A 115,055-nucleotide genomic window follows, 5' to 3' on the forward strand; every position below is an offset into this window, starting at 1 on the left:
TGGTGCCGCCGCTGACGAGCTTTCCGCCGCCCCCGCCCTTGCGGTACTGCTCCACCATCGCCTCGTCCGGCGTCACGGTGATGTAACCGTCGCCGACCCGGGAGGCGAGCTGGGTCGCGGCGGGGCCGAAGCCGGAGATGTCGATCGGGACGGGCTCGTCCGGGACGGTGTACAGCCGGGCGTTCTCGACCGTGTAGTGCGGCCCGTGGTGGTTCACCTCCTCGCCGGTGAACAGCCGGCGCATCACCTGCACGGCCTCCTCCAGCATGTCCAGCCGGATGTGGGCCGGCGGCCAGTGGTCGCCCAGGATGTGCTCGTTGAGCGCCTCGCCGGAGCCGACGCCGAGCCGGAAGCGGTTGCCGGTCATCACCGCGCTGGTCGCCGCGGCCTGTGCCACCACCGCCGGGTGCATGCGCACGGTGGGGCAGGTGACCGCCGTCTCGATCGGCAGGGACACCGCCTCGGACAGCGCGCCGATCACCGACCACACGAACGGGCTCTGGCCCTGCTCGTCGTTCCACGGGTGGTAGTGGTCCGAGATCCACAGCGCCTGGAAACCGGCCTGCTCGGCCATCCGCGCCTGCTCGACCAGCTCGGCGGGTCCGTACTGCTCACACGAGAGGAAGTATCCGTACTCGGGCATGAGGGAGTGCCTCCGCGACGTCGGCGATCCGTGTCCCGCACCGGGTACCCGGGCGCGAGGCCGGAAACCGGCGGCGGGCGGGCGAGCGGGCCCGGCCGACGTTTGGGTGCCCCGGCCAGGGGGACGCGGAAGGCTCCCGAGCCATGCGACAGCGCCGGAGGCGAGCGACCGTGAGTCGACCCCGCATCCTGATCGTCGGTGCCGGCTTCGCCGGGTACCGCACCGCCCGCACCCTGTCCCGGCTCACCCGGGGCCGGGCCCACATCACCCTGCTGAACCCGACCGACTACTTCCTGTACCTGCCCCTGCTGCCGCAGGTCGCCGCCGGCATCCTGGAGCCGCGCCGGGTCACCGTTTCCCTCTCGGACTCGCTGCCGGACGTCCGGCTGGTGCTGGGCGAGGCCGACCGGATCGACCTCGACGACCGCACCCTGCACTACACCGGCCCCGAGGGTGAGGGCGGCACCCTCGCCTACGACCGGCTGGTGCTCGCCGCGGGCAGCGTCAACAAACTGCTGCCGATCCCGGGCGTCGCCGAGCACGCGCACGGCTTCCGCGGTCTTCCCGAGGCGCTGTACCTGCGCGACCACGTGACCCGGCAGGTGGAACTCGCGGCGTCCTCGGACGATCCCGGCACGTGCGCGGCGCGGTGCACCTTCGTCGTGGTCGGGGCGGGATACACCGGCACGGAGGTCGCGGCGCACGGGCAGATGTTCACCGACGCGCAGGTGCGCAAGCACCCGCTGCGGCGGGGGATGCGGCCGCGCTGGATGCTGCTGGACGTGGCGCCGAGGGTGCTGCCCGAGATGGACGAGAAGCTGTCCGCCGCCGCCGACCGGGTGCTGCGGCAGCGGGGCGTGGACGTGCGCATGGGGACCTCCGTGAAGGAGGCCACGCACGACGGGGTCCTGCTGACCGACGGCGAGTTCGTCGAGACCCGGACGCTGGTGTGGTGCGTGGGCGTGCGCCCCGACCCGCTGGTCGAGTCCCTCGGGCTGCCCATGGAGAAGGGGCGGCTGCTGGTCGACCCGCATCTGCGGGTGCCGGGCCGGCCGGAGCTGTTCGCCTGCGGGGACGTGGCCGCCGTACCCGACCTGGAGAACCCCGGGAGCTATACGCCGATGACCGCGCAGCACGCCTGGCGGCACGGCAAGGTCGCGGCGGAGAACGTCGCCGCGTCACTCGGTCTCGGCGGTGCGCGCACGCCCTACCGCCACCGCGATCTGGGCTTCGTCGTCGACCTGGGCGGGGCGAAGGCCGCCGCCAACCCGCTCGGCGTGACCCTGTCCGGCGTACCGGCCGGCGCGGTGACCCGGGGGTACCACCTCGCCGCGATGCCCGGCAACCGCGTCCGGGTCGCGGCCGACTGGCTGCTGGACGCCGTACTGCCGCGCCAGGCCGTGCAGTTGGGGCTCGTACGGTCCTGGTCGGTGCCGCTGGACACGTCGTCGCCCGAGGTGGCCCGGGTGCCGGGCGGGCCCGGGCGGCAGGACGCGAGCGCCCGGTCCGGGCCGGGTGCGGCGCTCGCGGCCGACACCGGCGACGGGGGCACCAGCGGCGGAGGGCCGGGCCGTGCCCGGCCCCACGATGAGCCCGCGAAGGGGCAGCCCGGATCCGGACCGACGCAGGTACGGCCCGGATCCGGGGCCGCGGAACCCCGCTCCGAGTGGGAAACGGCCAAGGGCCGCCCGACCACGGGCCGACCCGGCTCCGGGCCCGCGGAGCCGCGGTCGGAGGCGGAGACGGCGAAGGGCCGCCCGGCCACGGGACCCGGCGGCGAACCGGGCAGGAATCAGCCGGTGGGCGTTGAGCCTGTGCGGAACCAGTCCGGTAGTGAGCCCGCCAAGAACCAGTCCGGTAGTGAGCCCGCCGGAAATAGACCCGGTGGCGAACCGGCCAGGAAGCAGCCGGATGGAGAGCCAGAGCCGGCGCGGAACCAGCGGGGTGGCGAGCCTGCCAAGAACCAACCCGGTGGTGAGCCCGCGAAGAACCAACCCGGTGGTGAGCCCGCGAAGAATCAACCCGGTGGTGAGCCCGCGAAGAAGCAGCCCGCCTCCGCACCCCCGCCCGGCCGACCACCTCCTGGCCACCCCGCCCCCGGCCCTGTCAAACGAACCGACGTCACGGACGACGACTCCGCGAAAGGAGACTCATGAACACCGGTGAACTCACCGACCTCGGACAGCAGCTGCGGGTGGACAGTGTCCGCGCCGCCGCCGCGGCGGGCTCCGGACATCCGACGTCCTCGATGTCCGCGGCCGACCTGATGGCCGTCCTGCTCGCGCACCACCTCCGCTACGACTTCGACCGCCCCGCCCACCCCGGCAACGACCGCTTCGTCCTCTCCAAGGGCCACGCTTCCCCGCTGCTGTACTCCGCGTACAAGGCGGCCGGCGCCATCGACGACGAAGAGCTGCTCACCTTCCGCAAGCTGGGCAGCCGTCTCGAAGGGCACCCCACCCCGCAGCGCCTGCCGTGGGTCGAGACGGCCACCGGCTCGCTCGGGCAGGGCCTGCCCGTCGGGGTCGGCATCGCGCTGGCCGGCAAGCGGCTCGACCGCACCGGCTACCGCACCTGGGTGCTGTGCGGCGACAGCGAGCTGGCCGAGGGTTCCGTGTGGGAGGCCGCCGAGCACGCCGGGTACGAGCACCTGGACAACCTCACCGTGATCGTCGACGTCAACCGGCTCGGTCAGCGCGGCCCCACCCGGCACGGCCACGACCTGGACGCCTACGCCCGTCGTTTCCAGGCCTTCGACTGGCACACCATCGAGGTCGACGGCCACGACGTGGACGCCATCGACCGTGCCTACGGAGAGGCCGCCTCCACCAAGGGCCAGCCCACCGCGATCCTCGCCCGCACCCTCAAGGGCAAGGGCGTCGAGGGTGTCCAGGACCGCGAGGGCCTGCACGGCAAGCCGCTGCCGGAGGCCGAGGAGGCCATCACCGAACTCGGCGGCCCGCGCGACATCCGCGTCCGGGTGCAGGAGCCGCCCGCCGCGCGCATGCTGCACTCCGTCCACACCGGGACCTTCGAACTCCCCAAGTGGGACAAGGGCGAGGAGGTCGCCACCCGCAACGCCTTCGGGGAGGCGCTCGCCGCCCTCGGCACCGGCCGCGGCGACATCGTCGCCCTGGACGGCGAGGTCGGCGACTCCACCCGCGCCGAGTTCTTCGCCAAGGAGCACCCCGAGCGCTACTTCGAGTGCTACATCGCCGAGCAGCAGCTGGTCGCCTCGGCCGTCGGGCTCGCGTCGCGCGGCTGGGTGCCGTACGCCGCCACCTTCGCGGCCTTCCTCACCCGCGCCTACGACTTCATCAGGATGGCGTCCGTCAGCGGCTCCGGCATCAACCTCGTCGGCTCGCACGCGGGCGTCGCCATCGGCCAGGACGGGCCCAGCCAGATGGGCCTGGAGGACCTGGCGATGATGCGGGCGGTGCACGGCTCGACCGTGCTGTACCCGTGCGACGCCAACCAGACCGCCCGGCTCGTCGGCGCGATGGCCGGTCTGGAGGGCGTCCGCTACCTGCGCACCTCGCGCGGCGAGAGCCCGGTGATCTACGCCCCCGACGAGGAGTTCCCGGTCGGCGGCAGCAAGGTGCTGCGCTCCTCCGGCCGGGACCGGCTGACCCTCGTCGCGGCGGGCGTCACCGTGCACGAGGCGCTGGCCGCCGCCGAGGCCCTGGAGCAGGAGGGCATCGCGGTGCGGGTGATCGACCTGTACTCGGTGAAGCCCGTCGACCGGACCACCCTGCGCCGGGCCGCCGAGGAGACCGGCTGCCTGGTGACCGTGGAGGACCACCACCCCGAGGGCGGCATCGGGGACGCGGTCCTCGACGCCTTCACCGACGGACGCCCCGTACCGCGCCTGGTGCGACTCGGCGTGCGGAACATGCCGGGCTCGGCGTCCCCGGAGGAGCAGCTGCGCGCCTCGGGCATCGACGCGGAGTCCATCGCGGCGGCCGGGCGGCTGCTGGTGGAGGAGGCGGTCGTGCGGTGAGCGGCGGCGACGGCACGCGCAGGGTGCGGGCGGGCCGCCGCACGGTGGAGGTGCACCGGCCGGACAAGGTGCTCTTCCCCGGCGGCGGCGACGCCAAGGAGTACACCAAGGCCGACCTGGTGGACTACTACCGGGCCGTCGCGCCCTTCATGCTGCCGCACCTGCGCGGCCGGCCGCTGATGCTGGAGAGGCACCCCGACGGCATCGACGGCCCGACGTTCATGCAGAAGAACACCCCGGACCACTACCCCGACTGGATCGAGCGCGTCGACCTGGCCAAGGAGGGCGGCACCGTCCGCCATACCGTCTGTGACGACACCGCCACCCTCCTCTACCTGGCCGACCAGGCGAGCATCACCCTGCACCGCTGGCTGTCCCGCTCCGACCGGATCGACCACCCCGACCGGCTGGTCTTCGACCTCGACCCGGCGGGGGACGACTTCGAGGCCGTACGCGAGGCCGCCCGGCTGCTCCGGGAGCTGCTCGACGAGCTGGAGCTGCCCTCGGCGCTGATGACCACGGGCTCGCGCGGGCTCCATGTCATCGTGCCGCTGAACGGGCGGCACGACTTCGACGAGGTGCGCGCCTTCGCCCGGGACGTCGCCGACACCCTCGCCGACGCCCACCCCGACCGGCTCACCACCGCCGCCCGCAAGAAGGAACGCGGCGATCGGCTCTACCTCGACATCCAGCGCAACGCCTACGCCCAGACCGCCGTCGCGCCCTACACGGTCCGGCCCCGCCCGGGCGCGCCCGTGGCCACCCCCATCACCTGGGACCGGCTGGACGACCCGGAGCTGCACGCCCGCCGCTGGACCGTCGCCGACGCCGTCGAGCAGGCCCGCACCAACCCCTGGTCAGGCCTGCTGAGCCGCGGCCGGGCGCTGGGACCGGCCCGGCGGCGGCTGAACGCCCTGCGGGGCTGAGACCCCGCTGGCGATCTCCCAACGGGTGGCAGATGGATGGGTCCGAAGAGGTTTGGCGAACACTCTTGCGGCCACACGGAGGGGGAGGTGGCCATGTCGAACACAAAAAACACGCAAGAGTCACAGGATTCACAGGAGTCCCAGAACTCCCGGAACTCGAGCGGAACGAACGACAAGCGGACGGCCAAGAGCCGGCCGAGTCCGATGGAGGTGCTGCGTCAGGCGCGCGGCCAGCTCGCGGAGCTCACCGGCATGGAAGCCGAGTCCGTGTCGTCCTTCGAGCAGACGGAGGAGGGCTGGGCGCTGGAGGTCGAGGTCCTCGAACTCGAGCGCGTGCCCGACACGATGAGCCTGATGGCGAGCTACCAGGTGGAGCTCGACCCAGAGGGGCAGCTCACGGGTTACCGGCGCGTCCGCCGCTACGAACGCGGGCGGTCCGACGCGCGCAGGTCCGGCGGCCGCTAGGCCGCCCGACCGGACCCGCACCCACACACGAGGAGGAACACCCGGCATGACAGTCGTACCGGCACAGCAGTCCGGCGGTGGAGGCGGCAGCAGCGGTCTCTACGACGTGCTTGAGCTCGTCCTGGACAGGGGGCTCGTCATCGACGCATTCGTGCGCGTCTCCCTGGTCGGCATCGAGATCCTCAAGATCGACGTACGCGTCGTCGTCGCCAGCGTCGACACCTATCTGCGCTTCGCCGAGGCGTGCAACCGGCTCGACCTGGAGGCCGGGCCGCGCAAGGACCCGGGCCTGCCCGACCTCGTCGGGGAGATGACCGAGTCCGGCGCCCGCGGCAAGTCCAAGGGGGCCCTGTCCGGCGCCGCCGAGACCATTTCCGACGCCTTCAAGCAGTCGCGTGACGAGGGCTCCGAGCGCCAGGGCGAGTCCCGTCCGCGCACCCGCAAGAGCACGTCGTCCCGCCGTAAGGAGGAGCAGGAGTGAGCACTTACGTCTATGGCATCGCTGCGAGTTCGCACGCCGCCCTCCCCGAGGGCATGAGCGGTGTCGGCGACCCGCCCCGCCCGGTGCGCATCCTGCGCGAGGGTGACCTGGCGGCCGTCGTCAGCGAGGCGCCCGACGGTCTGCGGCCCAAGCGCAAGGAGCTGCTCGCCCACCAGAACGTGCTCAGCGAGGCCGGCGCGGCCGGCTGTGTGCTGCCCATGCGGTTCGGCAGCGTGGCCCCGGACGACAACTCCATCACCGCGGTGCTCGCCGAGCGCGCCGAGCACTACAAGGAGCGGCTGCAGGCCCTGGACAACCGGGTCGAGTACAACGTCAAGGCCAACCACGTCGAAGAGGCCGTCCTGCACCAGGTGATGGCCGAGAGCCCCGACATCCGTGGGCTCGCGGAGGCCAACCGGCAGGCGGGCGGCGGCAGTTACGACGACAAGATCCGGCTCGGCGAGCTGGTCGCGGCCGCGGTCAAGGCCAAGGAGGCCGACGACGGCGCCGCCGTGCAGCGCGCCCTTGCGCCGGCCGCCGACGACGTGAGCGCGGGTCCCGAGTCCACGGGCTGGCTGGCCAACGTCTCGTTCCTGGTGGAGAGGGACTCGGCCGAGTCCTTCCTGGCCGCGGTCGAGCAGCTCCGCCAGGACATGCCGCACCTGGAAGTACGGGTCAACGGACCGCTGCCGCCGTACAGCTTCGTCGAGCCCGGCCCGGCCGAGCCCGCGGGCACCGTGGCGAGCGGAACGGACACCGGAGCGGGGTGATGAGGTGGGCCTGATCTCTGAGGTGCTGCTGCTGCCGTTCGCACCGGTACGCGGCAGCGCCTGGGCCATCAAACAGGTGGTGCAGGAGGCCGAGCGGATCTACTACGACCCCGCCACGATCCGGGCCGAACTGGCCCGGCTCGAGGGGCAGATGGAGGCCGGAGAGATCACGGAGGAGGAGTTCGACCGTCTTGAGGACGAACTTCTCGACCGGTTGGAGATCGCTTCGCGCGGTAGCGCGGGAACGGGCAACGGGACAACACCATGAACCGAACGGGACTGGGTCTCGCCATAGGGGCCGGATACCTCCTGGGCCGTACCAAAAAGCTGAAGATGGCGGTGGCCGTCGGTGGCCTGGTCGCCGGGAAGAAGCTGAACCTGAGCCCGCGCATGATCGCGGATCTGGTCCAGGAACAGCTGCGGAACAACCCGCAGTTCAAGGAGATCGGCGACCAGCTTCGGCAGGATCTGCGCGGTGTCGGCAAGGCCGCTTCCGGTGCCATGGTCGAGCGGCAGATCGACGCCCTCGCCGACCGGCTGCACGGTCGTACCGCCAAGGTGCGCGACCAGCTCTCGGGAGTGGTGCCCGGCCAGGACGACGAGGCCGAGGACGCCGAGTACGAGGACGCCGAGGAGGAGCCCGACGAGGACGAGGAGCCCGAGGCCTCCGACGAGGGAGAGGAAGAGGAAGAGGAGGAAGAGGAAGAGGAGCCCGAGGCCTCCGCCGAGGAAGAGGAAGAGGAAGAGGAGGAAGAGGAAGAGGAGCCCGAGGCCTCCGCCGAGGAAGAGGAAGAAGAGGACGAGGACGAGGAGCCCGAGGCCTCCGACGAGGAAGAGGAAGAAGAGGAAGAGGAAGAGGAAGAGGAGCCCGAGGCGAAGAAAGCTCCCGCGAAGAAGGCTCCTGCCAAGAGGGCCCCCGCCAAGAAGGCGCCGGCGAAGAAGGCGGCGGCGAAGAAGGCCCCTGCCAAGAGGGCCCCCGCCAAGAAGGCGCCGGCGAAGAAGGCGGCGGCGAAGAAGGCCCCTGCCAAGAAGGCCCCTGCCAAGAAGGCGGCGGGCCGCAAGGCGCCGGCTAAGAAGACCACGCCCGCCAAGAAGGCGACCTCCGGAAGCCGGGGCGGCGGAGCCCGGTCCCGGCTGCAGAAGGGAGGCGGTGAGGGATGAGTGACACTCTCGGCTCGGCGAAGTCCGCCGCCAACGGAGGGACGAAGAACCCGCTCACAGACCTGGCTCACAGCGAGGCCGCCGACCGGTTGAAGGCCGAACTGCAGGAGTACCTCGCCGCTCAGGCCACGCGCATGCTGACCGGCGTGGGCAACAAGCTCGGCGAGACCACAGGAAAGCTGAACGACATCGCCGAGGGCAACAGCCCCGGCTTCGCCAAGCTCGCCCTCGAAGGCGGCCGCAAGATCGCCGAGGGCAAGGGGCCGCTGCGCTCCGCGCTGGAGATGGGCGGCTCGCGCATCAAGGACAAGGTCACGGGCGCCTTCAAGGGTCTGGGCGGCAAGGGCAAGGGCAAGGGCCGTTCCGGCAACAAGCCCACGGTCATCATCGAGCACATCGATGTCGGCGTACCGCTGCGCACGGCGTACGACCAGTGGACCCAGTACCAGGACTTCAGCACCTTCGCGAAGGGTGTCAAGGCTGCCAGCAAGGACGACGACACCAAATCCGACTGGCAGTTGAAGGTCTGGTGGTCCAACCGCAGCTGGAAGGCGACCACGACCGAGCAGGTCCCCGACGACCGCATCTCCTGGACCTCCGAAGGGGCCAAGGGCACCACGAAGGGCGTCGTCTCGTTCCACCGGCTCACCGACAACCTGACCCGCGTCCTGCTGGTCATCGAGTACTACCCCTCCGGCTTCTTCGAGAAGACGGGCAACATCTGGCGCGCCCAGGGCCGCCGGACCCGGCTCGACCTCAAGAACTTCGTCCGATTCATCACGATCAAGGGCGAGGCGGAGGACGGCTGGCGCGGCGAGATCCGCGACGGTGAGGTCGTCCGCAGTCACGAGGACGCTCTCGCCGAGGAGGAGTCCGAGGAGGAGTCCGAGGAGGAACGCCCCGACGGCGAGGAGGCCGAGGACGAGTACGACGAGGAGCCGGAGGAGGACGAAGAGCCCGAGGGCGAGTACGAGGACGAGGAGGAGCCCGAGGAGGAGGAAGAGCCCGAGGGTGAGTACGAGGACGACGAGTATGAGGACGAGGATGAGGAAGTCGAGGCAGGGAGCCGGCGATGACGACGCCCAGCAGGATGCCCGAACCCTACGGACAGGGAAGCGGTGCCAACCTCGCCGACATCCTTGAACGGGTCCTGGACAAGGGCATCGTCATCGCGGGCGACATCCGGATCAACCTGCTCGACATCGAACTCCTCACGATCAAACTGCGGTTGATCGTGGCGTCGGTCGACAAGGCCAAGGAGATGGGCATCGACTGGTGGGAGACCGACCCGGCCCTGAGCTCGCGGGCCCGCCGGGACGAACTGACCCGTGAGAACGCCGAGTTGCGCGAGAGGCTGGCCCGGCTGGAGGAACTGGAGCCCGGCCGCGCGGAGAAGAAGGAGGCCCCGTGACCGGACTGCGGTACGTCTACGCCGTCTGCCGCCCCTTCGGAACCCCGCTCCAGGCCCAGTTGACGGGTGTGGCGGGCGACCCGCCCAGGGCGCTGACTCACCACGGCCTGGTGGCCGTGGTGAGTCACGTGCCGGAGCGGGACTTCGCGGAGGAGCCGCTGCGGGCCCATCTGGAGGACCTGGACTGGCTCACCGAGACCGCCCGCGCCCACCAGGGCGTGATCGACGCGCTCACCACCGTCACCACGCCCCTGCCGCTGCGGCTCGGCACCGTCTTCCACGACGACAGCGGCGTACGGATGATGATGGAGGCCCGCGAAGAGGACTTCCAGAGCACCCTCGACCGGCTGGAGGGCCGCGTCGAGTGGGGTGTGAAGGTGTACGCCGAGTCCGAACCGCAGGAGAGCGCCCGGCCCGCACAGAAGCCCGCGTCGGGCCGCGACTACCTGCGGCAGCGGCGTATGCAGACCAGGTCCCACGAGGACATGTGGCAGAAGGCCGAGGCTTTCTCGACCCGACTGCACGAGGAGCTCTCCGCCTTCGCGGAGGATTCCCGGACGCATCCCCCGCAGAACCCCGCGCTTTCCAAGGCGACCGGGCGGAACGTACTGAATGCCGCCTATCTCGTTCCGCGTGCGAATTCCGAGGAATTCGTGGAACTGGTCGACCGCACGAAGGGCGAGGTGCCGGGAATGCGCATCGAACTCACCGGCCCCTGGGCGGCCTATTCGTTCGCCGGGGAGGCCACATGACCGTAGTGGAACGCCGCGAGGTCGCCCTCGTGGACCTGCTCGACCGGCTGCTCGCCGGCGGCGTCGTGATCACCGGGGACATCACCCTGCGCATCGCCGACGTCGACCTCGTCCGTATCGATCTCAACGCGCTGATCAGCTCGGTGAACGCCCAGGTGCCCTCACCGTTCGAGGAGCTGCTGTGACCACCCCCGACGATCATCCCCGGCCCCGCCGCAACCACATGGATCTGGAGCCCGACACCGTCGAGCGCGACCTGGTCAAACTCGTGCTGACGGTGGTGGAGCTGCTGCGCCAGCTCATGGAGCGCCAGGCGCTGCGCCGGTTCGACGTGGGGGACCTGAGCGAGGAGCAGGAGGAGCGGATCGGGCTCACGCTCATGCTGCTCGACGAGCGGATGACGGAACTGCGCGACCGCTACGGACTGCGGCCCGAGGACCTCAACCTGGACCTCGGGCCGCTCGGACCGCTGCTTCCGCGGGACTGACGCCCACGCGCGTCGCCCCGGGTCCTGGATCAGGACCCGGGGCGACGCGTGCATGGCGACGCGTTCATTTTCACCACCTGTACCAACGGCCCCTGCCGCCGCTTGCCGACGTGCCGCGGACGAAGAAGCCCACCAGCCACAGGACGAGAACCGCGAGTGCGATCCACCAGAGAATCTTCACTGCAAATCCGGCGCCGAACAGAATCAAAACCAGAAGCAGCACCAGCAGGATGGGAACCATAATCGAACCTCCTGCTTTCAGGGTGTCCCGGAAAACGCAATTCAGGCTTCCTTGCGGCAGAGGATTTCTCCGTGCAGCACGCTGAACCACCCGTCCTCCCGCGTGCCCCACTCCCGCCAGGCCTCGGCCACGCCCCGCAGCCCCGCCTCGTCGGCGTGCCCGCCCTCGACGGCCCGGTCCGCGTAGGCCGACGCCAGGGTGCGGTCGGCCCACAGCCCGCTCCACCAGGCCCGCTCCTGGGGCGTGGCGAAGGTCCAGGTGCCGGAGGTCGCCGTGATGTCGGTGAGGCCGGCCCGCAGTGCCCAGGCCTTCAGCCGGCGCCCGGCGTCCGGCTCGCCGCCGTTGGCCCGGGCCACCCGGCGGTAGAGGTCCAGCCAGACGTCGAGGCCCTCGGACGCGGGGTACCAGGTCATGGCCTCGTAGTCGGCGTCCCGTACGGCGATGAAGCCGCCCGGCCTGACGACGCGCTTCATCTCGCGCAGCGCCCGCACCGGGTCGCCCACGTGCTGGAGCACCTGGTGGGCGTGGACCACGCAGAACGTGTCGTCCGGGTAGTCCAGGGCGTGCACGTCGGCGACCGCGAAGTCGACGTTGGCCAGGCCCCGTCCGGCCGCCGTGGCACGCGCCTGCTCCAGGATCCCCGGCGCCCGGTCGACGCCGGTGACCCGCCCGTCGGGCACGAGTTCGGCCAGGTCGGCGGTGATCGTGCCGGGCCCGCAGCCGATGTCCAGGATCCGCATGTGGGGTTTGAGCGAAGGCAGCAGGTACGCGGCGGAGTTGGCGGCGGTGCGCCAGGTGTGCGAGCGCAGGACGGACTCGTGGTGCCCGTGGGTGTAGACGGCGGTCTCCCGGGGTTCCGGCATGGCGGATCCCACCCCTTCCGGTCGGGTCGGCGTGGGATCACCGTACGCAGAATCTCCGCATTGTGAGACCCAGATCCTGCCATGTGGACTGATGATGTGTCAGTGTTCCGCGGCCGTCGGCGGGCGTCATGCCCTGCGGGTACCCGGTGGGGATGGACACCCCGTCGCCGTTGGGGCAGGCTCGGGGCCGATCATCATCCGCACCAGGGGGAACCGAGGGATGAACGCGCACGTGACGGCGGTCAGCAGCAACGGGGAGTACTCGTTCACCAAGCCGAACCGGGACAGCATCACGCTGCTCGCCGGGCTCGGGGTGGAGGGGGACGTGCACGCCGGGGTGACGGTCAAGCACCGCTCACGCATGGCACAGGACCCCACCCGGCCGAACCTGCGACAGGTCCACCTCATGCACGAGGAGCTCTTCACCGAGGTCGGCGAGGACGGGTTCGAGGTGGCGCCCGGCGAACTCGGCGAGAACATCACCACCCGGGGCATCGACCTGCTCGCCCTGCCGACCGGCACACTGCTGCGCATCGGCGACAGCGCGGTCGTCGAGGTCACCGGGCTGCGCAACCCCTGCCGCCAGATCGACCTCTTCCAAAACGGGCTGCTGAAGCAGGTCGTCGGACGGGACGAGGCGGGGAACATCGTGCGCAAGGCCGGGATCATGAGCGTGGTGCGCGAGGGGGGCGTGGTCCGCCCCGGCGACACCATCCGGGCGGAGCTTCCCAGCGAGCCGCACCGGCCGCTGGAACAGGTCTGACCGGCACCCCCGTACCCGAAACCGGTTTGCTCCGGACCCCCGCGCCCCCACAGAATCGCGCCCATGGGACACCTCGAAGCCGCGCACCTGGAGTACTACCTGCCCGACGGAAGGGCGCTGCTGGGTGATGTCTCGTTCCGGGTGGGGGAGGGGGCCGTGGTGGCCCTCGTGGGACCCAACGGCGCCGGGAAGACCACCCTGCTGCGGATGCTCGCCGGTGAGCTCAAGCCGCACGGCGGGTCCGTGGTCGTCGGCGGCGGGCTCGGGGTCATGCGGCAGTTCGTGGGATCCGTACGCGACGAGACGACCGTGCGGGACCTGCTCGTGTCCGTCGCGACGCCCCGCATCCGCGAGGCCGCCAAGGCCGTCGACGAGGCCGAGCACGCCATCATGACCGTCGACGACGAGGCGGCCCAGCTGAAGTACGCGCAGGCCCTCGCCGACTGGGCCGAGGCCCGCGGGTACGAGGCCGAGACGCTGTGGGACATGTGCACCACGGCCGCGCTCGGGGTGCCGTACGACAAGGCGCAGTTCCGGGAGGTCCGCACCCTCTCCGGTGGCGAACAGAAGCGACTCGTCCTGGAGGCGCTGCTGCGCGGCACCGACGAGGTGCTGCTCCTCGACGAGCCCGACAACTACCTCGACGTCCCCGGCAAGCGGTGGCTCGAGGAACGGCTGAAGGAGACCCGCAAGACGGTTCTGTTCGTCTCCCACGACCGCGAACTCCTCGCCCGCGCCGCCGAGAAGATCATCTCTCTGGAGCCCGGGCCCGCGGGTGCCGACGCCTGGGTGCACGGCGGCGGCTTCGCCACCTTCCACGAGGCCCGGCGGGAGCGCTTCGCCCGCTTCGAGGAGCTGCGCAGGCGCTGGGACGAGAAGCACGCCCAGCTGAAGAAGTTGGTGCTGACGCTTCGTCAGGCCGCTGCGGTCAGCCATGAGATGGCCTCCCGCTACGCCGCCGCGCAGACGCGGCTGCGCAAGTTCGAGGAGGCCGGCCCGCCGCCTGAGCCGCCGCGCGAGCAGGACATCAGGATGCGGATCAAGGGCGGCCGCACCGGCGTCCGGGCCGTCACCTGCGCGAGCCTGGAACTCACCGGCCTGATGAAGCCTTTCGACCTGGAGGTCTTCTACGGCGAGCGCGTCGCCGTCCTCGGCTCCAACGGCTCAGGCAAGTCCCACTTCCTGCGCCTGCTCGCCGGGGACGACGTGGCGCACACGGGGGACTGGAAGCTGGGCGCGCGGGTCGTGCCCGGCCACTTCGCGCAGACGCACGCGCACCCGGAGCTGGAGGGCCGCACGCTCCTCGACATCCTGTGGAAGGAGCACGCGCAGGACCGCGGCGCCGCGATGTCCCGCCTGCGCCGCTACGAGCTGACCCAGCAGGCGGAGCAGACGTTCGAGCGTCTCTCCGGCGGCCAGCAGGCCCGTTTCCAGATCCTCCTGCTGGAGCTCCAGGGCGTGACGGCGCTGCTGCTGGACGAGCCCACCGACAACCTCGACCTGGAGTCCGCCGAGGCGCTCCAGGAGGGCCTGGAGGCCTTCGACGGCACGGTCCTCGCGGTCACCCACGACCGCTGGTTCGCCCGCTCCTTCGACCGCTTCCTGGTCTTCGGCAGCGACGGCCGGGTCCGGGAGACCCCGGACCCGGTCTGGGACGAACGACGGGTGGAACGGGCCCGCTAGGGGGACACCCCTGGGACGGGCCCGCCAGGGGACACCCCTGGGGCCGTTTCCGGTCACTTCCAGCGCAGCAGCGCCCCGAGGCCTCCCACCGGGACCTCCCGCTCGGCGACCGACAGCGCGGGCGCGTCCGTGGCCACCGCGGAGCGGATCAGCGCGTCGTCCGCCCGGGCCGGCCACGCGTGCTGCTCGCCCAGGACCTTCAGGTCCGAGCGGCGCACCGCGAGCTGGTCGGGATCCTCCCCGATCCACACCTCGCGGTGCGCGTCGGGCCCGTCCGTCCTGATCAGCAGCTCGTCGATGCGGTGCTCACGCGCCGCCTCGACCAGCGCGGGCACGCCCTCGGCGGCCCCGGCCCGGCCCTCGCCGTCCGGGGTGCGGGCGGCACGGAACCGCTCCAGCTCCGCCTCGGCCCGCCGCCCCACGTGCTCGTCCCGGGCCCGCTCCACGTCCTCGTCCAGCAGCCGGCTGCCGCTGCCGTGCGGCGCCTCGACCACCAGGTCGTGCAGCCGCTTGGGCAGCCGCTCGTGCACGGACCGCCGCTCCCGGTCGTCACCGACGAGAACCAGCAGGTCGGCCTTGGTCTCCTCCTGGCACACGGCGAGCGCGTCGGCGATCTCCGCGGCGTTGTGCTCCCAGGTGTTCTCCACCCGCAGCTGGAAATGCCGCTCGGACCAGTCCGCGGAGCTCGTCCGGTGCACCGGCCACCGCCGGCCGGTGACGCTCCCGGCACCCTCCCGGCCCAGCGCGCCGCGCAGCTCGAAGTCGGCGCCCTTGCGGTCGACGTACGCCACCACGCACACCGGGTCCTCCCCGGCCAGCTCCAGCAGCGGCGCGACCCGCGGCAGCGGCGCCCATTCGGCCCAGTCACCGCCCTGCGGGGGACGGACCAGCGGCGGGTCGAGAACGACCTCGCCGGCGCGTGCGAACAGGGCCCGGCCGTGCGGCTCGGAGGAGTGCCGCAGCTCCTCGATCGCGCTCTGCACGGCCCGGCACGTCGCCTCGTCCGCTCCCTGCGCGGCCAGCTCCCTGGCCATCGCCTGGGCCGTCAGCTCCCGCTCGTGGGGAGTGCCCTCCGTGTGCCGTGAGGTGTCGACGTACACGGAGGCCCAAGGCCCGGGGTGTTCGTACAGTGGGTGCAGAAAGGCGAGATCCATGGTTCCTCCCGGATGCCGCTCGGGGTAGTGCTCAGGTGCTCCGGGGGCGGGTACCCGGACCGTATGGACGAACACGAGGAGCGGGGCGACACGATGACCGGAGTGGACCCTGACCGGCTGGACGACCAGCAGCTCATGAAAGAGCTGGAGACCATCCACCGCACGCGCCACGACACGCTGCTCTACGGCTCGAACGACGCGCTGCGCGCCCACAACGAGCGCATGGCGCAGCTCGAGGGCGAGTACCTGCGCCGCAATCCGCGCCGCCCCGTGGCCGCGGGCCGCACACGCGAAGGGGCCCGGGAGCGGGGGAGCGGGGAGTAGGCGACTCCCACGGCCCCCGGCACCTGAGCCCCTGGAGGGACACGACCGGAACGGAACCGACGCGCCCCGTGGTCGGCGGGGGATGCCTTCAGGCGTCCTTCCGCACGAGGCCCCTCGCGCTCACGCGGCCTCTTGGGCGAAGACCTCCAGGAAGGTCTCGCAGAACGCCTTCAGATCGTCCGGCTTGCGGCTGGTGACCAGCTTGTTCGCCCCGTGGTCACAGACCTTGACCTGCTTGTCGACCCAGGTGCCGCCCGCGTTGCGGATGTCCGTCTGCAGGCTCGGCCAGGACGTGAGCTCCCGGCCGCGTACGACGTCCGCCTCGACCAGCGTCCACGGCGCGTGGCAGATCGCCGCCACGGGCCGACCGTGCTCGAAGAAGTCCCGGACGAACGCGACGGCCTTGTCGTCCATCCGCAGGAAGTCCGGGTTGGCGACGCCGCCCGGCAGCACGAGAGCACCGAACGAGTCCGGCGAGGTGTCGCCCACGACCTCGTCCACGGGGAACGTGTCCGCCTTGTCGAGGTGGTTGAAGGCCTGGATCTCGCCCGCTTGCGTCGACACCAGGACCGGCTCGTGACCCGCGTCCTTCGCGGCCTGCCACGGATCGGTCAGCTCGACCTGTTCGACGCCCTCGGGGGCGACCAGAAACGCGATACGCATGATGTTCAACGTCCTTTCCTGTTGCGCTTGTCCTTCTCGCGGCCCGCGCGCACCGCACGCACCGCGGCAGTTCCTCGCCGTACGGCAGCGGCACGCACGCCGGTGGGGCTGATCTGCCTGGCCTGGTCCGTGCTCACGCATCGCCCCGGTCGTCGGGCTCGGCCCGGCTGATGTCGGCGAGCGCGGACGCGGGGTCCTCGGCCTCGGCCACGTCGCCGAGGCTCACGATCCCCACCGGCAGGCCGTTCTCCACCACCGGCAGCCGGCGCACCGCGTGCTCGCGCATCAGCGTCACCGCAGTCGCCACCCGGTCGTCCGGCGTCACCGTCACGGGATTGCGGGTACACGCCGTCTGCGCGCTGACCGTCATCGGGTCGACGCCGTCGGCGACGGCCCGTACGGTGATGTCACGGTCGGTGAGCACGCCGATCACGTCCTGCCCCTCCGCCACCACCACGTCGCCGATGTTCTGCGTGCGCATCAGCAGCGCCGCTTCGACGAGCGAGGCGTCCGGGCGCACGGCGACCACACCCGCTGTCATCACGTCCTTGACGTACTCGGCCCTCACTGGCGCCTTCCCTCCGTTTCCCAGGCCGGTGGGGGCGTCGCGGCATCCCGCGACGCCCCCGACACGGCCTTACGCGTACTCCTCCGGCCCGGTCTCACGGGCCCGGATCAGGGCCTGGGCCAGTTCCTGGACATTGCCGAAGCGCTCCTGGCGCGGCAGGCCCTCCAGGGCCTCGACGAGGGCGTCGGGCGCCTGGTGGCCGCGCAGCTCGCGGGCCAGCTCGCGTGCGTTCGCGGGGAACACCCTGCGGCCCAGGATCCGGGCCAGCTCCAGGCGCACCGACTCCAGGGACGTCGGCGCACGGCTCGGCGTCACCGGCCCGTGGGCGACCTCGGGGTCGTCCTCGGCGGCCGGCTCCGGGTCGTGCCACTCCTCACTGCGCGTCGGGTGCCCTGACCTGAGCAGGCCCTGCAGTTCGTGCTTCATCTCGTCGTCCCGGTGGACGCTCAGCCGGTCGCTGCCTCGCTGCATGTCTCCCTCCAGACCTTCGGGGGCCCGCACCGCGTACCCGTACACCGGAGGGCGACACAGGTTCCACCGGCCCGATCGCCGCCGTCCGCACTGGTTTGCGCCATGCCCTGCGGGAGACCCGGATCGCACCCCCCACACCTCTCTGGGGAAGGACACGTCATGGCGATGCTCGCTGTGCTCATCCCGCTGCTCATGCTCGGAGTGGTGCTGGTGCTGGGCCGTTACGAGGACTTGCTGCTGCCGCAGGAGGACGCCGACCGGCGCGAACCGGCCGGCGTGCCCCCCGCGGCCGCGGCGGCTACTTCTTCTCCCGCCCCGGCAGGAACTCCTGCACCTTCGCCTTGAAGCCCCGCTTGACCATCGCTCCCCGGTCCGCGTCGCCCTTCAGGATCGACGCTGCGGTCGCCTCCATCTGGTCCCAGGTGGCGTGCGGTGGGATCGGCGGGACGGCCGGATCGGTCAGGAACTCCAGCACCGTGGGACCGTCCGCCTCCAGCGCGGCCCGCCAGGCCGCCTCCACGTCCTCCGGCTTCTCCACCCGGATGCCGGTCAGCCCCAGGGAACGGGCGAACGCGGCGTACTGCACGTCCGGAAGCTCCTGCGAGGGCAGGAACGACGGCGCGCCCCCCATGGCCCGCAGCTCCCACGTGACCTGATTCAGGTCGTGGTTGTTGAACACCGCGATCACCAGCCGCGGATCCGCCCACACGTGCCGGTACTTGGCCGCCGTGATCAGCTCCGCCATCCCGTTCATCTGCATCGCACCGTCCCCGACCAGCGCGATCGCCGGCCGGTCCGGGTGTGCGAACTTGGCGCCGATCGCATACGGCACCCCGCAGCCCATCGTCGCCAGCGTGCCGGAGAGTGAGCCGCGCATGCCCGGCTTCATCGTCAGGTGCCGGGCGTACCAGTTGGCCGTGGAGCCCGAGTCGCACGTGACGATCGCGTCGTCCGGCAGTACCGCGTCCAGCGCGCGGGTCACGTACTCCGGGTTGATCGGGTCGGCGTCCAGCCCGGCCCGGCGCTCCATGACGTCACGCCAGCGCGTCACGTTGTCGCACACCGTGTCGTACCACTCGCGCCCGCGCCCCTCCTCGATCAGCGGGAGCAGCCGCTCCAGCGTGGTCTTCGCGTCACCGACCAGGTTCACCTCGTACGGGTAGCGCATCCCGACCATGTGCGGATCGATGTCGATCTGTACGCCCCGCGCCGTGCCGAACTCCGGCAGGAACTGGCTGTACGGGAACGACGACCCGATGGTCAGCAGCGTGTCGCAGTCCCGCATCAGCTCGTACGACGGACGGGTGCCCAGCAGGCCGATCGAGCCGGTGACGTACGGCAGTTCGTCGCTGAGGACGTCCTTGCCGAGCAGCGCCTTGGCGACGCCCGCGCCGAGCAGTTCGGCGATCCGCTCCACCTCGGTGCGCGCCCCGGCCGCGCCCTGACCGACCAGGATCGCCACCTTGTCACCGGAGTTGAGGACCTCGGCGGCCCGCCGCACCGACTCGTCGGACGGCACGGCCGTCCACGCGCTGCGGTCCAGACTGGAGGGCACCATCTTGAACTCGTGTGTCGGCGGCGCGTAGTCGAGCTCCTGGACGTCGCCGGGGATGATGATCGCGGTCGGGCAGCGACGCGCGTACGCCGTGCGGATCGCCCGGTCCAGCACGTTCGGAAGCTGCTCCGGCACCGTCACCGTCTCCACGAACTCGGAGGCGACGTCCTTGTACAGCGTGTGCAGATCGACTTCCTGCTGGTAGGAGCCGCCCATCGCGGTGCGGTGCGTCTGGCCGACGATCGCCAGCACCGGCACATGGTCCAGCTTGGCGTCGTACAGGCCGTTCAGCAGATGGATCGCGCCCGGCCCCGACGTGGCGGCGCACACCCCGAGCCGGCCGCTGAACTTGGCGTAGCCGACCGCCTGGAACGCGGACATCTCCTCGTGCCGCGACTGCACGAAACGCGGCTCGTTCTCCGCCCTGCCCCACGCGGCGAGCAGGCCGTTGATGCCGTCGCCGGGATAGCCGAAGACCTGCTCCACTCCCCATTCACGCAGCCTCTGCAGGACATGGTCGGCGACCTTGGTGCTCATGTACGACCTCCCGGACGTAGGGGGACAGAGCCGGCAGTACGAGTCACCCTGCGCGACAGCGGAAAACCTCTCCGGGTTTGCGGGTGGGGGCCGGGGGCAGGCGCCCATGAGTGCTTCGGACAGGAGGCACGTCCGTGGGAGCGGCGAGCGAGCCGCACCGGCGCCCCTGTCCACAGTGATCGCGCTCCCACGGTGCCCGTCCAACCCGAAGCACTTTCAAGGGAATTGCGACGCATCATGCCGACTCGATCCAGCACGAAGAAGCACCCCCACGACGACGCCCCCGACACCGCCGAGGCCTTCCGCAGGATCGCCTCCATGCCCGCCGGCCCGGAGCGCGACGCACTCCGCGACGGGATCGTCGAGGCCTGGCTGCCCATGGCGGACCGCCTCGCCGGACGCTTCCGCAACCGGGGCGAGAACGCCGAGGATCTGCGCCAGGTCGCGGCCCTCGGCCTGGTCAAGGCCGTCGACCGGTACGACCCCGAGCTGGGCAACGCCTTCGAGAGCTACGCCGTACCGACCATCACCGGCGAGATCAAGCGGCACTTCCGCGACCACATGTGGACCCTGCACGTACCCCGCCGTGTCCAGGACCTGCGCAACCGCGTGCGCTCCGCCGGCCAGGACCTGTCCCAGACCGTCTCCGGCCGCCGGCCCACCGTGGCCGAGATCGCCGAGCACGCGAACCTGAGCGAGGAGGACGTGCGGGCCGGCCAGGAGGCACTGGAGAGCTTCACGGCGCTGTCCCTGGACGCGGAACTGTCCGGCAGCGAGGACGGCTACTCCCTGAGTGACGCGCTGGGGTCCTGCGACCCGGCGCTGGACACCGTCGTCGACCGCGAGGCCGTGAAGGCCCGGCTGGCGGCGCTGCCCGAGCGGGAGCGGGCGATCCTGTACATGCGGTTCTTCGGGGACATGACGCAGGGCCGGATCGCCGAGGAACTGGGGATCTCGCAGATGCACGTGTCCCGGCTGATCAGCCGGTGCTGCGGGCGGGTGCGGGAGCAGGTCATGCGGGACGTGGCCTGACGCACGTCCCTGGGCCTGCGCGACGTGGCCTGACGCACGTCCCCGGAGCGGCCTGCGCGACACGGCCCGACACACGGCCCCGGGTCTGCGGGGCGGCCCGACACGCGGCCCGGGTCTGGGGGCGCGGCCCGGAAACGGGGCCCCGGGACGTTCACCCGGTTGGAGGGCGCCGTCCCGCTAATGGGGTCCGGTCCCGCGCGGGCCCGTCGGCGGCGGGCTGTCATGGCAGAGGGGTATGACTACCGAAGGAGTCCCCTCGATGCGCCGCAGCCTGCACGCCCTGTCCGTCGCCGTCCTCGCCGGCTCAGCCCTGGTGGGCTTCGCACCGGTCGTGTCCGCCGAACCGGCCGCCGAGGTCGGTCCCGCCACCGTCCAGCCCGGCGGCACGCTCACCGTCTCGGTCAGCTGCGATCCGACCGGGGGACCGCCGCCCGATTCCATCGACGCCACCTCGGAGGCCTTCGACGAGGGCACGGTGGCGCTGCAACGGGTCACCGGCAACGACGACGAGGTGTCCGGCCCCGCCTACCGCGGCACGGCCGGCATCGCCTCCGCGGAGAACTTCGAGGGCGACCCGGACGCCCCGGGGGAGGACTCGGCATGGAGCGTCGAGGGCGACCCGGACGCCCCGGGGGAGGACTCGGCATGGAGCGTCGAGGGCGACGCGGACGCCCCGGGGGAGGACTCGGCATGGAGCGTCGAGGGCACCTGCCCGGCCGCTCCCGGCGGTGAGGGCGCGACCTGGAGCGCGACGTTCACCGTGGCCCACGGCTCCGGTTCCCACAAACCGTCGCACCAGCCCACCCACGAGCCCCCGTACGACCCCACGCACCCACCCACCCACAAGCCCTGCCCCGAGCCCTCGCTCCACCCCGAACCGCACCACACCGAGTGCGGCGGACCGCCGGTCGAGCGCGGAGTGCGGGCCGGTGACGGCGGTGCCTTCACCGACTCCGTGCCCGCCCTCGTCGCGGGCGGGGTGCTGATCGCGGGCGCGTTCGGTGCCGCCGCGCACCGGCTGCGCCACCGGGAGAGCGACCCCCACCGCTGACCCGCCGGGCCCGTTCCACCGCCCCGGAAGGGCCCGGCTTCCCCGGCCCGGCCCGCTCATGCTGTGACCGTCACAACCCGGCCGGGCGCCCATGGGGCGGCGGCTCCCTGGGTACTCAGTGCCCGAGGGCACGAGCCGTACCGTACGGCGCACGCGCCGAAGGGAACATCACACGGCGGCACCAGGCACTGGCACTGCGGAGGTACGGATGCGGCGGACGGCCCCGGAAGGTCACGGCCCCGTCCGGTTCGGGCCGCCGCTCCCCGAGGACGGGCTGCCCGTCCTGCCGGAGCTGTCCGCGGTGCTCGCCGCCGCGGCGTCCCGCGGCGCCCACGAGCCCGTCGGCGGCGGCCGGGCCCTGCGCGAAGCCGCCTGCGGCCACTGGGACCGGCGCGGGCTGCACTGCGACCCGGACCGGGTGGCCACCGCCCCCGGCTCGCCCGCCCTGCTGCTCGCCCTGACCGCCGCCCTCGGCGGCGACGTCCTCGTACCGAGACCCTGCGCCGCCTGGTGGGCGCCGTACGCACGCCTGCTGGGGCGCCCCGTCTTCCATGTGCCGACCCCGCCGGAGAGCGGCGGCGTTCCGGACCCGTACGCCCTGCTGGAGACCGTGCGCCGGGTCCGCGCCGAGGGCGGTGACCCGCGCCTGCTCGTGCTGTCCGTCGCCGACGACCCCACCGCCACCGTCGCCCCTCCCGAACTGCTCCACGAGACCGTCGAGGCCGCCCAGGGGGAGGGCCTGCACCTCGTCAGCGACGAGACCTGGCGCGACACCCTGCACGACCCCCACGACACCGTGCTGCTCAGCCCCGCCGAGATGGTGCCCGACCGGGTCACCGTCGTCACCGACCTGGCCGGTGCCCTCCTCCCGCCCGGCTGGCCCGCCGCCGTGGCCCGCTTCCCGGCCGGTGCGGACGGCGAGGACCTCCACGCGCGCGTGCTCGACGTCCTCACCGCCCTCGACGCCCGTGTCGCCGCGCCCATCGCCGCGGCGGCCGGATACGCCCTGGGGGAGCCGGAAACGGTCACCACGCGCGTGGCGGCCACCGTGCGCCTGCACGCGCTTCTGGCCGCCGAGGCGCACGCCGCCGTCGTCGCCGCGGGAGCCCTCGCCCGGCCCCCGCGCTCCGGCCGCCACCTGTACGTCGACCTGGCCCCGCTGCGCCCCGCGCTGACCGCGCACGGCGTCGGCGACGCACAGGAACTGGAGGACTTCCTCAGCGCCCGCCTCGGCATGCCCGCCCCGGGCGGGCACCGCTTCGGCGACGACCTCGAAGCCCCGCGCGTGCGGCTCTCCACCGGCGCACTGGTGGCCGGTTCCGACACGGAACGCGCGGAATGCCTCACCTCACCCGCACCGTTGGAACTGCCGCAGGTGCACCGCGCGTTGAGCCGACTGAAGTCGGTCTTCGACGATCTCCGCGACGAAGCTCGGCGATGGGAGCCTCCTCGATGACGCAGCAGTCCGAGTCGACCACCAGCTCGACCGTCCGGGAAGCCGACGAGCCCGGAATCCCGTCACCCGTCGCACCCCCGTACCCGCCCCTGGCCGAACCCCGGCCGCTGGCCGAGCGGCGGGTGTGGCCGCGCACCTTCCATGACCGGCTGACCGCGCCGCTCCCCGGCCTGAAGGCCATGGCCCGCTTCGCCCGGGAGGGCGCGGTGAGACCGGGCCCGGAGGGCCTCGCCGACATCCCCCGGCTGCCCTACGCCCCCGCCCCGCTGCCCCGCGTCGACGCCCGCACCGTCGCCGTCACATGGGCGGGGCACGCCAGTTGGGTGCTGCGCATCGGCGGACTGACCGTCCTCACCGACCCGGTGTGGTCCCGCCGCATCCTCGGCACCCCGGCCCGGATCACGCCGGTGGGCGTCCCCTGGGAGGACCTGCCGCGCGTCGACGCCGTCGTCATCAGCCACAACCACTACGACCACCTGGACGCCCCCACGCTGCGCCGCCTCCCGCGCGACACCCCGGTGTTCGTCCCGGCCGGGCTCGCACGCTGGTTCCACCGCCGCCGCTTCACACGCGTGACGGAGCTCGACTGGTGGGAGGCGGCCGAACTGGACGGCGTCCGCTTCGACTTCGTCCCCTCCCACCACTGGTCCAAGCGCAGCCTCACCGACACCTGCCACAGCCTGTGGGGCGGCTGGGTCCTCACCGACCAAGGCGGCCAACGCGTCTACTTCGCGGGCGACACCGGCTACGGCCACTGGTTCTCCCGCATCGGCCGCCGCTATCCCGGCATCGACCTGGCCCTGCTGCCCATCGGCGCCTACGACCCGCGCTGGTGGCTCCGTGACGTCCACTGCGACCCGGAGGAAGCGGTCCGCGCGGCCCAGGACCTGGGCGCGCGCCGGATGGCCCCCATGCACTGGGCGACGTTCGTCCTGTCGGCGGAACCGGTCATGGAGCCCCTGACGCGGGTGCGTGCGGCATGGGAGAAGGCGGGGCTGCCCCGCGAGGACCTCTGGGACATGCCGGTCGGCGCCTCCCGGGTGCTGTCCGGGGACTGACCTCAGGAGTGGGAGGAACTGCGCACCCGCCGCCACACCGCCGGCACCACGCTGAGCAACAGGGTCAGCGCGATCGCCGCCACCACGCCCTGCCACGGCTCGGCGAACAGCGACCCCCCGAGGATCCCGATCAACTGGTACGTGGCGGCCCAGGCCAGACAGGCCGGCAGGTTCCCCCGTGAGAACCTCCGCAGCGGCCACTCAGCCAGCAGACAGGCCAGCATCACCGGGATGCGCCCCGCCGGCACCAGCCGGGACAGCACCAGCACCGCCACCCCGTGGGCGGAGAGCTTCTCCTGCGCCTGCTCCAGCCGGTCCTCCGGCGCCCGCGACCGGATCGCCTCCAGCCACCGCGACCCGTTCTTCGACGTCAGCCCGCGCCGCCCCAGCCAGTACAGCGCCGCATCGCCCAGGAACGCCGCCAGCGACGCCGTCACGAACACCATCGCCAGTGAGAGGGGCGCCGTCCGGTGCACGGCGACCACCGCCGCCGAACTCACCAGCGCCCCCGTCGGAATCACCGGCACCAGCGCCCCGGCCAGCACCAGCACGAAGAGCGTCGGATACCCGATCGCCTGCTGCGTGGACTCCGGCACCACCGACGCCGGTGTGACGGCCGACGCCGCGAGCAGGAACGCCGGCGCCAGGGGCGCGGACCAGCTCACCGGGCGGCCTTCACGCGCACGCTCTCCCCGTGCCCGAGCCGGTGCACCGCCACGCCGGGCGCCTCCCGGGCCGCCAGCCGGACGAACTCCTCCCCCGGCGCGTGGAACTCGTGAGGGCGCACGGCGTCCATGCCGATCGGCCAGTACGTGCCGTAGTGCACCGGCACCGCGCTGTGCGGCGCCAGCCGTGCCAGTGCCTGCGCCGCCCGGCCCGCGTCCAGGTGTCCCTCGCCCAGGTGGGGCCCCCAGCCGCCCACCGGCAGCAGCGCCACCTCGACCGGCCCGACCTCCTTCGCCATGTCGTCGAACAGCCCGGTGTCCCCGGCGAAGTACGTCCGGGCCTCGCCGGCTATGACATAGCCGAGGGCGGGGGAGCGGTGCGGTCCGAACGGCAGCCGCCGCCCGTCGTGCCGCGCGGGTACCGCCCGTACGACGATGTCGCCGACCGGGGTCTCGTCCCCGGGGGCCACCTCGCTCACCCGCAGGTGCGAGAGCCGGCGCAGACCCGGCACCGCCCGGCGCGCGCCCCGGGGCACGAGCAGGCGCGTGCCCGGAGCGAGCCGCATCAGCGACGGCACGTGCAGGTGGTCGGCGTGCAGATGCGACACCAGCGCCACGTCGGCGTGCAGGGCGCCCGGGGGCGGCAGCGCTCCGCGCCGGCGCCGCAGGTGCGCGAGCCGGCGTGCGAACAGGGGGTCCGTGAGCACGCGCACGTTCGAATCCTCGACGGTGCAAGTGGCGTGACCCCACCAGGTGATCTCCACCGGCACTTCTTTGCCTCCTTCGCGCGACTCCCCCGAAGCCTACGTGCAGGAGTAGGGTCGGCGGCGAAACCGGAGGTGAGGGGGACGCCATGGTGCCGGTGCGGGTCACGGCGATCGCGAGTCTGACGCCGCTCGAGGAGCTGGACGACGATCCGTTCCTGGTGGACTCCCGCAGCCAGCACGCGATGTGCGCCCGCTGGGCCGCCGAGCGGGGCTACGTGGTCAGCCGGGAGTTACTGGTCCGGGGACTGCGGCCCGACCACGGCGCCCTGTGGGACGGCGTCCGGCCCGGCCACGACCTGTTCGTCGCGCCCAGCCGGCGGGTACTGGAGAGCGCGCTCGCCTCCGTCGAGGAGTTCACCGCCGAGTGCGCGCGGCGTGGTGTACGCGTCGAGACGGTGGGGCATGCGGAACCTGCGTACGACGCGGCGATGAAGGCCTGCGTGCACCGACGGCTGTCGATGCCGACGGCCGGCTACGACGGCCGCTGACGTCCTCCTTCACCGGGGTGTGACCTGGGGACGAAACCGCCCGGCCGGGCGTTGAGACACTGTGGGGGAGGACCCGCGACGCTGCGGGCCAGGGACGTGAGGTGGCGGGGCGTGCGGGGCGTGCGGTGGCGGCGGGTCGCGAGTCAGGTGGGGCGGAGTGTCGCCGTGTGGGCGGTCTCCACCGTCACCATGCTCGTGCTCGCCGGGATCCTCCCGGACTTCCGGCTCCGCTCGGAGAACGGCGACAGCGCCACGGACATAGCCGTCACGGCGGCCTTCGGCGCCGGCGCCTTCGGTCTGCTGTCGGCCGTGGTGTGGCCGCTGCTCGTCCGGCTGCTGCTGCTCGTACCGGCGCTCGTGCTGGGGCTGCTGGTGTTCTTCCTCAACGGCGCCCTCCTGCTGCTCGCCCTGCACCTCAACCCCGCCGAGCGCGGCGCCGCCGCGCCGGAGACCGCCGTCGTGGTCGCCGCCGTGATGTCCGCCGTGGCGTCCGCGACCGGTGCCGCCCTGGCCGTGCGGGACGACGACGCCTACCGCCGCAGGCTGTACCGCCTCTCCGACCGCCGCCGCCGCTCCGGGCCGCCGGCCCCCGCCGGCCCCGGCACGGTCTTCGTGCAGCTCGACGGCGTCGGCCACGACACCCTGCTCGACGCGGTCGGCAAGGGCCTGATGCCCACCGTCGCGCGCTGGCTCGACATCGGCGACGGCGGCCGCCCCACCCACCGGCTCACGCCCTGGCGCACCGACTGGTCCAGCCAGACCGGCGCCAGCCAGCTCGGCATCCTGCACGGCAGCAACCACGACGTCCCCGCCTTCCGCTGGTACGAGAAGGACACCCGCGAGGTGGTCGTCTGCAACCGCCCCACCAGCGCGGCCGAACTCCAGCGCCGCGCGATCGGGTACGCGGGGCACGGCGGGCTGCTCACCGTCGACGGCGCCAGCCGCGGCAACCTCTTCAGCGGCGGCGCCGAACAGCAGGCCCTCGTGCTGTCCATAGCGGCCCGCCGCCGCACCCGCGAGAACCGCTCCCGCGCGGGCTACTTCGCCTACTTCTCCGACCCGGCCAACGCGGTGCGCACCGCACTGTCCTTCTTCGCCGAGGTGGGCCGGGAGATCGGCCAGTCCACCCGGGCGCGCCTGCGCGAGCAACGCCCGCGCGTCTCCCGGGGCGGCCTGTATCCCCTGGTCCGGGCCTTCGCGACAGTCGTCGAACGGGACGTCGTCGTCGCCGCGGTGACGGGCGACATGCTCGTCGGCCGTACGGCCGTCTTCGCCGACCTGGTGGCCTACGACGAGGTCGCCCACCACTCCGGCCCGGCGAGCCGCGACGCGCAGAAGGTCCTCGAACGCCTCGACCGCTCGCTCGCCCTGATCGAGAACGTCGCCGAGCACGCTCCGCGCCCGTACCGGATCGTCGTGCTGTCCGACCACGGCCAGAGCCCCGGCGAGACCTTCCGCTCCCGCTACGGCCTCACGCTCGGCGACCTGGTGCGGGCCGGCTGCGGCATGCCCGTGTCGCGCAAGGCGGAGCGCACCCGCAGCGGGGCGGAGGCCCGCGCCGCCGTGCGCGCCGCGCTGCGCTTCCCGGTCGCGGAGGGCGGCGACCAGCACCGCCCCGAGCCCGGCTCGGAGCCGATCGTGCTGGCCTCCGGCAACCTCGGCCTGGTCTCCTTCCCGGACGTCACGCACCGGATGAGCAAGGAGGAGATCGACGCCCGCCACCCCGCGCTGCTGCCGACCCTCGCCAACCACCCCGGCATCGGCTTCCTGCTGGTCCGCAGCGACCGGCACGGCGGTGTCGTCCTCGGCGCGTACGGCGCCGAGATCCCGCTGGCCGACCTCGACGACGAACCGGGCCCGCTCGCTCCGTTCGGCCCGGGCGCCGCCGACGTGATACGGCGCACGCACGCGTTCCCGCACACCGCCGACATCATGGTCAACTCCATCCACGACCCGGCCGACGGCGAAGTCCTCGCCTTCGAGGAGCAGATCGGTTCCCACGGCGGCCTCGGCGGCGCCCAGGGCAGACCCTTCCTGCTGTCCCCGCTCGGCATTTCCGCTCCGGTCGCCGAGGGCGAGGAACTCGTCGGCGCCGAGCACGTGCACCGGATCCTGCGGCGCTGGCTGCGCGAGTCGAACGGACCGCAGGTGCCGCTGGAGACCACCGAGGAGGAGCACGCCGCCTGACATCCGGTTGCGCCCACCCGACCCCAGGCCGGCAGAGGGCAGGTCCTTCGCGTGAGTTGAGCCGTAGTGTGATCGGATGGGGGACACGGGGCCCGGAGACGGGCCCGCACGCGAGTCCGCATGCGAAAGGAAGAACTCGTGGCTACCACGCGCTCCGCACACACGGTCTGGGAAGGCAACCTGCTCGAGGGCAACGGTGTCGTCACCTTCGACTCCTCCGGCGCCATCGGCGAGCAGCCGGTCACGTGGGCCTCGCGCGCCCAGGAGGCGAACGGCAAGACCAGCCCCGAGGAGCTGATCGCGGCCGCCCACTCCAGCTGCTTCTCCATGGCCTTCTCCAACATCCTCAACAAGGCCGGGACGCCGCCCACCAAGCTCATCACCTCGGCCGACGTCTCCTTCCAGCCCGGTGAGGGCATCACCGGCATCCACCTCACCGTCGAGGGCACCGTCCCCGGCATCGACGAGGCTGCCTTCCAGGCCGCCGCCGACGAGGCCAAGACCGGCTGCCCGGTCAGCCAGGCCCTCAAGGCCACGCCCATCACGCTGACCGCCAAGCTCGCCTGACCTGCCGCACGCCCGTCGCGCGGGCCCGCCCCCCAGGGGCGGCCCGCGCGTCGTCGTCGGTTCACCACCCCCGGCCGGGGTATGAACCAGACGCCTCGAACCGCCGGGCCGGAAGGAACGCGATGCTGCCGGGAACGTCCCCGAACGCGACGGTGCTCGACTCCGCCACCCGTGACCGGACCCGCGTCCTGCTGCTGTTCAGCCTCTCCGGACGGCTGCGCCCCCAGGACGCCACCCTCGGCGCCTTGGTCGACCGCTACGACTACGGCCGCTTCGCCTCCCACCTGATGACCAGCCAGGACGTGCTGCCCGTCCCGGTCCTCGACGAGCAGGTCGCGCCCCGGCGGCTGCGGCTGCCGCACGGCGACCACGGCCTCGGCCTCGCGTCGTTACGGATCCTCGTCGTCACCACCCCGCGCGGCGACGCCACCCTCGTCGTGGACTGCGCCTTCGCGGGCGAGACCACCGCCGGCGACCTCGCCGTCTGGCTGGCCACCACCTGCTTCGACCGGGAGCGGATCGAGCTCGACGACCGCCCGCTCCCGCAGACCGTGGCCGCGCAGCTCGGCGGCCGGCCCCTCGCCCTGGGCCAGAACGTGCACCAACTCGTCTTCCCCGGCGGCCGGTTGCAGCGGGAACTGCTCGGCGCCGACGAGGCCCGCAAGGCGATCCTGCTGAACGAGATCGTCTACCGAGGCCGGATGCCGTGGAACCCCGCCACCCCCTACGACACGCGCCTCGCGCCGCACCTCAGGAACCACGGCCTCACCCTGTCCGCCCTCGGCCGGGGCGTCTCCGTCCAGGCCGGCTGGGCCCCGCACGTGGAGAACGGCCTGGCCCTCGTCGCCGTCGGCATGATCTCCGCCCTGTCCGTGCTCCAGCGCACCCGGCTGGCGGCCTTCGCCATGATGAAGGCCAACGAACAGGCCCTGACCGACTCGCCCACCGAGATCCGCTCCCTGATCTCCCGCCTCTCCGCCGGTGTCAACGAACTCCAGCTGGACCTGGCCTTCGGCGTCGAGGCCTACGTCGACAGCCTGCTGATCCCCGAGATGGTCACCGAGGCCTTCCAGTCCTCGCTGGGCGGCGCCCTGGGCATCCGCGACAGCCTGGAGAACTCGGCCCGCATGGTCGAGCGCCTGACCTCGGTGATCAGCGCCCGCTCCGCCGCCCTGGACGCCGAACTCGCCGAGCGCGACGACCGCCGCGACCGCACCGTCTCCGGCCTGGTCGCCGCGGCCACGCTGATCGCCCTGCCCCCGACGCTGCTGCTGGCCTTCTTCGGCGTGAACGGCACGAACGTCGACGACCACCGCTCCATCCTCGACCTGCGCGCCTACGGCACGGCCTACGCGCTGGCCTGGCTGCCCTTCGTCGTCCTCGTGCTGATCGGCTGGGTCCTCCTCGGACGGGTCCGCACCCGCTCCGGCTCGCTGCTGCCCGCGCCCGACGACACCTTCGCCCCCGTCCCGCCTCCTCGCTCGCCCTCCGGGAACCCGCGACCATGACGCCACGCCCCGCCGTCTCCGCCCACCGGGGCGGTTCCGAGCACGCCGGTCCCGCCACCTGGGAGGCGTACCAGGACGCGATCGAGTCCGGCGCCGAGTACGCCGAGTTCGACATCCGCCGTACCAGGGACGGGGTCCTCGTCGTCTACCACGACCCCAGGATCGGCCCCGCCGGGCCGCCGCTGTCCGTGCTCACGTACGCGGAGCTGTGCGAACGCGCCGGGTACGCCGTGCCCGTGGTGGACGAGGTCATGGCGCTGATCGCCGGGAAACTCGTGGCCCACCTGGACCTCAAGGAGACCGGCTACGAGCGGGAGGTGGTCGACCGGGCGGTCGCCCTGCTCGGCGCGGACGGGCTGGTCGTGACCACGCTGGAGGACCGTTCCGTCGCCGCCGTCAGCCGGGGCTTCCCCGGTGTGCGCACCGCCCTGTCCCTCGGGCGCGACCGCAGGGAGCTGGCCCTGGCCCGGCTGCCCGGGACCCGGCTGAGCGAGTTGTTCCCGGCCCGCCGCATCCGGGCCTGCGGGGCGCACGGCGTCGCCGTGCACCAGCGCCTGGCCAGGACGAACGTGCTGCGCGAGGCGACCCGGCACGGCCTGTTCACCATGGTCTGGACCGTCAACGACGACGCCCTCATGCGGGCCTTCCTCGCCCACCCGCGCGTCGACGTGCTCGTCACCGACCGGCCCCGGCGCGCGGTGGCCCTGCGCGGGCCGATCACCCCGTCGCGGCATTGACAACAGCGCACTCAAGTTTTGTGCTGGAGAGTGGGACGAGTCGTCGCCCTGGCGGAAGGGGACAGCGATGGGACGAGCGGTCGGGATCGACCTCGGAACCACGAACTCGGTGGTCGCCGTGCTGGAAGGCGGCGAGCCCACCGTCATCGCCAACGCGGAAGGGGCCAGAACCACACCCTCGGTCGTGGCGTTCGCCAAGAACGGCGAGGTGCTGGTCGGAGAGGTGGCCAAACGGCAGGCCGTGACCAACGTGGAGCGCACCGCCCGCTCGGTCAAGCGGTACATGGGTGACGCGCACTGGCGCTTCCCCGACGAGGGCGACGTGGACGGCACCCGGTACCGGGCGCAGGAGCTGTCCGCGCGGGTGCTGCAGAAGCTGAAGCGGGACGCGGAGTCCTACCTCGGCGAGGACGTCACCGACGCGGTGATCACCGTGCCCGCCTACTTCGACGACTCCCAGCGGCAGGCGACGAAGGAGGCCGGGGAGGTCGCGGGCCTGAAGGTCCTGCGGATCATCAACGAGCCGACGGCCGCGGCCCTCGCCTACGGCCTGGACAAGGAGAACGAACAGACGGTTCTCGTCTTCGATCTCGGGGGCGGCACCTTCGACGTGTCGCTGCTGGAGATGGGCGAGGGCGTCATCGAGGTGAAGGCCACCAACGGCGATACGCACCTCGGCGGCGACGACTGGGACCAGCGGATCGTCGAGTACCTGATCAAGCGCTTCAAGGGCCAGAACGGCGTCGACCTCGCGAGCGACAAGATGGCGGTGCAGCGGCTGCGCGAGGGCGCCGAGCGGGCCAAGATCGAGCTGTCCAGCTCGACCGAGACGACGATCAACCTGCCGTACATCACGGCCTCCGCCGAAGGGCCCCTGCATCTCGACGAGAAGCTGACCCGGGCCCAGTTCCAGGAGCTCACCGCCGACCTGCTGGACCGCTGCAAGGCGCCCTTCCACCAGGCGGTGAAGGACGCCGGTGTGCAGCTCTCGGCGATCGACCACGTGATCCTCGTCGGCGGCTCGACGCGGATGCCCGCGGTGACGGACCTGGTCAAGGAACTCACCGGCAAGGAGCCGCACAAGGGCGTCAACCCCGACGAGGTCGTGGCCGTGGGCGCGGCGCTTCAGGCGGGCGTCATCCGCGGCGACGTGAAGGACGTGCTGCTGCTCGACGTCACCCCGCTGTCCCTGGGCATCGAGACCAAGGGCGGCATCATGACCAAGCTCATCGAGCGCAACACCACCATTCCGACCCGGCGTTCGGAGATCTTCACCACGGCGGCCGACAACCAGCCCTCCGTCGGCATCCAGGTCTACCAGGGCGAACGCGAGATCGCCGCGTACAACAAGAAGCTCGGCGTCTTCGACCTGACCGGGTTGCCGCCGGCGCCGCGCGGTGTGCCGCAGATCGAGGTGGCCTTCGACATCGACGCCAACGGCATCATGCACGTCTCCGCAAAGGACCTGGCGACCGGCCGCGAGCAGAAGATGACCGTCACCGGCGGCTCGGCCCTGCCCAAGGACGACATCGACCGCATGATGCGCGAGGCCGAGCAGTACGCCGACGAGGACCGGGGGCGTCGCGAGGCCGCCGAGACCCGCAACCAGGCCGAGCAACTCGTCTACCAGACCGAGAACTTCCTCCGCGAGAACGGCGACCGGGTCCCGGCCGACACGAAGTCCGAGGTCGAGTCGGCCGTCGCCGAGGTGAAGGAGCAGCTGGAACAGCAGGCGGACACCACCGCTCTGCGCGCCGGCGTCGAGAAACTCGCCTCCGTCAGCCAGAAGATGGGCCAGGCGATGTACGCCCAGGCGGCCCAGCAGGCCCCCACCGAGGAACCCCACGGCGCCCCCCAGGACGAGGAGGGCGTGGTCGACGCGGAGATCGTGGACGAGGACAAGGACCAGGGCGCCGGGCGGGACGGGAAGAGCGGACCGGACCAGGGCTGAGCAGTTCTAGCGGAACGCGGCGACGTGGCGGTGGGCCCAGTCGGCGAAAGTGCGGGGCGCGCGGCCGAGGACGCGCTCGATGTCGGGGCTGATGCGCCGCTCGGCGGGAGTGGGCTCACCCAGGATGGCCAGCGTCGTCTCCGCCACGGGTCCGGGCATGAACCGCAGCAGCTGCGCGCGGGCCTCGTCCCGGGTCTGCTCGGCGAAGCGGACCGGTTCGCCCAGCGCCTCCGCCAGCGCCCCGGCGCGCTGCCGGGGCGTGCTCAGGGCGGGCCCGGTCAGCTCGTACACCTGTCCGGCGTGCCCGTCCTCCCGCAGCGTCGCCGCGGCGACCTCCGCGATGTCGTCCGGGTCGACGGTCGGCAGCCCGACGTCCCCGAACGGCGCGGCGACGGTCCGCAGGGCGCGGACGGACTCGGCCCAGGCGTAGGCGTTGGAGTCGAAACCACCGGGGCGCAGAATCACCCAGTCCAGGCCCGACCCCCGCACGGCGTCCTCGATGGCCCGCCCGACGCCCCCGTGGGAGGCCGACTCCGGCCGGGTCGCGACTCCCTGGGAGGAGAGCAGCACGACACGCCGGACCCCGCCGTCCCGGGCCGCGTCGAGGATCTGACCGGGGTCCAGCAGATGAGCGTCGGCCCCGCCGTTCTGCAGGAACAGCGCGTCGGCGCCGTCCAGCACGGGCCGGAGGCTGCCGGCGTCGGTCAGGTCCGCCGGGCGGCCCTGGACCCCGTCCGGCAGGTCCGCGTCCGAGACTCTCCTCGATGTCGCCGTCACCTTCTCCCCGGCCCAGGCGAGGGCCTGGACGAGCGATCGGCCCACGTTCCCGGTCGCACCGGTCACCACGATCATGAGCAACTCCCCTGTTTCACGGCCTTGTTGCCGATGTCGTGGACGCTAACACCGTGGTTATAGTAGGTACCTAGAGGAAAGTGACTATCCCAAAGGGGTGCGCATGGGCGTGGAGACGACCCGGGCGGCGTCCGCCGCCACCGTCCCGGAACTCGCCTGCCCGATCAGCGCGGTCGTGGATATCGTGTTCAGCCGGTGGACCACGCCGATCCTGTGGACGCTCCACACCCATGGCCGGCAGCGCTTCGTCGAGCTGGAACGACGCATCGGCACCATCACGCCGAAGGTGCTGACCCAGCGCCTCAGGCAACTGGAGCGCGACGGCCTGGTCGTGCGCACCTACCACCCGGAGGTCCCGCCGCGGGTCGAGTACGAGATCAGCGACCTCGGCCGCAGCCTCGCCCCGCTCTTCGCCCACCTCGCCGACTGGTCGGCCGCCCACCTGGACGAGGTCGAGCAGGCCCGCCAGGCCTACGACAGCGAGAGCTAGCGTCCCGTGGCGACCGGCGGCAGTGTCGCGCACACCGCGTCCAGGACCGTCGCGTACGGCGTGCCGAAGTCGGTGAGCTTCGACCGGAGCTGGTCCAGGCCGTCCCGGTGCTCCGCCAGCAGTCCGGTGTTGCCGGTGCGGGACGCGAACTCCAGGACCGCGGGCAGGAAGTCCGGTGGCTCCTCGCCGGTGGTCTCCAGGCCGTGCGCGCGGTACAGCTCCTCGGAGGGCGCCGGGGCGGCCTCGCGCCAGACGCTCAGATACAGGCTGTGGTCGTGCCCGGCCTCGAACACCTCGACGTAGTGCGCGGCCAGTTCCATCGGCGGGGTGACGGCCGCGTGGTCGGCGAACTCCCGCAGCTGCGGGGCCGCTTCGCGCAGCAGCGGCAGCCGGGCGCGGAAGTCGTCGTCGGGGTACATCAGGCACAGCGCCGCCGCCTGGTACAGCACCTCGAATCCGGGCATCGGACCTCCTTCGCGTGCGCTCCCTTGCCTGCCCCGTCATCCCGACGCTAGGGGCGGGCCGGGGAGCACACCTGCCGACGGCGCCCGTACGGGTCAGAACCCGTGCCATGACGTCAGGGCGCGGGGGAGCGGCTCAGTAGTGCTCGCGGTACTCCCGCAGCAGCTCCTCCGTGCGCTGCGCGGAGCCCGCCCCGGCCGTCATGTGGTCCAGCACCTCCAGATGCGCCGAGACCTCCTTGCGGGAGTCCAGGTACAGCGCGCCGGTCAGATACTCGGTGAAGACCATGTCGGGCAGTTCCGGCTCGGCGAAGCGGAACAGCGAGAAGGGGGCGTAGGTCCCCGGATGCGGGCCGTCGGCGAACTCGGCGATCTGGAGGGTGACCCGGTCGCGCGCGGCGTACTCCAGCAGCTTGTCCAGCTGGTCGCGCATCACCCGGCCGTCCACGCTCACCGGGCGGCGCAGCACCGTCTCGTCCATGATGACCCACAGGTGCGGCGGGTCCGGGCGGTCCAGGAGCCGCTGCCGCTCCATGCGCAGCGACACATGCCGGTCCACGGCCTCCGGCCCGGCGTTCGCGATGGTGCCGGACTGCATCACCGCCCGCGCGTACCCCTCGGTCTGCAGCAAGCCCGGCACGAAGTGCGGCTCGTACGACCGGATGATCCGGGCCGCGCCCTCCAGGCTCACGTACAGGCTGAACCACTCCGGCAGCACGTCGTGGAACCGCTGCCACCACCCCGGCCGGTTCGCCTCCTCGGTGAGGTCGACGAACGCGGTCACCTCGTCCTCGGCCACCCCGTACGCCGTCAGCAGGATCTGCACGTACGGGATCTTCAACGCGACGTCGGCCGTCTCCATCCGCCGGACGGTCGCGGGGGCGACCCGCAGCACCTTCGCGGCCTCGTCACGACTGAGGCCCGCGGCCTCGCGCAACTCCTGCAACCGCTTGCCCAGGACCACCTGGCCCACGGTGGGTGCGGCCCGCCGTTCACTCACGCCACGCCTCCCCAACGCGCCCACGCCTGTGATCAGTCTGTCACGTCCGCTCGGCGGCATCACAGGTCTCAACCCAAGAAGATCCCCGGAAACGGAGGAGCGGGCCGGGCATTACCCCGCGGGTAATCGACCGGACGCCGCCGGAACGGGATCGTGAACCCACCGGTTCCCGGGCCGGCGCACTCCGGCCCGTGAACCGGCCCCAGCCGCCGCACCACGACCCGACGGAGGGTGATTCCCCATGTCCGCGATCCAGCTCGCCGCACTCGCCCGGACCTGTGAGCCGCAGTCGATGCTGCGCCGCTTCCTCGCCCTGGACGCCGTCGTGACCGGCGGCAACGCGCTCGCCTACCTGGCGTTCTCCGGCCCGCTGGGGAGGTTCCTCGGAGCCGACGCCACGCTGCTGCTCGCCCTGGGCGCGTTCCTCGCCCTCTACGCGGCGGGCGTGGGCCTGCTGGCCGCCCGCAGGCAGCCGCCGGCGCTCGGCGTGCGGGCCGTCGTCGAGGCCAACCTCGCCTGGGCGGTGGTGAGCCTCGTGGCCCTGGCGTTGTGGCTCACGCCGAGCACGCCGGGCGCCGTGTGGACGGTGCTCCAGGCGCTGGTCGTGACCGGATTCGCCGTCCTCCAGCACATGTCCCTGAAGACGCGTCAGGACATGAGCTCCTGAAGGTACTTGACCGTCGCCGGGTCGGCCGGGAGCAGCGTCTCGATGGCCAGCTCGGCGACCGTCACGTCCATCGGCGTGTTGAACGTGGAGATCGAGGAGATGAACGACAGCGTCCGTCCCTCGTGCTCGATCCGCAGCGGCAGCGCGAAGTACGGCACCGGCTCCGACGGCTCCTGCGCCGGATCCGCGTCGGGCACCGGATACGCCGCCACCTCCTCGTACAGCGCCCGCAGCGGCTCCGAGCGGCGCAGCGCGATCTGCCGCTCCATCTGCTCCAGCAGATGCCCCCGCCAGGCGCGCAGATTGCGGATCCGGGGCGCGAGGCCCTGCGGGTGCAGGGCCAGCCGCATCGCGTTCAGCGGCGGCTCCAGCAGCGACTCGGCGACACCGTCGACCAGCGTCATGATCCCCCGGTTGGCGGCCACCACGTTGTACAGCGCGTCCACCACCAGCGCCGGATACGGCTCGTAGCCGCCGATCAGCCGCTCGATGCCCTCGCGCAGCGCGCCCAGCGCCGGGTCGTCCAGCGGGGTCTCCGGATAGCGGGGGGCGTAACCGGCCGCCAGCAGCAGCGCGTTGCGCTCCCGCACGGGGACGTCCAGATGCTCGGCCAGCCGCAGCACCATCTCCTCGCTGGGCCGGGAGCGGCCGGTCTCGACGAAGCTGATGTGGCGGGCCGAGGAGTCCGCGCGCAGGGCCAGCTCCAGCTGGCTGACCCGCCGCTGCTCCCGCCAGGCCCGCAGCAGCGGGCCCACGCCCTGCTCGGCGGTGGACGCGTGAGTGGTCATGCCGGGGACGGTAGTCGAGAACCGGTCGTCCGGGACAGACGCACCCCTGTGACCAGGGCTTCGGCCGCTCCTCTGTGGCAGGCTGAGAAGACACCGAGGACACCGCGGCCACGGAAAGGAGCGCAGCCCATGCCCGTCGAACCGCTGTCGCACAAGGAGGTCGAGGACCGGCTGGCCGAGCTGCCGGGCTGGTCGCTCGACAAGGACCACCTCATCCGCTCCTACCGGCTGGGCTCGCACTTCGCGGCGACGGCGATGGTCGTGCACATCGCCCAGGTCCAGGAGGAACTGAACCACCACTCCGACCTCACGCTCGGCTACAACACCGTCTCCTTGGCCGTGCACACGCACAGCGCGGGCGGCGCCGTCACCGAGAAGGACTTCGAGCTCGCCCGCAGGGTGGAGGACCTCGCCCCCGGGCACGGGGCACACTGACCGGGTGCTCGACTACGACAAGGAAGCGGAGCGGTACGACGCCTCGCGCGGCGGCGAGCCCCGGGCGGCCGCCGCCGCGGAAGCCGTGCTGCGCCTCGTGCCGCCCGGCACGGGCCGTCTGCTCGACGTCGCCTGCGGCACCGGCATCGTGACCCGCCGGCTCGCCGCGGCCCGCGAGGACCTGTGGGTGACCGGCGTCGACCTCGCCCCCGCGATGGCCCGGCAGGCCTCCGTCCGGCTCCCGGGCGCCGTCGTGCGCGCCGACAGCCGCCGGCTGCCGTTCCGGGGCGGGCAGTTCGACGCCGTGTGCAGCGTGTGGCTGCTGCACCTGGCCGCCGGGCCCGCCGAGGTGCGGAGCATCGTCGGCGAGTGCGCCCGGGTCCTGCGCCCCGGCGGGGTCTACGTCACCACGGTCGACAAGGCCGCCTCGCACAACGTCGGCAGTGACATCGATGTCGTCCTGGCTTCCCGGCCGCCCAGCCCGGCCCGGGACGCGGCGGCGGACGTCGAGTCCGCGGCCGCCGCCCACGGCCTGCTGCCGGCCGGGCGGGCCCGCTTCACCGGGCACGGCCAGGGCCGCAGCCCCCGTCGCACCATCGCCGACCTGCGCCGGGGCTGGTTCGTCACCCTGCCGCCCGGCGACCCCCTCGCCGACGGCTTCGCCACCCGGCTCGCCCACCTCCCCGACCAGGAACGGCCGCGCCCCGACCCGGTGTTCAGCCTCCGGTCGTTCCGGAAGACGTGAACACCGGGTGGCGGAGAACCGGAGGAGCGGTACCACAACCCCGGTGACCGCCCGCTCAGGCGACCGCGCAGGTCTGCTCACCCAGCTTGAACGCGGCCGGTTTCGCGTTCGTGTCCGAGCGGCTCGCGGTGAACCCGAAGCTCACCGACGACCCCGCCGCCACGTTCGCGTTCCAGGCGACGTTCTTCGCCGTCACGGTCGAACCCGACTGTGCCGCCTCGGCGTTCCAGGCCTGGGTCAGCTTCTGGCCGTCGGTGAAGGTCCAGGCGAGGGACCAGCCGGTCCAGGGGCCGGTGCCGGTGTTGGTGAGCTGGACGTCCGCCTGGAAGCCGCCCGACCACTGACTGGTGATCTTGTAGGTGACCTTGCAGGCGCCGGTCGGTGTCGGGTCGGGGCCCGGCCCCGGGTCCGTGGTACCGCCGCCGGAGCTGTCGCCGTAGAGGACGCCGCGGCCGTTCGTCGAGACGTAGACACGGCCGTACACCCGCGGGTCGCCGGTGATCGCGGCGCCCGTCCAGCCCCACTGGTGGGCGTCGTCGTTGATGCGGGTCCAGCTCGCGCCCTTGTCCGTGGAGCGGAAGACGCCGCGTACGCCGCCGATCTTCGCGCTGGTGTAGAGGGTCTGGTAGGAGGCGCCGGGGGCGGCCTTGCCGAAGCCGATGGTGTCGGCCTGCTCGACGTTCGAGAGCTTGGTGAAGCTCGCCCCGCCGTCCGTGGAGTGCCACAGTCCGTACGCGCCGTCCGCCGCGCCGCCCGCCAGCCACACGTCGCCCTTCCCGCCGGGCAGCGCCTTGAAGCGGACGCTGTCGCCGCCGGGCAGGCCACTCGCGGGTGACTCCTTGAACGTCGCCCCGCCGTCCGTACTGACGTAGAACTTCCCGGACTTGAAGCCGTAGAAGGTCTTCGCGTCGACCCGGTCCGACTCGACGATCGCCCCGGCGGGGATCCCGGCGGAGGCCTGCCATGAGGTGCCGAAGCCCGTCGCGTGGTGGACACCGGCCCCCTCGGGGCTCCACACGAACCGGGTGCCGTCGGCCGCCGACGCGACCGTGCCGCCGCCGCTCACGCCCGAAGGGTCGGTTCCGGCGAACCAGTTGGCGCCGTTGTCCGTCGAGAACGCGATGTGCGGCCCCGAGTCCAGGTTGCCCGTCCGCACCACCGTGTTCGGGTTCGACTCGGCGAAGTCCAGACTGGTGGTCGTCGTGAAGTTCGGCTGGGTGAACATCATCGTCGGCACCTTCGTCAGGTCCGTGTGCCGGAAGCCGCCGATGTCACCGAGCGCGCTCAGCAGTGGGGCGCCGGACAGGGGAGAGGCGAGGTCGTTGACCGCGGTCTCCTCCAGGCCCCGCACCATCGGTTTGATGGCGAACTTGCTTCCGCTGTCCCAGTTCGTGAGGTTCTCGGTGCCGTAGACCGTCGCGCCCGTCCCGTACATCATGCGGTCGGAGTCGAACGGGTCGATCTCCAGGGCCTCGGTCATCCAGCCCAGCTTCGGCGTCTGCTCGGGCGGCTGCGGGTTCGCGCCCCAGGTCAGCCACGGCGAGGACGAGACGTCCATCGTGTAGCGGTTCTCGCGGTTCGGGTACGACGTGTAGTCCCACGCCTTGCTCCAGGTCGCGCCGCTGTCCGTGGAGCGGAAGATCTGGGTGTCCGGCCACCAGGCGCTGTACGCGGTCGCCATGACGGTGCCCGGCCTCTGCCGGTCCACGGTCAGCCCGCTGAAGCCGTAGGAGGTGTCCGCCTCCGCCACCGGGCTGATGTCCGTCCAGGTCCCCGTGCCCGTCGCGTACCGCCACAGCCGGCCCTTGCCGCCGTCGTAGGGTCCGCCCTTGTCGCTGTAGGCGAGGTACAGGTAGCCGTTCTTCGCGTCCAGGACGCCCTTGTGGGCGAGGTGGCCGGTGGGCTGCCCGGCCAGCCGCTGCCAGGTCGCGCCCGCGTCCGTCGACCGGTACACCGCGTTGTCCTTGTCGGCGACCCCGACGTAGATCGTCTTTGTGGCGGTCCCGGCCGTGCCCGTGGACTCGTCGAAGGTGACCCAGACGATGCCCTGGTTGTCGGACGCGTAGCCGCTCGTGTCGCTCGGGTCCTGGGCGTAGTTGCCGACGTTGGGGAAGTTCGCCATCTGCGACCAGCCGGCCCCCGAGTCCGTCGACCGCCACAGCCCCTTGCCGCTGGGCGCCCCGAGATACAGCACGCTGTTGCGGTTCGGGTCGACGGCCAGCCGCTCGCCCATGCCCCGCCCCGGCATGTTGCCGCCGAGCTTGAACGGCAGGTTCGCCTTCTGCCAGCTCGCGCCCCGGTCGGCGGAGCGCATGACCGCGCCGTTCTTCGGATCCCAGCTGTTCGTGTACGTCCCGACCGCCGCGTACACCCGGTTCGGATCGACGGAGTCGGACGCGATGCTGACCACGCCCGTGTGGCCCCAGTCGTCCCACCCGACCGAGTCCAGCAGCGGCGTCCAGGTCTTGGAGGACTCCTGCCAGCGGTAGGCACCCCCGATGTCCGTGCGGGCGTAGGCCAGGTTCTTCTCGGAACGGTTGAAGACGATGCCCGGTACGAACCCGCCCCCGTCGATCCGGGCGTTCTTCCAGGTGTACGTATCGGCGGCGAGCCTCGGCGCCGGGGGATCGGCGGCCAGGGCGGTGGGGGCACCCGACAGCAGACCGGCCGCCAGCGCCAGCACGGCCGTGAGAATACGGGTTCTTCGCACGGTGGGGGTCCTTCCGTGAGGGGGGGACGTGCGAGGGCCGGGCGGCCCCTGTGCGGGTGGAGCCGCCCGGCCGTGGTGGCCCCGCGTCAGGTGCGGGGCCGTGTACGCGGAGCTTCAGACGCTGTCTCGGGGGCGCGGGGCTGCATCGATATGCGGCTCCGCCGCGTGGGCGCGACCAGCCACATACGGCCCGCAGACCAATCCCGCGCCCCCGCGGAGCGCCCGGCGGGGGCTATTCGAGAAGCTCCGCGTACGAGCCCATGGCCAGGGCGATGTCCGCCTGAGCCCAGAACCGGTGGTACGTGAACGACGGCACCGCACCGCCCGAGAGATAACTCTCGATCTTCGACCAGGCCGGATCGTCCTCGTAGAAGGACCGGATCGAGTCGAACGTCGACGACGAGTTGATCGCGTCGCCGTTCGGCATCGTGCCCGTCCAGCCATTCGGGATGTACACCGGGTCGTCGAACCGGTTGTAGTCGGCCCGGTTCTCCGGGACCGCGATCCCGAGGGCGTCCTGGTGGTTGTCCCACATGCCGTCCAGCAGCCTCTTCGCCGCCGCCGCGGCCTCCGTGTCACCGGAGCGGTCCGCGTAGTACGTCAGGGTCTTGGCGTACGCGGCCGCCACACCGACGTCGTTGGTGTAGTCGGCGACGGTGACGCGCAGCCCGCTGTTGGCGCCGGGGCTGGAGGCGTTCCAGGTGTCGGGCTGGCCCGACCACTGGAGCGTCGACGGGATCCGGAACGTGCCGTCCGGGTTGAACGTGGTCTTGGACAGCGCCCAGTCGACCCACTTGTCGAGGACCGTCTTGGCCTTCGCGTTCCCCGTCTGCTGGTACAGCTCTGCGACGCGCTCCATGGACCACGCCTGGAAGCCGAACCACTGGTTGGACGGAGGGTCGTGGTACACGGGCTTCTCGTCGTAGTACATGCCGTAGAACGTCGACTTCCCGGCGGGCGGGGTCGCGTACCGGCCCGCCCAGCTGTTGGTCGCGCCGCCCGCGATGGCGCCCTCGCTCGACTGGAGCCAGCGGTAGAACTCCAGCTGCCGGTCCATGGACTTGGCCCAGTCCGCCGCGCCCGTCGCCGACTTGGGCTTCATGGGCGCGTAGTTGCCGAGCGCGTAGGCGGCCAGCGGGTTCTGGTAACCGCCGTGGGCGTGGCTGGAGCCGATGCGCCAGGCCCAGCCGGCGCTGGTGTCGGTGGCGCCGCCCCAGGCGTAGTACCAGGACATCAGGTAGAAGGAGGCGTCCTTGCCGGTGCCCGCCGGACAGGCCGACGGCCCGACGCAGTTGCCGACCTTCTTGAAGTACTTGTCGAACATGGAGTAGCGCAGGTAGTCGCCCATCTTGGCGGCCTTGCCCACCGTCGCGGAGACGGCGGAGCCCTTGCCCTGCTCCTTCGCCCACAGGTCCGCCCAGTAGGCCGCCTGCACAGCACGCGCGTCGGCGTCCGGGGCGTTGGTGAACTTCCACTGCTTGGCGTAGGAGGCGTCACCGGTGAACAGGTCGAGATAGCCGTTCTTGCCGCCGTACTTGAAGGCGTCACAGGTCGGCTGCGGCACCGTCTCCCACACCGACTCCTGCGCCCCGCGCTGGAAGGTGTTGATGTAGGACGGGCCGGTGTCCGAGGGGCCCGCCTCGCACTTGCCGGGGGAGTTGCCGTAGCCGTAGACGTTGTCCACGTCCTGCAGCCAGTGCATGCCGTAGACGTCGTCCGTGCCGTACGCGCTCTTCAGCTCGCCCGCGATGGGGTCGGACCCGACCGAGACACCGGTGTCGAGCTTGGCCGGATACTCGTTCGGCGTGTCCAGCTCGGGTGCGTAGGTGGCCGGCTTGGAGGCGTTGTAGAAGGAGTTGGTCGGCTGGTCGGCGTGGGTGGGGATCATGTACTTCTCCATGAGGTCCCACGCGCCGTTGAACTTCGACCAGTCACCCGTCACCTTGCCGTACATGGCCTGGAGCCACAGGAGGTAGCTGTATGCCTCCGACGTGGTCTCGTGGCCGTGGTCCGGCGCCTCGACGATCAGCGTCTCCACCGAGTGGTAGGGGATGCCTTCGGGGGAGAAGTAGCCGTTCGCCGGGTTGGTGATCTTCCCGTAGAGCTCCAGGAAGCGGGCGTCGTACATCTTCGCCGCCGCCAGCTGGGTCACGGTCACCGAGGCCTTCGCGTGGCCGTTGGCCGTCGATTCGAACACGGCAGATCCGGTGCCCGAGTTCGCGGCGGTGACGGTCACCTTCTGCGCGGTGTTCCAGTTCTGCGGCGTGAAGGTCAGCGAAGCGCCGGAGGAGACCGAGAGCCCCGAGTTGCCACTCGCCCGGGCCGAGGTCACCGTCACGTTGGCGGCCGGCTGCTTGGACAGCTTCACCTCGTAGGTGCCCGACTTGCCCGACTGGACGCCCAGTTGGAGAGGCGAGGCGACGACGGTCGGGCCGGAGGCCACGGTGATGCCGACCGGGGTGGAGTCGGCCGAGGCGCCCGTGCTGTCGTACGCCTTCGCCACCAGGGAGTGACTGCCCACGGCCAGGTCGGAGACGGACAGCGCGTACGGCGCACTGGTGTCCGTGCCCAGCAGCTCGGTGTCGTCGTAGAACTCCACCTTGCTGATCGTGGCGTTGTCCGCGGCGGCCGCGGTCGCCGCCAGCGGCACCGCCTGGCCCTGGGTGTAGACGGCGCCCGCGCTCGGACTGGTCAGCACGGCGATCGGCGGCTGGTGCGCGCCGGTGCAGGGCGTGCCGTTGACCGAGAAGGACGTCGGCGCGGTGTTGCTGCCGCTGTAGGAGAACTGGGCGCCGGTGGAGACGGCGGCGCCCGCGGCGACCCGCGCGTTGTGGGCGGCGTTCTTCACGGTGATGTTGCTGCCGGACTGCGTCCAGCTGCCGTTCCAGCCGTTGCCCAGCTTCTGGTTGCCGGCGTAGGCGTAGGTCAGCGTCCAGCCGTCGATGACGTCCGTGCCGCGGTTGGTGAGGGTCAGGTCCACCGTGAAACCGGAGCCCCAGTCGTTCGTCTTGTAGTCGACACTGCACTGGAGTGGCGCTGCCTGTGCGGGAGTCGACCCCGAGGAGAGCATCGTCAACGGAAGCGCGAGAGCTGCGAGGGCGGCGGTCCACAACCGCCGTACCGCTCCGCGTCTCCGGGGTGGGGGATGCATGGTGCTGGTTCCTCCTTGCGGCTCGGAGAAGTCAAGGCTTGAACCAGTGGGAGCGCTCCCATAGTGCGGACACGTCAGGTACCGGTCAAGGTCCTTGAAGAGTCGAAAAGATTCGACGCTCCGTGTTGAGCAAAAGTCAGCAACTCCCCTGTTCTTTACTGTCACTTGGCGCTACCTTCCTTGACACCAGTGGGAGCGGTTCCACCAGTCGACGCGGCCGTCACGGCGCGCCCGACCTGCAAGGAGTCGCTCATGCGACACCCCCCGCGTTCAGTACTTTGAGCCGCCGCCGGCGCGAGACGCCCGCGTGCGGCGGACAGTCGCACGCCCCGCGTCGGCCGCGTACGGCGCCCGCATCGGCTCCGCCATGCCCGCGAAAGCCTCACCGCACCTCTCAACCCCCCACGGACCCGCGGAAATCTCAAGGAACCCAACGGAAGAGGGACCCCCACTCATGAGCCGTACGAGAACCGCGTTACTGGCCGCCATGGCCCTGGTCGCCGGCGTGACCGGCACCGCGTTCGCCGTCGACCCGGGCAGCGCCGGCATCGCCGCAGTCCCCTGCACCGTCGACTACAAGATCCAGAACCAGTGGAGCACCGGCTTCACCGCCGCCGTGACCGTCACCAACAACAGCGCCGCCAAGTCCTCGTGGTCGCTGAAGTGGTCGTACGCCGGCAACCAGAAGGTCACCAGCGGCTGGAACGCCAAGCTCAGCCAGAGCGGTGCCGCCGTCACCGCCGCCAACGAGACCTACAACGCCCAGCTGGCGACCGGCGGTTCCGTGAGCTTCGGCTTCCAGGGCAGCTACAGCGGCAGCAACGCGATCCCGGCCACCTTCACCCTCGACGGCGTGACCTGCAACGTCGACGGCGGCCCGGGCGACCCCACGGATCCGCCGGACCCGGGCGGCCCGTCCAGCCGGGTGAACAACCCCTACGAGGGCGCGAAGGTGTACGTCAACCCGGAGTGGTCCGCGAACGCCGCTGCCGAGCCGGGCGGCAGCCGGGTCGCCAACCAGCCGACCGGAGTATGGCTGGACCGCATCGCCGCGATCAACGGCGCCGGCGGAAAGATGGGCCTGCGCGACCACCTCGACGAGGCGCTGCGCCAGAAGGGGTCCGGCGAGCTCGTCGTCCAGTTCGTGATCTACAACCTGCCCGGCCGGGACTGCTCCGCCCTCGCCTCCAACGGCGAGCTGAAGGCCGACGAGATCGGCCGCTACAAGACGGACTACATCGACCCGATCAAGGCGATCCTCGCCGACCCGAAGTACGCCTCGCTGCGGATCGTCACCACGGTCGAGATCGACTCGCTGCCGAACCTCGTCACCAACACCGGCAGCCGCCCGACGGCCGTCCCGCAGTGCGACGTGATGAAGGCCAACGGCAACTACGTCAAGGGCGTCGGCTACGCGCTCAACAAGCTCGGCGACGTGCCCAACGTCTACAACTACGTCGACGCGGGGCACCACGGCTGGATCGGCTGGGACGACAACTTCGGACCCACCGCCACCATCATGAAGGAGGCGGCGACCGCCGAGGGCGCCACGGTGAACGATGTCCACGGCTTCATCACCAACACGGCGAACTACAGCGCCCTGAAGGAGAACAACTTCACCATCAACGACACCGTGGCCGGCAAGTCGGTCCGCGAGTCGAAGTGGGTCGACTGGAACCGTTACGTCGACGAGCTGTCCTACGCCCAGGCCTTCCGCAGCCAACTGGTCTCGGCGGGCTTCGACTCGAACATCGGCATGCTGATCGACACCTCCCGCAACGGCTGGGGCGGCGCCGCACGGCCCACCGGACCGGGCGCGACCACCAGCGTCGACACCTATGTCGACGGCGGGCGGTACGACCGTCGCTTCAACACCGGCAACTGGTGCAACCAGTCCGGAGCCGGCCTCGGCGAGCGCCCGAAGGCCGCCCCTGCCGCGGGAATCGACGCGTATGTGTGGATGAAGCCGCCGGGGGAGTCCGACGGGGCGAGCAAGCAGATCCCCAACGAGGAGGGCAAGGGCTTCGACCGGATGTGCGACCCGACCTATACGGGCAACCCGCGCAACAACAACAACATGTCCGGTGCCCTGCCGGACGCGCCGCTGTCCGGGCAGTGGTTCTCCGCCCAGTTCCGGCAGCTGATGCAGAACGCGTACCCGCCGCTGTCCTGACCGGTCTGTACTGATCCGCTGATCCGCCGGGGCTCCCGCCCCGGCGGATTTTGCGGGACCGGCAACAGCACTGGCCTCTGATCGGTGCGTCGGCGCACGCTGACCGCATCCGAGCGAGAGGCTGACCACCATGGCGCACGACCACGACCACAAGCCCGCGCATTCCCACCATCACGAGCACACCGACCTCGACTGGGCCGAGATGGGCCCGATGCTGGAGTCCTCGGCGGAACTGTTCGCCTCCCTGTACGAACGGGCCCTGGGCTGGCTCGCGAAGGAGGTGACCGAGCCGGGCTTGATCGTCGACGTGGGCAGCGGGCCGGGTGTCGTGGCGTGCCTGTTCGCGGAGACGTTCCCGGGCGCGCGGATCGTGGCCGTGGACGGCTCCGAGCCGCTGCTGGAACGAGCGCGGGCACGGGCCGGGCGGCAGGGAGTCGCCGACCGCTTCGGAACCCTGACCGGTGAACTCCCCGATGTGCTCGGCGAGTTGGACTATCCGGCGGACCTGCTGTGGGCGAGTCGCAGCCTGCACCACCTCGGTGACCAGCGGGCGGCGCTCGCCGCGTTCGCGGCCCGACTGGCCCCCGGCGGCACGCTCGCCCTCATGGAGGGCGGTCTGCCTCCGCGGTTCCTGCCGCGCGACTTCGGCATCGGCCGGCCCGGTCTCCAGGCGCGGATCGACGCGGTGGAGGCGGAGTGGTTCACCAGGATGCGCACCGAGCTGCCCGGCCACGTGGCGGAGACCGAGAACTGGCCGGCCCTGCTCGCCGCCGCGGGTCTGAAGCACACGAGGTCGCACAGCTTCCTGCTCGACCTCCCGGCGCCCGCCTCCGACCGGGCGCGTGCGTATGTCGTGGCGTCCCTGTCGTTCATGCGCGACAAGCTCGCCGAGGGGCTCGACGCCGAGGACCTGTCGACCGTGGACCGTCTGCTCGACCCGGACGACGAGGCGAGCCTGCACCACCGTCCGGACGTGTTCGTTCTGGAGGCCCACACGGTCCACACCGCGGTCCGGCCTGCCTAGCGACGGCCCGCCCTTGACTTCGAGAGCGCTCCAACTGATGGACTCCCCCCTCATCGCACACCGGCCCACATCACAGGGGGAATCCATGTCCGACTCTCAGGTCGCGCTCATCACCGGCGGCGGCAGTGGAATCGGTGCCGCTGTCGCACGGCAACTGCTGGACGCCGGGCACCGGGTGGCCGTTACCGGGCGGGGGGAGGAGCGGCTGCGCGCGTTCGCCGAGGAGCTGGGGCGGCCCGACGGGCTGCTGACGCTCGTCGGTGACACCGCCGAGTACGACGACGTCCGCTCGGCGGTCGACAGCACCCTCAAGGCGTTCGGACGGCTGGACACCGTCGTGGCCAACGCCGGTTCCGCCACCCACGACACGGTCGCCGAGGGGGACCCGGACGGCTGGCGGGACATGGTGCTGACCAACGTCCTCGGGCCCGCCCTGCTGATCCGGGCGTCCATCGACGCGCTGAAGGAGACCCGCGGCCGGATCGTGCTGGTCGGCAGCGTCGCCGGGTTCGTGCACGGACCCGGCAACCTCTACGGGGCCACGAAGTGGGCCGTGACCGGGCTCGCCGAGAACACCCGGCGGCAGGTGACCGAGTGGGGCGTGGGCGTCACCCTGGTCGCGCCGGGCCGGACGGAGACCCCCTTCTGGGACTCCTACGGCAGCCTCCCGCCCGGCCATCTCCTCACGGCCGGGCAGATCGCCGACTCGGTGGTCTGGGCGATCCGCCAGCCGGCCGGTGTCGATGTCAACACCGTCGTCATACGGCCGGTGGGCCAGCCGGTCTGAGACGGCGGAAACGACAGCGCCCCGGCCCGGAGCCCCGTCGTGGGGCCCGGGGCGGGGCGCTGTCGGTGCTCCGGCCCTGTGAGGGATTCCGGACCCGGGCGCCGCCGGTACGGCTCAGGCGCCGTTGAACTCCGCCGGGTCCGGGCCGATGCGGCGGTCCTCGTTCAGGGCGCTGATCGCGGCCAGGTCCTCGTCGTCGAGGCTGAAGTCGAAGACCTCGATGTTCTCCTTGATCCGCGACGGCGTCACGGACTTCGGGATCACCACGTTGCCCAGCTGGATGTGCCAGCGCAGCACGACCTGGGCCGGGGTGCGCTCGTGCTTGCGGGCGATGGCGACGATCGCCGGGACCTCCAGCAGCCCCTTGCCCTGGCCGAGCGGCGACCAGGCCTCCGTGGCGATGCCCTGCTCCGCGTGGTACGCGCGGGAGGCGCTCTGCTGCAGGTGCGGGTGCAGCTCGATCTGGTTCACCGCCGGGACGACCGAGGTCTCACCGATCAGCTTCTGAAGGTGCTCGGGAAGGAAGTTGGAGACGCCGATGGCCCGGATCCGGCCGTCGGCGTGCAACTTCTCGAACGCCTTGTAGGTGTCGACGTACAGACCGCGCTCCGGCGTCGGCCAGTGGATCAGGTACAGGTCGACGAAGTCCAGGCCGAGCTTCTCCAGCGACGTGTCGAAGGCGCGCAGCGTGGAGTCGTACCCCTGGTCGGCGTTCCAGAGCTTCGTGGTGACGAAGAGCTCCTCGCGGGGGACGCCGGAGCCGGCGATGGCCTTGCCGGTGCCCTCCTCGTTGCCGTAGATCGCCGCTGTGTCGATGCTGCGGTACCCGGCCTCCAGCGCCGTCGCGACGGCCGTCTCGGCCTCGTCGTCCGGCACCTGCCAGACGCCGAAGCCCAGCTGGGGCATCTCGACGCCGTTGTTCAGGATGATCGGGGGGACCTTGCTCACGAGCTCTCGATCCTTCGGTAAGTGGTCAGGTGTACTACCCATCGTCAACGATCACGGGCGGTGATGCATTCCTGACGGGAGTTTCCGAAGCCACACCTGCCCCGCGAGGCGGACGTCACGCCCGGTAGAGCGCTTCGACCTCGTTCTCGTAGGCCTTCTCGATCGCCTTCCGCTTCAGCTTCAGGGAGGGGGTCAGCAGCCCGTGCTCCTCGGTGAACGGCTGGGCGAGTATCCGGAAGGTGCGGATCGACTCGGCCTGCGAGACGAGGGTGTTGGCGGCGACCACCGCGCGGCGCACCTCCGTCTCCAGATCCGCGTCGCGCACCAGCTCCGCGGGGGACATCCGCGGCTTGGCCCGCATGGCCAGCCAGTGCTCCACGGCCTCCTGGTCGAGGGTGACCAGGGCGGCGATGTACGGGCGGTCGTTGCCCACGAGGATGCACTGGTTGACCAGCGGATGGTCCCGGACGCGTTCCTCCAGCACTCCGGGCGAAACGCTCTTCCCACCTGAGGTGACCAGGATCTCCTTCTTGCGGCCGGTGATGGTGAGGAAGCCGTCCTCGTCCAGCGCGCCGAGGTCACCGGTGGCGAGCCAGCCGTCGTGCAGGGTCGCGTCGGTGGCCTTCTGGTTGTTGAGGTACCCCTGGAAGACGTTCTCGCCGTGCAGCCAGATCTCGCCGTCGTCCGCGATGTGCACGGTCATGCCGGGAATGGGCTGCCCGACCGTGCCGAAGCGGGTGCGCCCGGGCGGGTTGGCGGTCGCGGCGGCGGTGGTCTCCGTCAGGCCGTAGCCCTCGTAGATGTGCACGCCCGCCCCGGCGAAGAACAGCCCGAGCCGGCGATCCATCGCCGATCCGCCGGACATGGCGTGCTTGATGCGGCCGCCCATCGCGGAGCGGATCTTGGTGTAGACGAGCTTGTCGAACAGCTGGTGCTGCATCCGCAGGCCCGCCGACGGGCCGGGACCGGTGCCCCAGGCCTTGGCCTCCATCGCGTCCGCGTACTTGATGGCGACGTCGACGGCCTTCTCGAAGGGACCGGAGCGGCCCTCCTTCTCGGCCTTGCGACGGGCCGCGTTGAACACCTTCTCGAAGATGTACGGCACGGCCAGGAAGAACGTCGGCTTGAACGCGGCCAGGTCCGGCAGCAGGGCCGCGGCGTTCAGCTGCGGCTGATGGCCGAACTTCACCTTGCCGCGAATGCCGGCGACCTGGACCATGCGCCCGAAGACATGCGCGAGCGGCAGGAACAGCAGGGTCGCCGCCTCGTCGCCGCGCTTGGAGTGGAACACCGGCTCCCAGCGCTCGATGACGGTGTCCGCCTCGTACATGAAGTTGCCGTGCGTGATGACGCAGCCCTTGGGGCGGCCGGTCGTGCCCGAGGTGTAGATGATCGTAGCGACCGAGTCGGGTGTCACGGCCTGCCGGTGGCGGTGCACCACCTCGTCGTCGAGATGCGCGCCCGCGTCGTACAGCTCGTGCACGGCCCCGGAGTCGAGCTGCCACAGGCGGCGCAGCTGGGGCAGCCGGTCGATGACGGTGGCGATCGTCATGGCGTGGTCCTCGTGCTCCACGACCGCGGCCGTCACCTCGGCGTCGTACAGCATCCAGAAGCACTGCTCGGCCGAGGACGTCGGGTAGACCGGCACGACCTGGGCGCCGATCGTCCACAGCGCGTAGTCGAAGAGGGTCCACTCGTAGCGCGTACGGGACATGATCGCGACCCGGTCGCCGAACCGGATGCCGCTCGCCAGCAGACCCTTGGCCAGGGCGAGCACCTCGTCGCGGAACTCGGCGGCCGTGACATCCCGCCACTGCCCCTCGTCGTCCTTGCGGCCCAGCGCGATGTGCAGCGGGTCCTCCTGGGCATGCTGGAAGACCACGTCGGCCAGCCCGCCCACCGGAGGTGCCAACGCCAACGGAGGGTTGGAAAACTCGCGCAAACCCCGCTCCCCGCTCCTCAGCGCTTCAGTCGAGTGACGCCCCGCACAGCGCCGTGAAAGCTACCCCAACCGGCCAGGGGGCGGGAGGGGGTACGAAGGCGAGCGGCCCTCTCGTATGCGCTGGTCAGTCAGGGAAAAAGCGCTCACATGGGGAAGGGTCGGACACAATCCTGACGGTTGAGTAAGTTTCGGTGCCGTAATCTCCACCGAATCTGTACGAGTCCGGGCGCGGCGCGCCGCGCCGTCGCGCCGTGCCTCTTCTGTCAGCGGGAGGGCGGCGGATTCTGTCACTCCGCTTCGTCACAGCCCCTTGCGCTCGCTGCGGTGCAGACGGTCCCCACCTGCCAGGATCGCCGCCGCCAGGGCGTCCGCCGCGCCCTGGGCGGAGGGCCGGCGCCGGCCGTGGACGAGAACGAAGTCGACCTGCCCCAGCTCCGGCAGCCCCGCCCGGTCCGGGACCCGGACCAGTCCCGGCGGGATGAGACCCCGCGAGTGGGCCATCACCCCGAGACCGGCCCGGGCCGCCGCGACGAGACCGTTGAGGCTCCCGCTGGTGCACACCACGCGCCAGTCCCGGCCCTGCCGCTCCAGGGCCTCCAGGGCGAGCGCGCGGGTGATGCCCGGCGGCGGGTAGACGATGAGCGGCACCGGACGGTCCGGGTCGAGCCGGAGCCGCTCCGCGCCGATCCACACCAGCCGGTCGTGCCGGACCAGCTCGCCCCGCGGGTCCTCGGGGCGCCGCTTGGCCAGAACAAGGTCCAGCTTCCCGGCGGCCAGCTGCTCGTGCAGCGTGCCCGACAGCTCGACCGTCAGCTCCAGGTCGACCTCCGGATGCTCGTGCCGGAAGCCCTCCAAAATCTCGGGCAGCCGGGTCAGCACGAAGTCCTCAGAGGCGCCGAAGCGCAGCCGGCCGCGCAACCGGGTACCCGTGAAGAACGCCGCCGCCTGCTCGTGCACCTCCAGGATCCGGCGCGCGAAGCCGAGCATGGCCTCGCCGTCCTCCGTCAGCTCCACCGAGTGCGTGTCCCGGGTGAACAGCGTGCGCCCGGCGGCGTCCTCCAGCCGCCGCACGTGCTGGCTGACCGTCGACTGCCGCAGCCCGAGCCGCCGCGCGGCCTGGGTGAAGCTCAGCGTCTGCGCCACCGACAGGAACGTGCGCAGATGGGACGGGTCGTACATGCCTCCCACGTTATCGCGAAACGCGATGACAGTGAGAGCCGTATACGGGATTCCCGATCGCCGGAGCGGGGAGCAGGATGGAAGGGGGCCGCTGCGGCCCCGGACCGACCGAAGTACCAAGCAAGTGGAGCACCGTGAAACACCTGCGCTGGCCGAGCCGGCTGCCGATCGACCCCTACATCCTGCTGCTCCTCGGGACGGTGGGCCTCGCCGCGCTGTTCCCGGCACGCGGGTCGGCCGCGGACGTCGCCTCCGGTGCCTCCACGGCGGCGGTCGCCCTCCTCTTCTTCCTGTACGGGGCCCGGCTGTCCACTCGTGAGGCGCTCGACGGGCTGCGCCACTGGCGGCTCCACGTCACCGTCCTGGCCTGCACCTTCCTGGTCTTCCCGCTGCTCGGGCTCGCGGCCCGCGGGCTGGTGCCGGTGATCCTGACGCACCCGCTCTACCAGGGCCTGCTCTTCCTCACGCTCGTCCCGTCGACCGTGCAGTCGTCGATCGCCTTCACCTCGATCGCCCGCGGCAACGTGCCCGCCGCGATCTGCGCCGGCTCCTTCTCCTCCCTCGTCGGCATCGTCGCCACCCCGCTGCTCGCGGCCTCGCTGCTCGGCGGCAACGGCGGCGGCTTCTCCGCCGATGCACTGCTGAAGATCGTGCTGCAACTGCTGGTGCCGTTCCTCGCCGGGCAGCTGCTGCGCCGCTGGATCGGCGGCTTCGTCGCACGCCACAAGAAGGTCCTCGCCCTCGTGGACCGCGGCTCGATCCTGCTCGTCGTCTACACCGCGTTCAGCGCGGGCATGGTCCAGGGCATCTGGCACCAGGTCAGCCCCGCCCGGCTCGGCGGCCTGGTCGTCGTCGAGGCCGTGATCCTCGCCGTGATGCTGCTGCTGACCTGGTACGGCGGCAAGGCGCTGGGCTTCGGCCGGGCGGACCGGATCGCGATCCAGTTCGCCGGCTCGAAGAAGTCCCTGGCCGCCGGGCTGCCCATGGCGAGCGTCCTGTTCGGCGCGCAGGCGGCGCTGGCCGTGCTGCCGCTGATGCTCTTCCACCAGATGCAGCTGATCGTGTGCGCGGTGATCGCCAAGCGGCGGGCCCGGGAAGCCGCGGCGCAGGTCACCGGGCCGCAGACAGTCGCAACGACACGAACCGCGGTCGGTACAGGGACACGTTCCGGCTGAGCTGGGCGGCGGCGCCCGTCGTCTCCAGCCAGTTGACGTCGTAGCTCAGCACGAGCCGCCCGTCGCCGCTCAGCACCGGATGCGCCTGCGGGTTGTAGGCGGCGACCTGTCCCTGGGGCAGCGGCGGGCTGAACTCCTTCGCCGGACCGTGCCAGGGCCCGGCGGGCGAGCAGGCCCAGTAGGACGCGATCGTGGTCAGCCCCTTCGGGCCGGCGGCCATCGTGAACAGCACGTAGGTGCCGCCCTCCCGGGCCACCGAGAACGCGCTGCCCACGCCCTTGTGCCGCCCGTCCCCGAGCACCGGCCGGGGGCGGGCGCCGGGCACCCACGCCGAACCGCTCCAGTACTGCCATGCCGACGGATCGCCGAGCGCGCCCTTGGGCACCCGGGCCGCGTACGCGTGCGAGGCGGGCCGGGAGGCGGCCCGGCCGTCGTCGCCGCCGAACACATAGGTCCAGCCGTCCTCCTCGACCAGCGTGGTACCGAACAGCACCCGCCGGGACGGGTCGGGGACCAGTTGCTGGCCAAGCACCTCGACGATCGACTCCAGCCGCAGGCCGGGCAGCGACAGCGTGGCGACCTCGGTGGCGGTGGGCACGCCGTAGATCCAAGGGGCCTGTCCTGCCGTGCGCACCCACAGCAGCACCCGGACGACCTGTTCCGAGGAGCCGGGGGAGCGGGGTTCGACGCGGGCGGCCACCGGCCAGCGCCACCGGTTCGGTGCCGGGTCGGCGAACAGCGGGGCGGGCAGGGTGGTGTCGAGCCGGCCGTCGCGCATCAGCACCGCCGAGTTGCGCACCAGCGGCGTGCCGGCGTCCCGCCAGGCGTAGGACTCGCCGTGCGGGTTGGGCGGGCCGTACACCCGGCCCAGATAGGTGTCCGAGAACAGCCACAGCACCCGCCCGTCCGGCAGCCGCACCGAGTGGGTGCCGTCGCCGCCGGTCCAGTCGTCCGTGCGGCCCGCGTCGTCGCCGTAGCGGGCGAACTCGGCGGTGAGGCCGTCGTCCGCCTTCCAGGAGCCGACGGTGAGCGCCTGGCAGGTGTCGTCGTCCGAACCGTGGTCGCCGGGCAGGGCGATGAGCAGTACGGCGCCGAGAACCAGGACCAGCAGCAGGCCGATCCCGGTTCCCGTGCGCTGTCGTGCTCGTGCTGCTCCTGAGTCGTCGGGCACGTTCCGTGACGTTAGTTGCTGCCGCTCACCTGGTCCATGGGGAGCCACAGCACCGTGCCCCGGGATGCCGCGCCCGACGCGCCGGAGGCCAACTCCTGGTCGCTCAGCGCGCGGTTCCACACCCGGACGTCGTCGATCGCCCCCGTGAGGAACGCCCGGCTGTCCATGCGCTGGCCGATGTGCACGCCGAAGGGGGAGTTGCGGCTGACCGAGCCCGGCACATCGGCGGTGCCGATCGCCTCGCCGTCGAGGAAGAGCGTCAACCGCCCTCCGCCGCGGCGCAGCGCCAGATGGTGCCAGCGGCCGTCGTTGTGGGCGCCGTCGGCCGACACCGAGGCGGACCTGACGGTCGTCGCGCCGGACCGGGTGGTGATCAGCCCCCGGACCCGGTTGCCCGCTGGTTCGCCCCGCAGCCAGATCTGCGGCTGGGTGGTGCCGATGCCGCCCATCCACAAGAAGGGCTGTTCGCCGGTCGTGGCGGTGTAGCGGAAGTGCAGCGAGGCCGTGAAGTCCCCTTCGCCGAGCGGGAGCCGGGACCGGTAGGGCAGCCGTACGGCGTCGTCGGTGCCGTCGAACGACAGCGCACCGCCACGGACACCGGCCGTGCGCCCGGCGCCGCCGAGCACCGCCGCGGGCTTGGCGCCCGCCGCCGCGTCGCGCGTGGTCGGGTCGGCGCCCCGGCGCGGCTTCAGCCAGTCCTCGGTGAAGCGGGCGAAGCGGATCTCATCGCGCGCGTCGACCGCGCCGCCCTCGTACAGCAGGCCCACCGCCCCGCCGCCCACGGCCGTCATGTCGGAGTAGCCGGACCAGTCCGTGGTGACGACCGTGCCCCGGTCCACGCTCTCCCAGGTGCGCCCGCCGTCGTAGGAGGAGCGGACCATCATCGTGCGGCGGCGGTCGGGGTCGGCCGGAGCTGACAGCAGCATCCGGTCGCCGAGGCGCACGATCGCGCCCTGGACCTGCGGGGTGTACAGGTCGGGGAGGTCGCGGAACGGCGTGGCGAAACTGTCGCCGCCGTCCGTGCTGACGGTCTGGGAGCGGTGGCCCAGGTCGGTGCCGTCCTGCTCCCGGCCGCTGACGAGCAGGGCGCCGTCGGGGCGTTCGGTGAGCGTCACCTCGGACGGCTTCTGCCGGAACACCCCGTCCTGCCCTATGGGCCAGGTGTCCGTGGCGCCGACGCGCCAGGAGTCGCCGCCGTCGTCGCTGACGACGAGCGCGGCGTGGTTGGCGGAGACCCGGCGGCCGTTCCACGTCTCGGTGTTCACGCCGAACACCAGCCGCCCGGCGTGCTTGCCGCGGGTCAGCTGGATGCCGTGCACGGGACCGGTCGCGTACCAGGAGTTCCAGTGCTCTGGCAGGATCTCGTCGCTCAGATCGCGCGGCTTTGACCAGGTCCGGCCGTCGTCGTCGCTGTACTGCAGGTGCGGGGTGCGGTCGCAGGGGACGGTGCAGTTGCCGGCGTCCGTGCGGCCGGTGTTGTACGTCTCGGCCAGCAGGATCCGGCCCGTGCCGCGGTCCACGATCGGCGCCGGGTTGCCGTGTGTGTCGCCCGCGCCCTCGGTGACGACCTGGAGCGGCCCCCAGGTGCGGCCGCCGTCGGTGGAACGCTTGACGACGATGTCGATGTCGGCCGCGTCACCGCAGTTGAGGACGCGGCCCTCGGCGAACGCCAGCAGCGTGCCGCTAATGGTGCGCACGATCGCCGGGATCCGGAAGCAGGCGTAGCCCGGGTCCTGGGACGCTTTGAAGAGCACCTGCTGGTCGAACTGGGGTGATGCGGCCACGGGTTGGCTGTGCGCCGGGGCGATGGGCGCGAGCAGCGTCCCGGCGGCGACGGCGGCTGTCAGGGTGGATCTCAGACGTGCGCGAAGACTTGACGGCATGGTGCGACCTGCCCTTCATGCGTCTGTCGGCTGGACCACCGGGACATGGGAAAAGACATCCGGTCATCCGGACATCCCACGTCCAATGTGTGGGCCACAGACGGTACTTGGGTGCACAGACCCCCCACAAGAAGCGTGCGTCAGGGGATCAGGACGACCTTGCCCAGGTTGGACCGGCCCTCGATCTCCCCGTGCGCCTTGGCCGCGTCCTCCAGGGCGAACTCCCCGTGCACGACCGGCCTGAGCTCCTTCGCGGCGAACAACCGCCACAGTTCCTCGCGCCACCGCTCGTACAACTCCGGCTTGCCGCGGGCGATACGGGCCATCTGGAACCCGATCACCGCCTTGGCGCCCACGAGCAGGTCGTACGCCTGGATGGTGCCGCCGCCCGAGCTGTACGCCACCAGCCTCCCCTCGGGGACGAGCGCGTGCAGGGCCGGGGTGAGCAGCTCGCCGCCGACCGCGTCCAGGACGTAGTCGACCGGGGTGCCCCAGCCGGTGTCGCCGTACGTGATGACGTGGTCGGCGCCGAGGCCCCGGACGAAGTCGGCCTTGGCCGCGTCGGAGACGGCCCCCACGACCCGTCCGGCGCCGCGCGTCCTGGCCAGTTGCAGGGCCAGGTGGCCGACGCCGCTCGCGGCCGCGGTGACCAGGGCCGCCTCGCCCGGCTCGGGGCGGGCCGCCTCCAGGGCGCCGAGGGCGACCAGTCCGCTGCGGACCAGGGCGACCGCGTCGACGGCGCTCGCGTTTGCCGGAACCGGCGAGGCCATGGCCTCGTGCAGCAGCGCGAAGTCGGCGTAGCCGTGACCGAAGCAGAGCCCGGTCACCCGGTCGCCGGTGCCGAAGTCCGAGACGCCCTCGCCGACGGCCACGACCTCGCCGGCGATCTCGCCGCCGAGCGGGACGGGCTCCTCCGCCTCGGTGACCTTGCGGACGACCGGGAGCGTCACGCCGATGGCCTCCGCGCGCACGAGCAGCTCTCCGGGGCCGGGTCGGGGGAGCGGTGCCTCCTCCACGAACAGGGGGCCGCCTCGGGATTCGTAGCGGACGCGGCGCATCGCACCTCCGGGGTCGTGGGTGGTCCCCATGAATTCATTGGGGAGCCCAACGGTATAGGAGGATCATAGGAAGAACCAACGATTTTGTGGTTAGGCTGCGCCCATGTCGGAAGCCCCCCTCCCCGCGATCCGCTCCCTGCCCAGCTGGCTGCTCGGCCGTGCCGCCGCCCGCGGCCGGGCCCTGGTGGCCGAGGCGCTGGCCGCGGAGGACATGCGGATGTGGCACCACGTGGTGCTGTCCGCCGTCCGCGACCTCGCACCCGTCGCCCAGGCCGACCTCGGCCGCGGGGTCCGGCTGGACCCCAAGGACCTGGTCGGCGTGCTCAACGACCTCCAGTCGGCCGGCCTGGTGGTCCGCGAGCCCGACCCGAAGGACCGTCGCAAGAACGCGGTGTCCCTCACGGAGCGGGGAGCACGGCTGCTGAAGCGGTGCGAGAAGGCGGCCCGCGCCGCCAACGACGAACTGCTCGCACCGCTGTCCGCGGCGGAGCGGGAGCAGTTCATGGCGATGCTGCTCCGGATATCCGCCACGGCCGACTAGGCGGGACGCCCCGGGCAGGCCGAGACGGGGCCCCTGCGGCGCAGGGGGCGCTCCCCGCCGGTCGGGGCCCCGCCGCCGTGCCGCGGGAAGGACCTGCTCAGCCCTGGGCGGCCGCGGCCCGCACAGCGATCCGGTCCTCACCCGCGTACACGTTCATGGAGCTGCCCCGCAGGAAGCCCACCAGCGTCAGGCCCGTCTCGGCGGCCAGGTCCACCGCCAGCGAGGACGGCGCCGACACCGCCGCCAGCACGGGGATGCCCGCCATCACGGCCTTCTGCGCCAGCTCGAAGGAGGCCCGGCCCGAGACGAGCAGGACCGTCCGGGACAGCGGCAGCTCCCCGTTCTGCAGGGCACGGCCGACCAGCTTGTCGACCGCGTTGTGCCGGCCCACGTCCTCCCGGACGTCCAGCAGCTCGCCCTCTTCCGAGAACAGGGCCGCCGCGTGCAGGCCCCCGGTCCGGTCGAAGACCCGCTGGGCCGCGCGCAGCCGGTCGGGGAGGCTCGCGAGCAGCTCGGGGGAGATCCGGACCGGGGGAGTGTCGGCGATGGGCCACCGGGCCGTGGTGCGCACCGCGTCCAGCGACGCCTTGCCGCACAGCCCGCAGGAGGACGTGGTGTAGACGTTGCGCTCCAGCGTGATGTCGGGGATGACCACCCCCGGGGCCGTCTTCACATCGACCACGTTGTACGTGTTCGAGCCCTCGGCCGTCGCTCCGGCGCAGTAGACGATGTTGTGCAGGTCCTGCTGCCCGGCCAGCACCCCCTCGCTCACCAGGAACCCCGCGGCCAGCGCGAAGTCGTCACCCGGGGTGCGCATGGTGATCGCCAGGGGCTTGCCGTTGAGCCGGATCTCCATCGGCTCCTCGGCGACGAGCGTGTCCGGGCGGCCGGAGACCACCCCGTCCCGGATGCGGATCACCTTGCGTCGTTCCGTGACTCGTCCCATGTCCCGATCAGTCCCGGTTCTGTACGTGCTGGTAGCCGAAGCGGCCCTTGATGCAGAGGTTGCCGTGGGTCACCGGGTTGTCGTGCGGCGAGGTGACCTTCACGATCTCATTGTCCTGCACGTGCAGCGTCAGGTTGCAGCCCACTCCGCAGTACGCGCACACCGTGGTCGTCTCCGTCTGCCGCGACTCGTCCCAGGTGCCCGCCGCGCGCATGTCGAACTCGGACTTGAAGGACAGCGCGCCCGTGGGGCACACCTCGATGCAGTTCCCGCAGTACACGCACGCCGAGTCGGTCAGCGGCGCGTCGTGCTCCACGGCGATCCGGGCGTCGAAACCGCGCCCGGCGACCGAGATCGCGAACGAGTTCTGCCACTGGTCGCCACAGGCGTCGACGCACTTGTAGCAGAGGATGCACTTGTCGTAGTCGCGCACGTACAGGTCGTTGTCGACCTTCGGCTCCTCGTTGAGGCGGGCCGCGTCCGGGCCGAAGCGGTCCGGCTTCGCCTCGTACTCCTTGAGCCACCCGGCGACCTTCGGCGTCGTCGACAGGTCGACCGACGACGCGAGCAGCTCCAGGACGACCTTGCGGCTGTGCCGGGCGCGCTCGGTGTCCGTGCGGACCTCCATGCCCGGCTCGGCCTTGCGGGAGCAGGCCGGGACCAGCGTCCTGGCCCCCTCGACCTCGACGACGCAGACGCGGCAGGCGTTCTTGGGGCGCAGGGTGTCGCCCTCGCACAGGATCGGGATGTCCTTCCCGGCCGCCCGGCAGGCGTCCAGGATGGTCGAGCCCTCGGGGACCCGGGCCTCCTCGCCGTCGATGGTGAACTCCAGCATGCGGCGCGGGATCCCCAGCGGTGTGACGGTCATTCGTACGCCCCCAGACGGTCGATGGCGGATTCCACGGCGTTCCACGCGGTCTGCCCCAGACCGCAGATCGAGGCGTCCCGCATGGCGCGGCCGACCTCCCGCAGCAGCGCGATGTCCCCGGCGGCGTCGGCGCCCGTGCGCTCCACGATCCGGTGCAGTGCCTCCTCCTGCCGCACCGTCCCGACCCGGCAGGGCACGCACTGCCCGCACGACTCGTCGCGGAAGAACTCCGCGATGCGCAGCAGCAGCCGGGGCAGGGGCACGCTGCCGTCGAAGGCCAGGACGACCCCCGAGCCGAGCGTCGTGCCCGCCTCCCGCGTCCCTTCGAAGGTGAGCGGCACGTCCACCTCGTCGGCTCGTACGAAACCGCCGGCGGCCCCGCCGAGCAGCACCGCCCGCAGTCCCTCGCGCACCCCGGCCAGCGTGAGCACCTCGCCCAGCGTCGCGCCGAACGGCACCTCGTAGACGCCGGGCCGCTCCACACTCCCGGACACGCAGAACAGCTTCGGACCGGTGGAGCGCCCGGTGCCGATCGCCGCGTACGCCGGGGCGCCCATGGTCAGGATCGGCAGGACGTTGACCAGCGTCTCGACGTTGTTCTCGACCGTCGGCTTGCCGAACAGGCCCTTCTCCACCGGGAACGGGGGCTTGGAGCGAGGCTCGCCCCGGTAGCCCTCGATGGAGTTGAACAGGGCCGTCTCCTCACCGCAGATGTAGGCGCCCGCGCCGCGCCGGATCTCGATGTCGAAGGCGTAGCCCTGCCCGAGGACGTCGTCGCCGAGCAGTCCGCGCGCACGAGCCTGCGTGATCGCGTGCTCCAGCAGGTGCAGGGCGCGCGGGTACTCGCCGCGCAGATACAGGTAGCCCCGGTGGGCGCCGGTGGCGTACCCGGCGATCGTCATCGCCTCGACGAGCGCGTACGGGTCGCCCTCCATGAGCACCCGGTCCTTGAAGGTGCCAGGCTCCGACTCGTCGGCGTTGCAGACGAGGTAGTGCGGATGGTCGGGCTGCGACGCCGTCGCCTGCCATTTGCGGCCGGTGGGAAAGGCGGCGCCGCCGCGCCCGACCAGGCCCGAGTCGCTGACCTCGCGGATGACCCCGGCGGGACCCAGCTCGAAGGCCCGGCGCAGGGCGGTGTAACCGCCGTGGGCGCGGTAGTCGTCGAGGGACGACGGGTCGACCACGCCGACGCGGTGCAGCAGCATCAGCCCGTCCTGTCCCGCCTGGGGCACCGCCAGCGCGGCCTGCGGCTCCTCGGGCGCTGAGCCGGGCGAGGACGCGGCGAGCACGGCCTCCTCGACGGTCGCCGGCGCCGAGACCGCCGTACGGACGGGATCCCCGGCCTTGATCGCGAGCGCGGCCGGGGCCCGTTCGCACAGGCCCAGGCACGGGCTGCGCTCGACGCTCACCCCGCTGCCGAGGCCCAGCCGCGCCTCGATCCCGGCACACAGCTCCGGCGCCCCGGCCGCCGCGCACGCCAGGTCCGTGCACACGTGGAGCACGGTCGCCGGACGGGGCTTGACCGAGAACATGGCGTAGAAGGTGGCGACCCCGTAGGCCTCCGCCGGCGGCACCGTCAGCCGCCGGCACAGGTAGTCCAGGGCGCCCTCGCTGATCCAGCCGATCCGGTCGTTGACGGCGTGCAGCCCCGGCAGCAGCAGGTCGCGGCGGTCCCGGGCCTCGCGTCCGCCACGCGCCCACCTCAGATCGGCGTCGGAACGGTCGGCGCCCTCCCAGGAGGACTCCGGCGGCCCGAGCAGGGCGTCGACGGCCGCCCGCTCCTCGTCCGTCGGCTTGCTGTCACCGAAGTGCAGGTCCACTTACGTCACCCCACGATGGTCGCGATGGGCAGCTTCTCGATCCGGATCGCCGACGCCTTGAACTCCGCCGTCCCCGCGATCGGGCAGTTCGCCTCGATCGTCAGCTGGTTGGTGTCCACCTCGTCCGGGAAGTGCATGGTCATGAAGGCGAGCCCCGGCCGCAGCGCGGTGTCCACCCACACCGGCGCGGTCACCGACCCGCGCCGCGAGGTCACCTGGACGTGCTCGCCGACCACGACCCCGTGACGCTCGGCGTCCTCCGGGCTCAGCTCGATGAACTCGCCGCGCCGCAGTGGCGAGGCGTAACCGCCGCTCTGCACCCCGGTGTTGTACGAGTCGAGCCGCCGTCCGGTGGTGAGCCGGATTGGGTACCGCTCGTCGGTGAGGTCCACGGGCGGGTCGTGCTGCACGATCCCGAACGGCGCGAGCGGGCCGCGCCGCGCCGGGTCGGAATCCCACAACCGCCCGTGCAGATACGTCGGTTCGATCCCGTTCGTGCTCGGGCAGGGCCACTGGATGCCCTGGTGCTCCTCCAGACGCTCGTACGTCATGCCGTAGTGGTCGGGCGAGACGGACCTCAGTTCGTTCCACACGGTCTCGGCGTCGGCGTACTTCCAGTCGTGCCCGAGCCGGGCCGCGAGGTCGCAGATGATGTCGATGTCCTCGCGGGCCTCGCCGGGCGGGGCGACGGCCTTGCGGACGCGCTGGACGCGCCGCTCGCTGTTGGTGGTCGTGCCGTCGGTCTCCGCCCAGCCTGCGGTGGCCGGCAGGACGACGTCCGCGAGCTGGGCCGTCTTCGTGAGGAAGATGTCCTGCACGACCAGGAAGTCCAGGGCATTCAGCCGCCGTACGGCCTGCTCGCTGTCCGCCTCGGACTGCGCGGGGTTCTCGCCGATGCAGTAGACGGCCTTGAGCGTGCCGTCCTCCATCGCCTCGAACATCTCCGTGAGGTTCAGGCCGTAGTGCGGCCGGATCACGGTGTCCCAGGCCGACTCGAACTTCAGACGAACGCCGGCGTCCAGGATGTCCTGGAAGCCGGGCAGCCGGTTGGGGATCGCGCCCATGTCGCCGCCGCCCTGTACGTTGTTCTGCCCGCGCAGGGGCTGCAGGCCCGAGCCGTAGCGGCCGACGTGCCCGGTGAGCAGCGACAGGTTGATCAGGGCGCGGACGTTGTCGGTGCCGTTGTGGTGCTCGGTGATGCCCAGGGTCCAGCACAACTGGGCCCGCTCGGCACGGCCGTAGGCGTGCGCCAGCTCCCGGATCGCCGCCGCCGGTACGCCCGTCACCTTCTCGGCGAGCGACAGCGTCCACGGCTCGACCAGGGCCTTGTACTCCTCGAAGCCGGTCGTGGCCCGCTCGATGAACGCCTCGTTCGCGAGCCCCGCGTGGATGATCTCGCGGCCGATCGCGTGCGCCATCGGGATGTCCGTGCCGACGTTGAGCCCCATCCAGCTCTCCGCCCACTCGGCGGTCGACGTCCGGCGCGGATCGACCGCGTACATCCGGGCGCCGTTCCTGACGCCCTTCAGCACGTGCTGGAAGAAGATCGGGTGCGCGAACCGGGCGTTGGAGCCCCACATCACGATGACGTCGGTGTGCTCGATCTCCTCGTACGACGACGTCCCGCCGCCCGAGCCGAACGCCGCCGACAGGCCCGCCACGCTCGGGGCGTGACAGGTGCGGTTGCAGGAGTCGACGTTGTTGGTGCCCATGACGACCCGGGCGAACTTCTGCGCCACGTAGTTCATCTCGTTGGTGGCGCGGGCGCAGCTGAACATGCCGAAGGCGTCGCGGTTGCGCCCGAGGCCCCGGGCGGCCCGGTCCAGGGCCTCCTCCCAGGTGGCCTGCCGGAACGGCTCGTCGCGGGAGTCCCGGACGAGCGGGTGGGTGAGCCGGGTGTAGGTCGTGGGGGTCCGGTCGCGTTTCCTCATGCGGCGCTCCTCAGCGCGAGCAGGTCCGAGATGGCGTGCACGGTGCGCAGGGTGGGCACCTCCACGCCGGTGATCTCCGCCAGTTCGACGACCGCCGCGAGCAAGACGTCGAGTTCGAGCGGTTTGCCGCGCTCCAGGTCCTGGAGCGTGGAGGTGCGGTGGTCGCCGACCCGCTCGGCACCGGCGAGCCGGCGTTCGACGGTGACACCGACCTCGCAGCCGAGGGCCTCGGCGACCGCCAGCGTCTCGGTCATCATGATCTCGATGACCTTGCGGGTGCCGCCGTGCAGGCACATCTGCCGCATGGTCGCGCGGGCCAGGGCGCTGATCGGGTTGAAGGAGATGTTGCCGAGCAGCTTGACCCAGATGTCGCTGCGCAGGTCCGGTTCGACGGGGCACTTCAGCCCGCCCGCCTGCATGGCCTCGCTGAACGCGAGGCAGCGCGCGGAGCGGCTGCGGTCCGGCTCGCCGACGGAGAATCTCGTGCCCTCCAAGTGCCGTACGACGCCCGGCCCTTCGAGTTCGGTCGCCGCGTAGACGACACAGCCGATGGCCCGTTCGGGCGCGAGCACCGCACTGACCGCGCCGCCGGGGTCGACACTCTCGACACGATGGCCGTCGTACGGTCCGCCGTGCCGGTGAAAGTACCACCAGGGGATGCCGTTCTGGGCCGCGACGACCGAGGTCGTCTCGTGCAGCAAGGGCGCGATCAGCGGCCCGCACGCCGCGTACGCGTTGGCCTTCAGGCCCAGGAAGACATGGTCGACCGGGCCGACGTCGGCCGGGTCGTCGGTGGCGTGGGGGTGCGCGGTGAAGTCGCCGCGTGGGCTGCGCACCCGGACTCCGTGCTGCCTCATGGCCGCCAGATGCGGTCCACGGGCGATGAGATGCACCTCGGCGCCCGCGCGGTGGAGCGCGGCGCCGACGTAGGCGCCGATGGCACCGGCGCCGAGAACTGCGACTTTCACGGGAACACTCCGTTCGGTTTGAGGGATACCGCGGAGGTGGCTGCCGTCCGGCCGCCCACGGGTCGCGTGGCGCGGACGGCTTGTGTCGACGAAATATTGTCTACAGTATGGAGGTTGGGGCGGCAAGGGTCCGTGCGCCGACCGTTCGGCGCATGCCGCATACCGTTCACCGCATACGGTCGACGCCGCGTCTTCTCAACTCCCGCGCGGATCCCTACCGTCCGGGGTTCATGAGTCCCCCAGTCGCGCCCCCGGGCTGGAGCCGCTGGCTCGTCCCGCCCGCCGCTCTCTCCGTACATCTCTCCATCGGCCAGGCCTACGCCTGGAGCGTGTTCAAACCGCCCCTGGAGTCCGCGCTCGGTCTCAGCGGCACCCAGAGCGCGCTGCCCTTCCAGCTGGGCATCGTCATGCTCGGCCTGTCCGCCGCGTTCGGCGGCACCCTCGTGGAGCGCAACGGCCCGCGCTGGGCGATGACCGTCGCGCTGCTCTGCTTCTCCTCCGGCTTCCTGCTCTCCGCGCTGGGCGCGTCCCTGGAGCAGTACTGGCTGATCGTCCTCGGCTACGGCTTCGTCGGCGGCATCGGTCTCGGTATCGGCTACATCTCGCCCGTCTCCACGCTGATCAAGTGGTTCCCGGACCGGCCCGGCATGGCCACCGGCATCGCCATCATGGGCTTCGGCGGCGGCGCGCTCATCGCCTCGCCGTGGTCGGCCCAGATGCTGGAGTCGTTCGGCAGCGACAGCGCCGGCATCGCGCTGGCCTTCCTGGTGCACGGGCTGTCGTACGCGGTGTTCATGCTGCTGGGTGTGCTGTTGGTCCGGGTGCCCCGCACCGAGAAGCCCGTGGTGAGCGGTCCCGGTGTCCTCGCGGGCCCGCAGGTCTCCGCGAAACGGGCGCTGCGCACCCCACAGTTCTGGCTGCTGTGGATCGTGCTCTGCATGAACGTCACCGCCGGCATCGGCATCCTGGAGAAGGCCGCGCCGATGATCACGGACTTCTTCGCGGACACCTCCACCCCGGTGTCGGTGACGGCCGCCGCCGGCTTCGTCGCGCTGCTGTCCGCGGCGAACATGGCCGGCCGTATCGGCTGGTCCTCGACGTCCGACCTCATCGGCCGAAAGAACATCTACCGCGTCTACCTGGGCGCCGGCGCCCTGATGTACGCCCTCATCGCCCTGTTCGGGGACTCCTCCAAACCGCTGTTCGTCCTGTGCGCGCTGGTCATCCTCTCCTTCTACGGCGGTGGTTTCGCCACGGTTCCGGCCTATCTGAAGGATTTGTTCGGTACGTACCAGGTCGGCGCCATCCACGGGCGGCTGCTCACCGCCTGGTCCACGGCCGGGGTGCTCGGACCGCTGATCGTGAACTGGATCGCCGACCGGCAGGAGGAGGCGGGCCGGCACGGCGCGTCCCTGTACGGGCTGTCGTTCGTCATCATGATCGGGCTGCTCGTCGTCGGCTTCGTCGCCAACGAACTGGTGCGGCCCGTCGACCCCCGCCACCACGTCCCCGCCCCGAAGGAGGCCGCCCATGTCGAGCGACAGCAGTCAGAGCCCGCCTAACCCGGACCGGCGGTGGCTGATCGCCCTCGCCTGGGTGTGGGTGGGCGCACCGCTCGCCTACGGGCTGTACGAACTCGTCCGCAAGGCGACGCAGCTGTTCACCGGCTAGGGGCCGGGGCGCGAGTGGGAGCCGGGGCGCGGGCAGGAGGAGGCGGTGGTGGGTGGGCGTTCGACAGGTGTCCGGGCGTCCGAGCTCCTGACCGAAGCTGACAACCCCGGCGCCGGTTTCCTGTCGCCTTGGCTGCCGTCGTACCCGTGAGTCACTGATCAGACTGGTGGATCCGCTACCCAAGGCAACGAGGGGGATCCACCCAATGAACGGCTCGCGCATCGCCGCCGTCGGCCACTACCAGCCCGCCAAGGTCCTCACCAACGAGGACCTGGCGGACCTGGTGGACACCAGTGACGAGTGGATCAGGAGCCGGGTGGGCATCCGCACGCGTCACATCGCCGGACCCGACGAGCCGGTCGACGAGCTGGCCGCCCACGCCGCCGCCAAGGCCCTCGCCGCCGCCGGACTGACCCCGGCGGACATCGACCTGGTGCTGGTCGCCACCTCCACGGCTGTCGACCGCTCGCCCAACATGGCGGCCAGGGCCGCGGCCCGCCTGGGCATCCCGCAGGCCGCCACCATGGACCTCAACGTCGTGTGCGCGGGCTTCACCCACGCCCTGGCCACCGCCGACCACGCCGTCCGCGCGGGGGGCGCGAGCCGGGTGCTGGTCATCGGGGCCGACAAGATGTCCGAGGTGACCGACTGGAGCGACCGCACCACATGCGTGCTCGTCGGCGACGGGGCCGGGGCCGCGGTGGTCGAGGCCTCCGGAGAGCCGGCCATCGGACCGGTGCTGTGGGGCTCGGTTCCCGAGATGGGCAACGCGGTGCGCATTGAGGGCACTCCGCCGCGCTTCGCACAGGAAGGGCAGAGCGTCTACCGCTGGGCCACCACACAGCTGCCGCCCATCGCGCGCCGGGCCTGCGAGCGGGCCGGGCTGGAGCCGGCCGACCTCGCCGGAGTGGTGCTGCACCAGGCGAACCTGCGCATCATCGAACCCCTCGCGGAGAAGATCGGCGCCGTCAACGCGGTCGTCGCGCGCGATGTGACGGAGTCCGGCAACACCTCGGCCGCGAGCATCCCGCTGGCCTTCTCGAAGCTGGTCGAGCAAGGGGCGCTCACCACGGGCGATCCGGTGCTGCTGTTCGGCTTCGGCGGGAACCTGTCGTACGCGGGGCAGGTCGTGCGCTGCCCCTGACCGGCACTGCATGGCCCTGAGCGGCACTGCGTGGCCTGAGAGGCCCTGCGCGGCCTGAGCGCCTTGGCAGCCTGAGCGGCAGGGCGGCAGGGCAGTGTGACGCGGTCAACTCCCCGAAGCCCTGGCCCCTGTGCGCCGTAGACTGTAGACGAAAGACAATCAATACTGATTCTGCGGCGATACCGGCTCGCGCCGCGTTGTGCACGGCCCTGCCGAGGAGGGGGACCGCGATGCTGTCGACAGGCCTGCCCCAGGGGGCGGTACCCAGGCTGGAACGCCCGGGCCCGCTGCGCGACCGTGTCTACGAGGCACTGCTCGAACTCATCACCACCCGCGCGCTGCAGCCCGGCCAGCATCTCGTCGAGAGTGAACTCGCCGGGCATCTCGGGGTCTCCCGGCAGCCGGTGCGCGAGGCGCTGCAGCGGCTCAACACCGAGGGGTGGGTCGATCTGCGGCCCGCCCAGGGCGCGTTCGTGCACGAGCCGACGGAGGAGGAGGCCGACCAGCTCCTCACGGTCCGTACGCTCCTGGAGGCCGAGGCGGCCCGGCTCGCGGCGGCCAACGCGAACAGCGCGGGCATCGCCGCGCTCGAAGCGCTGTGCGCCGAGGGCGAGAAGGCCGTCGAGGCCGACGACGTGGACGGGGCCGTCGCCATGAACGCCCGCTTCCACGCCAAGATCATGGAGCTCGCCGGCAACGCCGTCCTCGCCGAACTCGCCGCCCAGGTCGACCGGCGCGTGCGCTGGTACTACACGCCCGTGGCGCGTCGGCGCGGCCACCAGTCCTGGATCGAGCACCGCGAGCTGATCGCGGCGGTCTCCGACCGGGACGAACAGCGCGCCACCCAGCTCATGCGCGAACACACCGAGCACACGCGCCGCTCGTACCACGCGCGTACCCGCTCGTAGCTCAGTAGCTCCTCCGCAGGTCCGCAGATCCGCAGATCCGCAGATCCGCAGATCCGCAGATCCGCAGATCCGCAGATCCGCAGATCCCTAGGTCCGCAGATCCGTAGGTCCGAAGCCCCGGGGTCCCATGGCTCCGGGGCTTTGTGGCGTCGGCACGCCCAGCCGTGAGCCGCGAGGCAGGGCGCCCGTCACCGCTTCTTTGTCCTGTGAGTGGAAGAAGTGGGGGCCAATTCCTGCGCGACTTCTTCCCACTCCCGGCAGCCGCTGCTACGTTCCCTCCGAAAGCAAGCCACCGAGGTGGCGGAAAACCGGCGCGCACAGGCCGATCGAGGCGGGGAGGGGCTCGTGAGACGCATGACCGCACGACCCGGAAACGCCCACCAGGCCCGACTGCTCAGGCTGTTGCGCGACGGCGGACCCAACTCCCGGGCCCAGCTCGGCGACCAGGTCGACCTCTCGCGGTCCAAACTGGCCGTGGAGGTGGACCGGCTGCTGGAGACAAGGCTGGTCGTGGCCGACGGACTCGCCGCCTCGCGCGGTGGCCGCCGTTCCCACAACATCCGGCTCAACCCCGAACTGCGCTTCCTCGGCGTCGACATCGGCGCGACCTCGGTCGACGTCGCCGTCACCAACGCCGAGCTGGAGACCCTCGGGCACCTCAACCAGCCCATGGACGTGCGCGAAGGCCCCGTCGCGGTCTTCGAGCAGGTCCTGGCCATGGCCGCGAAGCTGAGGGCCTCCGGGCTCGCGGAGGGGTTCGACGGCGCCGGCATCGGCGTCCCGGGCCCCGTCCGCTTCCCCGAGGGCATCCCGGTGGCACCGCCGATCATGCCGGGCTGGGACGGCTTCCCCGTGCGGGAGGCGCTCAGCCAGGAACTCGGCTGCCCGGTCATGGTCGACAACGACGTGAACCTCATGGCGATGGGGGAGCAGCACGCGGGCGTCGCCCGCACCGTCGCCGACTTCCTCTGCGTCAAGATCGGCACCGGCATCGGCTGCGGCATCGTCGTCGGCGGCGAGGTCTACCGCGGCACGACGGGCAGCGCCGGCGACATCGGGCACATCCAGGCCGTCCCCGACGGCCGCCCGTGTGCCTGCGGCAACCGGGGCTGCCTGGAGGCCCACTTCAGCGGGGCCGCCCTCGCCCGTGACGCCACGGAGGCCGCCCAGCAGGGGCTCTCGCCCGAACTGGCCGCACGGCTGGAGACGAACGGCGGCCTCACCGCGGTCGACGTCTCCGCCGCGGCCGCCGCGGGCGACGCAACCGCCCTCGATCTGATCCGCGAGGGCGGCAACCACACCGGCCAGGTCATCGCCGGCCTGGTCAGCTTCTTCAACCCCGGCCTGGTGGTGATCGGCGGTGGGGTGACCGGCCTCGGCCACACCCTGCTCGCCGCGATCCGTACCCAGGTCTACCGCCAGTCGCTGCCCCTGGCGACCGGCAACCTGCCCATCGTCCTGGGCGAGCTGGGCCCCACCGCCGGCGTCATCGGCGCGGCCCGGCTCATCAGCGACCACCTGTTCTCACCCGCGTAAGCCCGCACCTCCGTACGGCCGCACCAGCACAGCTCACCGCTCTGCCCTGCCCTGCCCTGAACACGCCTGTTCGACAAGCGCCCTGACACCGGCCCGTCCGCCAAGGGGAATCCGCATGGCACCAGAACCACCGCTGCTCAGCATGTCCGGCATCACCAAGTCGTTCCCCGGAGTCCGGGCCCTCGACGGCGTCGACCTCGACGTCCAGGCCGGTGAGGTGCACTGCCTGCTCGGCCAGAACGGGGCCGGCAAGTCCACCCTCATCAAGGTCCTGGCCGGCGCCCACCAGCCCGACACGGGGATCATCCGCTGGCGCGGCGAGGAGGTGACGCTGCGCTCGCCGATCGCCGCCATGCGCCTCGGCATCGCCACCATCTACCAGGAACTCGATCTGGTGGAGCACCTGTCGGTCGCCGAGAACGTCCACCTGGGGCATGAGCCGACCGCCGCCGGATTCGTCGTACGGGGAAAGACCGCCAAGGCGTCAACGGCCGCACTGCTCAAGCGACTCGGGCACGCGGAGATCGATCCGGCCCGGCTGGTCGGCGAACTGCCGGCGGCGCAGCAGCAGATCGTGTCCATGGCGCGGGCGCTCTCCCACGACGTGCGGCTCATCGTGATGGACGAGCCGTCCGCCGCCCTCGACCCGGACGAGGTCGACAACCTCTTCCGCATCGTCGGCGACCTCACCGCCGCCGGAGTCGCCGTCGTCTACATCTCGCACCGCCTGGAGGAGATCCGCCGCATCGGCGACCGGGTGACGGTGCTGAAGGACGGGCGGGCCGTCGCGGGCGGACTCCCCGCGAAGTCGACCCCGACCCGCGAGGTCGTCGCCCTGATGACCGGCCGCAACGTCGAGTACGTCTTCCCGGACCGGCCCGTCTCCCCGCCGTCCGCGGAACCCGTGCTGAAGGTCCGAGGTCTGTCGCGGCAGGGCGAGTTCGCGACGCTCGACCTCGACGTGCGGCCCGGTGAGATCGTCGGCCTCGCGGGCCTCGTCGGCTCGGGCCGCTCCGAGATCCTGGAGACCGTCTACGGCGCCCGCAAACCGACGACCGGTCAGGTGCTGGTCGACGGCAGGGCCCTGAAGCCGGGCAGCGTACGGGCCGCCGTCCGGGCCGGACTCGGGCTCGCCCCCGAGGAGCGCAAGGCGCAGGCCCTGCTGATGCTGGAGTCCGTCACCCGCAACGTGTCGGTCTCCTCCATGTCCCGCTTCTCGCGCGGCGGTTGGATCGACCGGGGCGCCGAACTCGGTGCCGCCCGGGCCGCGACCCGCGAGCTGTCGCTCCGGCCGGACAACCCGTCCGTGCCCGTGCGCACCCTGTCCGGCGGCAACCAGCAGAAGGCGGTCCTCGCCCGCTGGTTGCTGCGCGGCTGCAAGGTGCTGCTGCTCGACGAACCCACCCGCGGCGTCGACGTCGGCGCCCGCGCCGAGCTCTACGCGGTCATCCGCCGGCTCGCCGACGAGGGCCTCGCCGTCCTGCTGGTCTCCAGCGAGGTGCCCGAGGTGCTCGGCCTCGCCGACCGTGTGCTGGTGCTGCGCGAGGGCCGTGTCGTCCACACGGCACCCGCCCGCGAACTCGACGAACACCGCGTACTCGACCTGGTCATGGAAGGAAGCCCGGCGTCATGACGCAGCCCGTCTCCCCGCCGCTGGACAGCAGCACCGACAAGGTGCCCCCGGCCCCGCCCCCCGCCTGGCGCGGCCTGCTGATCCGCGCCGACGTCCGCACGCTGTCCCTGCTCGGCGTGCTCGCCGTGCTGATCGTCATCGGCGGCATCACCAAGCCCGACGAGTTCCTCGACACCCGCAACCTGCAACTCGTCCTCACCCAGGCCTCGGTGATCGGTGTCGTCACCGTCGGCATGACCTTCGTCATCGTCTCCGGCGGCATCGACCTGTCGGTCGGCGCGATCGTCGCCCTCGCCTCCGTGTGGGCCACCACAGTCGCCACCCAGGAGTACGGCTTCGCCGGCATCCTCTTCACGGCGGTCGTCGTCGGAGTCGGCTGCGGTCTGGTCAACGGCGTCCTCATCGCCTACGGCGCGATGGTGCCGTTCATCGCCACCCTCGCCATGCTGGCCTCCGCCCGCGGCCTCTCCCTCCAGATCACCGACGGCAGGACGCAGATCGTCACCGTGCCGTCCGTCCTCGACCTGGGGGAGCGCGACGCCTACGTCCTCGGCATCCCGCCGCTGGTCGTGGTGTTCGCCGTCGTCACGGTCATCGGCTGGCTGGTGCTCAACCGCACCACCTTCGGACGCCGCACGGTCGCCGTCGGCGGCAATCCGGAGGCCGCCCGGCTCGCCGGCATCGACGTCCGCCGCCAGCGGCTCTACCTCTATCTGCTGTCCGGGCTGTGCTGCGGCATCGCCGCCTTCCTGCTGATCGTCCTGGCCGGCTCCGGCCAGAACACCAACGGCAACCTCTACGAACTCGACGCCATCGCCGCCGCGATCATCGGCGGCACCCTCCTCACCGGCGGCCGGGGCACCATCACCGGCTCCGTCCTCGGCGTCCTGATCTTCACCACGATCACCAACATCTTCGCCCTGAACAACCTGCAGAGCGACGTCCAGCAGATCGCCAAGGGCGCGATCATCGTCGCCGCCGTGCTGGTCCAGCGCCGTACCGCGAGCACGACCTGAAAGCCGTACCGCTCCCGCTTGGCACGACCTGAGGAAAGGTTCACCCGCCATGACCGAGACCACGAGCCGCAGAGGGCTGCTCTTCGGGGCCGCCGCCGTCTCCGCCGGCGCCCTCCTCACGGGGTGCACGAGCAACGAGCCGTCCGACTCCAAGGACGAGCCGGCCGGCAACGACCAGCCGGCCGCCGACGACAAGCCCGGCAAGCAGGTCACCATCGGCTTCGCCGGACCGCAGGCCGACCACGGCTGGCTCAACGCCATCAACGACAACGCCAAGAGCCGCGCGGAGAAGTACTCCGACGTCACCCTGGAGATCACCGAGGGCTCCAACGACACTGCCCAGCAGATCGGCCAGATCGAGACCCTCATCAACAAGAAGGTCGACGTCCTGGTCGTGCTGCCCGCCGACGGCAAGGCCCTCACCCAGGTCGGTCTGAAGGCGATGCGCGCTGGCATCCCGGTCGTCAACCTCGACCGCGTCTTCAACACCCCGCAGGCCTACCGCTGCTGGATCGGCGGCGACAACTACGGCATGGGTCTCAACGCCGGGCACTACATCGGCGAGAAGCTCAAGGGCAAATCCGGTGCCCGCGTCATCGAACTGGCGGGTCTGGACAACCTGGAGCTCACCAAGCAGCGCACCCAGGGCTTCGACGACGCCCTGAAGAACTACCCCAACATCAAGAAAGTCGCCCGGCAGGCCGCCGAGTTCACCGTCGAGTCCGGCCAGGCCAAGATGGCCCAGCTGCTCCAGGCCCAGTCGAAATTCGACGCGCTGTGGAATCACGACGACGACCAGGGCGTGGGCGCGCTGCGCGCCATCGAGCAGGCCGGGCGCGACGACTTCCTCATGGTCGGCGGCGCCGGCGCGCTCTCCGCCTTCCAGGCCATCAAGCAGGACGACGGCGTGCTCAAGGCGACCGTGCTGTACCCGCCGACCATGGCCGCCTCGGCCATCGACCTCGCCCGCGCCCTCGGCCAGAGCAAGGGCATCGGGGGCCTCGCCGAGTTCGAGATCCCGTCGTCGCTCACCCTCTACTCGGCCGTCGTCGACAAGACCAACATCGACCAGTACATGTCCACCGGCTTCAAGTGAGCCACCCCGCACCCCCCACGTGCGCCACCCCGACCAGGACGAGGAGGACACCCGTATGGGACAGCCGCAGGAGCAGTCGGAAGGGACCGAGGCAGGGAAGCCACCCCTGCGCGTGGGGATGGTGGGCTACGCCTTCATGGGTGCCGCCCACTCCCAGGGCTGGCGCACCGCGGGCCGCGTCTTCGACCTGCCGCTGGACCCCGTGCAGGCCGTGATCTGCGGCCGGGACGCCGCCGCCGTCCGCGCTGCGGCCGACCGGCACGGCTGGGCCTCCACCGAGACCGACTGGCGGGCCCTGATCGAACGGGACGACGTCGACCTCGTCGACATCTGCACCCCCGGCGACAGCCACGCCGAGATCGCCCTGGCCGCCCTGGCGGCGGGCAAGCACGTCTTGTGCGAGAAGCCCCTCGCCAACACCGTCGAGGAAGCCACCTCGATGGCGCTGGCGGCCGAAGAGGCCCACGCCCGCGGCCAGGTGGCGATGGTCGGCTTCAACTACCGCCGGGTTCCCGCCACCGCCCAGGCCCGCCGCATGGTCGCCGAGGGCCGTCTGGGCAGGCTGCGGCACGTGCGCGTGACGTATCTCCAGGACTGGCTGGTCGACCCGCGGTTCCCGCTGACCTGGCGGCTGCGCAGGGAGCAGGCCGGCTCGGGCTCGCTCGGCGACCTGGGCGCGCACATCGTCGACCTCGCGCAGTACCTGGTGGGGGAGCCGCTGGCGGGCGTCTCCGCGCTGACGGAGACCTTCGTACGGGAAAGGCCCCTGCCCACCGGCGCCACGAGCGGGCTGTCCGCCGTCACGTCCGCCGGCACCGGGCAGGTCACCGTCGACGACGCCGCGCTGTTCACGGCCCGCTTCCCCTCCGGCGCCCTCGCCTCGTTCGAGGCCACCCGCTACGCCACCGGCCGCAAGAACGCCCTGCGCATCGAACTCAACGGGGAGCGCGGCTCGCTCGCCTTCGACCTGGAGCGGCTGAACGAGCTGTCCTTCCACGACGCCACCGAGCCCGGCGCTGAGGCCGGTTTCCGGCGGATCCTCGTGACCGAACCCGACCACCCCTACCTGGAGGCCTGGTGGCCGCCGGGCCATGGCCTCGGCTACGAGCACACCTTCGTCCACCAGGCCCGCGACCTCGTCCACGCCATCGCCGAGGGCCGCCGCCCCGAACCCTCCTTCGCCGACGGGCTACAGGTGCAGCGCGTGCTCGCGGCGGTCGAGGAGAGCGCCGAGAAGAACTCCGTCTACACGCCGATCGCGGTCTGAGGAGGGCCTGTTCCGATGCCCCGCACTTTCACCCTGTTCACCGGCCAGTGGGCGGACCTGCCCCTGGAGGAGGTCTGCCGCCTGGCCCGCGACTTCGGCTACGACGGCCTCGAACTCGCCTGCTGGGGAGACCACTTCGAAGTCGACAAGGCGCTGGCCGATCCCTCCTATGTGGAGTCGAGGCATCAGCTCCTCGACAAGTACGGCCTGAAGTGCTGGGCGATCTCGAACCACCTGGTCGGCCAGGCCGTCTGCGACGCCATCATCGACGAGCGGCACCAGGCGATCGTCCCGGAAGCGGTCTGGGGCGACGGAGACCCGGAAGGAGTCCGGCAGCGGGCCGCGGAACGCATGAAGGACACCGCCCGGGCCGCGGCCGCCTTCGGCGTGAACACCGTCATCGGGTTCACGGGCTCCGCCATCTGGCACCTGGTCGCCATGTTCCCGCCCGCTCCCGAGGCGATGATCGAGCGGGGCTACCAGGACTTCGCCGACCGCTGGAACCCGATCCTGGACGTCTTCGACGCCGAGGGCGTGCGGTTCGCGCACGAGGTCCACCCCAGCGAGATCGCCTACGACTACTGGACGACGGCCCGCGCGTTGGAAGCGGTCGGCAGGCGCCCCGCCTTCGGCCTCAACTTCGACCCCTCGCACTTCGTGTGGCAGGACCTCGACCCGGTCGGTTTCCTCTGGGACTTCCGCGACCGGATCTACCACGTCGACTGCAAGGAGGCCCGCAAGCGCCTCGACGGCCGCAACGGCCGCCTCGGCTCCCATCTGCCCTGGGGCGACCCGCGGCGCGGCTGGGACTTCGTCTCCGCCGGACACGGCGACGTCCCCTGGGAGGACGTCTTCCGGATGCTGCGCTCCATCGACTACCAGGGCCCCGTCTCGGTCGAGTGGGAGGACGCCGGCATGGACCGTCTGCAGGGGGCGCCGGAGGCCCTGACGCGGCTGAAGGCCTTCGACTTCGAGCCCCCCAGCGCGTCCTTCGACGCCGCGTTCAACAGCTGAACCACGCTCCCGGCGCAGGTCGGGGACGGGGACCGGCAACACCGCCGGTCCCCCCTCCGACCTGCGCGGATCCCGCTTTGTCCCGCACTGGGAGAAAGTCCGACCGAGTCCGTCGCAAGGGGTGTTCGCCCCGGACGGACACGGTTACCGTCCTTGATGTGTTCAGGACACACGCACCTCCGGGGTGACGGCGCACCCCGGCGCCCGCACCGCACGCTTCGCACCCACCCCGTACGGCCCACCCCGTTCCCGGAGGGACTTCGTGCACAGAACCAGACTCAGAAGCACCGCCACCCCCAGGCGTCCCGGGCTTCGCACCACCGTCGCCCTGTTCACCGGACTGCTCCTCGCCGTCGGCACCCCGGCCACCGTCGCCGGCGCCCACCCCGGCCACCCGGAGCACGACGAACCGGCGTCCGCCGAGGGCCAGTTCCAGCAGGTGCCGCTCGCCAAGGGCGAGCCCGAGATGGGCGAGCCGATGTCGCTCGCCGTGCTCCCGGACCGCAGCGTCCTGCACACCTCGCGCGACGGCACACTGCGCCTCACCGACCAGGGCGGCGTCACCAAGGTCGCCGGCAAACTCGACGTCTACAGCCACGACGAGGAGGGCCTCCAAGGCGTCGGCATCGACCCGGACTTCAAGAACAACCGGGCGATCTACCTCTACTACGCCCCGCCGCTCGACACCCCCGCGGGCGACGCCCCGGAGACCGGCACGGCCGAGGACTTCAGAAAGTTCGACGGCGTCAACCGCCTCTCCCGCTTCACCCTGAACGCCAACGGCACGCTGAACACGGCCAGCGAGATGAAGGTCATCGACGTCGCGGCCTCCCGCGGCACCTGCTGCCACGTCGGCGGGGACATCGACTTCGACGCCGACGGCAATCTCTACCTGTCGACCGGCGACGACACCAACCCCTTCGCCTCCGACGGCTACACACCGATCGACGACCGGCCGAACCGCAACCCGGCCTTCGACGCGCGCCGCAGCGCCGGCAACACCAACGACCTGCGCGGCAAGATCCTGCGCATCAAGGTCGCCGAGGACGGCTCCTACACCGTCCCGGAGGGCAACCTCTTCGCCCCCGGCACCGAGAAGACCCGCCCCGAGATCTACGCGATGGGCTTCCGCAACCCGTTCCGGATGAGCGTCGACGACAAGACCGGCACCGTCTACGTCGGCGACTACGGCCCCGACGCCGGCGCCGCCGACCCCAAGCGCGGCCCGGGCGGACAGGTCGAGTTCGCCAAGGTGACCAAGGCGGCCAATTTCGGCTGGCCCTTCTGCACCGGCGACAACGACGCTTACGTCGACTACGACTTCGCCACCAAGGAGTCCGGCGAGACGTTCGACTGCAACGCCCCGAAGAACACCTCGCCGTACAACACGGGCCTGACCGACCTGCCGCCCGCGCAGGCCGCCTGGATCCCGTACGACGGCGGCTCCGTGCCCGAGTTCGGCAGCGGCTCCGAGTCCCCGATGGGCGGCCCGGTCTACCGTTACGACCCCGAGCTGGACTCCAGCGTGAAGTTCCCGGAGGCCTACGACGGAGACTTCTTCGCCGGTGAGTTCGGTCGCCGCTGGATCAAGCGGATCGAGCAGAACGACGACGGCTCGGTCGCGAAGATCAACGACTTTCCCTGGACCGGCACCCAGATCATGGACATGGAGTTCGGCCCCGACGGCGCGCTCTACGTCCTCGACTACGGCCTCTCCTGGTTCCAGGGCGACAAGGACTCCGCGCTGTACCGGATCGAGAACGCCGAGGACGGCTTCTCCCCGATCGCCGAGGTCAGCGCCGACAAGACGTCCGGCGCGGCAGGCCTGAAGGTCAAATTCACCGCCTCCGCCAAGGACGCCGACTCTCCCGACCTCACCTACAGCTGGGACTTCGGCGACGGCACCAAGGGCGAGGGCCTCAACCCCACCCACACCTACAAGAAGGTCGGCACCTACAGCGCCACCTTCACCGCCAAGGACGCCGAGGGCAACACCGGTAACGCCAGCGTCCGGATCGTCGTCGGCAACACCGAGCCCAAGGTGCGCATCGACGTCCCGGGCAACGGCGCCCTGGCCGAGTTCGGCAAACCCGTCCCGTTCAAGGTGACCGTCACCGACCCCGAGGAGACGGTCGACTGCTCCAAGGTCAAGGTCTCCTACAGCCTCGGCCACGACTCCCACGCCCACGAGCTGACCAGCGAGATGGGCTGCGAGGGCACCCTGACACCGCCCCCCGGTGACGGCGGCCACGACCCCAACGCCAACATCTACGGCGTCGTCGGCGCGAGCTACACCGACGGCGGGGCGAACGGCCAGGAGGCGCTGACGGGCACCGCCCGCACCGTGCTCCAGCCGCTGCACCGCCAGGGCGAGCACTTCACCACCCAGTCCGGTGTGGCGGTCATCGACAAGACCGGCGCCAACGGCGGCAAGACCGTCGGCGACATCAACGACGGCGACTGGATCTCCTTCTCCCCCTACCGGTTCGACGGGCAGAAGAAGATGACCGTGCGGGCCTCCTCCGGCGGCGCGGGCGGCTTCATCGAACTGCGCACCGGCTCGCCCGACGGACCGCTGCACGGCTCGGCCTACATCCCGCCGACCGGTGGCTGGGAGACGTTCCAGAACGTCGACGTGCCGCTGGGGTCGCTGCCGAAGAAGACCACCGACATCTACCTGGTCTTCAAGGGCGGCGAGGGCGCGCTCTACGACGTGGACGACTTCGAGTTCTCCACGAAGCCGTTCAAGGGCGGCAAGAAGGTCCTGGTCTTCTCCAAGACCGCCGGCTTCCGCCACGACTCCATCCCGGCCGGCATCACCGCGCTGAAGGAACTCGGCGGCCCGGCCGGCATCACGGTCGACGCGACCGAGGAGGCCAAGCAGTTCACCACGACCAACCTCGCCAAATACGACGCCGTGGCCTTCCTGTCCACCACCGGTGACGTGCTGGACGCCGAGCAGCAGAAGGCGTTCGAGAACTACGTGGCCGGCGGCGGCGGATACATGGGCATCCACGCGGCTGCCGACACCGAGTACGACTGGTCGTTCTACGGCGGCCTCGTCGGCGCCTACTTCGACTCGCACCCGGCCATCCAGAAGGCCACCGTCCGCGTCGAGGACCACGACCACCCGTCCACCGGGCACCTGGACGACGCCTGGGAGCGCACCGACGAGTGGTACAACTACCGCACCAACCCCCGTGAGCAGGCCAAGGTCCTCGCCACCCTCGACGAGACCACCTACCAGGGCGGCACCATGAAGGGCGACCACCCGCTCGCCTGGTGCCAGAGCTACGGCGGCGGCCGCTCCTTCTACACCGGCGGCGGCCACACCAAGGAGTCCTACGCCGACGAGGCCTTCCGCGCCCATCTGCTCGGCGGCCTCCAGTACGCCACCGGCCAGGTCAAGGCGGACTGCAAGCCGAGCAAGGACTACCGGAAGATCTTCAACGGCCAGACCCTGGACGGCTGGAAGCAGGCCGGCCCCGGCACGTTCAACGTCAAGGACGGCACCCTGGAGTCCGAGGGCGGCATGGGCCTGCTCTGGTACCAGGCCAAGGAGCTGAAGTCGTACTCGCTCAAGCTCGACTGGAAGATGCGAGGCGACGACAACTCCGGGATCTTCGTGGGCTTCCCGGCCTCCGACGACCCCTGGTCCGCGGTGAACAAGGGCTACGAGATCCAGATCGACGCCACGGACGCGGCCGACCGCACCACGGGCTCCGTCTACTCGTTCAAGTCGGCCAACATCAAGGCCCGTGACCAGGTTCTGCGGCCGCCCGGCCAGTGGAACTCCTACGAGATCAAGGTCCAGGGCGAACGCCTCCAGGTGTTCCTCAACGGAGTCAAGATCAACGACTTCACCAACAAGGACCCCCAGCGGAGCCTGACCGACGGCTACATCGGCCTCCAGAACCATGGCGCCGGTGACCAGGTCTCCTTCCGCAACATCCAGTTGAAGGAACTGCCCGTCCAGGGCGACTGAACGGCGGCGGGCGGGGGACGCCGGACCCCCGCCCGCCGTCTCCTCACCTCCCCCCGGGGCTCGCGCACGATCAGGAGGCTGCCCATGTCCGCGTCCCTCTCCCGACCCCGTGTGGGGGTGTGGCTGATCGGAGCCCGAGGCTCCGTCGCCACCACCGTCGTCACGGGGTGCGCCGCCGTCGCCGCGGGACTGCACCCGCCCACCGGCATGGTGACCGAAACACCGGACTTCACCGGCAGCGGTCTGCCCGCGCTGTCCGACCTCGTCTTCGGCGGGCACGACACCCTCGACTGCCCCCTGCCCAAGCGCGCCGAGACCCTGACCTCCGGCGGCGTCCTCCCACCCGGCATCGCCACCGCGGTCACCGCCGAACTCGCCGCAGCGGACCGGGAGATCAGACCCGGCGGCCCCACCCCCGGGGACACCAGGAGCCAGGCCGAACTGATCACGGCCTTCGCCGCCGACATACGCGACTTCGTCCACCGCCACGACCTGGAGCGGGCCGTGGTCGTGAACGTCGCCTCCACCGAACCCGCCTCCCAGGGGCCCGACGCCCCACTGCCGGCCAGCACCCTCTACGCCCTGGCCGCCCTGCGCGCGGGCTGCCCCTACGTCAACTTCACCCCCTCCGAAGGCATGCACCACCCCGTCGCGGCCGACGAGGCCGAGTACAGCGGCCTGCCGCATACCGGCCGCGACGGCAAGACCGGACAGACGCTGCTGCGGGCCGTGCTGGGCCCGATGTTCGCGCAACGGGCACTGCGGGTCAGGGCCTGGTCCGGCACGAACCTGCTGGGCGGCGGCGACGGCGCCGCCCTCGCCGACCCTGCCGCCGCCGCGGCGAAGAACGCGGGCAAGGAACGCGTCCTCGCCGACACCCTCGGCACCGTCCCCGAGGGCGAGGTCCACATCGACGACGTCCCCGCCCTCGGCGACTGGAAGACCGCCTGGGACCACATCGCCTTCGACGGCTTCCTCGGCACGCGCATGATCCTCCAGACCATCTGGCAGGGCTGCGACTCGGCCCTGGCCGCACCCCTCGTCCTCGACCTGGCCCGCCTGACCGCCCGGGCCCACGAGACAGGGCTGTCCGGACCCCTCGGCGCGCTCGGCTTCTACTTCAAGGACCCGGTGGGGGAGGGGCCCTCGGGGTTGTCCGAGCAGTACGAGGAACTGGTCCGGTTCGGGAGGAGCCTGGGGCAGGGCGAGGGAGAAGGCCCAGGAGAAGGCCAGGGAGAAGGCGAGGGCGTGGGCCGTGACGCGGGGTCGGTGAGCGGCTCCGAGGTGACGGGAGAAGCACGGTGACGCTGCGCGAAAGCCCTTGCGGATGCCCCGACGAGACGCCCACCGCCGCTCCTCGGGCCACTGCCGGTGACACGCCCCCCTGCGCATGCCCCGGCCGCACGCACCGACGCCGCGCATGGGCCGAACTCCTGCGCCTGCCCGCCCTCTTCAGCGTCCCCGGAGACGTCCTGGCCGGCACGGCCGCAACCGGCGCGTCCCCCGACACCCGCACCCTGCTCGCCATCGCCTCCTCCCTCTGCCTGTACGAAGCCGGCATGGCCCTCAACGACTGGGCCGACCGCGACGTGGACGCCGTCGAACGCCCGCACCGCCCCCTGCCCTCCGGCCGCATCCGTCCCGCCGCCGCCCTCACGGCGGCCTGCGCCCTCACCGGAGCCGGACTGGCCCTGGCCGCCGGGGCGGGCCGCCCGGCCCTGGCCGTCGCCGCACCCCTCGCGGCGACCGTCTGGGCGTACGACCTCGGCCTGAAGCACACACCGGCCGGGCCCGTGGCCATGGGCACGGCACGTGGCCTCGACCTGCTCCTGGGAGCCGCGGCCACGAGCGGCAGCACCCGCCCGGCCCTGCCCTCCGCCGCCCTCCTCGGCACCCACACCCTCGCCGTCACCACGGTCTCCCGCCAGGAGGCCCAGGGCGGCTCACCCGTGCCGCCGCTGGCGGCCCTCGCGACGACGGCCCTGCTGACCCGACTGGTGACGCGCCGCAGCTCCGGCGGGCCGACGAGAGGCCGCCGGCCGGCAACCGGGCACAGGCCGGCGGGTCTCCGGGCCGGCCGGTTTTCGGGGCAGGACTCCGGAGCGCTGCTCACCACCGCCCTCACGGCCGCGTACGCCGCGACGACCGCCCGCCCCTACCTCCACGCCACCCTGAACCCCTCACCTCCCCTCACCCAACGCGCTGTCGGTGCCGGCATCCGCGCCACCATCCCCCTCCAGGCCGCCCTCACCGCCCGCTGCCGGGGCACGGCCACGGCACTTCTCATCGCCGCGCTCGCCCCCCTCGGAGCCCGGTACGCGAAGAAGGTGAGCATCACATGAGCGCCGATGCCCATGCCCCGAAGAGCCGTGCCACGACCGCACCGACCCCCGACGCCCAGCCGGCCACCTCGCCCGGTACTGCCCCGGCCCGGCCCGTCGCCTCGTCCGGTACTGCCCCGGCCCGGCCCGTCGCCTCGTCCGGTACTGTCCCGGCCCGGCCCGTCGCCTCGTCCGGTACTGTCCCGGCCCGGCCCGTCGCCTCGTCCGGTACTGTCCCGGCCCGGCCCGCTGCCTCGTCCGGTACTGTCCCGGCCCGGCCCGCTGCCTCGTCCGGTACTGTCCCGGCCCGGCCCGTCGCCTCGTCCGGTACTGCCCCCGCCCGGCCCGCCGTCTCACCCAGCGCTTCCCTCGCACGGCCCGGCGTCCTTCCTCCCCTCCGCTTCGGTTACGGCACCAACGGTCTCGCCGACCTTCGTCTCGACGACGCCCTCGGCCTCCTCGCCGATCTCGGTTACGACGGCGTCGGACTGACCCTCGACCACATGCACCTCGACCCGCTCGCCCCCGACCTCGCCGCCCGCACCCGCCGGGTCGCGCACCGGTTGGACGCGCTCGGGCTGGGCGTCACCATCGAGACGGGCGCACGCTACGTCCTCGACCCCCGCCGCAAGCACGGCCCGTCCTTGCTGGACCCGGACCCGGACGACCGGGCCCGCCGCGCCGGCCTCCTCGTCCGAGCCGTCCGCGTCGCCGCCGACCTCGGCGCCCACGCGGTGCACTGCTTCAGCGGTCTCCTCCCGGAGGACACCGACACGGACACCGCGTGGAAACGCCTCACCGAGACCCTGACTCCCGTCCTGGACGTCGCCGCCTCCGCGGGCATCCCGCTCGCCGTCGAACCCGAGCCCGGTCACCTCCTCGCCACCCTGGCCGACTTCCACCGGCTCCGCAGCGCCCTCGGCGACCCCGAACCCCTCGGCCTCACCCTGGACATCGGCCACTGCCAGTGCCTCGAACCCCTTTCTCCCGCCGACTGCGTGCGTGCCGCCGCCCCCTGGCTGCGGCACGTCCAGATCGAGGACATGCGGCGCGGCGTCCACGAGCACCTCCCCTTCGGGGACGGGGAGATCGACTTCCCGCCGGTCCTGGCGGCCCTCGCGGCCACCGGCTACCAGGGCCTGACCGTCGTCGAACTGCCCCGCCACTCCCACGCCGGCCCACACTTCGCCGCGCACTCCCTCCCGTTCCTCCGCCACGCCGAGCGGACCGCGGCCACCCTGCCGCCTGCCACCGCTCCGGCCCTCCAGCAGGCCGCGCCACCCCACGGCGCTCCCTCCGCCACCCCTGAGGGGAGCAGCACCAGATGACCCGTCCCCGCGCCACACCGGCGGCGAGAACCGAGAACACCCAGAGCACCCAGGCAGCGCCAGGCCTCAAGGGAACCGACCGGAGCACCGACGGCGCCCATGGCCTCAACGACACCGGCCAGAGCGCCACCGGCCAGGACGCCGCCGCCGGCCAGGGCGTCGCCGCCGGCCAGGGCGCCACCGTCCGCAGCCCCGAGGCCGCCCCGGGCGACGCCCGCACCCGACACCCCACCCAGCACACCGCCCCCACCCCCTCGCTCGCCGACCTCCGCCACCGCCTCACCACCCGCCTCGACCCGGCCGCCCGTACCTGGCTCGACCACGCCCTCGACGAGGCCGCCGCCCACCCCGGCCTCCACGGGCCCATCTCCGTATGGGAGCTGCGTCTCGCCGAAGCAGGCCGGCGCTGCGGTGCCGCGCACGCCGACGCCGCACGGGTCCTCATCCTGGACGCCGCCCGCGCCGGCATCGACGCCCTGACCCGGGTGTACTTCCAGGGCACCGCCGACGAGCGCCGGGCCGTGCTGCACGCCCTGCCCCACCTCGTCCCCGGACCGGACGCGCTCCCGCTGATCGAGGACGCCCTGCGCACCAACGACACCCGGCTCCTCAGCGCCGCCGTCGGCCCCTACGCCGCTCAGCACCTGACCGCCCATGCCTGGCGTCACGCCGTGCTGAAGTGCCTGTTCACCGGCGTGCCGGTCGACCACGTGGCGGACCTGCCCCGGCGCGCCGCCGGCGACGACGAACTCGCCCGGATGCTGGGCGACTACGCCGCCGAACGCACCGCCGCCGGCCGCACCGTCCCCGAGGATCTGCACCGCGTCCTGGACCTGACCGAGTCCATCACCCCGGCCCCTGTCACGGACCACCCCCACGGCAAGGAGTCCTGATGCGCATCTTCGACCCCCACATCCACATGACGTCCCGGACCACCGACGACTACGAGGCCATGTACGCCGCCGGTGTCCGCGCCGTCGTAGAGCCGTCCTTCTGGCTCGGCCAGCCGCGCACCTCGCCCGCCTCCTTCTGTGACTACTTCGACGCCCTCCTCGGCTGGGAGCCCTTCCGCGCCGCCCAGTACGGCATCGCCCATCACTGCACGATCGCCCTCAACCCCAAAGAGGCGAACGACCCCCGTTGCCTGCCCGTCCTCGACGAGCTGCCCCGGTATCTCGTCAAGGACAACGTCGTGGCGGTCGGGGAGATCGGCTACGACTCCATGACCCCCGCCGAGGACACCGTCCTCGCCGCGCAGCTCCAGCTCGCCGCCGATCACGGCCTGCCCGCCCTCGTGCACACCCCGCACCGCGACAAGCTCGCCGGACTGCGCCGCACCCTCGACGTCGTACGGGAGTCCGCACTGGCCCCGGACCGGGTGCTGATCGACCACCTCAACGAGACCACCGTCAAGGAAGCCCGGGACAGCGGCTGTTGGCTGGGTTTCTCCGTCTATCCCGACACCAAGATGGACGAGGAACGCATGGTCGCGCTGCTGCACGCCCATGGCACCGAGCAGGTGCTGGTGAACTCCGCCGCCGACTGGGGAAAGAGCGACCCCCTCAAGACCCGCAAGGTCGGCGACCTGATGCTGGCCGAGGGCTTCGACGAGGACGACGTCGACCAGGTGCTGTGGCGTAACCCCGTCGCCTTCTACGGGCTCAGCGGCCGCCTGAACCTCGATGTCACCGGCACGGAGGCCACCCACGAGGGCAACTCCGTCCTGCGCGGCGCCCCGAAGGATCCGCACGAGCCGGACACCGGCCCGGGCACGCCGGCCCCCGTCCCCGCCGCGGAGGCGTGAACCATGCGCTTCCGCCACCCCGACGGCTCCACCGTCCACCTCGCCTACTGCACCAACGTCCACCCCGCGGAGACGCTCGACGGTGTCCTCGCCCAGCTCCGCGACCACTGCGAACCCGTCCGCCGCCGCCTCGGCCGCGACCGGCTCGGCATCGGACTGTGGCTCGCCAAGGACGCCGCCCACGCCCTCGTCACCGATCCCGCCGCGCTGCGCGGCCTGCGCACCGAACTCGACCGGCGCGGGCTCGAGGTCGTCACCCTCAACGGCTTCCCCTATGAGGGCTTCGGCGCCGAGGAGGTCAAGTACCGCGTCTACAAGCCGGACTGGGCCGACCCGGAACGTCTCGACCACACCACCGCCCTGGCCCGCGTCCTCGCCGGGCTCCTCCCCGACGACGTCACCGACGGGACCATCTCCACCCTGCCTCTCGCCTGGCGCACCGCGTACGACGACGAGCGCGCGCAAAGTGCCCGCACCGCGTTGCGCGCCCTCGCCGAACGCCTCGACGCCCTTGAGGAGCTGACCGGCCGCTCCATCCGCGTCGGCCTGGAACCGGAACCCGGCTGCGTCGTCGAGACGACCCACGACGCCATCACCCCGCTCACCGCGATCGGCCACGACCGCATCGGCGTCTGCGTCGACACCTGCCATCTCGCCACCTCCTTCGAAGATCCGCACGCCGCCCTGGACGCCCTCACCGAGGCCGGCGTCCCCGTCGTCAAATCCCAGCTCTCCGCCGCCCTGCACGCCGAACACCCCCATCTCCCCGAGGTACGCGAGGCCCTAGCCGCCTTCGCCGAACCCCGCTTCCTGCACCAGACCCGCAGCTCCCCCACGCTCGACTCCGGTCGAGCGGGAGGGACCCCCATCGCCGCCGGCCTGCGCGCCACCGACGACCTCGACGAGGCCCTCGCCGGACACGCACTGCCGGACACCGCACCCTGGCGCTCCCACTTCCACGTCCCCCTGCACGCGCCCCCCGCCGCGCCGCTCACCTCCACTCTCCCGGTCCTGAAATCCGCACTGACCCGGCTCGTCGGCGGCCCGGCCCCGCTCACCCGCCACCTGGAGGTCGAGACCTACACCTGGCAGGCCCTCCCGCCCGAGCTGCGCCCCAAAGGCCGCACTCAGCTCGCCGAGGGCATCGCCGCCGAACTCACCCTCGCCCGCGACCTGCTGACCGACCTCGGCCTGAAGGAGCTGCCATGAGCACCGGCCCCCATGAGCAGTCCGACCCGGGCGCCGCGACCCGCCCCACCCCGCTCCTCGTCCTCGACGTCGTAGGCCTCACCCCCCGTCTCCTCGACCACATGCCCCACCTCAAAGCACTCGGCCAGTCCGGTTCCCGTGCCCCGCTCGGCACCGTCCTGCCCGCCGTCACCTGCGCGGCCCAGTCCACGTTCCTCACCGGCACCATGCCCTCGGAGCACGGCATCGTCGGCAACGGCTGGTACTTTCGCGAACTCGGCGACGTCCTGCTGTGGCGCCAGCACAACGGGCTCGTGGCCGGCGACAAGCTCTGGGACGCCGCCCGGCGCGCCCACCCCGGCTACACCGTCGCGAACATCTGCTGGTGGTACGCCATGGGCGCCGACACCGACATCACCGTCACCCCCCGTCCGGTCTACTACGCCGACGGCCGCAAGGAACCCGACTGCTACACGCGGCCGGCCGAACTGCACGACGAACTCACCGACGAACTCGGCACGTTCCCTCTGTTCCACTTCTGGGGACCCGGAGCCGACCTCGTCTCCAGCCGGTGGATCATCGACGCGACCCGCCACATCATCCGCACCCGGCACCCGGACCTGACCCTCTGCTACCTCCCTCATCTCGACTACGACCTGCAGCGCTTCGGCCCCGACGACCCGCGCTCCCTGAAGGCGGCCGCCGACCTCGATACCGCCATCGCCCCGCTGCTGGACGACGCCCGCGCCGAGGGCCGTACCGTCGTCGCCCTGTCCGAGTACGGCATCACCCGCGTGAACCGGCACGTCGACATCAACCGCGCCCTGCGCCGCGCCGGGCTGCTGGAGGTGCACACGCAGGACGGCATGGAGTACCTCGACCCGATGGCGTCCCGCGCCTTCGCGGTCGCCGACCACCAGATCGCCCATGTCTATGTGCGCCGCCCCGAGGACCTCGACGCCACACGAGCGGCCCTCGACGGCCTGCCCGGCATCGCCCAACTCCTGGACGACGAGGGCAAGAAGACCCACCACCTCGACCATCCGCGCGCGGGCGAACTCGTCGCCGTGGCGGAACCCGACGCCTGGTTCACGTACTACTACTGGCTCGACGACGACCGCGCGCCCGACTTCGCGCAGCTGGTCGAGATCCACCGCAAACCCGGCTACGACCCGGTCGAACTCTTCATGGATCCCCTCGACCCCTACGTCAAGGTCAAGGCGGCCAGCGCACTGGCGCGCAAGAAGCTCGGCATGCGCTACCGCATGGCGGTCGTGCCCCTGGACCCCTCACCTATTCGCGGCAGCCACGGCCGCCTTCCGCAGAGCGACGACGACGGTCCGCTCCTCATCTGCTCCACCCCCCGTGCTGTCGGAGACCGCGTCGCGGCCACCGATGTGAAGTCACTGCTGCTCCGACTCGCCGGTCTCACCTGAGGTCACAGCCCTCGGTACCGACTGGTCACAAGTGAAGCACTCACCACTGACAACGCCCCGCGATCACGAGGAGTTCCACGCATGAGCCGCTTCTCCCAGCCCGACCCCGAGCTCGGTCACCGCCTCAGCAGACGAGGCATGCTCGGCGTGGCCGCCGGCACCACCGCCGCCGCCCTGCTCGGCGCCGCGGCCCCGGCGAACGCCGCCACCCCCAACGCCGCCGCCAACGGCAGCGCCACGCCCGCCACCACGTCCGGCACCAAGGGCCGCGGCCGCCCCGTCCTGCCGCCCGGCCGCCTCGGCATCCAGCTCTACAGCCTGCGCGACAAGGTCTCCACCCTCGGCTTCGGCCCCGTCTTCGCCGAACTGGAGCGCTACGGTTACGACGAGGTCGAGTTCGCCGGATACACCCAGGGCTCCGCCGGCCCCATCACACTCGCCCAGCTCAAGCGGCTGGCCCGCAACCACGGCCTGAACCCGATCGGCAGCCACGTCGGCTACTACTCCGACGACCCGAACGCCTACACCTTCGCCCAGAACCTCACCAAGGTCCTCGACGACGCCCAGGCCCTCGGCCTCAAGCACATCGGCACGGCCTCCGGCCCGTTCCGCTACGGCTCGACCCTCGACGCCTGGAAGCGCGCCGCCGAGGACTTCAACACCTACGGCGCGGCGGCGAGGGCCCGTGGCATGAAGTTCTACCAGCACAACCACTCCGAGGAGTTCTCCTTCGCCACCGACAACCCCAAGGTCCGTCTCTACGACGTCCTGCTCAAGGAGACCGACCCGGACCTCGTCCACCTGGAGATGGACATCTACTGGGCGTACGTCGGCCAGTTCCGTTTCTCCAAGCGGCCCGACGGCACACCCGCGCCGTTCGAGCCGCTGAACTACGTCCTGCGGCAGCCCGACCGCTACCCGCTCTTCCACGTGAAGGACGGCGAGAGCGACCCGTCGAACCCGTACGGCTACAACATGACCGACGTCGGCGACGGCGACATCGACTACCAGCGGTTCATCTCCGCCGTGACCCGGCTGCGCGGCCACCGCCTGGCCCACCACTGGCAGGCCGAGCACGACAACCCGGCCGAGTCCTTCACGTTCGCGCGCCGCTCCAGCGCACACCTGCACTCCCTGCGGGAGAAGTGCTGACCAGCGCCGTACGTACCTGAGGAGGCCCCTCCCCGAACGGGGAGGGGCCTCCTCAGGTATGCGGCTGCGGCCGTCAGCCCACAGTCCGCGGCCCTGTCGGTGCGCGCCCCGGCTGGCGCAGCAGCAGGGCGACCACCGCGGCGAGCATCGACACGCCGCCGGCGAGCGCGTACGCGCCGTTGTAGCCCCAGGCGGCGACCACCATCGAGCCCAGTCCACCGCCGAACAGGCCGCTGATCAGCTTGCCGCTGTAGACCAGGCCGTAGTTGGTGGCGTTGTAGTTCTCCCCGAAGTAGTCCGGGGTGAGTGCCGCGAACAGCGGGTAGAACGCGCCGCCTCCGAAGCCGGACAGGAACGCGAAGAACAGGAACAGCCACTCGCTCTTCAGGTCGCCCGCCCAGATCACGCCGAACTGCGCGAGGCCCAGCACGACGATGACGAACACCAGGGTGGACTTGCGGCCCCACCGGTCGGACAGCCAGCCCACCACGCCGCGGCCGACGCCGTTGACGACGGCCATCAGGCCCATGGACGACGCCGCCACCAGCGGGCCGAAGCCCACGTCCTTGGCGAAGTCGACCTGGAAGGAGATGCCGAAGATCGACACACCGGCGGTCATCACCACCGAGATCCACATCAGCGGCAGCATGCCCGTGCGGATGGCCTCCTTCGGAGTGAACTGCCGAACCGCCGGCGGGTTCTTGGCGAGGCTCGCGGCGTTCTTCCGGTCACCGGAGAAGGTCAGCGGGTCGATATCCGCCGGCCACCAGTTCTTCGGCGGGTCCTTGAAGAAGAACGCGCAGGCCACGACCACGATCATGACGTAGCAGCCGATGAGGTCCAGGACCCGGTGGTAGTTCGCCGTGTCGAAGCCGTAGTTGAAGATGAAGATGAACGGCAGCGACCCGTACGCGAACCCTCCGTTGACGAACCCGGTGCGGGCGCCGCGCCGCTCCGGGAACCACTTGCCGACCATGTTGATGCAGGTGGCGTAGACAAGCCCGGCGCCGATCCCGCCGACCACGCCGAAGCCGAGGATCGCCAGCAGCACGTTGCCCAGGTGCGACAAGGCCAGGAACCCCAGCAGGCACAGGCCCGACCCGATGTACATGGCCGAACGGGCCGACAGGTGGCCCTTCTCCCGCAGCCAGCCCGCCGGGAAGGCGATACCGGCCTGGAAGAACACCCAGACGCTGAGGATCCAGAAGGTGTTGCTCTGCGTCCAGCCGTGCGCGTGGGACAGGGTGTCCTCCGCGGAGCCGTACGCGTACTCGAAGACGCTGATGGCCATCATGGCGATCCACGGCAGATACACCATGATCTTGCGGGAGTGGCCGAGGATGTCCCGGTCGGTCTCGCCGAGCCGGTAGACGCGGCCGTGGGGATCGGTCACCTCGTGGTAGGGACGGTGTGCGGCGTCGGAGGGTAAGGGGGATGTGCTTGCTTCGTACGGATCTGCCGTCATGTCAGGCTGTGTCCTCGCCGAGCGGTTGCGGGTTGGGGGAGATACGGCCCGTCTTCCTGTCGCGTCCCGGCGGGGTGAGGAACACAGCCACGCAGCCGGCGAAGAGGGAGATGGAGCCGGCCAGGATGAAGGCACCGGAGTGCCCCCAGGCGCCGACGACCACCGCGCCCATGCCGGCGCCCAGACCGGAGACGAGCTTGGCGCTGTAGACCATGCCGTAGTTGGACGCGTTGTTGTTCTCACCGAAGTAGTCGGCGGTGAGTGCGGCGAACATCGGGAAGATGGCGCCGCCGCCGAAGCCGGAGATCGCGGAGAAGATCAGGAACAGCGTGAGGTTCTTGCTGTCGGCCGACCAGAGGATGCCGTACTGGGCGAGGCCCAGGATGAGGCAGACGACGAGCAGGCACCGCTTGCGGCCGTAGAGGTCGGAGAGCCAGCCGATGACGCCGCGGCCGGTGCCGTTGACGACCGCCTTCAGGGACATGGCGGTGGCCACGATCCCGCCGGCGAATCCGGCCTCCTCGCCGATGTCCACCTGGAAGGCGATACCGAAGATGTTCACGCCGGACGTACACGCCAGGCAGAACCACATCAGGGCGACCCGGCCGGTCTTCCACGCCTCCTTGGGGGAGTACTGGCGCACCGCCGGCGGGTTCATCCGCAGCGAGCGGGCCGCTCGCGGGTCGTCCGGCGGGTTCAGCGGGTCGATCGAGGAGGGCCACCAGTTCTTCGGCGGGTCCTTGAAGAAGTAGCCGGAGCACGCGACCATCCCGGCCAGGAACACACCCACCGAGACCAGCACCCAGCGGAAGTTGGTCAGGTCCATGTAGCCGTTGAAGAGGAAGACGAAGGGCACCGAGCCGTAGGCGAAACCGCCGTTGACGAAGCCGGTCTTGCCGCCCTTGCGCTCCGGATACCACTTGCCGACCATGTTGACGCAAGTCGCGTACACCATGCCCGCGCCCATGCCACTGAACATGCTGAAGCCGATGTAGGCGAAGACGACATGCGGCGCGAAGGCGAGGGACAGGTAGCCCAGCAGCGTGCCGGTGGCGCCGAGCATCATGGCCCAGCGGGCCGGCAGCTTTCCGCTCTCACGCAGTTTGCCCGCGGGGAAGGCCACCGCGGCCTGGAAGAAGACCCAGACGGTCATCATCCAGAAGATGTGCATGCTGTTCCAGCTGTGCGCCGTGTGCAGGGTGTCCTCGGCGGACGCGAACGCGTACTCGGCGGAGGAGATGCCCATCATGCCGATCCAGGGAAGGATCACCATCCACTTGCGCTTGCGGCCCATGATGTCGATGTCGGTCTCACCGAGGCGGTAGACGCGACCGTTCGCGTCGGTGACCTCCCGGTAGGGAACCGTTGTGGGCAGATCGGTCGTTGTCATGTCGTGTCGCACCCCTTGCGTCGAAAGATCTGGCCAGCGCCCCCTGTCCCATGCCTTTCGTGCGCGTGCGGGTCCCGGGGCCTGCCGACGCGCACCGTCGGCAGGCCTCCCGCTCACTCACCTCATGTACCGCCCCCCAGCCGCCCCGCCTCCCGCGCCCAGCGGTACTTCGCGCCGAGCACGGCCACCGGCTTCTCGGTCGTGTACGGGTACGCCACGACCCCGCGCTCGAAGAGGTACTGGCAGGCCTCCTCGACCTCCACGTCACCCGCGAGCGACGCCACCACGGGCTTCTCGATCCCGCGCTCCCGGAACTCGGCCACCACGCGCGCGGTGAGCTCCGCGAAGACCATGGGAGGAGTGACGATGGTGTGCCAGTAGCCGAGGACCAGCGCGTGGATGCGCGGGTCCTCCAGACCCAGCCGGATCGTCGCCTCGTACGTCGACGGCGGCTCGCCCCCGGTGATGTCCACCGGGTTGCCCGCGGCCCCGAAGGGCGGGATGAACTTCCGGAACGCCTCGTCCAGGTCCGGCGGGATCTCCATCAGCGACAGTCCGTTGTCCGTCACCGCGTCGGAGAGCAGCACACCGCTGCCGCCGGCGCCCGTGATGATGACGACGTTGTCCCCCTGGGGAGCGGGCAGTACCGGCAACGCGCGCGCGTACTCCAGCATGTCGTTCAGCCCCGGCGCGCGGATCACCCCGGCCTGTCGCAGGATGTCGTCGTACACGGCGTCGTCACCCGCGAGGGCGCCGGTGTGCGAACCGGCCGCCTTGGCACCCGCGGCCGTCCGCCCGGCCTTCAGCACGACCACCGGCTTCTTCGGCACGGTCGCCCGGGCGGCCTCCACGAAGGCGCGACCGTCTTTCAGGTCCTCCAGGTGCATCGCGATGCAGTCGGTGTGCGGGTCCTCGCCGAACCAGGTCAGCAGGTCGTCCTCGTCCAGGTCCGACTTGTTGCCGAGCCCGACGATCGCCGACACACCCGTCTTGGTGGTGCGGGCGAAGCCCAGGATGGCCATCCCGATGCCGCCCGACTGCGAGGTCAGCGCCACCCCGCCCTTGACGTCGTACGGCGTGCAGAACGTGGCGCACAGGTCCTGCCAGGTCGAGTAGTAGCCGTAGATGTTCGGTCCCAGCAGCCGTACGCCGTGCCGCTCGGCGATCTCCACGATCTCCGCCTGGAGTTCGTGCTCGCCGGTCTCCGCGAACCCGGAGGGGATCAGCACGGCGTTCGGGATCTTCTTGCGTCCCACCTCCTCCAAGGCCGAGGCCACGAACTTGGCGGGGATCGCGAAGACCGCCACGTCCACCTCACCGGGAACGTCCGTGACACTCTTGTACGCCTTGCGGCCCAGAATGTCATCGGCCTTGGGATTCACCGGATGGATGTCCCCGGCGAAACCTCCGTCGATGAGGTTGCGCATCACCGAATTGCCGATCTTGCCCGGCTCGTTGGAGGCCCCGATCACGGCGACCGTGTTCGGCTGCATCAGCCGGCGCATGGACGCGAGGATCTCGTCGCGCGAGTACTTCCGGCGCGGCGCGGGCTGCGACTCGGCGAGGATCACCCGGATGTCGGCCGCGACGGCCCCCTCCGCCGTGGCGATCACCGGGTTGAGGTCCACCTCGGCGATCTCGGGGAAGTCCGCTACGAGTTGTGACACCCGGCGGATCTGCTCGGCGACGGCCCACCGGTCCACGCCCGCCTGGCCGCGCACGCCGCGCAGGATCTCCGCCGACCGGATCGAGTCCAGCATCGACAGGGCCTCGTCGGCGTCCACCGGTGCGAGCCGGAAGGTGACGTCCTTCAGGACCTCGACGAGGACCCCGCCGAGCCCGAAGGCGACCACTTTCCCGAACGTCGGGTCCGTGACGGCGCCGACGATGACCTCCTGCCCCTGCGGCAGCAGCTCCTGCACCTGCACGCCGGAGATGCGGGCTTCGGCGTTGTAGGCGCGCGCATTGTCGATGATCTTGTGGAACGCGGCCCGTACGTCGGTCGCGCCCTCGACCCCGACGATCACTCCGCCGGCGTCGGTCTTGTGCAGGATGTCCGGCGAGACGATCTTCATCACGACGGGCCCGCCGAAGCGTGCCGCGAACGCCACGGCCTCGTCGACATCCGTCGCCAGCTCCTCACCCGGTACGGCGATCCCGTACGCGTCGGCGATCACCTTGCCCTCGGGCGCGGTCAGCGCGGTCCGTCCCTCGGCCCGCACGGACTCCAGGAGGGACCGCACCCGCAGGACCCGGTCTTCCGCCATCACGTCAGATCACTCCGTTCGACTTGAGCAGGCGCACTTCCTCGTCGCCGAGGCCTAGTTCGCCGACGTAGACCTCTTCGTTGTGCTCGCCGAGCAGGGGCGAACTGGTCACCTCGACAGGGGAGTCGGACAGCTTGAGCGGGCTGCCGACCGTCACGAAGTCGCCGCGCTCGGGGTGCGGGACGGTGACGACCATCTCGTTGGCGACCAGCGAACGGTCCTCGATGATCTCCCGGGTGGACAGGATCGGCCCGCACGGGATGTTGTGCGCGTTGAGCCGTTCCAGCACCTCCCACTTGGGCAGCGTCGAGGACCACTCCTCGATCAGCTGGAACATCTTGCCCAGCTTGGGCAGCCGCGCCTCGGGCGTCGCCCACTCGGGGTCGGCGGCCAGCTCGGGCCGGCCGATCAGCTCGCTGAGCGGCTGCCAGCCGACGGGCTGCACGATGACGTACACGTAGTCGTTCGGGCCGCCCGGCGCGCACTTGACGGCCCAGCCGGGCTGGCCGCCGCCGGACGCGTTTCCGGACCTGGGAACCTCGTCGCCGAAGTCCTCGTTGGGATATTCAGCGAGCGGCCCGTGTGCCAGACGCTGCTGATCCCGCAGCTTCACCCGGCACAGGTTGAGTACGGCGTGCTGCATGGCCACGTTGACCCGCTGCCCGCGCCCGGTGCGCTCCCGTTGGTAGAGCGCGGCGAGGATGCCCGCCACGGCGTGCACACCCGTCCCCGAGTCCCCGATCTGGGCCCCCGTCGCCAGCGGTGGTCCGTCCTCGAAGCCGGTGGTCGACATCGACCCGCCCATGGCCTGCGCGACGACCTCGTACGCCTTGAAGTTGGTGTACGGGCCCTCGCCGAACCCCTTGATGGAGGCATAGACGATCCGTGGATTGATCTCCTGGATGCGGTCCCAGGTGAAGCCCATCCGGTCCACCGCACCCGGGCCGAAGTTCTCGACCATGACGTCGGAACGCCGGATCAGCTCGGTGAGGATCTCCTTGCCGCGCTCGGTCTTGGTGTTGAGGGTGATGCTCCGCTTGTTGCAGTTGAGCATCGTGAAGTAGAGGGAGTCGACGTCCGGCAGATCACGCAGCTGCTTGCGCGTGATGTCGCCGGTCGGAGCCTCCAGCTTGACGACGTCCGCGCCGAGCCAGGCGAGCAGCTGGGTCGCCGACGGCCCGGACTGGACGTGGGTCATGTCCAGGACGCGGATGCCTTCGAGGGCCTTGGTTCCTGTCATCGGGGGCACCTCACTTGTACATCGTCTGGTTCATGGTTCCGGGGGCGTACGCGTCCGGGTCGACCCAGACGTTGATGAGCGACGGCTTGCCGGACTCGCGGGCGCGCCGCAGGGCCGGGCCGATGTCGGCGGGGTCGCGGACCTCCTCGCCGTAACCGCCCAGCATCTGGGCGAACTTGTCGTAGTGGACGTCGCCGAGGGTGTTGCCGACCCGGTCGCGGTCCTTGCCGTACTTGGCGGCCTGGCCGTAGCGGATCTGGTTCATGGAGGAGTTGTTGCCGACGATGCCGACGAAGGGGAGGTCGTAGCGGACGAGGGTCTCGAAGTCCCATCCGGTCAGGGAGAAGGCGCCGTCGCCGAAGAGCGCCACGACCTCCTTGTCGGGCCGCGCCTGCTTGGCCGCGAGTACGAAGGGGACGCCGACGCCGAGCGTGCCGAGGGGCCCGGGGTCCATCCAGTGCCCGGGCGACTTGGGCTGTACGACCTGTCCGGAGAAGGTGACGATGTCGCCGCCGTCGCCGATGTAGATCGAGTCCTCGGTGAGGAAGTCGTTGATCTCGCTGACCAGGCGGTAGGGGTGGATGGGCGAGGCGTCGGACTTCAGGTTCGGCAGCCGCTTCTCCAGGGCAGTCTGCTCGGCCGCCCGCAGCTCGTCCAGCCACTCCTTGCGCCTGGACGCACCGCCGTTGACGCGCCCGGAAGCCGCCTCGGTCACCGACTTCAGCACCAGCCCGGCGTCGCCCACGATGCCGAGGTCGATGTCCCGGTTCTTGCCGACGGTGCGGTAGTCGAGGTCGATCTGGACGACGGTCGCGTCCGGGGAGAGCCGCTTGCCGTAGCCCATGCGGAAGTCGAAGGGCGTCCCGACGATGACGATGACGTCGGCGCCGGAGAAGGCGTACCGGCGTGAGAGCTGGAAGTGGTGCGGGTCGCCGGGCGGGAGGGTGCCGCGTCCCGCGCCGTTCATGTAGGCGGGGATGTTGAGGGTCCTGACGAGCTCGATGGCCGACTCGGTGCCCCGGGTCGTCCAGACCTGGCTGCCGAGCAGGATGGCCGGCTTCTCGGCGTGCACCAGTAGGTCGGCGAGCTTCTCGATCGCCTCGGGGTCGCCGGCCGAACGGGTCGAGGCACGGTAGGCGCCCTCCTGCGGCACGCGCGCCTTGGACACGGGCACCTTGGCGTCCAGCACGTCGCGCGGGATCTCCAGGAAGGAGGGGCCGGGCGCGCCGTGGAAGCACTCGCGGAACGCCATGGACACCATGTCCGCCGCGCGCGCCGTGTCGGGCACGGTCGCCGCGAACTTGGTGATGGGGTTCATCATGTCGACGTGCGGCAGGTCCTGGAGGGACCCCATCTTGTGCTGGGTGAGGGCCCCCTGACCGCCGATCAGCAGCATCGGGGACTCCGCGCGGAAGGCGTTGGCGACACCGGTGACGGCGTCGGTCGTCCCGGGTCCCGCGGTGACCACCGCGCAGCCGGGCTTGCCGGTGATGCGCGCGTAACCGTCGGCGGCGTGGGCGGCGACCTGCTCGTGGCGTACGTCGACGACCTCGATGCCCTCGTCGACGCAGCCGTCGTAGATGTCGATGATGTGGCCGCCGCACAGCGTGTAGATGCGGTCGACCCCCTCGGCCTTCAGCGCCTTGGCTACGAGATGACCACCGGAAATCAAGTCCTGGGTGTCGTCGGGCATGGCGAAGTCCTGTCCCTTCGTAGGGGGTTGGAGCGGCTCGCAGTACATTGCATACAGTCGACGAATACTGTATGAAGCTTGTTATCCCGCATCCGGTGGGTGGTGTCCAGGGGGCGTGCGGCATTTTCAGTCAGGAGCCGAAATGGACCTGTACGAACACCAGGCAAGAGAACTCTTCGAAGAACACGGCATCTTGGTGCCGAGGGCCGAAGTGACCGACTCGCCCAAGAAGGCGCGTGAGATCGCACGCCGGCTCGGCGGCCGGGTCGTGGTGAAAGCCCAGGTGAAGACCGGTGGGCGCGGCAAGGCCGGCGGTGTGAGGATCGCCGCCGACCCGGCCGCCGCCGAGCTGACCGCACGCCAGATCCTCGGCATGAACATCAAGGGACACACGGTCGGCACGGTCATGCTGGCCCAACCGGTGGACATCGACACCGAGTTCTATGTGTCCTACGTTCTCGACCGGGCTGTGGGCCGCTTCCTCGCGATCGCCTCCGCGGAGGGCGGCATGGAGATCGAGGAGGTCGCCGCCACCCGCCCCGAGGCCGTGGCCCGTGTCCCCATCGACCCCGCCGTGGGAGTGACCACCGCGAAGGCGGGCGAGATCGCCGCGGCGGCCGGGCTGCCGCAGCAGGCCGTGGACGTCCTCGTGCGTCTGTGGGAGGTCCTGGTCCGCGAGGACGCCCTCCTCGTCGAGGTCAACCCGCTCGTCCGCACCAAGGAGGGCCGGATTCTGGCCCTCGACGGCAAGGTCACTCTTGACGACAGCGCCCGCTTCCGGCAGGCACGCTGGGGCGCGGACGACACCGAGCACGACGACCCGCTCGAGGCGGCCGCCGCCGCGAAGGGCCTCAACTACGTCAAGCTGGACGGCGAGGTCGGCATCATCGGCAACGGTGCGGGGCTCGTCATGTCGACGCTCGACGTGGTCGCGGGATGCGGTGCGCGACCCGCCAACTTCCTCGACATCGGCGGCGGAGCGAGCGCCCAGGTCATGGCGGACGGACTGTCGGTCATCCTCTCCGACCCGGCCGTGAAGTCCGTGTTCGTCAATGTCTTCGGCGGGATCACCGCCTGCGACGCGGTCGCCGACGGCATCGTGCAAGCCCTGGAGACCGTCCGGTTGACCAAACCGCTCGTCGTGCGCCTCGACGGCAACAACGCGGCCCGGGGCCGGGCCGTCCTCGACGAGCACGCGCATCCGCTGGTCCAGCAGGTCACCACCATGGACGGCGCCGCCGCCCGTGCCGCCGAACTCGCCACCACCGCCTGAGGAGAGGGAACGCCATGGCCATCTACCTCACCAAGGAGAGCAAGCTCCTCGTCCAGGGCATGACCGGCGGCGAGGGCATGAAGCACACGCGGCGGATGCTCGCGGCGGGCACAAACGTCGTCGGTGGTGTCAACCCGCGCAAGGCCGGCCGTACCGTCGACTTCGACGACCGGGCCGTGCCCGTCTTCGGCTCCGTCGCCGACGGCATGCGCGCCACCGGAGCCGACGTCACCGTCGTCTTCGTGCCGCCCGCCTTCGCCAAGGCGGCCGTCGTCGAGGCCGCCGACGCCGGCATCGGGCTCGCTGTCGTCATCACCGAGGGCATCCCCGTCCACGACTCCGTCGCCTTCACCGCCTACGCCGAGGACAAGGGCACCCGCATCGTCGGCCCCAACTGCCCGGGTCTCATCACGCCCGGCCAGTCCAACGCCGGCATCATCCCGGCCGACATCACCAAGCCGGGCCGCATCGGCCTGGTCTCCAAGTCCGGCACCCTGACGTACCAGCTGATGTACGAGCTGCGCGACATCGGCTTCTCCACCTGCGTCGGCATCGGCGGCGACCCCGTCGTCGGCACCACGCACATCGACTGCCTCACCGCCTTCCAGGACGACCCCGACACCGAACTGATCGTCCTCATCGGGGAGATCGGGGGCGACGCGGAGGAGCGCGCGGCGGCGTACATCCGCGAGCACGTCACCAAGCCGGTCGTCGGCTACATCGCCGGGTTCACCGCACCCGAGGGCAAGACCATGGGGCACGCGGGGGCGATCGTGTCCGGCTCCTCGGGCACGGCCGCCGCGAAGAAGGAGGCCCTGGAGGCGGTCGGGGTGAGCGTGGGCGGCACACCGACCGAGACGGCGAAACTGGTGCTCGCGCGACTCGAAGGCCGCTAGCGGGCCCCAACGCCGAGTCCCTGGTCGCCTGCCGGCCTGCCGGCATCGAAGCCTGGCCGGTTGTCGGCCTACCGGCATCGAAGCCTGGCCGTCTGTCGGCCTACCGGCATCGAAGCCTGGCCGATCCCCGGCCCACCGGCACCAATTCCCTGGCCGATCGCCGGGTTGGGTCACCCCACGCCTTCTCCGGCCGATCACCGGGTCGCCCCACGCCGCATTTCCCCGCCCCCGACTGTGCACCGAGAGCGGAGCAACCCCATGGCACCCACCCTCACCCTCAAGTCCGGCACGTCCTGGCCCGACGCGTGGCGGCGCTGCCTCGCCGTCGCCCCCGAGGCCTTCCGCGACGACCGGGTCCTCAACCTCTGGAACGGCGCCTGGCAGGAGGACGGCCGGGCTCTGCCCGCCGTCAGTCCCGTCGACGGCAGCCCGATCGCCGGGCCGCCCCGCCTGGACGGAACCACCGCCCACCGGGCCGTGTGCGCCGCCCTCGACCAGCACCGCGCCTGGCGTCACCTCCCCCTGGAGGAGCGCCGGGCCCGGGTCGCGGCCACCCTCGACGCCCTCACCGAACACCGCGGCCTGCTCGCGCTGCTGCTCGTCTGGGAGATCGGCAAGCCCTGGCGGCTGGCCCAGGCGGACGTCGACCGGGCCATCGACGGGGTCCGCTGGTACGTCGACGGCGTCGAACCGATGCTCGCCGGCCGCTCCCCGCTGGACGGCCCGGTGTCCAACATCGCCAGCTGGAACTACCCGATGAGCGTGCTCGTTCACGCATTGCTGGTCCAGGCACTGGCAGGCAACGCGGTCATCGCCAAGACCCCGACCGACGGCGGTGTCGCCTGTCTGACCCTGGCCTGTGCCCTCGCCGCCCGCGAGGGAATTCCCGTCACCCTCGTCAGCGGCAGCGGAGGCGAGCTGTCGCAGGCGCTGGTGCGGGCGCCCGAGATCGGCTGCGTCTCCTTCGTCGGCGGCCGCGACACCGGAGCCGCCGTCGCCACGGCCGTCACCGACCTCGGCAAACGACACGTACTCGAACAGGAAGGACTCAACACCTGGGGCATCTGGAACTACTCGGACTGGCACACGCTCACCGCGGTGATCCCCAAGCTCTTCGACTACGGCAAGCAGCGCTGCACGGCGTACCCGCGCTTCGTCGTCCAGCGGCACCTGTTCGACGCGTTCCTGGCGGCGTACCTCCCGGCGGTGCGCACGCTCAGGGTCGGGCATCCGCTCGCCGTGGAGCAACCTGACGACCCGTACCCGGAGCTGGACTTCGGGCCGGTGATCAACGCGGCCAAGGCGAAGGAGCTGCAGGACCAGGTCGCCGAGGCGATCGAGCGCGGCGCCGTACCCCTGCACCGCGCTCTGCCCGACGACGCCCGCTTCCTGCCCGGCCAGGACACCTCCGCCTACGTCCAGCCGGTCACGCTCCTCAACCCGCCCTCGTCCTCTCCGCTGCACCACGCGGAGCCGTTCGGCCCGGTCGACACGATCGTCCTGGTCGACACGGAGGCGGAGTTGCTGGCCGCGATGAACGCCTCCAACGGCGCGCTGGTCGCCACGTTGTCCACGGACGACCGGGCGACGTACGACCGGCTCGCCCCGCAGATCCGCGCGTTCAAGGTCGGCCACGGCGCGCCCCGCTCCCGCGGCGACCGCGACGAGCTGTTCGGCGGACTCGGCGCGTCCTGGCGCGGCGCGTTCGTCGGCGGCGACCTGCTCGTGCGCGCGGTGACGCGAGGACCGCAGGGGGAGCGGCTGCCGGGCAACTTCCCGGGGTACCAGCTGCTGCCCTGACGCAGGGGGACGCGTCCGACGCCGGTTCCCCGCGGGGTCAGCGATGAGGGGGGCCGGCGTCGGACGCCGTGGCGGTCCGACGGCCGGCAGCGGGCCGACACCTGGGGCGCGGTGTGCCGTGTCCGTGCGGTGCGCCGTGTCTGTGCGGTGCGCCTGTCCGTGCGGTGCGCCTGTTCGTGCGGTCCGACGTGGCGCGACCCGGCGCTCCGAGGCGTCGCTCAGCCGATGCCCTGCCGGTCCGGACGCAGGGCGAAGTCGCGGTCCGACGCGGTCTGTGCGGCCAGGCCGACGGCCTGACGGAGCAGTTCGCGATGGCGCAGCAGCGGCTCGCGGCGTTCCGGCGGTGCGAGCAGGAGCAGGTCGTCGAGACCGGCCAGCATGCGCCGGGAGATCTGCGGGCTCCCGACGGCGCAGCCCCGTACCTCGGTGAACCCGAGATCCACCAGCTCGGTCCAGTCCGGCACGGGCTGCACCAGCCGCACCGCACCGGCCCGGTCCCGGTGCAGGGCGGCGTCCAACGGACGCCGGCTCAGCGCGGCCAGGAACTGGACGACGCGGTCCAGCGCCTGGACGGCGGTCGTCGGATCGTTGATCGCGGAGGACAGGGCCCGCAGCGCGATGTCGGACAACTGCCGCAGTCCGAAACCGAGATCCTGGTGGTAGGTCCGCTCCACCCCGACCGAGATCGCGTGGCGCAGAGCCCTGCGCGGTGGGACGGGCCCGCCGTGCACCGCCAGCACGGGCATGCCGGGCACCACGAAGTCCCCGATCCGCGGGATCAGCCGCAGCACGACCCCGTGTTTGCGCGCCACCCGCACCAGTCGCGCGATGTGAACGTCCCGCAGCACACCCGCCCGGCCGTCGTGCGGCACCCACGCGGTCTCCGTGCCGTGGGCGGGAGCCGCCTGCCCGGCCACCGGGACGGGCATCGATGCGGGCACCCGGAACGACTCCGAGGCGATCCGCGCGATCACATGGCTGATCCGCATCAGCCGCAGGGTCGCGTTCACGTACAGCACGAAGAGCAGCAGGCTCAGCCCGACCATGCAGAGTGTGAGGACGGACTGCACCAGAGGCACCGTCGTGACGGCCCGAGGGTCGTCGACGCTGTCGAAGCTCGTCAGCACCAGCAGGGTCAGTACGAAGGTCGCCAGGAACACCGCGAAGGTCGCCTTGGTGATCCGGCTCCGGACGAAGAGCCGCACCACGCGCGGGGTGAACTGCCCGCTCGCCATCTGCACGGCCACCAGCGAGATGCTGAAGACCACGCCGATGAAGGTCATCATCGCCGAGCCGACCGCGCTCACCACGGCCTTCGCGTCCTCCGCGAACCGCAGCAACTCGTCGAGCGTCTCGTAGTCCTTCTCCCGCTGGAGCGCGTCGACGATGGCCGTGTCGAGCGCCTCCGCCCCCACCCAGACCACGAAGACGCTCACCATCGCCGCGGTGGGGGCGAACCAGAACGTGTCCCGCAGATGCTCCCTGAGCGGTGACAGCGCACGCGGACGTCGTCCCGCCGAGGAGCTCTGCGTAACCATCCAGTCACTCATGGTGCGACCCTAGAGGTATCGGGCCGCGAGGTCCCGGACCCCCGCCAGGCGGACGGAAACGCAGGTGAAAGGCACTCCGAAAGCTTGGTATTGTTGTGCGTGTCGCCGCGGGGAACAGCCCTGGCAAGGCGGCAGACACCTGGTCCGGGTGGCGGAATGGCAGACGCGCTAGCTTGAGGTGCTAGTGCCCTTTATCGGGCGTGGGGGTTCAAGTCCCCCCTCGGACACAGACCAGCTCGGGCGGGTCGAGATCTTCTCGACCCGCCCGAGCTGTTGCGCGTCATCCCTCGTGCGCCGCAGCCTGAGCTCCGCCGCAGCCCGAGTCTCCGCCGTCGCCTCAGCCGCAGCCTCCGCCTCAGTGCCGGTACTCCCGCAGCTTGCGGTACAGCGTCGCCCGGCCGATTCCGAGTGCGACCGCCGTGCGTGCCTTGTTGCCGCCGTGGCGGCGCAGCGCCTCCAGGATCGCGGCCCGCTCGGCGTGCTCCATAGGGCTGAGCGGGCGGGCGGCCGGTCCTTCTCGGACGGCGTCCGGCAGCTCAGCCCGACGGACCGGCCCGGACGCCCGCCGGTGCTCCGCGAGGGCCCGTACGACATGGGCCAGCTCGGTGACGTTCCCGGGCCACGGGTACGCCTCGAGCGCGCGCAGCGCGTCCAGGGTCCAGGTCAGTGGCGGTTGTCCGGGCGCGGGGCGGGGGGTGAGCGCGGGCAGGAGTTCCCGGATGTCCTCGGTGCGTTCCCGCAGGGGCGGCAGGGTCACCGAGCGGGCCGACAGCTTGTCCAGCAGGCGCTGGAGGCAGGGGCCGACCGGCACGCCGGGTGTGTAGGTGACCAGCAGTCGGGTGTCCGGGTGCTGTTCGAGCAGGGAGTTGAGCGCGGCCACCCCGGGCTGCGCGAGTCGCTCGGCGTGGCGCAGCAGGAGGAGCCGGTCGGGCTGCCACGCGGACGGGGCCTGGTCGAGGCCGGCGTCCCGTGCCGCGTCGGTCACCTGGACGGGGTCCGGGCCGCACAGCTCCCGCGCCAGTGCGGTCTTGCCGGTTCCGCGTTCGCCGGTCAGCAGCAGGGGCTCCCCGGAGCGGACCAGCTCGACCGCACGCCCGACGGCGTGCCGCCAGGAGGCCGAGGAGCCGGTCAGGGCGGCCGGCGGGGCCGGCGCGGCGGGCGCCGGATCGTCGAGCGGTTCCAGGGCGGCCACGATCCCGATCGTCCTGCCGTCCAGCCGTACCGGGGTGACGTGCGCCGTACACCCCGCCCCCTCCGGCAATCGCGTGAGGCCTGTGACGTCCCGGTGCCGCGCGCCGGCCGCCGTGCGTTCCAGCACCCCGAGCACCTCGGGTGTCAGCAGCCGCTGCGCCGCGTCGCTGACCAGCCGGTTGCGGCCGTCGAGTGCCGCCACGGCCCGGTCCGGCCCGCGCGCCGCGCGCACGTAGGCGTCCAGCAGCGCCCGCTCGCCCCGCCCGGCCCGGGCCCGCAGCTCCGTCTCGACCGCCGCGACCGTCGCCTCGGCGAAGGCCGCCTGAGGATGCGGCGGTCCGGCGGCGCACAGCCGTGACGCGACCGTCAGGGTGCCCAGCACCCGCCCGCTCTCCGGCCCGAACACCGGGACGCTGACCGCGGAGACCTCCTGCCACCGGTCGAGGAAGTGCTCGGGCCCGTGCACCTCGGCCCGGCCCCGGGTGCGCAGGGCCAGAGCCGCGCTGTTGTGGCCGACCTCCTGCTCCGACAGGCCTTCGCACGCGCCGAACCCCGGTTCGCTCCCGGCCGTCCACAGCACGCGCAGCCGCTCGTCGGTCAGGACGAGCAGCGACCCGCCCGCGCCCAGGGCGGGGACGATCCGGTCGAGGACCGGCCGGGCGGCGCCGAGCAGAGCCGACTCCCCGGGGAGCGGAGAACGCGCCACCGGCTCCTCCAAGTCGTGCGGCACGCCGAAGAACCGCGCCCGCCGCCACGCCGCGACGACCTCCTCCGGCACGCCCTGGGGCAGCGGACGCCCCGACAGGAACCGCTCGCGGGCGACGCGCAGTGAGGGCCGGGCGGTGGTGGCTGCGGGGGAGGGGTCTGTGGTGGTCACGGCGCAGCCCACCGTAGCGGGTTCAGTTGAACAGGAAACAACCGCGGGTCCCGCTGCCGCGCTTCGCTGACCATCCGATGTGTCGTAACGGGGTGCCCGAGGCCGCCGCTCGCCAACATCCGGCGTTGCGGCATGCGGCACTCCGAGGCATCGCCCATCCGCCCCTTCGCCTACACCCCTGTGTCTCGTAATGAGACACCCGCGCGCAGCCGAAGACCCCCATGATCATGCACGTCCCGCGTCCCGCCGCCCGAACATTCCCATCCGCAGGAGCGCCCCGTGTCCACCGTCGTCGAGACCGACGTCCTGATCGTGGGCAGCGGCCCGGCCGGTGCCTCGGCCGCGCTGGCCCTGAGCACCTACGGCGTCCCCAACATCGTGGTGACCCGCTACGCGAGCCTCGCCGACACACCCCGCGCGCACATCACCAACCAGCGCACCATGGAAGTCCTGCGCGACCTCGGCGTGGAGCGGGAGGTCGTCGCGCAGGCCACCCCGCAGCACCTGATGGGCAACACGACGTTCTGCACGAGCCTCGCGGGCGAGGAACTGGGCCGGGTGCGCTCCTGGGGCAACGACCCGCTCGTGCAGGCCGAGCACGAACTCGCCAGCCCCACGCGCATGTGCGACATGCCGCAGCACCTCATGGAGCCGGTCCTCGTGAACGCGGCCGTCGCCCGCGGCACCCAACTCCGCTTCCAGAACGAGTACCTGTCCCACACCCAGGACGCCGACGGCGTCACCGCCACCGTCCGCGACCGGCTGCGCGGGGACACCTACGAGATCCGGGCCAAGTACCTGATCGGCGCCGACGGCGGACGGTCGAAGGTCGCCGCGGACGCCGGGCTGCCGATGGGTGGCCAGATGGGTGTGGCCGGCAGCATCAACATCGTCTTCGAGGCGGACCTGAGCCGGTACACCGCCCACCGCCCGTCCACCCTCTACTGGGTCCTCGCCCCGGGTGCGACGGTCGGCGGCATCGGCGCCGGCCTGGTGCGCTGTGTGCGCCCCTGGAACGAGTGGCTGATCGTCTGGGGCTACGACGTGAACGCCGGCGCGCCCGACCTGACCACCGAGTACGCGGAGTCGGTCGTCCGGGCGCTCGTCGGTGACGACGACATCCCCGTGACCGTCACGTCGTCCTCGGCGTGGACCGTCAACGAGATGTACGCCGAGACCTACGCCAACGGCCGGGTCTTCTGCGCCGGCGACGCCGTGCACCGGCATCCGCCGTCCAACGGCCTCGGCTCCAACACCTCGATCCAGGACGCCTACAACCTCGCCTGGAAGCTCAAGCTGGTCCTCGACGGCACCGCCCATCCCAGGCTGCTCGACAGTTACACCGCCGAGCGCGCCCCGGTCGGCCGGCAGGTCGTGACCCGCGCCAACCGGTCCATCCGCGAGACCGCCCCGGTCTTCGAGGCCCTCGACGGGCTCTCCCCGCAGACCCCCGAGCAGTTGTGGGCCAACATCGCCGCCCGCAAGGACGCCACCGAGGCCGCCGAGAAGCAGCGGGCCGCACTGCGCGAGGCGATCGCCTTCAAGGTCTACGAGTTCAACGCCCACGGCGTCGACCTCAACCAGCGCTACGACGCCGGGGACTGCGCCGCGATCGTCCCGGACGGCACGCCCGACCCCGGCTTCGCCCGCGATCCCGAGCTGCACCACCAGCCGTCCTCCCGCCCCGGCGCCCGGCTCCCGCACGCCTGGATCACCTCCGGCACCCGCACGCTCTCGACCCTCGACACCATCGGCCGGGGCCGCTTCACCCTGCTGACCGGCATCGGGGGAGAGGCCTGGGTGCGGGCGGCCGAGGCGCAGGAGGTGGAGATCACCACGGTGGTGATCGGCCCGGGGCAGCTGTACGACGACCCGTACGGAGACTGGGCGCGGCTGCGTGAGATCCCGGACGCGGGCGCCCTCCTGGTACGTCCGGACGGTTTCGTGGCCTTCCGGCACGCCTCCGCCGGCCCGGACGCCGAAGAACTGCTCACGGACGCGCTGCGGCGAATCCTCGGGCACGCCTGACAACTGCCGCAGGACGGGTCGCGGCGCGCCCTCGGCCCACCCGGGCACGCGCCATCATGGAAGCGACGGAAGAGCCGTAAGAAGCGGAAGATCCGGAAGAAGCGGACGTAGACGACGAGGAGCCGGGATGACCACCGATGTGACCAGGGCCGGCGTCACCGAGCAGGCCCTCGCCAGCCTGGGCGGGACCGCCGACCCGCGGCTGCGTGAACTGCTCACCGGCCTCGTCCGCCATTTGCACGACTTCGCGCGCGAGAGCCGTCTGACCCAGGAGGAGTGGGAGCGGGCGATCGCCTTCCTGACCGCGACCGGGCAGATGTGCACCGAAACCCGGCAGGAGTTCATCCTGCTGTCGGACGTGCTGGGCCTGTCCATGCTGGTGGAGACGCTGAGCGGCGATCGCGCGGCGGGCGCCACCGAGTCGACGGTGCTGGGCCCCTTCCACATGACCGAGTCGCCGGTCCGCGCGCTCGGCGACGACATCGACCTGGTCGGCGCCGGCGAGAAGTGCGTCGTCAGCGGCCGGGTGCGGTCCGCCGACGGCACCCCGCTGCCCGGCGCCGTCGTCGACGTCTGGCAGGCCGACGACAAGGGCTTCTACGACGTCCAGCAGCCCGGCGTCCAGCCCCCGGGCAACGGACGTGGGCTGTTCACCGCGGACGCCGAGGGCCGCTTCTGGTTCCGCACCTGTGTCCCGGCGGCGTACCCCATCCCCACCGACGGCCCCGTGGGCGGGCTGCTGCGCGCGACCGGACGGCACCCCTACCGCCCCGCGCACATCCACTTCATCGCCACGGCCGAGGGCCACACGCCCGTCACCACGCACATCTTCGTGGCCGGCGGCGACTACCTCGACTCCGACGCGGTGTTCGCCGTGAAGCGGAGCCTGGTCCAGGACTTCGCCGAGACCGACGACCCGTCCCTGGCAACGGAGTTCGGCGTGGCGAACCCCTTCCGGCACGCCCGCTTCGACCTCGTCCTGGAGCAGGCCGTATGACGTTCCAGGAGGAGTTCACGTACGAGACCCGGCCCGTGCGGGTCGTGTTCCGGCCCGGCGCGGCCGTCACCGCGACTCCGGACGAGGCGGCGCGCCTGGGCCTGAGGCGGCCGCTCGTCGTGTGCGGCAGCCGGGGCGAGCCCGTGGCCCGGGCCGTCGCGGACGCGCTCGGCGACAGTTGCGCGGGAGTGCACGCCGAGGCGCGGATGCACGTGCCCGTCGAGGACGCCGACCGGGCCGTCGCGGCCGTCCGGGCGGCCGGGGCGGACGGCTGCGTCGCGGTCGGCGGCGGCTCCGCGATCGGGCTCGGCAAGGCGATCGCCCTGCGCACCGGACTTCCGCTGATCGCCGTGCCGTCGACCTACTCGGGCTCCGAGATGACCCCGGTCTGGGGCCTGACCGAGAACGGCACCAAACGCACCGGCCGCGACCCGGTCGTCCAGCCCCGCAGCGTCGTCTACGACCCCCGGCTCACCCTCTCCCTGACCGTCGCGCTGACCGTCACCAGCGGGGTCAACGCGCTCGCGCACGCCGTCGAGGCGTTGTACGCCCCCGACGTCTCACCGCTGGTGTCGGTCATGGCCGAGGAGGGCGTCCGGGCCATGACCGAGGCCCTGCCGCGACTGGCCGTCGACCCGGACGACCTCGACGCGCGCAGCCGGGCGCTGTACGCGGCATGGCTGTGCGGGGCGTGCCTCGGCGCGACCACGATGGGGCTGCACCACAAGCTGTGCCATGTCCTCGGCGGCACGTACGGCCTGCCCCACGCCGAGACCCACACCGTGGTGCTGCCCCACGCCCTCGCCCACAACGCCCCCGCGGCTCCGCAGGCGTTGACCGTCCTGCGCCGCGCCCTCGGAACCGACGACGTGCCCCGCGCCCTGTGGGACCTGGCCGGCCACCTCGGCGCCCCGCGTTCCCTGGCCGAACTCGGCCTCACGGAGGCCGACGTGACCCCGGCCGCGGAACGGGCCGCGGGCGAGCCGTACGCCAACCCGCGCGAGGTGACGGCGGAGGGGGTACGGGGCGTACTGCTCGCGGCGTACGAAGGCGGCCCGCCGGACTCCGGCTCGCGGACAGAAGGTGACCGCAAGCCTTCCTAGGGTCGTGGCATGACTCAGACGCAGAGGATTCTTGTCACCGGCGCCACCGGAACCGTCGGCCGTCAGGTCGTCGCCGAGCTGCTCGACCGGGGGCACGAGGTGCGTGCCCTGACCCGCGACGCCGCGAAGGCCGCCTTCCCGGCCGGGGTCGACGTCGTCGAGGGCGACCTGACCGAGCCCGACGGCCTGGTCCCGGCCCTGGAGGGCGTCACCGGTCTCCACCTGATCACCTTCGGCGGTGCCGCCTTCAGCCCGCTGGAGACCGGCCCCCGGATCCTGGAGCTCGCCCGCTCCGCAGGGGTCCGCCGCGTCACCGTGCTGCACGGCGGCGGGCCCACCCCGCTGGAGGACGCGGTACGGGCCGACGACGGCGTGGACTGGACGGTGCTCATGCCGGTCGAGTTCATGGCCAACGCCCTGGAGTGGGCGGACGGAATCGTGACCTCGGGGGAGGTGCGGGAGCCTTTCGTGGACCGGCTGAGTGCCATGGTCCACGAGGCGGACATCGGCGCCGTCGCGGCCGTCGCGCTCACGGAGGAGGGGCACGGCGGCCAGGAATACGTGATCACCGGTCCCGACGTGCTCACCGTCGGCGACAAGGTGAAGACGATCGCCGCCGCCGTCGGCCGGGACATCACCCTGGTCGAGCTGACCGAGGAGCAGGCCGTCGCACAGTGGCGGGCGGCGGGTCTCCCGGAGGACACCATCGGCTTCCTGCTCATGGCGTACGGGAACACCCCCGAAGTGGGCCGAACGGTCTCCGGCACCGTCGAGAAGGTCACCGGCCGCCCGGCACGCACCTTCGCCCGGTGGGCGGCCGAACACGCGGACGCCTTCACGGAACAGTCCTGACTGTCTCGTATTGAGACACCCGGACCGCAATCCGGTCCGTCAAGATCGACAAGGGGGTGTGACCGCAGCAAGGTGCGGCCGTCGGCATGCGCTGAATCGCCGACCGCACGGCCGCACACCCGAAGAAAGGTGACCACCATGGCCCTCGCACTGCTCCGGCGCCGGTGGCTCAAGAACACCTCCGCCGCAGCGGCGGGCCTCGCCCTCCCCCTCCCCGACGGCGCGGGCGCGGTGGCCCGCGAGGTCGTCGACCCGATGGGCTCGCCCCTGGCGGGCGCGGACGTCACCGTCACCGCCCTGGACACCCACCGCGTCGCCGCCCGCGGCACGACCGACCCCTACGGCTACTTCCTCGCGGCACTGCCGCCCGGCCGCTACAGCCTGCTCATCTCGGCGGAGGGCCTGCGGCCGCACCGCGAGACGATCGAGACGGGCCCGGGCACCCCGACGGCCACCGAGCGCGTCTGGCTGCAACCCGCCGAGGCGCTCCAGCTTCCGGCGCCCGGCACCTGGCTCTTCGACCCGCCGCACACGGCGATCCGGTTCATCGCCAAGCACGTCGGCATGGCCCATGTCCACGGCCGCTTCGAACGCTTCGAAGGCGGCATCCGAATAGCCCCGGACATGTCCGACTCTCGCGTGCACGTCAGGATCGACGCCTCCAGCATCACCACCGGCAACACCACCCGCGACAACCACCTGCGATCCGCCGACTTCCTCGACGTCGAACGCTTCCCGTACATCGACTTCACGAGCGCGCGCTTCGCCTACCGCGGCGGCACCAAGTGGACGCTCCAGGGCTCCCTCACCATGCACGGCGTCAGCCGCTCGGTGTCCCTGGACACGACGTACCTCGGCACCGTGAACGGCGGCTACGGCCAGGAACTGCGCTGCGCGGCCCTCGCGACGGCGGAACTCCACCGCGAGGACTACACGTTGAACTGGCGCTCCATGCTGGCCCGGGGCATCGCGGTGGTCGGCCCGACTGTCCAACTGGAGCTGGACGTCCAGGCGATGTACCGCACCCACGACACGCCTACCCCGCCGGAGTAGTGGTCCGACCTGGGCTTTCACGGGAGGCCCAGGTCAGGCTCCCGCTCGTCGGCCGCGTCGCACAGGCCCGAAATAATCTCTGGCCCCGTCCCCTCAGATCTCCCTACACTCACGTATGCACCCGGCGCCGCCCACTACCGAGCGCCGGGCATCGACGCGACGAAACGAAGGGAGACGGCCATGCGTGACCGCACCGCTGTCGCCGTCTCCCTGCCGCAGCACGAGGTGATCCTGGTGTCTTCGTCGCCCCGGTGTCCGCTGCGCGGCGGCACCGGCTGACCGGGACGAACGCCCGGCGATCCAGGCGTCCTTGACGTGTCGTCAGGTCCTGGAGACTCCTGCCTGTTTCGCCCGGCAATCGCGCTGCCCCTTTTCTGATCGCATCGAAAGGCCCTGGGCCGTGCGCACCCACCTCAACCCGCTCGCCGTCGTCCGCAACCTCGGCATCCTCGCCCATGTCGACGCCGGCAAGACCACCGTCACCGAACGGATCCTGTTCGCCACCGGCACCACGCACAAGCGCGGCGAGGTCCATGACGGCACCACCGTCACCGACTTCGACCCGCAGGAGCGCGACCGCGGCATCACCATCTTCGCCGCGGCGGTGAGCTGCGCCTGGGACGGTCACCGGATCAACCTCATCGACACCCCCGGGCACGTCGACTTCGCCGACGAGGTGGAGCGTGCGCTGCGGGTGCTCGACGGGGCGGTGGCCGTGTTCGACGCGGTCGCCGGCGTGGAGCCGCAGAGCGAGTCGGTGTGGCGGCAGGCCGACCGGCACGGCGTGCCGAGGATCGCGTTCGTCAACAAGATGGACCGCGCCGGGGCCGACCTCGACGCGGCCGTGGCGTCGATCCGGGAGCGACTGCACCCGGCGCCCCTGGTCGTGCAGTTGCCCATCGGCACGGAGGGCACCTTCACCGGCGTCGTCGACTTGGTGCGCATGCGCGCACTGCTGTGGGACGACGGCGGCTCCGTCGAGGAGACGCCGGTGCCGGACGGCCTGCGGGACGAAGCCGTCGCCCGCCGCCGGGCACTGGAGGAGGCCGTGGCGGAGCTGCACCCGGGGGCGCTGGAGGAGTTCTGCGAGACGGGCACGCTCTCCGAGGGCACCCTCTCCTCGGCGTTGCGCGAGGTGACCCGGGACGGTGACGGCGTGGTCGTGCTGTGCGGCTCCGCGTACCGCAACCGCGGTGTCGAGCCGCTGCTCGACGCGGTCGTGGCCTATCTGCCGTCGCCCCTGGACGTGCCGCCGGTCCGCGGCACGCACGAGGGCGAGGAGCAGGCCCGGCCCGCCGACGCCGCGGCACCGGCCGCCGCCCTGGCGTTCAAGGTGCACGCCACCCCGACAGGCCGGCTGACCTATCTGCGGATCTACTCGGGCACGATCGAGAAGGGAGACACCCTGTGGGACGCGACCGCGCTGCGCACCGAGCGGATCGGGCGGATCCTGCGCGTCCAGGCCGACCGGCACGCCCCGCTGGACCGGGCCGTCGCCGGGGACATCGTCGCCGTGGTGGGGCTCAAGTCCGCCCGCGCCGGCTCGACCCTGTGCGCACCGGGCGCGCCCCTCGTCCTGGAGCCGCCCGGCGTGCCCGAGCCGGTCGTGTCGGTCGCGGTGGAGTCCCGCCGCGCCGGTGACACCGACCGCTTGGCGTCGGGGCTCGCCCGGCTGACCGAGGAGGATCCCTCGCTGGTCGTGCGAACCGACCCCGAGACCGGGCAGACCGTGTTGTCCGGCATGGGTGAACTGCACCTGGAGGTGGCGGTGGAGAAGCTCCGGCGCGAGCTGGGGCTGGAGGTCAACGTCGGCCGCCCCCGGGTCAGTTACCGCGAGACCGTCGGCCGGGGCGTGTCCGGTCTGGTGTTCCGGCACGTCAAACAGGACGGCGGGGCGGGGCAGTTCGCCCATGTCGTCCTCGACGTGGAGCCGCATGAGGAGGGCGGCTTCGAGTTCCGCTCGGCGGTCGTCGGCGGGCGGGTGCCGCAGGAGTACGTCCGGGCGGTCGAGGCGGGCTGCCGGGACGCCCTCGCCGAGGGGCCGCTCGGCGGGCACCCGGTGACGGGCCTGCGCGTCACCCTCACCGACGGGGCGACCCATGTGAAGGACTCCTCGGACACGGCGTTCCGCACGGCCGGCCGCCTCGGTCTCCGTGAGGCCCTGCGCGCCTGCGCGATGGTCCTGCTGGAGCCGGTCGTCGAGGTCACGGTCACCGTGCCCGAGGACGCGGTCGGCGGTGTGCTCGGCGATCTCGCCGCCCGGCGCGGCCGGGTGACCGGCTCGGTCACCCGCGCGGGCGCGGCGATCGTCACCGCCACCGTGCCGCTGGCCGAACTGTTCGGCTACGCGACCCGGTTGCGCAGCCGCACACAGGGCCGCGGCACCTTCACGGCCCGTCCCACCGGCTACGCGCCGGCGCCGGTCGCGACGCAGGTGCGGTAGCGCAAGGGGCCCCTCCCTTCCTCACCCGAGGGGAGGGGCCCGCCGGTCCGCCCCGTCCTTCCTCGCCCGAGGGAGGGTCCCCCCCGGTCCGCCCCGTCCTTCCCCGCCCGAAGGCAGGGGCCCACCGGTCCGCCCTGTCCTGCGACCTACCGGTAGGCCCACCCCGCGAGCTACGGGTACGACACCACCGTCGACGGCACCGTGGACGTCCCCGACGTCGGCGACCCGGTGTCATTGATGACCCGCTCGTACTGCCCGTTGCCCCCCAGCGAGACCACGAGCAGGTCGTGGAAGCGCACCCCGGGCCGGTTCGGCGCGGCGAAGCCGTGGTGCTGCACGATGCCCGGGTCGACGTTGTAGTAGCAGTAGCTGCCCAGGCCCCAGCCCTCGTGGGTGGTGACGGCGTCCCCGACCCGGTAGGCGGCGTAGCCCTTGATCGAGCCGTTCTGGATCGCGGCCTGGTTCGGGGCGTCGTAGGCCTTCTCGTTCTGGTAGAAGATCGTGCGGCCGCGCTCGCCGAACCACTGCACGTCGTACTTGTTGAAGTGCTCCACGAACAGCCCGGTCGCCAGCACGTCGTGGCCGTTGACGACGACGCCGTAGTCCGCGCGGTTGGTCTCCCAGCCGACACCGTCGCCGTGGTCGGCGCGCCAGACCCAGGTGTGGTCGACGATGGTGTGCCGGCTGTTGACGACCATGCTGGTGGTGGCCTTGCCCGGGCCCGCCCCGCCGATGCGGACGAACACGTCCTGCACGGTCGTCGGGTTGGCGGAGTGGTCCCGTGAGGCGCCGGGCGGGCCGATCTCCAGCAGGGTGGCGGAGTTGACCGGCCCGGCGTCGACGAGGAACCCGGCCAGGCGTACGCCGTCGACGTCGGCGACCTTCAGCGCGGTGACGCCGTGGTCGGGGATGAGCGTGGCGTATCCCAGACCCAGCACCACCGTGCCGGCCCGGTCGACCCGCACCGGCTGGTCGAGGTGGTAGATCCCCGGCGTCAGCAGCAGGTGGAGTCCCTCGGTGAGGGCCTGGTTGAGCGTGGCCGCCGAGACGCCGGGCTTGGCGACGTAGAAGCGCGACAGGGGCAGCGAGGTGCCCCGCGGGGTGCCGTTGCCCCAGGTGACGCCCCGGGCGTTGGTCCGCTTCTTTGGCAGGAAGACCCGGTACTCGCTGCCGCTGAGGTACAGGAACGGCTTCTCGCGGGAGACCGGCGTCGTGGCCAGGGTGGTGTACGGCGGGTTCGGGAAGCTCTGCGCGGGGGCGCCCTCGACACCGGAGAACACCATGTTCCACACGCCGTTGAGCCAGCCGCCGATCGCGCTGTCCCGGGTGTACCACTGCTG

At 71.6% G+C, this 115,055-nt stretch carries 98 protein-coding genes, 1 tRNA gene and 1 pseudogene (2 of these 100 running past the window's edge); 65 read left to right on the plus strand and 35 right to left on the minus strand.

Annotation, left to right across the window (positions count from 1 at the left end; all coding sequences use genetic code 11):
* A protein-coding gene (locus QOL88_RS32565; protein ID WP_097221829.1) for an LLM class F420-dependent oxidoreductase crosses the window boundary here: on the minus strand, window positions 1–643 show its 5' portion. The gene continues 320 nt to the left of window position 1, outside the view; only the first 643 of its 963 coding nucleotides appear in the window; its start codon is at window positions 641–643; its stop codon lies off the left edge, out of view.
* A gap of 143 nt (window positions 644–786) precedes the next feature.
* Here QOL88_RS32565 and QOL88_RS32570 point away from each other — a divergent pair, with 143 nt between their 5' ends.
* From QOL88_RS32570 to QOL88_RS32630, 13 genes are all read left to right on the plus strand, one after another.
* Complete coding sequence (locus tag QOL88_RS32570) at window positions 787–2,799, plus strand: FAD-dependent oxidoreductase (protein WP_306456196.1); 2,013 nt, start codon at window positions 787–789, stop codon at window positions 2,797–2,799.
* Window positions 2,796–4,643, plus strand: a complete 1,848-nt coding sequence (locus QOL88_RS32575; protein ID WP_097221831.1) for a transketolase — start codon at window positions 2,796–2,798, stop codon at window positions 4,641–4,643. The genes QOL88_RS32570 and QOL88_RS32575 overlap by 4 nt, the downstream gene beginning before the upstream one ends.
* Window positions 4,640–5,569, plus strand: a complete 930-nt coding sequence (ligD, locus tag QOL88_RS32580; protein WP_097221832.1) for a non-homologous end-joining DNA ligase — start codon at window positions 4,640–4,642, stop codon at window positions 5,567–5,569. Before QOL88_RS32575 ends, ligD begins: the two co-directional genes overlap by 4 nt.
* A 93-nt stretch (window positions 5,570–5,662) precedes the next feature.
* The gene (locus QOL88_RS32585; RefSeq protein ID WP_097223279.1) at window positions 5,663–6,034 is read left to right on the plus strand and encodes a gas vesicle protein GvpO; all 372 of its coding nucleotides are present in this window, start codon (window positions 5,663–5,665) and stop codon (window positions 6,032–6,034) included.
* A gap of 46 nt (window positions 6,035–6,080) precedes the next feature.
* Window positions 6,081–6,515 carry a gas vesicle structural protein GvpA gene (locus tag QOL88_RS32590; RefSeq protein ID WP_097221833.1) on the plus strand — a complete coding sequence of 145 codons (435 nt, stop codon included), beginning with the start codon at window positions 6,081–6,083 and terminating at the stop codon, window positions 6,513–6,515.
* Window positions 6,512–7,285: a GvpL/GvpF family gas vesicle protein gene (locus QOL88_RS32595; protein ID WP_097221834.1), complete on the plus strand. Its 774-nt coding sequence runs from the start codon at window positions 6,512–6,514 to the stop codon at window positions 7,283–7,285. The genes QOL88_RS32590 and QOL88_RS32595 overlap by 4 nt, the downstream gene beginning before the upstream one ends.
* 4 nt (window positions 7,286–7,289) lie before the next feature.
* Window positions 7,290–7,553, plus strand: coding sequence for a gas vesicle protein GvpG (locus tag QOL88_RS32600; protein ID WP_097221835.1), 264 nt, complete (start codon window positions 7,290–7,292; stop codon window positions 7,551–7,553).
* Window positions 7,550–8,446, plus strand: a complete 897-nt coding sequence (locus tag QOL88_RS32605; protein WP_107426747.1) for a histone H1-like repetitive region-containing protein — start codon at window positions 7,550–7,552, stop codon at window positions 8,444–8,446. The genes QOL88_RS32600 and QOL88_RS32605 overlap by 4 nt, the downstream gene beginning before the upstream one ends.
* Window positions 8,443–9,522 carry an SRPBCC family protein gene (locus QOL88_RS32610; RefSeq protein WP_097221836.1) on the plus strand — a complete coding sequence of 360 codons (1,080 nt, stop codon included), beginning with the start codon at window positions 8,443–8,445 and terminating at the stop codon, window positions 9,520–9,522. The genes QOL88_RS32605 and QOL88_RS32610 overlap by 4 nt, the downstream gene beginning before the upstream one ends.
* On the plus strand, window positions 9,519–9,857 hold the full coding sequence (locus QOL88_RS32615) for a gas vesicle protein (protein ID WP_031108661.1): 339 nt from the start codon (window positions 9,519–9,521) through the stop codon (window positions 9,855–9,857). Before QOL88_RS32610 ends, QOL88_RS32615 begins: the two co-directional genes overlap by 4 nt.
* Complete coding sequence (locus QOL88_RS32620; RefSeq protein WP_097221837.1) at window positions 9,854–10,609, plus strand: GvpL/GvpF family gas vesicle protein; 756 nt, start codon at window positions 9,854–9,856, stop codon at window positions 10,607–10,609. The genes QOL88_RS32615 and QOL88_RS32620 overlap by 4 nt, the downstream gene beginning before the upstream one ends.
* A complete protein-coding gene (locus QOL88_RS32625; RefSeq protein WP_003994122.1) occupies window positions 10,606–10,794 on the plus strand; it encodes a gas vesicle protein in 189 nt (62 codons plus the stop codon). The genes QOL88_RS32620 and QOL88_RS32625 overlap by 4 nt, the downstream gene beginning before the upstream one ends.
* A gap of 38 nt (window positions 10,795–10,832) precedes the next feature.
* Complete coding sequence (locus QOL88_RS32630; RefSeq protein ID WP_030843810.1) at window positions 10,833–11,096, plus strand: gas vesicle protein K; 264 nt, start codon at window positions 10,833–10,835, stop codon at window positions 11,094–11,096.
* Window positions 11,097–11,166: 70 nt separating this feature from the next.
* On the opposite strand, the gene QOL88_RS32635 is transcribed toward QOL88_RS32630, so the two are convergent.
* Together QOL88_RS32635 and QOL88_RS32640 are read right to left on the minus strand one after the other, a co-directional pair.
* Window positions 11,167–11,337 carry a hydrophobic protein gene (locus QOL88_RS32635; RefSeq protein WP_097221838.1) on the minus strand — a complete coding sequence of 57 codons (171 nt, stop codon included), beginning with the start codon at window positions 11,335–11,337 and terminating at the stop codon, window positions 11,167–11,169.
* Window positions 11,338–11,378: 41 nt separating this feature from the next.
* Window positions 11,379–12,200 (minus strand): methyltransferase domain-containing protein, encoded by an 822-nt coding sequence (locus QOL88_RS32640; protein WP_097221839.1) that lies wholly within the window; start codon window positions 12,198–12,200, stop codon window positions 11,379–11,381.
* 220 nt (window positions 12,201–12,420) lie between these two features.
* Here QOL88_RS32640 and QOL88_RS32645 point away from each other — a divergent pair, with 220 nt between their 5' ends.
* Both QOL88_RS32645 and QOL88_RS32650 read left to right on the plus strand, forming a co-directional pair.
* Entirely contained in the window at window positions 12,421–12,963 is a 543-nt protein-coding gene (locus QOL88_RS32645; protein WP_097221840.1) for an MOSC domain-containing protein, read from the plus strand.
* Window positions 12,964–13,026: 63 nt separating this feature from the next.
* Window positions 13,027–14,646: an ATP-binding cassette domain-containing protein gene (locus QOL88_RS32650; RefSeq protein WP_097221841.1), complete on the plus strand. Its 1,620-nt coding sequence runs from the start codon at window positions 13,027–13,029 to the stop codon at window positions 14,644–14,646.
* 53 nt (window positions 14,647–14,699) lie between these two features.
* Here the strand turns inward: QOL88_RS32650 and QOL88_RS32655 are convergent, their stop codons facing one another.
* Window positions 14,700–15,800 (minus strand): baeRF2 domain-containing protein, encoded by a 1,101-nt coding sequence (locus QOL88_RS32655; protein ID WP_097221842.1) that lies wholly within the window; start codon window positions 15,798–15,800, stop codon window positions 14,700–14,702.
* A 63-nt stretch (window positions 15,801–15,863) separates the two neighbouring features.
* Here QOL88_RS32655 and QOL88_RS32660 point away from each other — a divergent pair, with 63 nt between their 5' ends.
* The gene (locus QOL88_RS32660) at window positions 15,864–16,124 is read left to right on the plus strand and encodes a DUF6158 family protein (protein WP_097221843.1); all 261 of its coding nucleotides are present in this window, start codon (window positions 15,864–15,866) and stop codon (window positions 16,122–16,124) included.
* Window positions 16,125–16,244: 120 nt separating this feature from the next.
* Here QOL88_RS32660 and QOL88_RS32665 read toward each other — a convergent pair whose 3' ends face one another.
* The 3 genes from QOL88_RS32665 to QOL88_RS32675 form a co-directional block, all read right to left on the minus strand.
* Entirely contained in the window at window positions 16,245–16,787 is a 543-nt protein-coding gene (locus tag QOL88_RS32665; RefSeq protein ID WP_097223280.1) for a type 1 glutamine amidotransferase domain-containing protein, read from the minus strand.
* A gap of 133 nt (window positions 16,788–16,920) precedes the next feature.
* The gene (locus QOL88_RS32670; RefSeq protein WP_097223281.1) at window positions 16,921–17,328 is read right to left on the minus strand and encodes a CBS domain-containing protein; all 408 of its coding nucleotides are present in this window, start codon (window positions 17,326–17,328) and stop codon (window positions 16,921–16,923) included.
* A gap of 96 nt (window positions 17,329–17,424) precedes the next feature.
* Window positions 17,425–17,826, minus strand: coding sequence for a DUF2795 domain-containing protein (locus tag QOL88_RS32675; RefSeq protein ID WP_097223282.1), 402 nt, complete (start codon window positions 17,824–17,826; stop codon window positions 17,425–17,427).
* Between the two features lie 159 nt (window positions 17,827–17,985).
* Here QOL88_RS32675 and QOL88_RS32680 point away from each other — a divergent pair, with 159 nt between their 5' ends.
* Window positions 17,986–18,171, plus strand: coding sequence for a hypothetical protein (locus tag QOL88_RS32680; RefSeq protein WP_097221844.1), 186 nt, complete (start codon window positions 17,986–17,988; stop codon window positions 18,169–18,171).
* On the opposite strand, the gene QOL88_RS32685 is transcribed toward QOL88_RS32680, so the two are convergent.
* A complete protein-coding gene (locus QOL88_RS32685; RefSeq protein WP_097221845.1) occupies window positions 18,125–19,918 on the minus strand; it encodes a thiamine pyrophosphate-requiring protein in 1,794 nt (597 codons plus the stop codon). The genes QOL88_RS32680 and QOL88_RS32685 overlap by 47 nt on opposite strands.
* Window positions 19,919–20,155: 237 nt before the next feature.
* Here QOL88_RS32685 and QOL88_RS32690 point away from each other — a divergent pair, with 237 nt between their 5' ends.
* The 4 genes from QOL88_RS32690 (at window position 20,156) to QOL88_RS32705 (ending at window position 24,515) form a co-directional block, all read left to right on the plus strand.
* Window positions 20,156–20,950 (plus strand): RNA polymerase sigma factor SigF, encoded by a 795-nt coding sequence (locus tag QOL88_RS32690; RefSeq protein ID WP_097221846.1) that lies wholly within the window; start codon window positions 20,156–20,158, stop codon window positions 20,948–20,950.
* Window positions 20,951–21,209: 259 nt separating this feature from the next.
* Window positions 21,210–22,001 carry a hypothetical protein gene (locus tag QOL88_RS32695; RefSeq protein ID WP_097221847.1) on the plus strand — a complete coding sequence of 264 codons (792 nt, stop codon included), beginning with the start codon at window positions 21,210–21,212 and terminating at the stop codon, window positions 21,999–22,001.
* A 208-nt stretch (window positions 22,002–22,209) separates the two neighbouring features.
* Entirely contained in the window at window positions 22,210–23,457 is a 1,248-nt protein-coding gene (locus QOL88_RS32700; RefSeq protein ID WP_097221848.1) for an aminotransferase class I/II-fold pyridoxal phosphate-dependent enzyme, read from the plus strand.
* Window positions 23,454–24,515: an MBL fold metallo-hydrolase gene (locus tag QOL88_RS32705; protein WP_097223283.1), complete on the plus strand. Its 1,062-nt coding sequence runs from the start codon at window positions 23,454–23,456 to the stop codon at window positions 24,513–24,515. Before QOL88_RS32700 ends, QOL88_RS32705 begins: the two co-directional genes overlap by 4 nt.
* A 2-nt stretch (window positions 24,516–24,517) precedes the next feature.
* Here QOL88_RS32705 and QOL88_RS32710 read toward each other — a convergent pair whose 3' ends face one another.
* Together QOL88_RS32710 and QOL88_RS32715 are read right to left on the minus strand one after the other, a co-directional pair.
* Entirely contained in the window at window positions 24,518–25,180 is a 663-nt protein-coding gene (locus tag QOL88_RS32710) for a DedA family protein (protein ID WP_097221849.1), read from the minus strand.
* Entirely contained in the window at window positions 25,177–25,950 is a 774-nt protein-coding gene (locus QOL88_RS32715) for an MBL fold metallo-hydrolase (protein ID WP_097221850.1), read from the minus strand. Before QOL88_RS32715 ends, QOL88_RS32710 begins: the two co-directional genes overlap by 4 nt.
* Window positions 25,951–26,033: 83 nt before the next feature.
* On the opposite strand from QOL88_RS32715, the gene QOL88_RS32720 reads away from it, so the two are divergent.
* The 6 genes from QOL88_RS32720 to dnaK all read left to right on the plus strand — a co-directional run bounded on the left by QOL88_RS32720 (window position 26,034) and on the right by dnaK (window position 33,385).
* Window positions 26,034–26,435, plus strand: a complete 402-nt coding sequence (locus QOL88_RS32720; protein WP_097221851.1) for a hypothetical protein — start codon at window positions 26,034–26,036, stop codon at window positions 26,433–26,435.
* Window positions 26,436–26,546: 111 nt separating this feature from the next.
* Complete coding sequence (locus tag QOL88_RS32725) at window positions 26,547–28,622, plus strand: phage holin family protein (RefSeq protein WP_097221852.1); 2,076 nt, start codon at window positions 26,547–26,549, stop codon at window positions 28,620–28,622.
* A 138-nt stretch (window positions 28,623–28,760) separates the two neighbouring features.
* Entirely contained in the window at window positions 28,761–29,189 is a 429-nt protein-coding gene (locus QOL88_RS32730; protein WP_030843761.1) for an OsmC family peroxiredoxin, read from the plus strand.
* A gap of 122 nt (window positions 29,190–29,311) precedes the next feature.
* Entirely contained in the window at window positions 29,312–30,697 is a 1,386-nt protein-coding gene (locus QOL88_RS32735) for a hypothetical protein (protein ID WP_097221853.1), read from the plus strand.
* Window positions 30,694–31,434: a glycerophosphodiester phosphodiesterase family protein gene (locus QOL88_RS32740; RefSeq protein ID WP_097221854.1), complete on the plus strand. Its 741-nt coding sequence runs from the start codon at window positions 30,694–30,696 to the stop codon at window positions 31,432–31,434. Before QOL88_RS32735 ends, QOL88_RS32740 begins: the two co-directional genes overlap by 4 nt.
* 67 nt (window positions 31,435–31,501) lie before the next feature.
* On the plus strand, window positions 31,502–33,385 hold the full coding sequence (gene dnaK, locus QOL88_RS32745) for a molecular chaperone DnaK (protein WP_097221855.1): 1,884 nt from the start codon (window positions 31,502–31,504) through the stop codon (window positions 33,383–33,385).
* Between the two features lie 6 nt (window positions 33,386–33,391).
* Here dnaK and QOL88_RS32750 read toward each other — a convergent pair whose 3' ends face one another.
* Window positions 33,392–34,237 carry an NAD(P)H-binding protein gene (locus QOL88_RS32750; protein WP_097221856.1) on the minus strand — a complete coding sequence of 282 codons (846 nt, stop codon included), beginning with the start codon at window positions 34,235–34,237 and terminating at the stop codon, window positions 33,392–33,394.
* Between the two features lie 103 nt (window positions 34,238–34,340).
* On the opposite strand from QOL88_RS32750, the gene QOL88_RS32755 reads away from it, so the two are divergent.
* Entirely contained in the window at window positions 34,341–34,727 is a 387-nt protein-coding gene (locus QOL88_RS32755; protein ID WP_097221857.1) for a winged helix-turn-helix transcriptional regulator, read from the plus strand.
* Here QOL88_RS32755 and QOL88_RS32760 read toward each other — a convergent pair.
* Together QOL88_RS32760 and QOL88_RS32765 are read right to left on the minus strand one after the other, a co-directional pair.
* Window positions 34,724–35,191: a nitrate reductase molybdenum cofactor assembly chaperone gene (locus QOL88_RS32760; RefSeq protein WP_097221858.1), complete on the minus strand. Its 468-nt coding sequence runs from the start codon at window positions 35,189–35,191 to the stop codon at window positions 34,724–34,726. The genes QOL88_RS32755 and QOL88_RS32760 overlap by 4 nt on opposite strands.
* Window positions 35,192–35,324: 133 nt before the next feature.
* Window positions 35,325–36,188, minus strand: a complete 864-nt coding sequence (locus QOL88_RS32765) for a Sco1979 family transcriptional regulator (protein ID WP_097221859.1) — start codon at window positions 36,186–36,188, stop codon at window positions 35,325–35,327.
* 241 nt (window positions 36,189–36,429) lie between these two features.
* On the opposite strand from QOL88_RS32765, the gene QOL88_RS32770 reads away from it, so the two are divergent.
* Window positions 36,430–36,855 carry a hypothetical protein gene (locus QOL88_RS32770; RefSeq protein WP_097221860.1) on the plus strand — a complete coding sequence of 142 codons (426 nt, stop codon included), beginning with the start codon at window positions 36,430–36,432 and terminating at the stop codon, window positions 36,853–36,855.
* Here the strand turns inward: QOL88_RS32770 and QOL88_RS32775 are convergent.
* The gene (locus tag QOL88_RS32775; protein WP_097221861.1) at window positions 36,837–37,643 is read right to left on the minus strand and encodes a helix-turn-helix domain-containing protein; all 807 of its coding nucleotides are present in this window, start codon (window positions 37,641–37,643) and stop codon (window positions 36,837–36,839) included. The two genes, QOL88_RS32770 and QOL88_RS32775, sit on opposite strands and share 19 nt — an antisense overlap.
* 129 nt (window positions 37,644–37,772) lie before the next feature.
* Here QOL88_RS32775 and QOL88_RS32780 point away from each other — a divergent pair, with 129 nt between their 5' ends.
* On the plus strand, window positions 37,773–38,078 hold the full coding sequence (locus tag QOL88_RS32780; protein ID WP_097221862.1) for a 4a-hydroxytetrahydrobiopterin dehydratase: 306 nt from the start codon (window positions 37,773–37,775) through the stop codon (window positions 38,076–38,078).
* 4 nt (window positions 38,079–38,082) lie between these two features.
* Window positions 38,083–38,823: a class I SAM-dependent methyltransferase gene (locus tag QOL88_RS32785; protein ID WP_097221863.1), complete on the plus strand. Its 741-nt coding sequence runs from the start codon at window positions 38,083–38,085 to the stop codon at window positions 38,821–38,823.
* A gap of 55 nt (window positions 38,824–38,878) precedes the next feature.
* Here the strand turns inward: QOL88_RS32785 and QOL88_RS32790 are convergent, their stop codons facing one another.
* Together QOL88_RS32790 and QOL88_RS32795 are read right to left on the minus strand one after the other, a co-directional pair.
* A complete protein-coding gene (locus tag QOL88_RS32790; RefSeq protein WP_097221864.1) occupies window positions 38,879–41,533 on the minus strand; it encodes a cellulose binding domain-containing protein in 2,655 nt (884 codons plus the stop codon).
* Between the two features lie 232 nt (window positions 41,534–41,765).
* A complete protein-coding gene (locus tag QOL88_RS32795; protein WP_097221865.1) occupies window positions 41,766–44,684 on the minus strand; it encodes a glycoside hydrolase family 48 protein in 2,919 nt (972 codons plus the stop codon).
* Window positions 44,685–45,138: 454 nt separating this feature from the next.
* Between QOL88_RS32795 and QOL88_RS32800 the strand changes: the two genes are divergently transcribed.
* The 3 genes from QOL88_RS32800 to QOL88_RS32810 all read left to right on the plus strand — a co-directional run bounded on the left by QOL88_RS32800 (window position 45,139) and on the right by QOL88_RS32810 (window position 48,668).
* Complete coding sequence (locus QOL88_RS32800; protein WP_097221866.1) at window positions 45,139–46,857, plus strand: glycoside hydrolase family 6 protein; 1,719 nt, start codon at window positions 45,139–45,141, stop codon at window positions 46,855–46,857.
* 130 nt (window positions 46,858–46,987) lie between these two features.
* On the plus strand, window positions 46,988–47,881 hold the full coding sequence (locus tag QOL88_RS32805) for a class I SAM-dependent methyltransferase (protein ID WP_097221867.1): 894 nt from the start codon (window positions 46,988–46,990) through the stop codon (window positions 47,879–47,881).
* A gap of 85 nt (window positions 47,882–47,966) precedes the next feature.
* A complete protein-coding gene (locus QOL88_RS32810; protein WP_097221868.1) occupies window positions 47,967–48,668 on the plus strand; it encodes an SDR family oxidoreductase in 702 nt (233 codons plus the stop codon).
* A 114-nt stretch (window positions 48,669–48,782) separates the two neighbouring features.
* Here QOL88_RS32810 and QOL88_RS32815 read toward each other — a convergent pair whose 3' ends face one another.
* The 3 genes from QOL88_RS32815 to QOL88_RS32825 all read right to left on the minus strand — a co-directional run bounded on the left by QOL88_RS32815 (window position 48,783) and on the right by QOL88_RS32825 (window position 52,737).
* Window positions 48,783–49,574 carry an aldo/keto reductase gene (locus QOL88_RS32815; RefSeq protein ID WP_218892938.1) on the minus strand — a complete coding sequence of 264 codons (792 nt, stop codon included), beginning with the start codon at window positions 49,572–49,574 and terminating at the stop codon, window positions 48,783–48,785.
* A gap of 157 nt (window positions 49,575–49,731) precedes the next feature.
* Window positions 49,732–51,558 carry an AMP-dependent synthetase/ligase gene (locus QOL88_RS32820; protein WP_097221870.1) on the minus strand — a complete coding sequence of 609 codons (1,827 nt, stop codon included), beginning with the start codon at window positions 51,556–51,558 and terminating at the stop codon, window positions 49,732–49,734.
* 300 nt (window positions 51,559–51,858) lie between these two features.
* Window positions 51,859–52,737 carry a LysR substrate-binding domain-containing protein gene (locus QOL88_RS32825; protein ID WP_097221871.1) on the minus strand — a complete coding sequence of 293 codons (879 nt, stop codon included), beginning with the start codon at window positions 52,735–52,737 and terminating at the stop codon, window positions 51,859–51,861.
* Between the two features lie 161 nt (window positions 52,738–52,898).
* On the opposite strand from QOL88_RS32825, the gene QOL88_RS32830 reads away from it, so the two are divergent.
* On the plus strand, window positions 52,899–53,912 hold the full coding sequence (locus tag QOL88_RS32830) for a bile acid:sodium symporter family protein (protein WP_257028097.1): 1,014 nt from the start codon (window positions 52,899–52,901) through the stop codon (window positions 53,910–53,912).
* Here QOL88_RS32830 and QOL88_RS32835 read toward each other — a convergent pair.
* From QOL88_RS32835 to QOL88_RS32845, 3 genes are all read right to left on the minus strand, one after another.
* Window positions 53,848–55,083 carry a DUF5005 domain-containing protein gene (locus QOL88_RS32835; RefSeq protein WP_097221873.1) on the minus strand — a complete coding sequence of 412 codons (1,236 nt, stop codon included), beginning with the start codon at window positions 55,081–55,083 and terminating at the stop codon, window positions 53,848–53,850. The genes QOL88_RS32830 and QOL88_RS32835 overlap by 65 nt on opposite strands.
* An 11-nt stretch (window positions 55,084–55,094) precedes the next feature.
* Window positions 55,095–56,966 (minus strand): sialidase family protein, encoded by a 1,872-nt coding sequence (locus QOL88_RS32840; protein WP_097221874.1) that lies wholly within the window; start codon window positions 56,964–56,966, stop codon window positions 55,095–55,097.
* A gap of 140 nt (window positions 56,967–57,106) precedes the next feature.
* On the minus strand, window positions 57,107–58,024 hold the full coding sequence (locus QOL88_RS32845) for a quinone oxidoreductase family protein (protein WP_097223284.1): 918 nt from the start codon (window positions 58,022–58,024) through the stop codon (window positions 57,107–57,109).
* A 103-nt stretch (window positions 58,025–58,127) separates the two neighbouring features.
* Here QOL88_RS32845 and QOL88_RS32850 point away from each other — a divergent pair, with 103 nt between their 5' ends.
* Window positions 58,128–58,565: a MarR family winged helix-turn-helix transcriptional regulator gene (locus QOL88_RS32850; RefSeq protein ID WP_097221875.1), complete on the plus strand. Its 438-nt coding sequence runs from the start codon at window positions 58,128–58,130 to the stop codon at window positions 58,563–58,565.
* A gap of 97 nt (window positions 58,566–58,662) precedes the next feature.
* Here the strand turns inward: QOL88_RS32850 and fdhD are convergent, their stop codons facing one another.
* The 5 genes from fdhD to QOL88_RS32875 are packed head-to-tail and all read right to left on the minus strand — an operon-like array spanning window position 58,663 to window position 65,098.
* Window positions 58,663–59,511, minus strand: a complete 849-nt coding sequence (gene fdhD, locus QOL88_RS32855; RefSeq protein WP_097221876.1) for a formate dehydrogenase accessory sulfurtransferase FdhD — start codon at window positions 59,509–59,511, stop codon at window positions 58,663–58,665.
* Between the two features lie 7 nt (window positions 59,512–59,518).
* Entirely contained in the window at window positions 59,519–60,379 is an 861-nt protein-coding gene (locus QOL88_RS32860; protein WP_097221877.1) for a 2Fe-2S iron-sulfur cluster-binding protein, read from the minus strand.
* The gene (locus QOL88_RS32865; protein ID WP_097221878.1) at window positions 60,376–62,199 is read right to left on the minus strand and encodes an NAD(P)H-dependent oxidoreductase subunit E; all 1,824 of its coding nucleotides are present in this window, start codon (window positions 62,197–62,199) and stop codon (window positions 60,376–60,378) included. The genes QOL88_RS32860 and QOL88_RS32865 overlap by 4 nt, the downstream gene beginning before the upstream one ends.
* 5 nt (window positions 62,200–62,204) lie before the next feature.
* Complete coding sequence (locus tag QOL88_RS32870; protein WP_097221879.1) at window positions 62,205–64,130, minus strand: molybdopterin oxidoreductase family protein; 1,926 nt, start codon at window positions 64,128–64,130, stop codon at window positions 62,205–62,207.
* Window positions 64,127–65,098 (minus strand): 2-dehydropantoate 2-reductase, encoded by a 972-nt coding sequence (locus tag QOL88_RS32875; RefSeq protein WP_097221880.1) that lies wholly within the window; start codon window positions 65,096–65,098, stop codon window positions 64,127–64,129. Before QOL88_RS32875 ends, QOL88_RS32870 begins: the two co-directional genes overlap by 4 nt.
* A gap of 230 nt (window positions 65,099–65,328) precedes the next feature.
* On the opposite strand from QOL88_RS32875, the gene QOL88_RS32880 reads away from it, so the two are divergent.
* The 19 genes and pseudogenes from QOL88_RS32880 to QOL88_RS32970 all read left to right on the plus strand — a co-directional run bounded on the left by QOL88_RS32880 (window position 65,329) and on the right by QOL88_RS32970 (window position 89,597).
* Window positions 65,329–66,660: an OFA family MFS transporter gene (locus tag QOL88_RS32880; protein WP_097221881.1), complete on the plus strand. Its 1,332-nt coding sequence runs from the start codon at window positions 65,329–65,331 to the stop codon at window positions 66,658–66,660.
* Window positions 66,629–66,769, plus strand: a complete 141-nt coding sequence (locus QOL88_RS32885) for an MFS transporter small subunit (RefSeq protein ID WP_179879022.1) — start codon at window positions 66,629–66,631, stop codon at window positions 66,767–66,769. The genes QOL88_RS32880 and QOL88_RS32885 overlap by 32 nt, the downstream gene beginning before the upstream one ends.
* 205 nt (window positions 66,770–66,974) lie before the next feature.
* Window positions 66,975–67,913 (plus strand): beta-ketoacyl-ACP synthase III, encoded by a 939-nt coding sequence (locus QOL88_RS32890; RefSeq protein ID WP_097221882.1) that lies wholly within the window; start codon window positions 66,975–66,977, stop codon window positions 67,911–67,913.
* A 230-nt stretch (window positions 67,914–68,143) separates the two neighbouring features.
* Window positions 68,144–68,821: a GntR family transcriptional regulator gene (locus QOL88_RS32895; RefSeq protein ID WP_097221883.1), complete on the plus strand. Its 678-nt coding sequence runs from the start codon at window positions 68,144–68,146 to the stop codon at window positions 68,819–68,821.
* Between the two features lie 354 nt (window positions 68,822–69,175).
* Complete coding sequence (locus tag QOL88_RS32900) at window positions 69,176–70,357, plus strand: ROK family protein (protein ID WP_097221884.1); 1,182 nt, start codon at window positions 69,176–69,178, stop codon at window positions 70,355–70,357.
* A 115-nt stretch (window positions 70,358–70,472) separates the two neighbouring features.
* A complete protein-coding gene (locus tag QOL88_RS32905) occupies window positions 70,473–71,990 on the plus strand; it encodes a sugar ABC transporter ATP-binding protein (RefSeq protein WP_097221885.1) in 1,518 nt (505 codons plus the stop codon).
* The gene (locus QOL88_RS32910) at window positions 71,987–73,006 is read left to right on the plus strand and encodes an ABC transporter permease (RefSeq protein WP_097221886.1); all 1,020 of its coding nucleotides are present in this window, start codon (window positions 71,987–71,989) and stop codon (window positions 73,004–73,006) included. The genes QOL88_RS32905 and QOL88_RS32910 overlap by 4 nt, the downstream gene beginning before the upstream one ends.
* 49 nt (window positions 73,007–73,055) lie before the next feature.
* Window positions 73,056–74,102, plus strand: a complete 1,047-nt coding sequence (locus QOL88_RS32915) for a substrate-binding domain-containing protein (RefSeq protein ID WP_097221887.1) — start codon at window positions 73,056–73,058, stop codon at window positions 74,100–74,102.
* A 55-nt stretch (window positions 74,103–74,157) separates the two neighbouring features.
* Window positions 74,158–75,369 (plus strand): Gfo/Idh/MocA family protein, encoded by a 1,212-nt coding sequence (locus tag QOL88_RS32920; protein ID WP_097223285.1) that lies wholly within the window; start codon window positions 74,158–74,160, stop codon window positions 75,367–75,369.
* 15 nt (window positions 75,370–75,384) lie between these two features.
* Complete coding sequence (locus tag QOL88_RS32925) at window positions 75,385–76,383, plus strand: sugar phosphate isomerase/epimerase family protein (RefSeq protein WP_097221888.1); 999 nt, start codon at window positions 75,385–75,387, stop codon at window positions 76,381–76,383.
* A gap of 262 nt (window positions 76,384–76,645) precedes the next feature.
* Window positions 76,646–80,368, plus strand: a complete 3,723-nt coding sequence (locus tag QOL88_RS32930; protein WP_097223286.1) for a ThuA domain-containing protein — start codon at window positions 76,646–76,648, stop codon at window positions 80,366–80,368.
* 84 nt (window positions 80,369–80,452) lie between these two features.
* Window positions 80,453–81,673: an inositol-3-phosphate synthase gene (locus QOL88_RS32935; protein WP_257027960.1), complete on the plus strand. Its 1,221-nt coding sequence runs from the start codon at window positions 80,453–80,455 to the stop codon at window positions 81,671–81,673.
* Window positions 81,670–82,710, plus strand: coding sequence for an SCO3242 family prenyltransferase (locus tag QOL88_RS32940; RefSeq protein WP_097221889.1), 1,041 nt, complete (start codon window positions 81,670–81,672; stop codon window positions 82,708–82,710). Before QOL88_RS32935 ends, QOL88_RS32940 begins: the two co-directional genes overlap by 4 nt.
* Window positions 82,711–83,081: 371 nt before the next feature.
* A pseudogene (locus tag QOL88_RS32945) lies at window positions 83,082–84,017 on the plus strand (sugar phosphate isomerase/epimerase family protein); the annotation flags it as partial.
* Window positions 84,014–84,910, plus strand: a complete 897-nt coding sequence (locus tag QOL88_RS32950) for an EboA domain-containing protein (protein ID WP_283445916.1) — start codon at window positions 84,014–84,016, stop codon at window positions 84,908–84,910. The pseudogene QOL88_RS32945 and the gene QOL88_RS32950, both read left to right, overlap by 4 nt.
* The gene (locus tag QOL88_RS32955) at window positions 84,910–85,821 is read left to right on the plus strand and encodes a TatD family hydrolase (RefSeq protein ID WP_097221890.1); all 912 of its coding nucleotides are present in this window, start codon (window positions 84,910–84,912) and stop codon (window positions 85,819–85,821) included. The genes QOL88_RS32950 and QOL88_RS32955 overlap by 1 nt, the downstream gene beginning before the upstream one ends.
* A gap of 3 nt (window positions 85,822–85,824) precedes the next feature.
* Window positions 85,825–87,030, plus strand: a complete 1,206-nt coding sequence (gene eboE, locus QOL88_RS32960) for a metabolite traffic protein EboE (protein WP_097221891.1) — start codon at window positions 85,825–85,827, stop codon at window positions 87,028–87,030.
* Entirely contained in the window at window positions 87,027–88,445 is a 1,419-nt protein-coding gene (locus QOL88_RS32965) for an alkaline phosphatase family protein (protein ID WP_097221892.1), read from the plus strand. Before eboE ends, QOL88_RS32965 begins: the two co-directional genes overlap by 4 nt.
* Before the next feature lie 81 nt (window positions 88,446–88,526).
* Window positions 88,527–89,597, plus strand: coding sequence for a sugar phosphate isomerase/epimerase family protein (locus tag QOL88_RS32970; RefSeq protein WP_097221893.1), 1,071 nt, complete (start codon window positions 88,527–88,529; stop codon window positions 89,595–89,597).
* Window positions 89,598–89,670: 73 nt separating this feature from the next.
* On the opposite strand, the gene QOL88_RS32975 is transcribed toward QOL88_RS32970, so the two are convergent.
* The 5 genes from QOL88_RS32975 to QOL88_RS32995 form a co-directional block, all read right to left on the minus strand.
* Window positions 89,671–91,062 carry an OFA family MFS transporter gene (locus QOL88_RS32975; protein ID WP_179879023.1) on the minus strand — a complete coding sequence of 464 codons (1,392 nt, stop codon included), beginning with the start codon at window positions 91,060–91,062 and terminating at the stop codon, window positions 89,671–89,673.
* A gap of 1 nt (window position 91,063) precedes the next feature.
* Window positions 91,064–92,452: an OFA family MFS transporter gene (locus QOL88_RS32980; RefSeq protein ID WP_097221895.1), complete on the minus strand. Its 1,389-nt coding sequence runs from the start codon at window positions 92,450–92,452 to the stop codon at window positions 91,064–91,066.
* A 122-nt stretch (window positions 92,453–92,574) separates the two neighbouring features.
* Entirely contained in the window at window positions 92,575–94,719 is a 2,145-nt protein-coding gene (locus QOL88_RS32985; RefSeq protein WP_097223287.1) for an acetate--CoA ligase family protein, read from the minus strand.
* A 4-nt stretch (window positions 94,720–94,723) separates the two neighbouring features.
* The gene (gene frc, locus QOL88_RS32990) at window positions 94,724–95,959 is read right to left on the minus strand and encodes a formyl-CoA transferase (RefSeq protein ID WP_097223288.1); all 1,236 of its coding nucleotides are present in this window, start codon (window positions 95,957–95,959) and stop codon (window positions 94,724–94,726) included.
* 10 nt (window positions 95,960–95,969) lie between these two features.
* Entirely contained in the window at window positions 95,970–97,652 is a 1,683-nt protein-coding gene (locus QOL88_RS32995) for a thiamine pyrophosphate-binding protein (RefSeq protein WP_097221896.1), read from the minus strand.
* A gap of 142 nt (window positions 97,653–97,794) precedes the next feature.
* Between QOL88_RS32995 and sucC the strand changes: the two genes are divergently transcribed.
* From sucC to QOL88_RS33010, 3 genes are all read left to right on the plus strand, one after another.
* Window positions 97,795–98,925: an ADP-forming succinate--CoA ligase subunit beta gene (gene sucC, locus QOL88_RS33000; RefSeq protein ID WP_097221897.1), complete on the plus strand. Its 1,131-nt coding sequence runs from the start codon at window positions 97,795–97,797 to the stop codon at window positions 98,923–98,925.
* A 14-nt stretch (window positions 98,926–98,939) separates the two neighbouring features.
* Entirely contained in the window at window positions 98,940–99,821 is an 882-nt protein-coding gene (gene sucD, locus QOL88_RS33005; protein ID WP_097221898.1) for a succinate--CoA ligase subunit alpha, read from the plus strand.
* 258 nt (window positions 99,822–100,079) lie between these two features.
* Window positions 100,080–101,621, plus strand: a complete 1,542-nt coding sequence (locus tag QOL88_RS33010) for an aldehyde dehydrogenase family protein (protein ID WP_097221899.1) — start codon at window positions 100,080–100,082, stop codon at window positions 101,619–101,621.
* Between the two features lie 218 nt (window positions 101,622–101,839).
* Here QOL88_RS33010 and QOL88_RS33015 read toward each other — a convergent pair whose 3' ends face one another.
* Complete coding sequence (locus QOL88_RS33015) at window positions 101,840–103,171, minus strand: DUF2254 domain-containing protein (RefSeq protein ID WP_097221900.1); 1,332 nt, start codon at window positions 103,169–103,171, stop codon at window positions 101,840–101,842.
* A 142-nt stretch (window positions 103,172–103,313) separates the two neighbouring features.
* Between QOL88_RS33015 and QOL88_RS33020 the strand changes: the two genes are divergently transcribed.
* A tRNA-Leu gene (locus tag QOL88_RS33020) sits at window positions 103,314–103,398 on the plus strand.
* Between the two features lie 128 nt (window positions 103,399–103,526).
* Here QOL88_RS33020 and QOL88_RS33025 read toward each other — a convergent pair.
* Entirely contained in the window at window positions 103,527–105,239 is a 1,713-nt protein-coding gene (locus QOL88_RS33025; protein WP_097223289.1) for a sigma-54-dependent Fis family transcriptional regulator, read from the minus strand.
* A gap of 279 nt (window positions 105,240–105,518) precedes the next feature.
* Here QOL88_RS33025 and QOL88_RS33030 point away from each other — a divergent pair, with 279 nt between their 5' ends.
* The 6 genes from QOL88_RS33030 (at window position 105,519) to fusA (ending at window position 113,715) form a co-directional block, all read left to right on the plus strand.
* Window positions 105,519–107,267 carry an FAD-dependent oxidoreductase gene (locus tag QOL88_RS33030; protein ID WP_097221901.1) on the plus strand — a complete coding sequence of 583 codons (1,749 nt, stop codon included), beginning with the start codon at window positions 105,519–105,521 and terminating at the stop codon, window positions 107,265–107,267.
* 127 nt (window positions 107,268–107,394) lie between these two features.
* Window positions 107,395–108,264: an intradiol ring-cleavage dioxygenase gene (locus QOL88_RS33035; RefSeq protein ID WP_097221902.1), complete on the plus strand. Its 870-nt coding sequence runs from the start codon at window positions 107,395–107,397 to the stop codon at window positions 108,262–108,264.
* On the plus strand, window positions 108,261–109,367 hold the full coding sequence (locus QOL88_RS33040; RefSeq protein ID WP_097221903.1) for a maleylacetate reductase: 1,107 nt from the start codon (window positions 108,261–108,263) through the stop codon (window positions 109,365–109,367). The genes QOL88_RS33035 and QOL88_RS33040 overlap by 4 nt, the downstream gene beginning before the upstream one ends.
* A gap of 9 nt (window positions 109,368–109,376) precedes the next feature.
* On the plus strand, window positions 109,377–110,219 hold the full coding sequence (locus QOL88_RS33045; protein WP_097221904.1) for an NmrA family NAD(P)-binding protein: 843 nt from the start codon (window positions 109,377–109,379) through the stop codon (window positions 110,217–110,219).
* Between the two features lie 138 nt (window positions 110,220–110,357).
* Complete coding sequence (locus QOL88_RS33050) at window positions 110,358–111,272, plus strand: YceI family protein (RefSeq protein ID WP_097221905.1); 915 nt, start codon at window positions 110,358–110,360, stop codon at window positions 111,270–111,272.
* 400 nt (window positions 111,273–111,672) lie between these two features.
* On the plus strand, window positions 111,673–113,715 hold the full coding sequence (fusA, locus tag QOL88_RS33055) for an elongation factor G (protein WP_097221906.1): 2,043 nt from the start codon (window positions 111,673–111,675) through the stop codon (window positions 113,713–113,715).
* A 170-nt stretch (window positions 113,716–113,885) separates the two neighbouring features.
* Here fusA and QOL88_RS33060 read toward each other — a convergent pair whose 3' ends face one another.
* Window positions 113,886–115,055, minus strand: partial view of a pectate lyase-like domain-containing protein gene (locus tag QOL88_RS33060; protein WP_097221907.1) — the 3' portion only. The gene runs 633 nt beyond the window's last position; only the last 1,170 of its 1,803 coding nucleotides appear in the window; the start codon falls outside the window, past its right edge; the stop codon is at window positions 113,886–113,888.

This window comes from Streptomyces sp. Ag82_O1-12 (assembly GCF_900182715.1).
In the GTDB taxonomy this organism is placed as follows: domain Bacteria; phylum Actinomycetota; class Actinomycetes; order Streptomycetales; family Streptomycetaceae; genus Streptomyces; species Streptomyces massasporeus.

Bases quoted from the DNA above. Each gene is read 5' to 3' on its own strand.
- QOL88_RS32680 (WP_097221844.1), top strand. From the start codon at position 17,986: ATGGCGATGCTCGCTGTGCTCATCCCGCTGCTCATGCTCGGAGTGGTG.
- QOL88_RS32630 (WP_030843810.1), top strand. From the start codon at position 10,833: ATGGATCTGGAGCCCGACACCGTCGAGCGCGACCTGGTCAAACTCGTG.
- QOL88_RS32985 (WP_097223287.1), bottom strand. From the start codon at position 94,719: ATGGCGGAAGACCGGGTCCTGCGGGTGCGGTCCCTCCTGGAGTCCGTG.
- QOL88_RS32815 (WP_218892938.1), bottom strand. From the start codon at position 49,574: ATGCCCCAGCTGGGCTTCGGCGTCTGGCAGGTGCCGGACGACGAGGCC.
- QOL88_RS32650 (WP_097221841.1), top strand. From the start codon at position 13,027: ATGGGACACCTCGAAGCCGCGCACCTGGAGTACTACCTGCCCGACGGA.
- sucC (WP_097221897.1), top strand. From the start codon at position 97,795: ATGGACCTGTACGAACACCAGGCAAGAGAACTCTTCGAAGAACACGGC.
- QOL88_RS32740 (WP_097221854.1), top strand. From the start codon at position 30,694: ATGACGCCACGCCCCGCCGTCTCCGCCCACCGGGGCGGTTCCGAGCAC.
- frc (WP_097223288.1), bottom strand. From the start codon at position 95,959: ATGACAGGAACCAAGGCCCTCGAAGGCATCCGCGTCCTGGACATGACC.
- QOL88_RS32980 (WP_097221895.1), bottom strand. From the start codon at position 92,452: ATGACAACGACCGATCTGCCCACAACGGTTCCCTACCGGGAGGTCACC.
- QOL88_RS32625 (WP_003994122.1), top strand. From the start codon at position 10,606: ATGACCGTAGTGGAACGCCGCGAGGTCGCCCTCGTGGACCTGCTCGAC.
- QOL88_RS32920 (WP_097223285.1), top strand. From the start codon at position 74,158: ATGGGACAGCCGCAGGAGCAGTCGGAAGGGACCGAGGCAGGGAAGCCA.
- QOL88_RS32795 (WP_097221865.1), bottom strand. From the start codon at position 44,684: ATGCATCCCCCACCCCGGAGACGCGGAGCGGTACGGCGGTTGTGGACC.
- QOL88_RS32695 (WP_097221847.1), top strand. From the start codon at position 21,210: ATGCGCCGCAGCCTGCACGCCCTGTCCGTCGCCGTCCTCGCCGGCTCA.
- QOL88_RS32720 (WP_097221851.1), top strand. From the start codon at position 26,034: ATGGTGCCGGTGCGGGTCACGGCGATCGCGAGTCTGACGCCGCTCGAG.
- QOL88_RS32915 (WP_097221887.1), top strand. From the start codon at position 73,056: ATGACCGAGACCACGAGCCGCAGAGGGCTGCTCTTCGGGGCCGCCGCC.
- QOL88_RS32755 (WP_097221857.1), top strand. From the start codon at position 34,341: ATGGGCGTGGAGACGACCCGGGCGGCGTCCGCCGCCACCGTCCCGGAA.
- QOL88_RS32910 (WP_097221886.1), top strand. From the start codon at position 71,987: ATGACGCAGCCCGTCTCCCCGCCGCTGGACAGCAGCACCGACAAGGTG.
- QOL88_RS32900 (WP_097221884.1), top strand. From the start codon at position 69,176: ATGACCGCACGACCCGGAAACGCCCACCAGGCCCGACTGCTCAGGCTG.
- QOL88_RS32615 (WP_031108661.1), top strand. From the start codon at position 9,519: ATGACGACGCCCAGCAGGATGCCCGAACCCTACGGACAGGGAAGCGGT.
- QOL88_RS32705 (WP_097223283.1), top strand. From the start codon at position 23,454: ATGACGCAGCAGTCCGAGTCGACCACCAGCTCGACCGTCCGGGAAGCC.
- QOL88_RS32760 (WP_097221858.1), bottom strand. From the start codon at position 35,191: ATGCCCGGATTCGAGGTGCTGTACCAGGCGGCGGCGCTGTGCCTGATG.
- QOL88_RS32805 (WP_097221867.1), top strand. From the start codon at position 46,988: ATGGCGCACGACCACGACCACAAGCCCGCGCATTCCCACCATCACGAG.
- QOL88_RS32825 (WP_097221871.1), bottom strand. From the start codon at position 52,737: ATGTACGACCCGTCCCATCTGCGCACGTTCCTGTCGGTGGCGCAGACG.
- QOL88_RS32925 (WP_097221888.1), top strand. From the start codon at position 75,385: ATGCCCCGCACTTTCACCCTGTTCACCGGCCAGTGGGCGGACCTGCCC.
- QOL88_RS32685 (WP_097221845.1), bottom strand. From the start codon at position 19,918: ATGAGCACCAAGGTCGCCGACCATGTCCTGCAGAGGCTGCGTGAATGG.
- QOL88_RS33010 (WP_097221899.1), top strand. From the start codon at position 100,080: ATGGCACCCACCCTCACCCTCAAGTCCGGCACGTCCTGGCCCGACGCG.
- eboE (WP_097221891.1), top strand. From the start codon at position 85,825: ATGCGCTTCCGCCACCCCGACGGCTCCACCGTCCACCTCGCCTACTGC.
- QOL88_RS32890 (WP_097221882.1), top strand. From the start codon at position 66,975: ATGAACGGCTCGCGCATCGCCGCCGTCGGCCACTACCAGCCCGCCAAG.
- QOL88_RS32800 (WP_097221866.1), top strand. From the start codon at position 45,139: ATGAGCCGTACGAGAACCGCGTTACTGGCCGCCATGGCCCTGGTCGCC.
- fdhD (WP_097221876.1), bottom strand. From the start codon at position 59,511: ATGGGACGAGTCACGGAACGACGCAAGGTGATCCGCATCCGGGACGGG.
- QOL88_RS32885 (WP_179879022.1), top strand. From the start codon at position 66,629: ATGTCGAGCGACAGCAGTCAGAGCCCGCCTAACCCGGACCGGCGGTGG.
- QOL88_RS32665 (WP_097223280.1), bottom strand. From the start codon at position 16,787: ATGCGTATCGCGTTTCTGGTCGCCCCCGAGGGCGTCGAACAGGTCGAG.
- QOL88_RS32955 (WP_097221890.1), top strand. From the start codon at position 84,910: ATGCGCATCTTCGACCCCCACATCCACATGACGTCCCGGACCACCGAC.
- QOL88_RS32935 (WP_257027960.1), top strand. From the start codon at position 80,453: ATGTCCGCGTCCCTCTCCCGACCCCGTGTGGGGGTGTGGCTGATCGGA.
- QOL88_RS32840 (WP_097221874.1), bottom strand. From the start codon at position 56,966: ATGCCGTCAAGTCTTCGCGCACGTCTGAGATCCACCCTGACAGCCGCC.
- QOL88_RS32810 (WP_097221868.1), top strand. From the start codon at position 47,967: ATGTCCGACTCTCAGGTCGCGCTCATCACCGGCGGCGGCAGTGGAATC.
- QOL88_RS33050 (WP_097221905.1), top strand. From the start codon at position 110,358: ATGGCCCTCGCACTGCTCCGGCGCCGGTGGCTCAAGAACACCTCCGCC.
- QOL88_RS32700 (WP_097221848.1), top strand. From the start codon at position 22,210: ATGCGGCGGACGGCCCCGGAAGGTCACGGCCCCGTCCGGTTCGGGCCG.
- QOL88_RS32775 (WP_097221861.1), bottom strand. From the start codon at position 37,643: ATGACCACTCACGCGTCCACCGCCGAGCAGGGCGTGGGCCCGCTGCTG.
- QOL88_RS33045 (WP_097221904.1), top strand. From the start codon at position 109,377: ATGACTCAGACGCAGAGGATTCTTGTCACCGGCGCCACCGGAACCGTC.
- QOL88_RS32670 (WP_097223281.1), bottom strand. From the start codon at position 17,328: ATGACAGCGGGTGTGGTCGCCGTGCGCCCGGACGCCTCGCTCGTCGAA.
- QOL88_RS32870 (WP_097221879.1), bottom strand. From the start codon at position 64,130: ATGAGGAAACGCGACCGGACCCCCACGACCTACACCCGGCTCACCCAC.
- QOL88_RS32690 (WP_097221846.1), top strand. From the start codon at position 20,156: ATGCCGACTCGATCCAGCACGAAGAAGCACCCCCACGACGACGCCCCC.
- QOL88_RS32660 (WP_097221843.1), top strand. From the start codon at position 15,864: ATGGACGAACACGAGGAGCGGGGCGACACGATGACCGGAGTGGACCCT.
- QOL88_RS32735 (WP_097221853.1), top strand. From the start codon at position 29,312: ATGCTGCCGGGAACGTCCCCGAACGCGACGGTGCTCGACTCCGCCACC.
- QOL88_RS32575 (WP_097221831.1), top strand. From the start codon at position 2,796: ATGAACACCGGTGAACTCACCGACCTCGGACAGCAGCTGCGGGTGGAC.
- QOL88_RS32770 (WP_097221860.1), top strand. From the start codon at position 36,430: ATGTCCGCGATCCAGCTCGCCGCACTCGCCCGGACCTGTGAGCCGCAG.
- QOL88_RS33040 (WP_097221903.1), top strand. From the start codon at position 108,261: ATGACGTTCCAGGAGGAGTTCACGTACGAGACCCGGCCCGTGCGGGTC.
- QOL88_RS32605 (WP_107426747.1), top strand. From the start codon at position 7,550: ATGAACCGAACGGGACTGGGTCTCGCCATAGGGGCCGGATACCTCCTG.
- QOL88_RS32850 (WP_097221875.1), top strand. From the start codon at position 58,128: ATGTCGGAAGCCCCCCTCCCCGCGATCCGCTCCCTGCCCAGCTGGCTG.
- QOL88_RS32895 (WP_097221883.1), top strand. From the start codon at position 68,144: ATGCTGTCGACAGGCCTGCCCCAGGGGGCGGTACCCAGGCTGGAACGC.
- QOL88_RS32610 (WP_097221836.1), top strand. From the start codon at position 8,443: ATGAGTGACACTCTCGGCTCGGCGAAGTCCGCCGCCAACGGAGGGACG.
- QOL88_RS32965 (WP_097221892.1), top strand. From the start codon at position 87,027: ATGAGCACCGGCCCCCATGAGCAGTCCGACCCGGGCGCCGCGACCCGC.
- QOL88_RS32880 (WP_097221881.1), top strand. From the start codon at position 65,329: ATGAGTCCCCCAGTCGCGCCCCCGGGCTGGAGCCGCTGGCTCGTCCCG.
- QOL88_RS32635 (WP_097221838.1), bottom strand. From the start codon at position 11,337: ATGGTTCCCATCCTGCTGGTGCTGCTTCTGGTTTTGATTCTGTTCGGC.
- QOL88_RS32585 (WP_097223279.1), top strand. From the start codon at position 5,663: ATGTCGAACACAAAAAACACGCAAGAGTCACAGGATTCACAGGAGTCC.
- QOL88_RS32970 (WP_097221893.1), top strand. From the start codon at position 88,527: ATGAGCCGCTTCTCCCAGCCCGACCCCGAGCTCGGTCACCGCCTCAGC.
- QOL88_RS32750 (WP_097221856.1), bottom strand. From the start codon at position 34,237: ATGATCGTGGTGACCGGTGCGACCGGGAACGTGGGCCGATCGCTCGTC.
- QOL88_RS32590 (WP_097221833.1), top strand. From the start codon at position 6,081: ATGACAGTCGTACCGGCACAGCAGTCCGGCGGTGGAGGCGGCAGCAGC.
- QOL88_RS32780 (WP_097221862.1), top strand. From the start codon at position 37,773: ATGCCCGTCGAACCGCTGTCGCACAAGGAGGTCGAGGACCGGCTGGCC.
- QOL88_RS32640 (WP_097221839.1), bottom strand. From the start codon at position 12,200: ATGCCGGAACCCCGGGAGACCGCCGTCTACACCCACGGGCACCACGAG.
- QOL88_RS32675 (WP_097223282.1), bottom strand. From the start codon at position 17,826: ATGCAGCGAGGCAGCGACCGGCTGAGCGTCCACCGGGACGACGAGATG.
- sucD (WP_097221898.1), top strand. From the start codon at position 98,940: ATGGCCATCTACCTCACCAAGGAGAGCAAGCTCCTCGTCCAGGGCATG.
- QOL88_RS32905 (WP_097221885.1), top strand. From the start codon at position 70,473: ATGGCACCAGAACCACCGCTGCTCAGCATGTCCGGCATCACCAAGTCG.
- QOL88_RS32655 (WP_097221842.1), bottom strand. From the start codon at position 15,800: ATGGATCTCGCCTTTCTGCACCCACTGTACGAACACCCCGGGCCTTGG.
- QOL88_RS32860 (WP_097221877.1), bottom strand. From the start codon at position 60,379: ATGACCGTCACACCGCTGGGGATCCCGCGCCGCATGCTGGAGTTCACC.
- QOL88_RS32995 (WP_097221896.1), bottom strand. From the start codon at position 97,652: ATGCCCGACGACACCCAGGACTTGATTTCCGGTGGTCATCTCGTAGCC.
- QOL88_RS33015 (WP_097221900.1), bottom strand. From the start codon at position 103,171: ATGAGTGACTGGATGGTTACGCAGAGCTCCTCGGCGGGACGACGTCCG.
- QOL88_RS32645 (WP_097221840.1), top strand. From the start codon at position 12,421: ATGAACGCGCACGTGACGGCGGTCAGCAGCAACGGGGAGTACTCGTTC.
- QOL88_RS32570 (WP_306456196.1), top strand. From the start codon at position 787: ATGCGACAGCGCCGGAGGCGAGCGACCGTGAGTCGACCCCGCATCCTG.
- QOL88_RS32845 (WP_097223284.1), bottom strand. From the start codon at position 58,024: ATGCGCCGCGTCCGCTACGAATCCCGAGGCGGCCCCCTGTTCGTGGAG.
- QOL88_RS33035 (WP_097221902.1), top strand. From the start codon at position 107,395: ATGACCACCGATGTGACCAGGGCCGGCGTCACCGAGCAGGCCCTCGCC.
- QOL88_RS32975 (WP_179879023.1), bottom strand. From the start codon at position 91,062: ATGACGGCAGATCCGTACGAAGCAAGCACATCCCCCTTACCCTCCGAC.
- QOL88_RS32950 (WP_283445916.1), top strand. From the start codon at position 84,014: ATGACCCGTCCCCGCGCCACACCGGCGGCGAGAACCGAGAACACCCAG.
- dnaK (WP_097221855.1), top strand. From the start codon at position 31,502: ATGGGACGAGCGGTCGGGATCGACCTCGGAACCACGAACTCGGTGGTC.